General features: G+C 36.1%; 82 protein-coding genes, 2 pseudogenes and 1 other annotated feature. Of the genes and pseudogenes, 48 read left to right on the top strand and 36 right to left on the bottom strand.

Going from position 1 to position 91,738, the window contains the following annotated elements; all coding sequences use genetic code 11:
- The 8 genes and pseudogenes from ORL93_RS24020 to ORL93_RS23990 all read left to right on the top strand — a co-directional run.
- On the top strand, positions 1-1,521 hold a 1,521-nt coding region (locus ORL93_RS24020), incomplete at its 5' end, for a Cna B-type domain-containing protein (protein ID WP_265959620.1).
- 257 nt (positions 1,522-1,778) lie between these two features.
- Positions 1,779-2,044, top strand: a pseudogene (locus ORL93_RS31595) (DDE-type integrase/transposase/recombinase); the annotation flags it as partial.
- A gap of 71 nt (positions 2,045-2,115) precedes the next feature.
- Positions 2,116-3,903 (top strand): PAS domain-containing sensor histidine kinase, encoded by a 1,788-nt coding sequence (locus ORL93_RS24015; RefSeq protein ID WP_097794837.1) that lies wholly within the window; start codon positions 2,116-2,118, stop codon positions 3,901-3,903.
- A gap of 399 nt (positions 3,904-4,302) precedes the next feature.
- Positions 4,303-4,896 carry a TVP38/TMEM64 family protein gene (locus ORL93_RS24010; RefSeq protein WP_006093908.1) on the top strand — a complete coding sequence of 198 codons (594 nt, stop codon included), beginning with the start codon at positions 4,303-4,305 and terminating at the stop codon, positions 4,894-4,896.
- Between the two features lie 58 nt (positions 4,897-4,954).
- A complete protein-coding gene (gene lepB / locus ORL93_RS24005; RefSeq protein WP_003206131.1) occupies positions 4,955-5,518 on the top strand; it encodes a signal peptidase I in 564 nt (187 codons plus the stop codon).
- Between the two features lie 125 nt (positions 5,519-5,643).
- Entirely contained in the window at positions 5,644-9,159 is a 3,516-nt protein-coding gene (gene addB, locus ORL93_RS24000) for a helicase-exonuclease AddAB subunit AddB (RefSeq protein ID WP_097794836.1), read from the top strand.
- Complete coding sequence (gene addA / locus ORL93_RS23995; protein ID WP_098160974.1) at positions 9,156-12,881, top strand: helicase-exonuclease AddAB subunit AddA; 3,726 nt, start codon at positions 9,156-9,158, stop codon at positions 12,879-12,881. Before addB ends, addA begins: the two co-directional genes overlap by 4 nt.
- A gap of 77 nt (positions 12,882-12,958) precedes the next feature.
- Entirely contained in the window at positions 12,959-13,252 is a 294-nt protein-coding gene (locus ORL93_RS23990) for an RNA polymerase alpha subunit C-terminal domain-containing protein (protein WP_097794834.1), read from the top strand.
- Between the two features lie 85 nt (positions 13,253-13,337).
- On the opposite strand, the gene gerPF is transcribed toward ORL93_RS23990, so the two are convergent.
- From gerPF to ORL93_RS23955, 7 genes are all read right to left on the bottom strand, one after another.
- Complete coding sequence (gene gerPF, locus ORL93_RS23985) at positions 13,338-13,553, bottom strand: spore germination protein GerPF (protein WP_017152885.1); 216 nt, start codon at positions 13,551-13,553, stop codon at positions 13,338-13,340.
- Between the two features lie 45 nt (positions 13,554-13,598).
- Positions 13,599-13,985 carry a spore germination protein GerPE gene (locus tag ORL93_RS23980; protein WP_006093913.1) on the bottom strand — a complete coding sequence of 129 codons (387 nt, stop codon included), beginning with the start codon at positions 13,983-13,985 and terminating at the stop codon, positions 13,599-13,601.
- 12 nt (positions 13,986-13,997) lie between these two features.
- Positions 13,998-14,192 (bottom strand): hypothetical protein, encoded by a 195-nt coding sequence (locus ORL93_RS23975; protein ID WP_018766557.1) that lies wholly within the window; start codon positions 14,190-14,192, stop codon positions 13,998-14,000.
- A gap of 6 nt (positions 14,193-14,198) precedes the next feature.
- On the bottom strand, positions 14,199-14,813 hold the full coding sequence (gene gerPC / locus ORL93_RS23970; RefSeq protein WP_097794833.1) for a spore germination protein GerPC: 615 nt from the start codon (positions 14,811-14,813) through the stop codon (positions 14,199-14,201).
- A gap of 264 nt (positions 14,814-15,077) precedes the next feature.
- Positions 15,078-15,284, bottom strand: a complete 207-nt coding sequence (locus ORL93_RS23965; RefSeq protein ID WP_097794832.1) for a spore germination protein GerPB — start codon at positions 15,282-15,284, stop codon at positions 15,078-15,080.
- A 16-nt stretch (positions 15,285-15,300) separates the two neighbouring features.
- Positions 15,301-15,522, bottom strand: a complete 222-nt coding sequence (locus tag ORL93_RS23960) for a spore germination protein (RefSeq protein WP_006093916.1) — start codon at positions 15,520-15,522, stop codon at positions 15,301-15,303.
- 135 nt (positions 15,523-15,657) lie between these two features.
- The gene (locus ORL93_RS23955) at positions 15,658-15,837 is read right to left on the bottom strand and encodes an aspartyl-phosphate phosphatase Spo0E family protein (protein WP_003206142.1); all 180 of its coding nucleotides are present in this window, start codon (positions 15,835-15,837) and stop codon (positions 15,658-15,660) included.
- A gap of 241 nt (positions 15,838-16,078) precedes the next feature.
- On the opposite strand from ORL93_RS23955, the gene ORL93_RS23950 reads away from it, so the two are divergent.
- Both ORL93_RS23950 and ORL93_RS23945 read left to right on the top strand, forming a co-directional pair.
- A complete protein-coding gene (locus tag ORL93_RS23950; protein ID WP_141556396.1) occupies positions 16,079-16,978 on the top strand; it encodes a fumarylacetoacetate hydrolase family protein in 900 nt (299 codons plus the stop codon).
- A complete protein-coding gene (locus ORL93_RS23945) occupies positions 16,947-17,453 on the top strand; it encodes an HXXEE domain-containing protein (RefSeq protein WP_097794830.1) in 507 nt (168 codons plus the stop codon). The genes ORL93_RS23950 and ORL93_RS23945 overlap by 32 nt, the downstream gene beginning before the upstream one ends.
- 34 nt (positions 17,454-17,487) lie before the next feature.
- On the opposite strand, the gene rocD is transcribed toward ORL93_RS23945, so the two are convergent.
- On the bottom strand, positions 17,488-18,678 hold the full coding sequence (gene rocD / locus ORL93_RS23940) for an ornithine aminotransferase (RefSeq protein WP_265959619.1): 1,191 nt from the start codon (positions 18,676-18,678) through the stop codon (positions 17,488-17,490).
- A 161-nt stretch (positions 18,679-18,839) separates the two neighbouring features.
- On the opposite strand from rocD, the gene ORL93_RS23935 reads away from it, so the two are divergent.
- A complete protein-coding gene (locus tag ORL93_RS23935) occupies positions 18,840-19,199 on the top strand; it encodes a YisL family protein (protein ID WP_033794635.1) in 360 nt (119 codons plus the stop codon).
- Positions 19,200-19,399: 200 nt separating this feature from the next.
- Here the strand turns inward: ORL93_RS23935 and ORL93_RS23930 are convergent, their stop codons facing one another.
- On the bottom strand, positions 19,400-19,954 hold the full coding sequence (locus ORL93_RS23930) for a DUF2777 domain-containing protein (RefSeq protein WP_003195877.1): 555 nt from the start codon (positions 19,952-19,954) through the stop codon (positions 19,400-19,402).
- Between the two features lie 272 nt (positions 19,955-20,226).
- Here ORL93_RS23930 and asnB point away from each other — a divergent pair, with 272 nt between their 5' ends.
- The gene (gene asnB / locus ORL93_RS23925; protein WP_265959618.1) at positions 20,227-22,080 is read left to right on the top strand and encodes an asparagine synthase (glutamine-hydrolyzing); all 1,854 of its coding nucleotides are present in this window, start codon (positions 20,227-20,229) and stop codon (positions 22,078-22,080) included.
- Between the two features lie 304 nt (positions 22,081-22,384).
- Positions 22,385-23,572, top strand: coding sequence for a glucan-binding protein (locus tag ORL93_RS23920; protein ID WP_265959617.1), 1,188 nt, complete (start codon positions 22,385-22,387; stop codon positions 23,570-23,572).
- A 245-nt stretch (positions 23,573-23,817) separates the two neighbouring features.
- Here the strand turns inward: ORL93_RS23920 and ORL93_RS23915 are convergent, their stop codons facing one another.
- On the bottom strand, positions 23,818-24,615 hold the full coding sequence (locus tag ORL93_RS23915; RefSeq protein ID WP_097794826.1) for a LysM peptidoglycan-binding domain-containing protein: 798 nt from the start codon (positions 24,613-24,615) through the stop codon (positions 23,818-23,820).
- 479 nt (positions 24,616-25,094) lie between these two features.
- Here ORL93_RS23915 and hemH point away from each other — a divergent pair, with 479 nt between their 5' ends.
- Positions 25,095-26,054: a ferrochelatase gene (hemH, locus tag ORL93_RS23910; protein ID WP_097794825.1), complete on the top strand. Its 960-nt coding sequence runs from the start codon at positions 25,095-25,097 to the stop codon at positions 26,052-26,054.
- 57 nt (positions 26,055-26,111) lie between these two features.
- Positions 26,112-27,578 (top strand): catalase, encoded by a 1,467-nt coding sequence (locus tag ORL93_RS23905; RefSeq protein WP_097794824.1) that lies wholly within the window; start codon positions 26,112-26,114, stop codon positions 27,576-27,578.
- A gap of 212 nt (positions 27,579-27,790) precedes the next feature.
- On the opposite strand, the gene ORL93_RS23900 is transcribed toward ORL93_RS23905, so the two are convergent.
- Positions 27,791-29,053 carry an ammonium transporter gene (locus ORL93_RS23900; RefSeq protein WP_265959616.1) on the bottom strand — a complete coding sequence of 421 codons (1,263 nt, stop codon included), beginning with the start codon at positions 29,051-29,053 and terminating at the stop codon, positions 27,791-27,793.
- Positions 29,054-29,300: 247 nt separating this feature from the next.
- Here ORL93_RS23900 and ORL93_RS23895 point away from each other — a divergent pair, with 247 nt between their 5' ends.
- Complete coding sequence (locus ORL93_RS23895) at positions 29,301-30,572, top strand: alpha-amylase family glycosyl hydrolase (RefSeq protein ID WP_097794822.1); 1,272 nt, start codon at positions 29,301-29,303, stop codon at positions 30,570-30,572.
- Positions 30,573-31,224: 652 nt separating this feature from the next.
- On the opposite strand, the gene ORL93_RS23890 is transcribed toward ORL93_RS23895, so the two are convergent.
- Together ORL93_RS23890 and ORL93_RS23885 are read right to left on the bottom strand one after the other, a co-directional pair.
- Positions 31,225-32,565: a SpaA isopeptide-forming pilin-related protein gene (locus tag ORL93_RS23890; RefSeq protein WP_097794821.1), complete on the bottom strand. Its 1,341-nt coding sequence runs from the start codon at positions 32,563-32,565 to the stop codon at positions 31,225-31,227.
- Positions 32,566-33,354: 789 nt separating this feature from the next.
- Positions 33,355-33,846, bottom strand: a complete 492-nt coding sequence (locus tag ORL93_RS23885) for a YajQ family cyclic di-GMP-binding protein (RefSeq protein WP_003195889.1) — start codon at positions 33,844-33,846, stop codon at positions 33,355-33,357.
- A gap of 142 nt (positions 33,847-33,988) precedes the next feature.
- On the opposite strand from ORL93_RS23885, the gene ORL93_RS23880 reads away from it, so the two are divergent.
- A complete protein-coding gene (locus ORL93_RS23880) occupies positions 33,989-34,855 on the top strand; it encodes a CvfB family protein (RefSeq protein ID WP_006093927.1) in 867 nt (288 codons plus the stop codon).
- Between the two features lie 322 nt (positions 34,856-35,177).
- Here ORL93_RS23880 and prsA read toward each other — a convergent pair whose 3' ends face one another.
- Positions 35,178-36,032, bottom strand: coding sequence for a peptidylprolyl isomerase PrsA (prsA, locus tag ORL93_RS23875; RefSeq protein WP_003195894.1), 855 nt, complete (start codon positions 36,030-36,032; stop codon positions 35,178-35,180).
- 123 nt (positions 36,033-36,155) lie between these two features.
- Positions 36,156-36,287: a DUF3941 domain-containing protein gene (locus tag ORL93_RS23870; protein WP_001120851.1), complete on the bottom strand. Its 132-nt coding sequence runs from the start codon at positions 36,285-36,287 to the stop codon at positions 36,156-36,158.
- 107 nt (positions 36,288-36,394) lie between these two features.
- Between ORL93_RS23870 and ORL93_RS23865 the strand changes: the two genes are divergently transcribed.
- Positions 36,395-37,252, top strand: a complete 858-nt coding sequence (locus tag ORL93_RS23865) for a YitT family protein (protein WP_033798724.1) — start codon at positions 36,395-36,397, stop codon at positions 37,250-37,252.
- Between the two features lie 27 nt (positions 37,253-37,279).
- Here ORL93_RS23865 and ORL93_RS23860 read toward each other — a convergent pair whose 3' ends face one another.
- From ORL93_RS23860 to ORL93_RS23850, 3 genes are all read right to left on the bottom strand, one after another.
- A complete protein-coding gene (locus tag ORL93_RS23860; RefSeq protein WP_003195898.1) occupies positions 37,280-37,477 on the bottom strand; it encodes a DUF3813 domain-containing protein in 198 nt (65 codons plus the stop codon).
- Complete coding sequence (locus ORL93_RS23855) at positions 37,478-37,618, bottom strand: hypothetical protein (protein ID WP_003195901.1); 141 nt, start codon at positions 37,616-37,618, stop codon at positions 37,478-37,480.
- A gap of 100 nt (positions 37,619-37,718) precedes the next feature.
- Positions 37,719-38,528, bottom strand: coding sequence for a Cof-type HAD-IIB family hydrolase (locus ORL93_RS23850; protein WP_265959615.1), 810 nt, complete (start codon positions 38,526-38,528; stop codon positions 37,719-37,721).
- 543 nt (positions 38,529-39,071) lie between these two features.
- On the opposite strand from ORL93_RS23850, the gene ORL93_RS23845 reads away from it, so the two are divergent.
- Together ORL93_RS23845 and clpB are read left to right on the top strand one after the other, a co-directional pair.
- Positions 39,072-39,251 (top strand): YjzC family protein, encoded by a 180-nt coding sequence (locus tag ORL93_RS23845; protein WP_018763997.1) that lies wholly within the window; start codon positions 39,072-39,074, stop codon positions 39,249-39,251.
- Positions 39,252-39,458: 207 nt separating this feature from the next.
- Positions 39,459-42,059 carry an ATP-dependent chaperone ClpB gene (clpB, locus tag ORL93_RS23840; RefSeq protein WP_006093925.1) on the top strand — a complete coding sequence of 867 codons (2,601 nt, stop codon included), beginning with the start codon at positions 39,459-39,461 and terminating at the stop codon, positions 42,057-42,059.
- A gap of 38 nt (positions 42,060-42,097) precedes the next feature.
- Here the strand turns inward: clpB and ORL93_RS23835 are convergent, their stop codons facing one another.
- A complete protein-coding gene (locus ORL93_RS23835) occupies positions 42,098-42,280 on the bottom strand; it encodes a YjzD family protein (protein ID WP_016113766.1) in 183 nt (60 codons plus the stop codon).
- Positions 42,281-42,437: 157 nt separating this feature from the next.
- Between ORL93_RS23835 and ORL93_RS23830 the strand changes: the two genes are divergently transcribed.
- From ORL93_RS23830 to ORL93_RS23800, 7 genes are all read left to right on the top strand, one after another.
- Positions 42,438-43,172: an alpha/beta fold hydrolase gene (locus ORL93_RS23830; RefSeq protein WP_098160802.1), complete on the top strand. Its 735-nt coding sequence runs from the start codon at positions 42,438-42,440 to the stop codon at positions 43,170-43,172.
- A 57-nt stretch (positions 43,173-43,229) separates the two neighbouring features.
- Complete coding sequence (locus ORL93_RS23825) at positions 43,230-44,090, top strand: NAD-dependent epimerase/dehydratase family protein (protein WP_018763999.1); 861 nt, start codon at positions 43,230-43,232, stop codon at positions 44,088-44,090.
- 415 nt (positions 44,091-44,505) lie between these two features.
- Complete coding sequence (locus ORL93_RS23820; RefSeq protein WP_003195910.1) at positions 44,506-44,679, top strand: ComZ family protein; 174 nt, start codon at positions 44,506-44,508, stop codon at positions 44,677-44,679.
- Positions 44,680-45,025: 346 nt separating this feature from the next.
- Positions 45,026-45,958 carry a beta-ketoacyl-ACP synthase III gene (gene fabH / locus ORL93_RS23815; RefSeq protein WP_018764000.1) on the top strand — a complete coding sequence of 311 codons (933 nt, stop codon included), beginning with the start codon at positions 45,026-45,028 and terminating at the stop codon, positions 45,956-45,958.
- A gap of 31 nt (positions 45,959-45,989) precedes the next feature.
- A complete protein-coding gene (fabF, locus tag ORL93_RS23810) occupies positions 45,990-47,228 on the top strand; it encodes a beta-ketoacyl-ACP synthase II (protein ID WP_003195912.1) in 1,239 nt (412 codons plus the stop codon).
- Between the two features lie 415 nt (positions 47,229-47,643).
- Complete coding sequence (locus tag ORL93_RS23805) at positions 47,644-48,432, top strand: DUF2268 domain-containing putative Zn-dependent protease (RefSeq protein WP_018764001.1); 789 nt, start codon at positions 47,644-47,646, stop codon at positions 48,430-48,432.
- Between the two features lie 171 nt (positions 48,433-48,603).
- Positions 48,604-49,350: a YjbA family protein gene (locus ORL93_RS23800; RefSeq protein ID WP_003206164.1), complete on the top strand. Its 747-nt coding sequence runs from the start codon at positions 48,604-48,606 to the stop codon at positions 49,348-49,350.
- Positions 49,351-49,626: 276 nt separating this feature from the next.
- Here ORL93_RS23800 and trpS read toward each other — a convergent pair whose 3' ends face one another.
- Together trpS and ORL93_RS23790 are read right to left on the bottom strand one after the other, a co-directional pair.
- Entirely contained in the window at positions 49,627-50,616 is a 990-nt protein-coding gene (gene trpS, locus ORL93_RS23795; RefSeq protein WP_018764002.1) for a tryptophan--tRNA ligase, read from the bottom strand.
- Between the two features lie 229 nt (positions 50,617-50,845).
- Positions 50,846-51,065: a binding site (T-box leader), on the bottom strand.
- Between the two features lie 232 nt (positions 51,066-51,297).
- A complete protein-coding gene (locus ORL93_RS23790) occupies positions 51,298-51,633 on the bottom strand; it encodes a DUF3899 domain-containing protein (RefSeq protein ID WP_371388987.1) in 336 nt (111 codons plus the stop codon).
- Between the two features lie 155 nt (positions 51,634-51,788).
- Here ORL93_RS23790 and ORL93_RS31590 point away from each other — a divergent pair, with 155 nt between their 5' ends.
- From ORL93_RS31590 to ORL93_RS23765, 6 genes are all read left to right on the top strand, one after another.
- Entirely contained in the window at positions 51,789-52,001 is a 213-nt protein-coding gene (locus ORL93_RS31590) for a hypothetical protein (protein ID WP_026008405.1), read from the top strand.
- Positions 51,998-53,632 carry a peptide ABC transporter substrate-binding protein gene (locus ORL93_RS23785; RefSeq protein WP_265959614.1) on the top strand — a complete coding sequence of 545 codons (1,635 nt, stop codon included), beginning with the start codon at positions 51,998-52,000 and terminating at the stop codon, positions 53,630-53,632. Before ORL93_RS31590 ends, ORL93_RS23785 begins: the two co-directional genes overlap by 4 nt.
- 126 nt (positions 53,633-53,758) lie before the next feature.
- Positions 53,759-54,688, top strand: a complete 930-nt coding sequence (opp3b, locus tag ORL93_RS23780) for an oligopeptide ABC transporter permease (RefSeq protein WP_003195920.1) — start codon at positions 53,759-53,761, stop codon at positions 54,686-54,688.
- Positions 54,685-55,701, top strand: a complete 1,017-nt coding sequence (opp3C, locus tag ORL93_RS23775) for an oligopeptide ABC transporter permease (RefSeq protein ID WP_018764006.1) — start codon at positions 54,685-54,687, stop codon at positions 55,699-55,701. The genes opp3b and opp3C overlap by 4 nt, the downstream gene beginning before the upstream one ends.
- Positions 55,702-55,721: 20 nt before the next feature.
- Positions 55,722-56,765, top strand: coding sequence for an ABC transporter ATP-binding protein (locus tag ORL93_RS23770; protein ID WP_018764007.1), 1,044 nt, complete (start codon positions 55,722-55,724; stop codon positions 56,763-56,765).
- Positions 56,758-57,693: an ABC transporter ATP-binding protein gene (locus tag ORL93_RS23765; RefSeq protein WP_017152841.1), complete on the top strand. Its 936-nt coding sequence runs from the start codon at positions 56,758-56,760 to the stop codon at positions 57,691-57,693. Before ORL93_RS23770 ends, ORL93_RS23765 begins: the two co-directional genes overlap by 8 nt.
- Before the next feature lie 351 nt (positions 57,694-58,044).
- On the opposite strand, the gene ORL93_RS23760 is transcribed toward ORL93_RS23765, so the two are convergent.
- A complete protein-coding gene (locus ORL93_RS23760; protein WP_265959612.1) occupies positions 58,045-59,436 on the bottom strand; it encodes an MATE family efflux transporter in 1,392 nt (463 codons plus the stop codon).
- 649 nt (positions 59,437-60,085) lie between these two features.
- On the opposite strand from ORL93_RS23760, the gene ORL93_RS23755 reads away from it, so the two are divergent.
- Positions 60,086-61,732, top strand: a complete 1,647-nt coding sequence (locus ORL93_RS23755; RefSeq protein WP_006093963.1) for a peptide ABC transporter substrate-binding protein — start codon at positions 60,086-60,088, stop codon at positions 61,730-61,732.
- Between the two features lie 33 nt (positions 61,733-61,765).
- On the opposite strand, the gene ORL93_RS23750 is transcribed toward ORL93_RS23755, so the two are convergent.
- Positions 61,766-61,969, bottom strand: coding sequence for a hypothetical protein (locus tag ORL93_RS23750; protein WP_018781155.1), 204 nt, complete (start codon positions 61,967-61,969; stop codon positions 61,766-61,768).
- A 620-nt stretch (positions 61,970-62,589) separates the two neighbouring features.
- Here ORL93_RS23750 and spx point away from each other — a divergent pair.
- Positions 62,590-62,985, top strand: a complete 396-nt coding sequence (gene spx, locus ORL93_RS23745; protein ID WP_000258267.1) for a transcriptional regulator Spx — start codon at positions 62,590-62,592, stop codon at positions 62,983-62,985.
- Between the two features lie 311 nt (positions 62,986-63,296).
- Here the strand turns inward: spx and ORL93_RS23740 are convergent, their stop codons facing one another.
- Entirely contained in the window at positions 63,297-63,968 is a 672-nt protein-coding gene (locus tag ORL93_RS23740; RefSeq protein ID WP_018764011.1) for a TerC family protein, read from the bottom strand.
- A gap of 366 nt (positions 63,969-64,334) precedes the next feature.
- Here ORL93_RS23740 and mecA point away from each other — a divergent pair, with 366 nt between their 5' ends.
- The 4 genes from mecA (at position 64,335) to pepF (ending at position 69,849) form a co-directional block, all read left to right on the top strand.
- Positions 64,335-65,012, top strand: a complete 678-nt coding sequence (mecA, locus tag ORL93_RS23735) for an adaptor protein MecA (RefSeq protein ID WP_003195931.1) — start codon at positions 64,335-64,337, stop codon at positions 65,010-65,012.
- An 83-nt stretch (positions 65,013-65,095) separates the two neighbouring features.
- Positions 65,096-66,640, top strand: coding sequence for a cardiolipin synthase (gene cls / locus ORL93_RS23730; RefSeq protein WP_003195932.1), 1,545 nt, complete (start codon positions 65,096-65,098; stop codon positions 66,638-66,640).
- A gap of 94 nt (positions 66,641-66,734) precedes the next feature.
- The gene (locus tag ORL93_RS23725; RefSeq protein WP_265959611.1) at positions 66,735-67,976 is read left to right on the top strand and encodes a competence protein CoiA; all 1,242 of its coding nucleotides are present in this window, start codon (positions 66,735-66,737) and stop codon (positions 67,974-67,976) included.
- Positions 67,977-68,022: 46 nt separating this feature from the next.
- A complete protein-coding gene (gene pepF, locus ORL93_RS23720) occupies positions 68,023-69,849 on the top strand; it encodes an oligoendopeptidase F (protein WP_265959610.1) in 1,827 nt (608 codons plus the stop codon).
- A gap of 69 nt (positions 69,850-69,918) precedes the next feature.
- On the opposite strand, the gene ORL93_RS23715 is transcribed toward pepF, so the two are convergent.
- From ORL93_RS23715 to ORL93_RS23700, 4 genes are all read right to left on the bottom strand, one after another.
- The gene (locus ORL93_RS23715; RefSeq protein ID WP_157837860.1) at positions 69,919-70,032 is read right to left on the bottom strand and encodes a hypothetical protein; all 114 of its coding nucleotides are present in this window, start codon (positions 70,030-70,032) and stop codon (positions 69,919-69,921) included.
- A gap of 267 nt (positions 70,033-70,299) precedes the next feature.
- The gene (locus ORL93_RS23710) at positions 70,300-71,193 is read right to left on the bottom strand and encodes a ClpXP adapter SpxH family protein (RefSeq protein ID WP_097794819.1); all 894 of its coding nucleotides are present in this window, start codon (positions 71,191-71,193) and stop codon (positions 70,300-70,302) included.
- Positions 71,193-71,591 (bottom strand): globin domain-containing protein, encoded by a 399-nt coding sequence (locus ORL93_RS23705; protein ID WP_003195936.1) that lies wholly within the window; start codon positions 71,589-71,591, stop codon positions 71,193-71,195. The genes ORL93_RS23710 and ORL93_RS23705 overlap by 1 nt, the downstream gene beginning before the upstream one ends.
- A 321-nt stretch (positions 71,592-71,912) precedes the next feature.
- The gene (locus ORL93_RS23700) at positions 71,913-72,491 is read right to left on the bottom strand and encodes a CYTH domain-containing protein (RefSeq protein WP_006093952.1); all 579 of its coding nucleotides are present in this window, start codon (positions 72,489-72,491) and stop codon (positions 71,913-71,915) included.
- A 144-nt stretch (positions 72,492-72,635) separates the two neighbouring features.
- On the opposite strand from ORL93_RS23700, the gene ORL93_RS23695 reads away from it, so the two are divergent.
- From ORL93_RS23695 to ORL93_RS23680, 4 genes are read left to right on the top strand one after another with little or no spacing between them, the layout of a single operon-like run.
- Positions 72,636-73,007 (top strand): UPF0738 family protein, encoded by a 372-nt coding sequence (locus ORL93_RS23695; protein WP_265959609.1) that lies wholly within the window; start codon positions 72,636-72,638, stop codon positions 73,005-73,007.
- Positions 73,008-73,037: 30 nt separating this feature from the next.
- On the top strand, positions 73,038-73,676 hold the full coding sequence (gene yjbM, locus ORL93_RS23690) for a GTP diphosphokinase (protein WP_016113795.1): 639 nt from the start codon (positions 73,038-73,040) through the stop codon (positions 73,674-73,676).
- Positions 73,677-73,694: 18 nt separating this feature from the next.
- The gene (locus ORL93_RS23685) at positions 73,695-74,492 is read left to right on the top strand and encodes an NAD kinase (RefSeq protein ID WP_003195940.1); all 798 of its coding nucleotides are present in this window, start codon (positions 73,695-73,697) and stop codon (positions 74,490-74,492) included.
- Between the two features lie 15 nt (positions 74,493-74,507).
- The gene (locus ORL93_RS23680; RefSeq protein ID WP_026008407.1) at positions 74,508-75,395 is read left to right on the top strand and encodes an RluA family pseudouridine synthase; all 888 of its coding nucleotides are present in this window, start codon (positions 74,508-74,510) and stop codon (positions 75,393-75,395) included.
- A gap of 34 nt (positions 75,396-75,429) precedes the next feature.
- Here the strand turns inward: ORL93_RS23680 and prpE are convergent, their stop codons facing one another.
- Positions 75,430-76,170, bottom strand: a complete 741-nt coding sequence (gene prpE, locus ORL93_RS23675; protein ID WP_265959608.1) for a bis(5'-nucleosyl)-tetraphosphatase PrpE — start codon at positions 76,168-76,170, stop codon at positions 75,430-75,432.
- 75 nt (positions 76,171-76,245) lie between these two features.
- A complete protein-coding gene (locus ORL93_RS23670) occupies positions 76,246-77,406 on the bottom strand; it encodes an FtsW/RodA/SpoVE family cell cycle protein (protein ID WP_018764018.1) in 1,161 nt (386 codons plus the stop codon).
- Positions 77,407-77,890: 484 nt separating this feature from the next.
- On the opposite strand from ORL93_RS23670, the gene fabI reads away from it, so the two are divergent.
- Together fabI and ORL93_RS23660 are read left to right on the top strand one after the other, a co-directional pair.
- Complete coding sequence (fabI, locus tag ORL93_RS23665) at positions 77,891-78,667, top strand: enoyl-ACP reductase FabI (RefSeq protein ID WP_018781149.1); 777 nt, start codon at positions 77,891-77,893, stop codon at positions 78,665-78,667.
- Between the two features lie 478 nt (positions 78,668-79,145).
- Entirely contained in the window at positions 79,146-80,285 is a 1,140-nt protein-coding gene (locus tag ORL93_RS23660; RefSeq protein WP_018764020.1) for a glycosyltransferase, read from the top strand.
- Between the two features lie 279 nt (positions 80,286-80,564).
- Here ORL93_RS23660 and pseI read toward each other — a convergent pair whose 3' ends face one another.
- From pseI to pseB, 6 genes are read right to left on the bottom strand one after another with little or no spacing between them, the layout of a single operon-like run.
- Positions 80,565-81,614 carry a pseudaminic acid synthase gene (gene pseI, locus ORL93_RS23655; protein ID WP_018764021.1) on the bottom strand — a complete coding sequence of 350 codons (1,050 nt, stop codon included), beginning with the start codon at positions 81,612-81,614 and terminating at the stop codon, positions 80,565-80,567.
- A gap of 15 nt (positions 81,615-81,629) precedes the next feature.
- Positions 81,630-82,208, bottom strand: a complete 579-nt coding sequence (locus ORL93_RS23650; RefSeq protein ID WP_003195948.1) for a formyl transferase — start codon at positions 82,206-82,208, stop codon at positions 81,630-81,632.
- Positions 82,209-82,225: 17 nt separating this feature from the next.
- Positions 82,226-83,311, bottom strand: coding sequence for a UDP-2,4-diacetamido-2,4,6-trideoxy-beta-L-altropyranose hydrolase (gene pseG, locus ORL93_RS23645; RefSeq protein ID WP_018764022.1), 1,086 nt, complete (start codon positions 83,309-83,311; stop codon positions 82,226-82,228).
- Positions 83,312-83,316: 5 nt separating this feature from the next.
- Entirely contained in the window at positions 83,317-84,054 is a 738-nt protein-coding gene (locus tag ORL93_RS23640; RefSeq protein WP_265959606.1) for a glycosyltransferase family protein, read from the bottom strand.
- A gap of 20 nt (positions 84,055-84,074) precedes the next feature.
- Positions 84,075-85,268, bottom strand: coding sequence for a UDP-4-amino-4,6-dideoxy-N-acetyl-beta-L-altrosamine transaminase (gene pseC / locus ORL93_RS23635; RefSeq protein ID WP_018764024.1), 1,194 nt, complete (start codon positions 85,266-85,268; stop codon positions 84,075-84,077).
- A gap of 55 nt (positions 85,269-85,323) precedes the next feature.
- Positions 85,324-86,289 carry a UDP-N-acetylglucosamine 4,6-dehydratase (inverting) gene (pseB, locus tag ORL93_RS23630; RefSeq protein WP_098928002.1) on the bottom strand — a complete coding sequence of 322 codons (966 nt, stop codon included), beginning with the start codon at positions 86,287-86,289 and terminating at the stop codon, positions 85,324-85,326.
- Positions 86,290-86,957: 668 nt separating this feature from the next.
- Between pseB and ORL93_RS23625 the strand changes: the two genes are divergently transcribed.
- The 3 genes and pseudogenes from ORL93_RS23625 to ORL93_RS23615 all read left to right on the top strand — a co-directional run.
- Positions 86,958-89,657, top strand: coding sequence for a glycosyltransferase (locus ORL93_RS23625; RefSeq protein WP_265959605.1), 2,700 nt, complete (start codon positions 86,958-86,960; stop codon positions 89,655-89,657).
- 161 nt (positions 89,658-89,818) lie between these two features.
- Positions 89,819-91,054: a surface carbohydrate biosynthesis protein gene (locus ORL93_RS23620; protein WP_265959604.1), complete on the top strand. Its 1,236-nt coding sequence runs from the start codon at positions 89,819-89,821 to the stop codon at positions 91,052-91,054.
- Between the two features lie 359 nt (positions 91,055-91,413).
- Positions 91,414-91,548, top strand: a pseudogene (locus tag ORL93_RS23615) (sugar phosphate nucleotidyltransferase); the annotation flags it as partial.
- Between the last annotated feature and the right edge of the window lie 190 nt (positions 91,549-91,738).

The raw sequence follows: 91,738 nt of genomic DNA, 5'->3' as shown, positions 1-91,738 counted from the left end.
AAAACGTGGAAAGACGATAATGCGAAAGAACGTCCGAAAACAATCAAAGTAGACCTACTACAAAATGGTAAAGTGATCGCAACGGAAGAAGTAAGTGAAGCAAGCGGCTGGAAATACGAATTTAAAGATTTAGCGGCATACGATGCGAATGGCGCTGCCTACAAGTATGAAGTGAAAGAACAAGCGGTAGATGGTTACAAATCAGAAGTAACTGGTTACGACATCACAAATACAAAAGTAGGTCAAACAAAAGTAGAAGGAACAAAAACGTGGAAAGACGATAATGCGAAAGAACGTCCGAAAACAATCAAAGTAGACCTACTACAAAATGGTAAAGTGATCGCAACGGAAGAAGTAAGTGAAGCAAGCGGCTGGAAATACGAATTTAAAGATTTAGCGGCATACGATGCGAATGGCGCTGCCTACAAGTATGAAGTGAAAGAACAAGCGGTAGATGGTTACAAATCAGAAGTAACTGGTTACGACATCACAAATACAAAAGTAGGTCAAACAAAAGTAGAAGGAACAAAAACGTGGAAAGACGATAATGCGAAAGAACGTCCGAAAACGATTCAAGTAGACTTACTTCAAAACGGTCAAAAGATTGATACGAAAGAAGTAAGTGAAGCAACAGGTTGGAAATACGAATTTAAAGACTTAGCGGTATACGATGCGAATGGAGTAGCCTACAAATATGAAGTGAAAGAACAACCAGTAGACGGATATCAATCTGAAGTGAACGGTTACGACATCACAAATACAAAAGTAGGTCAAACAAAAGTAGAAGGAACAAAAACGTGGAAAGACGATAATGCGAAAGAACGTCCGAAAACAATCAAAGTAGACCTACTACAAAATGGTCAGGCCATCAGCACACAAGAAGTAACAGAAGCAAGCGGCTGGAAGTATGAATTCAAAGACTTAGCGGCATACGATGCAGACGGAAAAGCCTACAAGTATGAAGTGAAAGAACAACCAGTAGACGGATATCAATCTGAAGTGAACGGTTACGACATCACAAATACAAAAACTGGTCAAACAAAAGTAGAAGGAAAGAAAACGTGGAAAGACGATAATGCGAAAGAACGTCCGAAAACAATCAAGGTAGACCTACTCCAAAATGGCAAATTGATTGATACGAAAGAAGTAAGTGAAGCAACAGGTTGGAAATACGAATTTAAAGACTTAGCGGCATACGATGCAGACGGCAAAGCCTACAAGTATGAAGTGAAAGAACAAGCGGTAGATGGGTACAAATCGGAAGTAAACGGTTATGACATTACGAATACAAAAATCAAGGACGAAACAGGTGTAGATCCAAACAAAGATCCAGACAAAGATCCAAATACAAACACAAACATAAATAGCGATTCAAAAGTTCCACCTACTAAAGAAAATGATAAGACGACAGCATTACTTCCTAAAACAGGTGGAACACCAACGGAAATGATTTCAATTATTGGAGGTATGGTATTGTTCGTTTTAGGTGGATTCCTATTCGCTCGTCAACGAATGAGATAATAAACAACTGGTTCTGGTGCAAGAAATCTATCAAACTTGGACATGCTGATCCTAGTAACTTAGAAAGACTGGAGATTATGTATATCAAAGTCAAATAATTTCAAATAGAAACTATCAAGGTATTATCTTGTTAATAGTAAGTGACTTAGTGAAGATAATAGGAGAACATAGATTATCTAATGCGTATACCTGATTGGTGAGGGCTTTCCATCAGTGGGAGATGAAGACCCCTCACCGGTGGAAGTTTCACTTTATAGCGTGCCGTTGATTCAGAAGGAAATACAACTGATTTTTATTTAGGAAAAACAAGAGATCATAAGGCCGCAAAGCGCTTTTTCAAGAAAGCTTTGCGGCCTTTTCATATTTCAAATCCGTGTGCTATCACTCTAGACAAGTATCTGGCGTAGAGTCGAAGGAAGAGAAAAAGATGCCAGCAAGCATTACGAAAAGACAGGTGAAATATCTAAATCACAATGTAGAACAAAATTATCGTTGTATTAGGAAACTGTTTAAAGTACTCGTGTTATTTTCTGAATAATTAGTTTTCCTAAGAGTTATAATGATATATTAAATAAAAAGGAGATGGGTTAAATAATGAGATATACACTTAAAGACCTTATAAATATAAACGAGTTCAAGAACATAACAGAACAATTTTATAATTTAACTAAAGTTCCATACTGTCTCCTCGATAATAATCAAAATGTTATATTTTTCAAAGGCGAACCTTTTTTTTATAATCAAAAAAGCAAATTGTTCAAAGAAACTTATATTCCCATCGTTATTGAACAGGAGCATATAGGGACCTTTGTTATTGGGACAAGTATTAATAAAGAGGTTATTGTAGATTCTCAGATAACACCTTTTAAATGTATTGTAAATCTCATTGAAGAGATGGCAACTCAACAATTATATTTAAAAAATTTTCATGAAAAAAATTCACAAATAAAAACCGTAACACAACATGATGAAAATCATTTATATAGCATATTACAAAATATGCCGATTATGATTAATGCTCTTGATGAAAAAGGAAGTATTATTATGTGGAATCGGGAATGTGAATTAGTAACTGGATATAGTGCAGATGAAATTATTAACAATCCTACAGCAATAGAATTGCTACACCCTGATAAAGCTTATAGAGATCAGTTATGTAACGATTTATTAAAAAATGGAAATGATTTTAGGGATTGGGAAGTGAACATAACTTGTAAAAATGGTGAGATAAAAACTATCATGTGGTCAAATATATTACAGAGTATTCCTATTTTAGGATGGAATATTGGAGCAATTGGGATTGATATAACCAACCGTAAGAGAATGGAAGAAAATCTTAAACAAACATCGGCTGAACTGGAATTAATTTTTAAAGCAATTCCTGATTTATACTTTTTGTCAGACCTTGATGGGACCATTAGGAAGTGTAAAACTAATTCTATATCTAAATTTTATGTTCAAATCGAAGAATTTATAGGGAAAAAAATTCAAGAGGTATTACCTGTTTCTATAACAAAGCAATTTGAGAAAGCTATTAATCAAATACAAATTTCAGCTGTTCCGGTTTTAATAGATTACCCTCTACAACTAGATGATGAAATTTATTATTTTGAAGCGAGACTTTTACCGCTTTTTAAGGATAAAATTATGATTATTGTACGTGATATTACAGAACGTAAAAAAACAACGGAATTATTAAAAAAATCAGACACCCTTAAAGCAGTAGGACAATTGGCAGCTGGAATTGCTCATGAAGTTCGTAACCCTTTAACAGTAATTAAAGGGTTCATGCAATTATTACAACAAGAAGTAGGAGAAGACAAGGAATATTTTAGGCTAATATTTTCTGAAATCAGAGGTATTGAAACAATTCTTCAAGAATTTTTATCTATTGCAAAACCGAACGTTGTAGTATTTGAACCTAAAAATCTTTGTACTATATTAGATAACGTGGTTGCTTTAATAAGTACGCAAGCAATTATGAAGAATATTCGTATTACATTAAACATGGATTTTGAAAATTTATTGGTTGAATGCTGCGAAATTCAATTAAAACAAGTTTTTTTTAATATTTTACAAAATTCTATTGAAGCTATACAGAATGGTCAAGAAATCACCATTAACGTGAAAACACATAATAGTACCGAGGTTATGATTTGTATTTCAGATAAAGGAGTAGGTATTCCACCAGAAAGAATTAAAAGGCTAGGGGAACCTTTCTATAGTACAAAAGAGAAGGGAACGGGTGTTGGGCTTATGATTAGTTATCAAATTATTGAAAGTCATGGTGGAAAAATAAACATAAGAAGCCAAGTAGGGAAAGGAACCACTGTTATAGTATTTTTGCCCATTTATAATAATGCGGTTGTTGATTTTAGTTGAAAACTGGATTGATAATTTACAATATGAAGGAAGATAAAGGACGTTTTTTGGGATATAAATTTATCCCGCTATTTGCGAGCATTAAGACTCCCACCTCAAGATTCCGAGAGAAGCGAAGAAGATAGGTGGGAGATAACTGCCCGTAAATACCCGATTGGTGAGGGCTAATAATCAGTGGAGGATGAAGAAAACTCCACTGATTAAAGTTGTACTTTATTTCTCAATATGTAACATCCTGTCAAATAATGATAGATTATCATACAATAATAATGAAGGATTTTTACATAAAATTATGGAACTTTAATAAATACATCTCCATATGTCGTATCTACCATTTCCTCTTTACAATAAGCGATGATAAAGTAGAGATAGGAATATAGCAAAGGGGTAAATTGTAGAATGGATTTTCAAACAATCAAAGAGTATTTTTCAGCAGAAAATATGGATCAGCTTGTAGCTAGTTATCGGGCACTTGGACCGCTCCTTGGTATTAGCTTGCCGATGGTAGAGGCACTTATCCCGGCACTGCCACTTATTTTGTTTGTGATGGCAAATGCAGTTGCCTTCGGGTTTTGGCTTGGTTTTTTGTATTCATGGCTTGGATCGGTTCTTGGTGCATTAATTGTATTTTCAGTTATTCGTCGTTTTGGAAGAAGTCGATTCTTCTCGTTTGTGAATAAACATCCGAAAGTGCGCAAAGCGATGGGATGGATTGAGCGAAAAGGATTCGCACCTATTTTTATATTATTTTGTTTTCCTTTTACGCCGTCTGCACTTATTAATGTTGTGGCTGGTTTATCACGTATTAGTAGACGACAATTTGTGTTAGCGTTAGCGCTTGGAAAGTTAGTCATGATTCTTATTTTAAGTTATATTGGGCATGATTTAACTTCTTTTATCCATAAGCCTGTGAAAACTATTATTGTCATAGGTGTCATTTTTATTTTATGGTATGTCGGTAAGAAGATTGAGGTAAAGCTAGAACTACATTAAGACTAGTCTTCGCTGTAATTACAACTTCATTATAGGAAAAGGGTGAGGGGAGAGGCGGATGAAGCGAGCTTTGAAAAAAGAAGGCCTAGAGTGGATGAGAACAATCTTTATAGGTGTGCTATTAGCTGTTTTTTTTCGAACGTTTTTCTTCTCAACGTATGTTGTAGAGGGAAAGTCAATGATGCCGACACTTCAAGATGGAAATATGCTTGTTGTGAATAAGGTTAGCTATCAAGTTGGGGAGTTGAACCGATTTGATGTTGTCGTGTTTCATGCGAATAAAAAGGAAGACTATGTAAAGCGAATTATCGGTTTACCAGGCGATCGGATTGAATATAAGCATGACAAATTGTATATAAACGGTCAATTTATTGATGAGCCTTATTTGGAAACATATAAGAGGCAAGCGGAAGGCCGGCAGTTGACAGGTGATTTTACGTTAGAAGAATTAACGAGAGAAAAGGCTGTTCCGAAGGGGTATATTTTTGTGATTGGTGATAATCGTCTCGGCAGTTGGGATAGCAGGCATTTTGGATTTGTAAAAGCAGATACTGTTGTCGGGAAAGTGGATTTACGCTATTGGCCGATTAATGAAGTGCAAACGAATTTTTCAAAAGGATAATGAAAGAGTTTACAGCTTATAGGGAAGGAAAAGACAAGCAGCCTCTGTTTGTCTTTTTTCCTGTCCTATAATACAATGATGACAGCAAACTAACGTTCGTTATGTAAGTGAAAGGTGGGGATTACATGTCGCTTCGATTTGTGATTGGACGAGCTGGAAGTGGAAAAAGTACATTTTGTTTACATGAAGTGCAAGAAGAATTAGGGCAGCGTCCAAGAGGCGAAACAATTTTATATCTTGTACCGGAACAAATGACGTTCCAAACGCAGCAAGCTTTAATAGGTAATGAAGGAGTTAGCGCCTCCATCAGGGCGCAAGTTTTTAGTTTTTCAAGGTTAGCGTGGAAGGTCTTGCAAGAAGTTGGTGGTGCAAGCCGCCTTCATATTGATGAGGCTGGCGTGCATATGTTACTACGTAAAATTGTAGAAGCGCGTAAAGAAGGATTGTATGTGTTTCAAAAAGCAGCAGAACAAAATGGCTTTTTTGAACATTTAGGCAGCATGATTGCCGAGTTTAAACGTTATAATGTAACGCCATCGAATGTATATGAGATGTGGCAACAGTTAGATGCTCACAGTAGCGGTGATGAACAAAAATTATTAGCAAATAAAATGTACGACCTTCAGCTTTTATATGATGATTTTGAACGGGCTTTAATTGGTAAATATTTAGATTCAGAAGATTATTTACAGTTGCTTGTAGAAAAGCTTCCGGATTCTGATTATGTAAAAGGCGCAGAAATTTATATAGACGGATTTCATTCATTTTCACCTGGGGAATTAGAGATTATTAGACAGCTCATGATTTGCGGAGCAAGAATAACAATTACGTTAACAGTAGATGAAAAAACATTATCGCAGCCAACAAGTGAACTAGATTTGTTTTATCAAACAGTACTTACGTATGAAAAGGTAAAACAACTGGCACGTGAGGAGAAAATCGCAGTTGAAAGTACAATTTCAATGAGCGAACAGCCACGTTTTCTTTCGCCAGCATTGGCACATCTAGAAGCTGAGTTTGAATCTCGTCCGTCTAAGAAGTTCCAAAGTGAACCAGACATTACATTATATACAGCGGCAAACTTGCGAGCGGAAGTTGAAGGTGTAGCTAGGGAAATTCGCAGACTTGTTGCGGAAGAGGAGTATCGCTACAGAGATATTACGGTTCTTCTTCGTAATGGAGAAAGCTATTATGATGTAATGAAAACATTGTTTACTGATTACGATATTCCGCACTTTATCGATGAAAAGCATCCAATGTCACATCATCCATTGATTGAATGCATTCGTTCTGCACTAGAAGTGATTAGCGGGAATTGGCGTTATGATGCTATTTTTCGCTGTATAAAAACGGAATTATTATATCCGTTGGATGTGAGAAAAGAATCAATGCGCGAAGAAATGGATGAGTTTGAAAATTACTGTTTAGCATATGGCGTACAAGGAAAGAGATGGACAGCAGATGAGCCTTGGACGTATCGTCGTTATCGTTCGCTAGATGGAGTAAACGGAATGCAAACAGATAGCGAACGTGAAATGGAAGAGAAAATAAACCGCCTTCGTGATGTGGTAAGGACACCAATTATTCGTTTGCAGAAGCGTTTAAAACGTGCAAGTTCAGTTGTACAAATGTGTGAAGCGGTTTATTTGTTTTTAGAAGAATTAGATGTTCCTAAAAAACTGGAAGATTTGCGTATGCGTGCTGAGGCAGAAGGGAATTTTCTATTTGCAAGTGACCATGATCAAGTTTGGGAAGAAGTAATGAATCTTCTTGATACATTTGTAGAAATGCTTGGTGAGGAAAAGATGTCTCGTTCAATGTTTATCGATGTAATGACAACGGGACTTGAGGCACTTCAATTTGCAAATATCCCGCCTTCTTTAGATCAAGTGCTCATTGCGAACATTGATCGTTCAAGGTTATCGGATATTCGCGCGGCTTTTGTGATTGGTGCGAATGAAGGAATCATTCCAGCAGCCCCTTCAGATGAAGGGATGTTATCGGATGAAGAAAGGGAATTTCTCGTTACGGCTGGTGTAGAATTAGCACCAACAACAAGGCAGACGTTATTAGAAGAGCAATTTGTTATTTATCAAACAGTAACTCGTGCATCTGAGAAGTTATATATTTCTTGCCCCCTTGCGGATGAAGAAGGAAAGACGCTACTTTCATCTAGCTTTATTAAGAAAGTGAAAAGAATGTTTCCTTCTGTTAAAGAAGTATTTGTAACGAATGATGTGAATGATTTATCTCGTCAGGTACAAATTTCGTATGTAGCAACGCCAGAGGTTACCTTGTCATATGTAACGCAGCAATTACAAAATTGGAAACGATATGGTTTTGAAGGGAACCTTGATTTTTGGTGGGATGTTTACAACTTCTATGTTACATCGCCCGAGTGGAAGCAAAAAAGTAGTCGTGTACTATCTAGTTTATTTTATCGAAACCGTGCGCAGAAGCTTAGCTCAGTTGTAAGTAGAGATCTATACGGAGATAAAATTAAAGGAAGCGTCTCTCGCATGGAATTATTTAATCGATGCGCATATGCTCATTTTGCGCAGCATGGATTATCGCTGAGAGAGCGTGATATTTTCAAGTTAGATGCACCGGATATCGGCGAATTATTCCATGCAGCATTAAAGAAAATTGCAGACAAGTTACTTAGGGAAAATCGTACTTGGGCTGATTTATCGATAAAAGAGTGTGAGCATCTTTCTGCCGTAGTAATTGAAGAAATCGCACCGTTATTACAAAGACAAATTTTATTAAGTTCTAATCGGAATTATTATTTGAAACAAAAGTTACAGCAAATCATTTTCCGTACGTCACTTATCCTTCGTGAACATGCGAAGTCCAGTGGATTTGTGCCAGTTGATTTAGAGGTTCCATTTGGTATGGGCGGGACAGGCTCACTTCCGCCGATGGAGTTTTCGTTGCCAAACGGTGTGAAAATGGAAGTTGTTGGTCGGATTGACCGTGTAGATAAAGCGGAAGACGAAAATGGTACCTTCCTTCGCATTATTGATTATAAATCGAGCACAAAAGCTTTAGATTTAACAGAAGTATATTATGGGTTAGCACTTCAAATGTTAACGTATTTAGACGTTGTTATTTCAAATGCGAATACGTGGATGAAAAAAGATGGAACGGCATCACCTGCTGGCGTTTTATATTTCCATATTCATAACCCGATTGTGGAGATGAAGGGCGACGCTTCAGAAGAAGAGATTGAAAAGGAAATTTTAAAGAAATTTAAAATGAAAGGTCTCGTACTAGGAGATGCGGATGTTGTTCGATTGATGGATAACAAGCTTTCAACGGGAAGTTCAGACATTATTTCTGCAGGTCTGAAAAAAGATGGTAGCTTTAGTGCGCGTTCTAGTATTGCAAGTGAGCAAGAATTTACAACCTTACAGCAATATGTACATCATACATTTGAAAACATCGGGAAAGACATTACAGAAGGTGTCATTGATATCGCACCGTATAAAATGGGGAACAAAGCAGCGTGTACATTCTGTAATTTCCGCTCAGTTTGTCAATTTGATGAATCACTTGAAGACAATCAGTTCCGTACATTAAAAGATATGAAAGATAGTGAAGCGATGGAGAAAATGAGAGAGGAGGTTGGCGGAGAATGATAGAGAATTGGCCAAAGAAACCTGAAGGTAGTCAATGGACAGATGATCAATGGAAGGCAGTCGTCAGAGATGGCCGTGATATTTTAGTAGCGGCGGCAGCGGGATCGGGAAAGACAGCTGTACTTGTAGAAAGAATTATTCGTAAAATTATTAATGCCGAGAATCCAGTAGATGTGGATCGCTTGCTTGTCGTAACATTTACAAATGCAGCGGCACAAGAGATGAAAAACAGAATAGGTGAAGCGTTAGAAAAAGTATTAATTGATGAGCCAGGATCAGGGCATGTTCGGAAACAGCTCAGCTTATTAAATAAAGCATCCATTTCAACCATTCACTCGTTCTGTTTACAAGTGATTCGAACGTACTATTATATGCTCGACGTTGATCCACGTTTTCGCATTGCTAATCAGACGGAAAATGAATTGTTAAAAGAAGAAGTATTAGATGACATATTAGAAGAGGAATATGGAATCGAAGGAAATGACATTTTCTTTGAACTAGTTGATCGATATACGAGCGATCGTAGTGATGATGACCTGCAGCGTATGATTTTAGCGCTTCATACGGAATCGAGGGCACATCCAGATCCAGAGAAGTGGCTGGATAAGCTTGTCGAAGCATATGATGTGGAAGGGAAAGCAATTGAAGACTTAACGTATGCAACTTATTTATTAGAAGATGTGAAGTTTCAGCTGGAAACTGCTGAAAAGCATATTCGGAAAGCAATTGAGTTAGCTATGCTTCCGGATGGGCCAGCGCCTCGCATTGAGACATTACAAGCGGACCTTGTGTTACTCGGGACGTTATCTAGTGCAGCACATCAGTCTTGGACAAGTGTATATGAAGCGATGCAAAATGTTTCGTGGCAAACGTTAAAGCGTATTAAAAAGAGTGATTACAATGAAGAGATTGTCAAACAAGTAGATTCACTTAGAAATAAAGCGAAAGATGAAGTGAAGAAGCTACAAGAAGAGTTGTTTAGCCGGAAACCAGAAAGCTTTTTACGTGATTTCAAGGATATGCACCCTGTACTAGAAAAGGTTGTTCAGATTGTAAAAGTATTTACTGAGCGTTTTCAAACGATAAAGCGTGATAAAGGAATGGTTGATTTCACAGATTTAGAGCATTTTTGCTTACAAATTTTAAGTGAACGTACGAACGATGGCGAGCTTCGTCCATCACCAGTTGCGCTTCAATATCGGAATAAATTTGCCGAAGTACTTGTCGATGAATATCAAGATACGAACTTTGTGCAGGAGTCAATTATTAAGTTTGTAACGAAAGACTTTGAACAAGAAGGTAATCTGTTTATGGTCGGCGACGTAAAACAGTCGATATACCGATTCCGATTAGCAGAGCCTGGCTTATTTCTAGGAAAGTATAAACGTTTTACACCTGAAGGAATAGACGGCGGGATGAAGATTGATTTAGCCAAAAACTTCCGCAGTCGTCATGAAGTACTAGCAGGTACGAACTTTATTTTTAAACAAATTATGGGTGAAACTGTCGGGGAAATCGATTACGATGCTGATGCTGAACTAAAGTTAGGTGCGAGCTACCCAGAAGGAGAAGATGTAGCAGCCGAACTGTTATGTATTCATCAATCTGAGGGAGAAGAATCGGTAGAGGGAGAAGACGGTGTAGAAGTAGAAAAAGCACAGCTTGAAGCACGTTTAATGGCGCAGCGAATTAAAGCGATGGTTGATTCAGGTTATGAAGTATATGATCGTAAAACAGATAGCATGCGCCCTGTGAAATACCGTGACTTTGTCATTTTACTTCGCTCGATGCCGTGGGCTCCGCAAATTATGGAAGAGTTAAAATTACAAGGCATTCCTGTTTATGCTGAGCTCGCGACAGGTTATTTTGAAGCGACAGAAGTGACCGTTATGATGAATGTGTTTCGGGTAATTGATAATCCGATGCAAGATATTCCGCTTGCTGCTGTGCTTCGTTCCCCGATTGTTGGGTTAAATGATGAAGAGCTTGCGATGTTACGTGCTCATGAGAAAAAAGGTTCGTTTTATGAAGTGATGTGTTCCTTCTTACAAGGCGCGCCGCTTGAAGAAGAGGCAGAATTACATGGGAAATTACAATGGTTCTATAATCTCTTGCAAGGGTGGCGTGAATTTGCGCGCCAGCAGTCTCTTTCTGATTTAATTTGGAAAGTATATCGTGAGACGGGTTATTACGATTTCGTTGGTGGTCTTCCAGCGGGAAAACAGCGTCAAGCTAACTTACGCGTACTATATGATCGCGCAAGGCAGTACGAAGCAACATCTTTCCGCGGGTTATTCCGTTTCCTTCGCTTTATTGAACGTATTTTAGAGCGCGGGGACGACATGGGAACAGCGAGAGCGCTTAGTGAACAAGAAGATGTAGTTCGAATTATGACGATTCATAAAAGTAAAGGGTTAGAGTTCCCAGTTGTATTTGTAGCGGGGCTTGGGCGCCGTTTTAATACACAAGATTTAATGAAACGATTCTTATTACACAAAGATTTCGGTTTTGGATCACAGTTTATTGATCCTCGTAAACGAATTAAATATACAACGTTATCACAACTAGCCATTAAACGTAAAATGAAGATGGAACTAATTGCGGAAGAGATGCGCGTATTATATGTTGCTCTAACGCGTGCAAAAGAAAAACTGATTTTAATTGGTACGGTGAAAGATAAAGAAAAAGAAATTGAAAAGTGGCTTGACTCGCGTGAACATACAGATTGGTTGTTACCGGATTACGTTCGTGCAGGAGCATCTTGTTACTTAGATTGGATTGCACCGTCACTATATAGACATCGTGATAGCGAAATGCTTCTTGAGCTTGGACAAGGAAATATACCAAATGAAATTTATGAATACGATGCGAGCTGGAAAGTGGAAGTGGTTGATGGTAGCACTTTACTTGCACCGGAACCAGTACAAGAAGAAAAGCAAGAATTGTTAGAAGCGCTTCGTGAGAAAAAACCTGTTCCTCTAGAAAGTGAACGAAAAGAAGAGGTGTATGCTCGTTTAACTTGGGAATATGCGTATGAAGGTGCAACAGCGCATCGGGCGAAGCAGTCTGTTACTGAGATAAAGCGGAATTATCAATCGGAAGATGGAAGTGATAATGCCTTTATTAAAAAACTTCGTACTCCTATAAAAACGCGTCCTCGTTTTATGGAGAAAAAGGGGTTAACTTATGCTGAACGGGGGACAGCTGTTCACGCCGTAATGCAACATGTTAATTTACAAAAACCGATCACGCTTGAAACCGTTGAAGAGCAAATTGCGGAAATGGTAAATAAAGAATTACTAACATTTGAGCAAGCAGAAGAAATTACGATTGATCGAATTGTAGCATTTTTTGATACAGATCTTGGTAAGCGTGTTTTAGCTGCGAAAAGTGTAGAACGTGAAGTGCCGTTTACGATGATGCTTTCAGCGGAAGAAGCGTATCAAGATTGGCAAAATCAGAGCAGAGAATCTGTACTTGTCCAAGGGGTTATCGATTGTATGATAGAAGAGGAAGACGGAGTTGTATTAATCGATTTTAAAACAGATACAATTGAAGGGAAGTTCTCAGGTGGATTCGATCAAGCAAAGCCGATTTTAGAAGAACGTTATAAAGTACAGCTTTCATTATATGCGAAAGCGTTAGAGAAAAGTTTACATCATCCAGTGAAAGAAAAGTGTTTATATTTCTTTGATGGAAATCACATAGTACATGTTGATTAACAAAGTAAGTGAAACATACATCAAAGTATAAATGTGAAAAAGGGGAAAGATGTAACTCTAGGAAGGGAGTATGTAAAATGGTAACTTCCAAAAAAAGTTTAAGAATTTGTGATAATGGACACCAATACTATAAAAGTAGCGATTGTCCTTCTTGCCCGATCTGTGAGAAAGAACGAAAACCGGAAAGTGGATTTCTTTCACTTCTCTCGGCACCAGCAAGAAGAGCATTGGAACACAATGAAATAACTTCTTTGCAGCAGCTCTCAAAATGTAGTGAGAAAGAGATTTTACAACTGCACGGTATGGGGTCAGCATCTTTACCTAAACTTAGAACTGCTTTGAAGGAAAGTGGGTTATCATTCAAAGGCTAAACAATAAGAATGATTACACTTATTGAAGCGCGAACAACAAAATCAAAAGAACGAAAAAAGTAGGAGAATAATTCTCCTACTTTTTTTAAGCCGTTCCAATTTGATCTTGATCTGCAACATCTGAATCGAATGTATTTGTTGCGCTGACACCGTTAAATGTATTAACAACAAAAGCAACATTTGATGCTCCTGAACCGTTATATGCCTTTGTATTTTCCTTAGGAGAGACATTATAGAAGTCACCTAAGTTAAAAGAGCCATTACTATTTTGAACAATGAGGTTTCCAACGACAGAGGGCATGTTATTCACCTACTTTATCAGTCTTCTTTAACATCACTATATGATTTATTTGTTGAAAGGTTCATCTGTAATATATTGACGGAGTTGGTGAATGCGTGAATTATTAAATGCATAGTCAACGGAGCCGATTTGAAAGCAGGCAGAATTTAATAAAGTACGAATCGTAACATCATTTACTTCAATGAAGGGACATTCATTTATAATATTCACTTTGACATCTGTCGATCTTTTGGGAATTGTAATATACTCATCTGTAAAGATTTTAAAAGCCTCGAAACTTCCTTCATCTTTTAAATAAAAAGGGATTTCTCGATGAACAATAAGTGCACGACTTTTTAATTCCATCTGTTTCGCATCGCCAACTTGAAAAACACTAGCAATCCCCATAGAAATAACTTTGGATTGATGAACAACTGAAATGTGCTGAAGCATAAAGCTCCCTCCTTAACCTGGAGTAGTAGGCGCGGCAGTTACGAGAGGTACAAATGGACCCTCGGTAACTGATTCGAAAGGTGTATCGAGAATAGAAGAGAGAATGAGAAGGTTCGCATCACCGATTAGAAAAAGTGCAGATGAAGATACCCCGTTCATTTTAATCTGACCAACTTTCATTTCACGATTTATCACGTTAAAATTCATATAAACTTACTCCTTTCGAAAATTGTTCGGTATGTGCTGAATAAAGGAAAGGAATGCTTTATCAATATCTTGTTTCATAGCTTGAATAATTGTATCTTTCATATACTGAGGATCTGATGTAATCTCTTCATACGGTTGTACTTGTGATAAATAGTAAGGAAGGCGATGTTCCATTTGTTTTTTTATATCATCGATCATCATTTGTCGATACATATCATCGAGTGGTGTCCGCTGTTCTTGTTCAAAATGAAGAATTCTATTATATGCTTCTTCATCTAAATAGCGATGCATTTCTTGAATAATGCCTTGATAAAAATCAGGAGTTGTTTGTGTTTCTGGATTTACTTTTAATGTTTCTGTATCCACCTCAAAATCTTCAATTTGTTGTCCTTTCGTTGCGAATGGATTTAAGCCGATATTTAACGTACCATTTAAGTTTTCTACTTTTAATTGATCGAATTTATATTCTACTTTTCCTATAGAAGAGGAGGGCCGGCCTTTTAGTTCATCAAGTTCTTCCCTTAATGTCTGTACTTGCTCTTCTAATGCATGAATTGCTTCTTGTTGTTTTTGAAGAACTTGTTGAAATTGTTGTAGGTAAATATATACATCTTGATTCACTGTGTGAAGCCTCCTTTTTTGAACAGGGAGGTGTGTTTCTGGGTGTTCTACATATAACTATTTTGATTTTCCAACATATAAGTTGTTGCTATGAAGAACAAAAGATGACATGGATGCATTTTTTCTCTTTGTTTTCACTTGGAATGGGACAGGAAAAGGATTTGACCGCTTCTATGCATGGCCGGATGCTCTCTCCCACCTAAAAAGAATGGCTTTATGTCGGTTTTTCAATTTGTATTTATATATGTTTATGACATAAAGAGCTTAAGAAGAACCCATCATCGGTTTAATAGAAATAATTTGTCCTTTTGATTTTAAGGGGCGAAGTGGCGCTGTAAATCCACCTGTATTGGAAAATTTAGATAATGCTTTAATGCTGCCGGCACTTCCAATTTGAAAAACGGAGGATGTTGTAATGCTCTCAATTCTTATCTTATTAATGATAATACTTTGCTGTACATAAAAGTTCACTTACGAATCGCCTCCTTTAGTTGGATCCAATTATAGCTTGATCGATTATGTCTGTATCATTGACTGTTGTCGCATTTTGATAATTGTATACTGAAATATTTTCACCCACATTAAAAGAACCAGCTCCTGCAAAAGCACGTGAGTAACTAATCGGTCTAATTGCAAATACATCTCCAACATGAAAAATACCACTTGATCCAATGTTAACGATATGAATATGTCCAACCATCGCTGGCATAGCAAACACCTTTCATAAATAAAATTTTTCTTGCTGTTATTATGCGTGTTCTATATGAAAAATCAAGATCCTTTTCTATTATTGTATGGGCGTTTTCATTAAAATGTGTCTTTTTTCAAATAAAAGACACACACTTCATTGTGTGTGTTCGTCTATAGTATAAGTTGAGGTAAAATCCGCTTTCAAAAGCCAAACCACATTTAAGAGCCTGTCCAGTTCTTGGCTACAATCCACTGTTTTTTGAGAAGTTATTCCGTAACGTTCAGCAAAATACATCATTTTCTCACGTTTTTTTTCAATCGCTTGCTCAAACATAGAATCGGCTCCATCTCTTTATAAATTTTAAGTATATATGTAGTACATATTATACAAAAGTTCCATAAAAAAGAAATAGCTTCGATAAAAAAAGTAAAAATTCTACATTTTATTCCAAAATAACATCGGACAGTGTGAAAAATGAAGAATCTTGTAAAAATTAAAATGTATTGGCAGGTTTTTTTTAAAGGAATGCGAATACAATTACATTGTATGAGTTTTAGGATGGAGAGTGGAAATCATGCGGTTTGTTACAGTGAAGAAGGAAGAGAAAGTATTTGTTGGCATTGTGGATGAGTATGAAGAAAAAGTGCTGCATATTAGAGAAGCACAGCGGCAAAAAGGCGAAAAGATTACAGTTCCTATTACAATGCTAGAGTGTATCGAAAAAGGAAATGCTTTTATTGAAAAGGTGGTAGAAATTATAAATTGGGCAAAGGAAAATGAAACGACGGCGTATTATCCATTGCAAGACGTTAAAACATTAGCACCTATTCCAAGACCAAGAAAGAATATTCTTTGCGTCGGAAAAAACTATCGTGATCATGCGATAGAGATGGGTGGAGAAGAGTCTATTCCGAAAGATATCATGATTTTCACAAAGGCGCCGACGACGGTTATCGGGAATGGAGAGAAAATTCACAGTCATCCGCATGCAACGAGTGAACTAGATTATGAAGGAGAACTCGCAATTGTGATTGGGAAACGCGGAAAACAAATTGCAAAAGATAAGGCGCTTGAATATGTTTTCGGTTATACGATTGTAAATGACATAACTGCTCGAGATATTCAAAGAAAACATAAACAATTTTTCTTAGGAAAAAGTTTTGATACATTTTGCCCAATGGGGCCGTATTTAGTTCATAAGACGGCTATTGAAACCCCGAATCAATTAGATATTGAAACAAGAGTGAACGGAGAGGTTCGGCAAACTTCAAATACTGCAAATATGATATTTTCAATAGAAGATATTATTTCTATCGTAAGTAAAGGGATGACGTTAGAGCCTGGGGATATTATTGCGACTGGAACACCAGCGGGAGTTGGGAAAGGGTTTATACCACCTAAATTTCTAAGCGCTGGTGATGAAGTGACAATAACGGTGCAGCATGTTGGAACGCTTCAAAACCTGGTCAAATAGTACGTTATATATTTGGCTCATCCCTATTTTATTTGCATTTCATAATGCTGAGGAATATTATTTTTTCCCTGAAATGAAATATTTCCAACCGATTCGTATGGAAGAAAACGCGGGGCAAAAACAATATTTCTTCATTGCATTATGTTTGTTAACAAGCATTGTCTTTCTGTTTGTGTGTATTCATTCTATATTTAAAAAGAAAGTCACGCTTTATATATTGCTCGTTATACAAGCGATGATTTTGATGAATGGGTTGTTTCATATCACTGGGGCAATTTTGACAGAAAGATATGTTCCAGGATTGGTAACGGCAGTGATATTCATTATACCTTTTTCATTGTTTTGGTTTCGGAGAGGGATAAGAAATGATCGGTGGGAATTGAAACATGTGATTGTCTCCTGTATAGCAGGTGTGTTGCTTCTATTTCCGGTTATCGTTGGGATATTGCTTTTCTCAAAAATGATTGTTTCATGAAACAAGCTGCCTCGTAAGAGACAGCTTGTTTTGATTAAGATAATACCGCTTTAATTTTTTGGAATGCCCACTCTAGGTCTTCCTCAGAAATAACAAGAGGTGGTGCGATACGAATTACATTTTCATGTGTTTCTTTACATAATAAACCCGCTTCTTTTAATTTTTCGCAATATGGACGAGCAGGCTCGTTCAATTCGATTCCGATAAATAATCCTTTACCACGGATTTCTGTGATCATAGGATTATCAATTTCTTTTAATTGTCCTACTAATTTTTCACCTAATTGAAGAGAACGCTCTGTTAATTTCTCATCTAATAATATGTCAAGAGCTGCAATAGAAACAGCACATGCAAGTGGATTACCACCGAATGTAGAGCCGTGAGAACCTGGTTCGAATACGCCTAAAATATCGCGATTTGCTGCAACGCAAGAAATTGGGAATACGCCGCCGCCAAGTGCTTTACCAAGTATGTACATGTCAGGAATTACGTTGTCCCAATCACATGCAAATAGTTTACCAGTACGACCTAAACCAGTTTGAATTTCGTCAGCTACAAATAAAACGTTTTCTTTTTTACATACATCGTATGCTTCTTTTAGGAATCCAGCTGGTGGAATGTTAATTCCTGCTTCTCCTTGAATTGGTTCTAAAATAAATGCAGCTGTATTTGGTGTAATTGCAGCTTTTAATGCTTCTAAATCACCGTAAGGAATCACAATAATGCCAGGAAGCATTGGTCCGAAGCCACGTTTGTATTCTTCATTGGATGACATGGAAACTGCTCCCATTGTACGACCATGGAAGTTATCTTCACAAACGATAATTTCAGCTCTATTTTCTTCAACCTTTTTCACATCATATGCCCAGCGACGTGCTGTTTTGATTGCGGTTTCAACAGCTTCCGCACCTGTATTCATTGGAAGTACCATATTTTTATTTGTTAATTCCGCTACTTTTTCGTACCAAGGACCTAATTGATCACTATGGAAGGCACGTGAAGTTAACGTAACACGGTTTGCTTGTTCAATTAAAGCGTCAATAATTTTCGGATGACGGTGTCCTTGGTTTACCGCAGAATATGCACTAAGTAAGTCCATGTAGCGGTTTCCTTCAGGATCTTCTACCCAAACTCCGTCTGCTTTCGAAATTACGATTGGTAGCGGATGATAGTTGTGAGCTCCATATGTGTCTGTTAGTTCGATAATATCTTTTGTTTGAATCATGATTGTTCCCCCTTTTGTTATTACAAGAAGTTTATAAATACTCTAAATATTATATCATTTAAATGTAAAAAAGCGAAATATTTCCTGAAAAGAAGTGGACATGGTATCATATAAAGTGAAAAAGTGTGAAAAGAGGAGGTTGGGATATCGTGACAACACACATGCATATTACAGCGTGGGCATTAGGGCTTATTTTATTCTTTGTGGCGTATTCTATGTATACGGCAGGAAGAAAAGGTAAAGGCGTACATATGGGGCTTCGTCTTGTGTATATCATCATCATTGTAACGGGTTTCTTACTGTATCAAAGCATTATGAAAACAGCAACAGGGAACATGCATATGTGGTATGGCCTAAAAATGTTAGTTGGTGTTTGGGTTATTGCTGCAATGGAAATGATTCTTGTGAAAACAAGTAAGAAGAAACCAGCAGGGGCGTTTTGGGTTCAATTTATTATTGCGCTTGTTATTGTACTATATCTTGGATTACGATTACCGATGGGATTTTCACCATTTGCGTAAAATAGAACCATCTTATTTTTCTGTAAAGGAGAATAAGATGGTTTTTGTTTAATGGTTTGTCAAATTTGAACTTATATGAAATGAAATGCATTTATGAGGTTTGATTACGGAAAAGATAGAGACGAGGTATAGCTATTGTAATAAAAATAAGAAGAATCGCTCGTTCTATAGAGAATGAGTGATTCTTCTTATTTTTGTATTCACGTAGATTCTATATGTAGTTGTTCCCCGTTTGTTTTTGTAAATTGAAATATATTCTTATTACAAGTGGAATACCGAACGTAATGATGGTGCAACGAGCAAATCATTTCTTCGTTATCAAATAATAGAAGGTTTACACCTTCACAAGGCCCTTCTTTCGGCTGAAACGATAAGAAATTATGACAATATATACAGTCATATAAAGAATAATTGAAGGACTGCAATGTTTCTGCAAATAACGCAAAAGCGGAATCGGATAGTTCTTCTAACCATTCATGATAACTGAGTAGTAATTTTTTACGAATTCGTATCATTTCACCATTTTGCAATGGATGATGTTCATTTGCAATTTGTAATATGTTTTGTTCGTAGAATCTTGCCGGTAGCCAATTGTTGTTATATAAAACTTCAAATCCATCCTCAATAATATCCTCAAGCAAAAATGCTTCATCATTTTCATCATCAAAGAATATCCATTCATTGTTTATATATTCCACATTCCCAATTGTATGAGCACGCGGTTGATTATACAAAATATGTTTGCGTTGTTTCATTCGTGATTTCTCCTTTTATAGAAGTAGTTATTCCTGTTATGGACAGTTCAGGCATTCTTTATAACTATGGAACACCTAAAGAAAGGTGGGCATAGAATAAAAACATGCTTCATACAGTGAATTTTTTATCCGGACGGCGAAATTCCGTCTGGATCATTAGCCCTCATCAATTAGGCTTTTACGTGCAGTTGTTTCAGTTCAGCCTTTTTGGTTCTATTTGGGTTTTGAACGGAGTAAAGTTATACGGATATAGGATAGGAAGGATGATTTATATGTGCGGGATTACAGGATGGATTGATTATAAGCGGTCGTTAGAAGGTGAAAGAGAAACGGTTACGAAGATGGCAGAAACACTTGCAAAGCGCGGTCCAGATGATACGAATGTCTGGATCAAAAGGCATGTTGCTTTTGGGCATAAACGTTTAATTGTGGTTGATCCTGAAGGCGGGAAACAGCCGATGACATGTACATGTATGAAAGAAGAAGAGTATTACACAATTTGTTATAATGGGGAACTTTATAATACAGAAGATATTCGTAAAGAATTAATGCAAAGAGGTTATAGATTTAAAGGGCATTCTGATACGGAAGTATTATTAGCGTCTTATATCGAATGGAAAGAAGAATGTGTGAATCATTTAAATGGAATATATGCTTTTGCAGTTTGGGATGAGAAAAAAGAACAAGTGTTTATTGCACGGGATCGATTAGGTGTGAAACCATTATTTTATAAATATGGAAACGGAAGATTATTGTTTGCTTCAGAATTAAAAGCTATTTTAGCTCATCCAGATGTAAAGACAGAAGTTACGACAGAGGGACTATCAGAAATATTTGGATTAGGACCGTCTCGAACACCTGGACATGGTATTTATGCAGGAATTCAAGAGCTACGTCCAGGTCATGTTCTTACTTTTTCAAAAGATGGTTTATGTATATGGCGCTATTGGAATGTTGAGAGTAAAAAACATGAACATTCATTTGAAGAAACAGTAGAACAAGTACGGTTCCTGCTTAAGGATGCAATTACAAGACAATTGGTTTCAGATGTACCGTTATGTACATTTTTGTCGGGTGGGGTAGATTCAAGTGCCATTACAGCGTTTACGGCAATGGCATATGAAAGAGAAGGAAAAGGGAAGTTGCATACGTATTCGATTGATTATGAAGATAATGAAAAATATTTTAAAGCAAATGCTTTTCAACCAAATTCGGATGCACCATTTATTGATTTGATGACAGAAACATTTGGTACAATTCATCACCGCTGTGTGATTTCCAATGAACAGTTAGCGGAGTATTTAACAGAAGCAGTACTCGTTCGCGATTTACCTGGTATGGCAGATATCGATTCTTCATTATTATGGTTTTGCCGAGAAATTAAACAAGATTTTGTCGTCGGTTTGTCGGGCGAATGTGCCGATGAAATCTTTGGAGGTTATCCATGGTTTTACCGGGAAGATGATTTGCAATCAAGTGCATTCCCTTGGATGCGTTCTACAGAGGCACGCGAACAACTTCTGAAAAAAGAATGGCGTGATAAATTAAAACTGCAAGAATATGTACAACGACGCTACGAAGAATCTATACAGGAAGTGCCGGTTTTAGAAGGAGAAAGTACAATTGAAGCAAAAAGACGACAATTATTTTATTTGAATATGGTTTGGTTTATGACGACATTATTAGACAGAAAGGATCGTATGAGTATGGGAGCGAGCCTAGAAGTACGTGTTCCATTTGCGGATCATCGTCTTGTCGAATATGCGTGGAATATTCCTTGGGAAATGAAAATGTATAAAAATCGCGAAAAAGGTCTATTACGTAAAGCATTAGAAGGTGCATTACCAAATGATATATTGTACAGAAAGAAAAGTCCGTATCCAAAAACGCACAATCCGCACTACACAGAAGCAGTAACAGTGTGGTTACAGAATCTGTTAACAGATAAAAACTCAATTTTGCATGAGTTGTTTGATAAAGAACAATTACAAGGGTTGATTCAATCAGGTGGTAGTGCGTTTCAAACGCCATGGTTTGGTCAGTTGATGACCGGGCCACAACTATTGGCACATTTGGCACAAATTCATGTGTGGTTTAAGGAGTATGGGGTAAATATTAAAGAATAGTGAAAAGTGGCTCACAATCATTGTGAGCCGCTTTTTTTCGCTATTTAACTTGAATATACATTTCCAGAATATGGGCCATTTATCTATTCTTAATGTCTCAAAGGAATAACTAATTTGAAAATTTATTAAAATAAAAATATAACAAAAATGTAACAAAAATTAATTTTAATTCATTTTTGTTTCGGGTAAATGAAAAATATTACAAATATATTACAAAAAATGTTGATTATATTGAAACGTCGTAATATAATTCTCCTTGTGGAAATAAAAACACAAATTATTCATTATTTGGGGGATATGGAAAATGAAGAAAACTATTTTACCAGTTTTAATGTCTGCAATGTTTGTAGTTCCTGCAGTATCTCATGCTGAAAACCAAGAAGCTGTAAAACAACTTGCTCCAAAAACAGAACAGGCAATGCAGAAAACAGGTTGGGTAAAAGAGGGGAATACATGGTATTTCTATGATCAAAATGGTGTGAAGAAAACAGGGTGGTTAAAAGATAATGGTGCATGGTATTACTTGAATGCGGATGGGGCAATGAAAAGTAATAGCTGGTTAAGTGATGGAGGAAAGTGGTACTACTTTGCTGAAAGTGGAGCAATGAAAACGGGTAATATTTTTAATCAAGGTTCATGTTATTTATTAGGAGCAGACGGTGCGTTATATACGAACGAAGGCTGGGTTCAGTACGAAGGAGAATGGTATTACGTTCACCAAGGAGGAAACTTACACGAGGGCTATCTTGAATATAATGGTAAGATATACTACATGAATCCAGGCTCTGGAGATATGAAAGTAAACAATTGGATAGGTTCACATCCTGATGGTAATTATTTCTTATCTGATGGAGCAATGGCAACTGGTTGGAATTTGATTAATAATGAATGGTACTACTTCGAAGAAAGCCGGACGCATTTTAATACTCATAATGGTTGGCTAAGTTATAAAGGAAGCTGGTATTACTTTGTGGCTTCTAAGATGCAAACAGGTTGGATTGAAGATAATGGGAATTGGTACTACCTGAATGCAGATGGAACGATGAAAAGCACAGCTAATGGGTGGAACGAAGGTTGGTTAGATGAGGGAGGAAAGCGTTACGTTTTCGCTGACAGTGGTGCCATGTGGACAGGGAAAATGTGTGAAGGAGGTACTTGTTGGTACTTCAATCCAGATGGATCAATGTTTACAGGCTGGAAATTAATTGATGGTGAATGGTATTACTTTGATGATAAAACTGGAGCAAGCCACGCAGGTTGGCTAAGTTATAACGGGAAATGGTATTACTTTTATGATGGCCCGATGACAACAGGCTGGGTGCAAGAAAATGGCACATGGTATTACATGAATACAGATGGAACGATGAAAACAGGATGGCTACAAGAAAATGGCACATGGTATTATTTACAGTCTAGCGGTGCGATGGCAACAGGTAAACATTTCATTGATGGGAAATGGTATTCATTCAAAGATAACGGCGCTATGATGTAACGAAAGTTTTTTTATGAGTATGTAGGATACTAGATACATATTTTAAGAGATTTTTACAATGAAAGAAGACACTTGTTAGAGTGTCTTCTTTATCATTTTAACCGAGAAGACTCACTCCTCTAAACGAAGTGAAGGTAGGGGTAGTTGAATATTCTCTATGAATCTATAGAAGAGAAATAAAAAGGGACAGACCTTCCAAGGGAAGAGATCTGTCCGAGAGTAAATATAGTTAATGAATCAATTCCTCATTTAGCAAACACATGATTCCCAATTACTGCAACAGTTTGGCGTGTCGTAATCCATTTGTCGGTAGAGGTTTTTGGATTATAAAAATAAAGCCAATCAGAATTAATTCCTTTAGTAGAAATTGCTTCTTCTACCGCCATTCTCGCTTCGGGGGTTGCTGGTTGATCAATTCTTCCATCTGTAACTGGTGTAAAGGCATAGCCGTATTTAATAGGTTCATAAATAACATCGGTAATTGTATTTGGAAATCCTACTGCATCAACGCGATTTAATATAACTTTGGCCACTGCGACTTTCCCAGCGTAAGGCTCTCCTCCGGCTTCGGCAGTGACCAAACGAGCCATTAAGTCCAGTTCTTGTTCTGAAATACCTGTCGTAATAATTAAGTGTTGACCTGCATAAATCCGATCGCCGTTTGTATTGTTAGCTTGTCTAATTGATTGTATGGATACATTGTATCGTTTTGCGATAGCTTCTAATGTATCTCCTCGTTGAACTTGATAAACAATTTGAGCTGAATGATTTGAAGCTGCCACATCTTTTTGTTGTGTAGATTCGCTTGATGAAGGCGAGACAGGAATGGTTAATTGTTCTCCAATATAAATTCGATCATTCGTCTTATGATTCGCTTGTTTAATGGCTTGAAGTGAAACTCCATAGTGGGTGCTGAGATCCCAGAGAGTGTCATTCTTTTTAACAGTATAAACCGTTGCGGCATTAGCTGTTCCTTGATTAGATACGAGTGTAATTGTTGCAGCAGATATAGGTAGCAAATGTTTCACCTTATGTAACTTCATTCGAAAAAACCCTCCTGAAAATAGTTGAGATATACTTAGTTACGAATAAAAATTCATAAACTAGAATGTTTATTGATTATTCGTGGTTAAGTCATTTATGTACTAACAAATTGAATGAGTATCGTCATTAATTGTGTATCAACATATTAATGATCTTTATGTAACTGAATATCTTAATGATCTTATATCTTGCGTATAATTTTTATTCATTTGTTATTCATTTTATTTTGATTTTAGAATGTTAACTGTTACATTTTTATCTCGCTATTTGCGGACAGTAAGACCCTATCTCAAAATTCAGTGGAAGCAAACTAGAATATGACAAATGATATTAAATAAATTGTCAAATAAAATTAAAAATCATATTATAAATAATACTTATTTATAATTATTATTTTGACGTACTCATTATCGATTGGTATACTGGAAACGAATGTTCTTGAAAAAGATTCTCATTTCTGATATTGAGGTGAATATAGATGAATAAGAAGAAAATAGGTTTACTTGTGATGGCGTACGGAACACCAGAATCACTTGAGGATGTAGAGGCGTATTATACGCATATTCGTCATGGACGTAAACCATCTCAAGAAGCGCTTGATGATTTAGTGGGGCGTTATAAAGCGATTGGTGGTATTTCACCACTTGCGAAAATTACAAAGGAACAAGCTAGAAAATTAACAAATGAGTTAAATAAGAGTTTTTCAGAATTTGAATTTGTATGTTATTTGGGACTAAAACATATCGCTCCATTTATTGAAGATGCGGTGGAAGAGATGAAGCGGGATGGTATTGAGGAAGCAATTAGTATTGTGTTAGCACCTCATTATTCAACTTTTAGTATTAAAGCGTACAACGAGCGTGCCCAAAAGATTTCTGAGAACATAAATGGTCCTGTTATAGAGCCGATTGAGCAATGGTACGATGAACCGAAATTTATTGTGTATTGGGCAAACCGAATAAAAGAAACATTTACTAGAATTACAGACGGGGAGAAAGCTGTTGTAATTTTTTCAGCGCATAGTTTACCGGAGAAGATTATTGCAGCAGGAGACCCGTATGTGAAGCAACTACAGCATACGGCAGATTTAATTGCTGAAGCAGCAGGTATTCAAAATTATACAATTGGCTGGCAAAGTGCAGGAAATACACCAGATCCATGGATTGGACCAGATGTACAAGATGTAACGAAAGATTTATACGAAAAGCATGGTTATGAATCTTTTGTATACTGTCCTGTCGGGTTTGTGGCAGAACATTTAGAAGTGCTGTATGACAACGATTATGAATGTAAAGTTGTAACGGATGAACTAGGTGCATCCTATTTCAGACCAGCTATGCCGAATGCTCAAGACTTATTTATTGATTGTTTAGTAGAAATTGTTTCCAAAAAAGTGAATAAAATAATTGACAAAAAAATAATTTTAAATAATAATTAAATTATAATGATTTTAAATAAGTAATCATTATTATGAAATAATAGGAGGTTCCTCTTGATGAATCCAAATAATCGCTTAACAACAAACCAAGGTGCTCCGGTAGGGGATAACCAAAATTCTCGTACAGCTGGTCGCCGTGGACCGGTATTATTAGAAGATTATCATTTAGTAGAAAAACTTGCTCATTTTGATCGTGAACGTATTCCAGAACGTGTTGTTCATGCGCGTGGCGCAGGTGCTCATGGTGTTTTCGTAACGAAAAATAGCATGAAAGCATATACGAAAGCAGCGTTTTTACAAAACGAGGGAACAGAAACACCTGTATTCGTTCGTTTCTCAACGGTTATTCATGGGCAAGGTTCTCCGGAAACAGCTCGCGACCCACGTGGTTTCGCTGTAAAGTTTTATACAGAGGAAGGAAACTATGATATCGTTGGTAACCATTTACCAGTTTTCTTCATTCGTGATGCAATTAAATTCCCTGACATGGTGCACTCTTTAAAACCAGCACCAGATACAAATATTCAAACTCCAGATCGTTACTGGGACTTCATGACTTTGTCTCCAGAGTCTACACACATGATGACATGGGTATTCTCTGATTACGGTACTCCTGCAAACTATCGTCAAATGGAAGGTTTCGGTGTACATTCATTTAAATGGATTAGTGCAGAAGGTAAAATTGTTTATATTAAATATCATTGGAAACCACAGCAAGGTGTTCGTAACTTGAGTGCAAAAGAAGTAGAACAAGTACAAGGAAAAGACTTCAACCATGCAACTCGTGATTTGTTTGATGCAATCGAGCGCGGAGATTATCCAAAATGGGATCTTCACGTACAGGTAATGCAACTTGATGAAATGGATTCTTTAGACTTTGATCCATTAGATCCAACAAAAGTATGGCCAGAAGATCGCTTTCCATTAATAGAAGTCGGAACAATGACGTTAAATCGCAACCCACAAAACTTCTTTGCAGAAGTAGAGCAAGCTGCGTTTACTCCAAGTGCGACTGTACCTGGTATTGAACCGTCTGAAGATAAATTATTACAAGGACGTTTATTCTCTTATCCAGATACACAGCGATACCGTCTTGGTGCGAACTACTTACAAATCCCTGTAAACTGCCCATATGCAGCTGTTCGTAATCAACAACGTGATGGTGCAATGCAAATGAATCAACAACCATCAACAATTAACTACGAGCCAAGTCGTCATGCTGAAAATCCAGTTGAGGATCCAGCATACCGTGATTCAACTATGAAGCTTGAAGGTTATGTATCTCGTGAAAAAATCGATAAATCAAACGACTTCCAGCAAGCGGGTGAGCGTTACCGTTCATTCTCTAAAAAGGAACAAGATAACTTAATTGCCAACTTAACAAACGATTTAAAAGATGTGCATGAGCAAACGAAATTACTTGCAATCTGTAACTTCTTCCGTGCAGATCGTGATTACGGTATGCGCTTAGCAAAAGCATTAAACGTTGATATTTCAGCGTATGTAGGAAATCCTAAGAAATAATAATATTCCTGGTTCTATTTTATTCTCAAATTTTAATTGCTATATGTGTCTACTAATATAATGAATAAAAAGACGGCTGAATTTTCAGTCGTCTTTTCTTTTAAAATACTTATAAGAACTTTATTTTTTATTAGATTTTTTACTTTCTAAATTTGAATTTAAAAAGAGATAAACCTTTTTCTATTATAAAAGTTATATACTTATAAAATGCATTACTTAGCCTCTTTTTGTATTGCCACCTCGCCTAGTGATTTCTCACTATATTCATAAGCCTTCTCCCCATGCATCGAAATATCGAGCCCCATTTGCTCTTCATGCTCATGCGCGCGAACGGGAAGGAAGAAACTAATTCCTTTAATAATGGCGTACGTCATCACGATTGTAAATGCATAAGTCGCTCCAATTGCAGCTAGCTGTTTCCAAAGGAGTACGGCATTTCCATAAAATAATCCATCAGCGCCGCCGCTATTTACAGAAGTGGTTGCAAATAGTCCTGTTGCAATGCCGCCCCATGTTCCGCCGATACCGTGACATCCAAATGCATCAAGTGCATCATCATAGCCAAGTTTATGTTTTAAAAAGAAGACAGCTCCGAAGCAAAGAACGCCTCCGATCGCTCCGATTAAAAGAGCGGAGAAAGGAGTGACGAATCCGCAAGCTGGTGTAATAGCAACGAGGCCTGATACAGCGCCGCAAGCCGCTCCCATTACAGTCGGTTTTGATTGGAAGAACCACTCTGCTAAGATCCATGTTAAGGCGGAAGCTGCGGCTGCGGTATTTGTATTAATGAATGCGGTCAGTGCTACATCGTTCAGTGTAAGGGCGCTACCGACGTTAAACCCGAACCATCCAAACCATAATAAGCCTGCGCCTAAAAGTGTAAAGGGGAGATGGTGAGGAGAAGATCCGTTTACGTCTTTTCGCTTACCGAGGAAAATCGCTAATACAAGCCCAGCGACACCGGATGTGATATGGACAACGTTACCGCCAGCGAAATCTAATGCTCCGAGTTCGCGAAGCCATCCGCCAACGCCCCATACCCAATGGGCAACGGGATTATAAACGATTGTCGTCCAAATAAGGATGAAAATGAGAAAAGCAGAAAATCGCATTCTTTCAGCGAATGCTCCTGAAATGAGCGCTGGTGTTAAGATTGCAAACATAAGTTGAAACATCATAAATAAATTGTGAGGAATAGTAGCGGAGTAGTCTGCGTTTGGCGCGTAAGTTACGTTTTGTAAGCCGAACCAATCTAATGTACCAATGACGCCATTCCAATCTGGCCCGAATGATAAAGAATAACCGATAAAAATCCATTGAATGGAAACAATCGCCATCGCGCTATAGCTATGCATTGTAGTACTCAGTACATTTTTGCTACGAACCATCCCGCCGTAAAACAGTGCCAAACCTGGCGTCATAATCATAACTATTACCGTCGCTAAAAATAAAAACACAGTATCTCCCATGTTCATTCTTTTCCCCTCCTATAATGTTATAAAATATTACATTCAATGTTATGTTTCATATCATATTCAATAATAAATAAAAAATCAACATATTTTTCAGAAAATTTAAAATGTTACGTGAGAAAACCTAACATGTCGTTTGTGTAAGTGCGGTTTGTTCGGAAAATTGATATACTATTCTTACAATTAAAAAGAAGTTGGGGGATATTATGTGAAGAAGATATGGAGAAGAGGAGTGTTGATTTGTTTTTGTATGGTATTTGCTTTCTTAGCGCCTATACATACATTAGCGGAAGAAAAAAGAGAGTGGCAAGATGAAGTAGTATATTCTATTATGGTTGACCGTTTTAATAATGGAGATGCAAAAAACGATAAACAGCTTGATGTAGGGAATTTAGAAAGATACCAAGGGGGAGATATACAAGGGATTGTAAAGCGAATAGATTACATAAAAGAGATGGGATTCACTACTATTATGCTTTCGCCAATTTTTAAAGGTGAAACGTATGATGGGTATGGTATGGTTGATTTGCAAAAAGTGAATGAACATTTTGGGTCAATGCAAGATGTGAAACAACTTGTACAAGAAGCACATAAACGAGATATGAAAGTGGTGTTTCAGTTTGTTGTAGAAAAAGAGCAAGAAACGCTTATTGATTCGATAAAATGGTGGATGAAAGAAGCAAACATAGATGGAAGTTATCTTATGCATAGTAAAGAAATATCTCGTGCCTTTTTAAATACAGTAAAACAAAGTGTTCAAGGAATAAAAAAAGATTTCCTCGTTATGACTGATGAGGGAGAGGGTATACATAATGAGTACTATAAGCACATAACAGATGTCTTTACGAAAACGGATACACCTATTAAACCACTTTATGACGTTAGTTTAATCGAAAATGGTAAAGTAACAAGTAATTTTTTAGATAATCAAGACACAAAGCGGTTTGTCAGAATCGCGAAAGAGAAAGCATATTATCCGCCGGCTCGTTTAAAACTTGCGCTTACTTATTTATATACAACACCAGGGATGCCGATTGTTTACTACGGAACGGAAATTGCGCTTGATGGCGGGGGAGTGCCAGATAATCGCCGCTTAATGGATTTTAAAACAGATGAAAAGTTTTTACAGTATGTAACGAGATTGGGAGAGATTCGTCAAAAATTCCCCTCTCTTCGCCGTGGGACATTTGAGTTGTTATATGATAAGACTGGAATGAGTGTGCTAAAAAGGACGTATAAAGATGAAGTGACACTTGTTGCAATTAACAACACGAAAGAGACGCAAAAAGTTTCACTTTCGGCAAATGAGATAGGAGAAAATCGAGAATTAAAGGGATTATTGGAAGATGAAATCATTAGAGAAGAAGATGGGAATTATTATCTCGTATTGAAGCGAGAAGAAGCAAATGTATATCAAGTTAGAGAAAAAACAGGGGTTAATTGGCTTTTTATCTCTTTACTAATTGGGGTAAATGTTTTGTTTATTGCTTTTTTAATCGCGGTAAAGAAAAAGAAGAAATAATAGGAGAGGGTAGGTTTTAGACTATATACAAGCCGTAGTTATGAAAATAAAAGGAGATTATGAAGAACACCTCCAATTGTTAGACACAGTTTAACAATTGGAGGTGCTTTTTAATTTACAATCGAAGAGAAGTTAAAGGCTGTAAAACGTTATTTAAACCGTTCGGAGATCCGAAAAGACATCGCAGATTCTATTTAAGTAGCTCCTCCTGTTCTGCGGGCATGGGTTCAACAGTATCAATTTCATGGTGAAAAAGCTTTTTATGCTTTAGTATGTAAATGTAATTGCCGCCAATGAGTACCCTTTTTGTGCATTATACGGTTCTATTTGATAAATTTGTTTTTTGGCTTATTCTTTATCTCGCCTATTTACTAAACTACTACCACTTGCAAAATTGGATGGATTCTCCTGAATACAAAACTAATGTTTATTTATTTTAGTAGGTGTCTCTCATAGTTCCTAGGATAAAAAGACATACCTATAGTTTAATAACCTTTAATTTTGCAAGCGTTTTCATTTTTAAGAATCATTATAAGCTACATTTTCACGAAACATCTGTTAACATTATATAGGGCTATTAAGGTATCTTGAATATTAAGTATTAGCTACTACCTTCTATAAATTTTAATAATAAGCCTCTACTATTTGTAACTTATTTGTGTTTTACTTTCAATATGTAGAGTCCTAAAACAACAAATGATATTCCTATATATGATGTAATTGGAAATTTTCCTCCTGTTGATGGTAAGTAATATTGTTCTTGACTTACATGCTCTTTTTCTTCTGTGTACTCTTTATTTTGTATATCATCAGATTGTTTAGTGTTTTTATATGTATCATGTATTTTTGTAACTTGCAGCTCGTTTTTTATTTTTTTATTCTTTATTTCTATTTTTGCTATTTCGCCGTTCTTTACTTCCATTCTCTGTATTGTAGGGTCCAGTACATAACCCTCTGGTGCCTGAATTTCCTTTATAATATATGTACCAATAGGAAGCTGATTTAATAGTGCAACTCCATCTTTAGTTGTAGTGATTTCTTTCCTGAAATCGCCATTTTCACTTGCAACCTCAAATACCGCTCCTTTTAAAGTTTCTCTATTCTCTCCTACCTTCGTAATTTTTAGAGATCCTAATGATTCCCATTGTACTGCTATATCAGTACTACTTTTTTCACTCATTCTTGGCAATAAAGCTGTGGTATTTTGAACCTTTTGTTTGCCATCAAAAATAACTGCTTGTAAACTTTGCAATTTTGTATGTACTCTTAGTTTGAAAGTTCCATTTGTCGATTTTTTTGGAATTAAAATTTTAAATTTTTCCTTTATAGAGAATTCATTCTTTTCTTCACCTTGTTCATTTGAAATTTTCACTCCTTCTGGTGCCCCCTCCAATTGAACGGAATATACTCCAGATAAGGCATTTGATTGAACCGTATATAATTTGGTTTCAAGATAGTCCCCATTTTGCTCTACTGTCTGTTTTTCATTAGGTATTATGTTTAAGTATGTTTCCTGTACTTCAGTACCTTTAGAAGCTTTGTCTATCAGCTGTTTTACAAGATTATATACCGGTTGGTTCTCTGGTTTTGAATCAGCAATTTCGATTTTTTTAGATGCAACCCAGATAGCTAATTGAGTTGCATAGTATGCTTCCTCTTTTGTAGAAACTCCCAGTTCAGCTGGTGTTTTTTGAGGATAGCCATAAAGTAAAACACGATATACAAAATCATTTTCTTTCCCGATTTCAGGAAGTTCCTCTCCGTTTGGTGAATTCAAATCAGGTGATAAACAATATGCAACATCTTTTGATGAAGTTTTTAAGAGATCTGCCTTTATTTTTACTTCAGCACCTTTGAATTTAATGTGATTCCAGTTAATTTGAAACTTTTCTTGATGTATTATCTCAGCTGCTGCTTGTGGAATAGAAACTCCTAGCAACATAATGATTAAACTTATAATTCCAAACCATTTTGTTAATACTTTGCGTTTCATTTCATTCCCACCATTCATTAAAGTTTTAGTAATAAATATGTACATGTTAATTTTTCTTACTTCGGATATTTCGGTTTGATTATTCTGAAAATTTAAATTAAAATAATGATTATTTTAGAATCTTATAATGTCTGACAATATTTGTTGACTTATCTGAGCTATAACCTTTATTAAGATTACTATGTATTGGACTAACTTTCTTGATATAAATATTATTCTATACTATTAAAAATCTTTTCAAAAAAATGAGTTTTGAAAGGTGAAATCTAGCTGTTTGAAAATAAACACAATTAATAATTCGTTTATTAGATAAACGTTTTTGGTATTCAATCCGCTCTTTAAAATTACCTTTATTTATTTTCTGAAAATTTAGCCATATTTTATGTTTATTATATTCAGAAAATAGATGGTTTGCAATCTGTTTTCGTATGCAATATTGCATACGAAGTTATTGTATTTTTATGTTATAATTTATAATTTTATATATAAGGAATATCATGGGTAGAATAATGGATTTTATTTAGTTAGAAGGTGAAACAATTTTTTCCTGTAAAAATAGAAGTGATTAATGAGAATATTTGAAAAATAGGTATAATCCGGATAAATTTCAATTATAGACAAAAGTAGATGGTTATCGATACGTTCGGTTCTGGGGGCTGAAGTCTGTCCAAATGCAGGTCTATCTCATTGTAGCGTGCCAAAATATGAAAAAATAGCGCTTCATCTGACCAAAAAGGGTTAGGTAAAGCGCTATTTTACATATGTTTATCATTTTTTATTGTTTTTCTATTAACGATAGTTAATGAATTGTACGTCGATTGGTAAATCAGCGCTACGAACCGCTGCGATTACTGCTTGTAAGTCATCGCGGCTTTTTGCTGTTACGCGTACTTGATCATCTTGTACTTGTGTTTTCACTTTTAATTTTAACTCTTTAATAATGTTATTAATTTTCTTCGCGTTATCTTTATCGATACCTTGTTGCAGTGTTGCACGTTGACGTACTGTGTTACCAGTAGCGCTTTCTACTTTTCCGTAGTCTAAGTTTTTAATTGGTACTTCGCGTTTAACTAGTTTTGAAATAAGAACATCTTTTACTTGATCTAATTTAAATTCATCATCAGAAGTTAAAACGATTACTTCTTTTTCCAATTTAATATCACTTTTGCTTCCTTTAAAGTCATATCGATTTTGAATTTCTTTTAATGCGATGTTAATAGCATTTGTTACTTCTGGTAATTCTACTTTTGAAACGATGTCAAAAGAACTATCTTTTGCCATAGTAAGCACCTCCAAATTAAATTCCATCTCTTATTATAGTGAATTTTTGCGAGTTGGACAAATAAAGGAAAATTCGTGTTATAATGAAGCTTTCTTTGGAATGATAAAAATATACTTTATATATAGAAGGGAATTAAAATATATGTATTTGCAGCCAGGATCGATTGAACAGGTAACTGTTTTACGAGAAACGGAAATTGGATATATGGTTGGATTTGACGATGAGGATGGTTATGAAGAAGTATTTTTACATAAAAATGAAGTAGCGGGAGAAATTGAGGAAGGCGATACGATTGATGTATTTCTATATCTTGATCATCAAGAGCGAATTTCTGCGACAATGAAGACGCCGCTTATTACGATAAGTGATTGGAATTGGGTAAAAGTTGTAGAAGTAAAACCTGATTTAGGTGTGTTCGTTGATATCGGTGTTTCTAAGGATATCTTAATCCCAGCTGATGAGTTTCCAATTTATACACCAGTTTGGCCAGAAGAAGGCGATGAGTTATATTGTACATTAAAATTAACAAATCGCGGCCGTCTTATTGCTCTTCCGGCAAGAGATTCAGATATGCAGGAAATTATTGTAGAGGCAACGCCATCTATGCGTAATAAAAATGTGAACGGACGTGTATATCGCTCACTTCAAGTTGGTTCGTTTGTATTAACGGATGAACATTTCCGTGCCTTTTTACACCACACAGAAAGAAAAGAACAAGTTCGTATTGGTGAGCGTGTAACGGGCCGTATTATTGATGTGAAAGATGATGGTACGATTAATATTTCACTTCTTCCGCGTAAAGAAGAGGGAATGGAAGATGATGCTGCGGTGGTTTATGAGTACATGGAGAGCCGCGGAGGAGCAATGCCGTTTTGGGATAAAAGCCATCCAGAAGACATTAAAGAACGTTTTAATATGAGTAAAGCAGCGTTTAAACGTGCGCTTGGTAAGTTGATGAAAGAAGAAAAGGTTTATCAAGAAGAAGGTTGGACGTACTTCAAGAAATAAAAAAATCCGAACAGGCTCATGCCTGTTCGGATTTTCAGAGTGTTGGGAAACAGGAGTCAGCAGGCTCCTATTTTTTGTCGTTATGTGTCGGAACGTCGATATATTCGAATTTGCTCCGGTAAAGTGAAACTTTAATCAGTGGGGTTTTCTTCATCTCCCACTGATTATTAGCTCTCGCCAATCGGGCTTTTACGAGCAGTTGATTCCTCACTTATCTTTCTCGTTTTTCTCTGAATCTTGAGGTGGGAGTCTTACTGCCCGTTAATGCGGGGTGAAATTTCATTTACTATTTTTCTACTAGCCCACTCTGTTGCTAGATTTTTTATTGTTGTCCGGAAAGACGAGAGAATGTATCTTTCAAATCACTATCTTTTACTTTAATATCAGCTTTCTTGAATTCGTCTAACAATATTTTTTGACCGGTAGTTTGATCTGCTAACAACTTTTCTTCCAGATTTTTACGAATGGAATCTTTTACTTCATCATATGGTTTTAATTCTTTTTTATCGGTAAGTTTAATAATGTGATAGCCTTGTGATGACTTGATAGGTTTGCTAATTTCACCGACATTTAATTTGTAAGCCGCTTCTTCAAATTCAGGTACCATTTTACCTGGACCGAAGTATCCAAGGTCTCCGCCATTTTCCTTTGAACCTGGGTCCTGTGACTGTTGTTTTGCTAACTCTTCGAATGAAGCACCTTCATCCAGTTGTTTCTTAATATCATTTGCCGTTTTTTCATCGTTTACTAAAATGTGGCTGGCTTTAATTTCAGGTTTATAGTTTGCTTTTACATCTTTATCTGTAATGCTTTTCTTAATGGCTTCGTTCATTGCTAATTTGAACCTAATTTGATTTTTAAAGTCATCTTCATCTTTTAGGCGGTTACTTTCTAATACCGTTTTGAATTGATCACCAAATTGATCTTTTGCTTTTTTGAATTCTTTATCGACTTCATCATCAGATACTTTATATTTTTTTGTCATGATATCTTGTGCCATCATTTCATATAGCATATCTTTTCCGTACCGTTCTTTTAACTGCTTGTCAAAATCACCTTTTGTAATGGTTGAAACTTTTGATGTTGCAATCGCCTCTGAGTTATCTTTTGGACCACAAGCAGACAGCATTAACGTTCCGAGCGCAGCTGTTGCTATCCATAATTGTTTTCTTTTCATCCTAACACCTCATCTAATTATGCTGTTATTATTGTAAAATAGAGAAGTGAACAAGAAGTGAATTTGAGATGTTTTTTGTGAAATAAAAAAGTACATCAACAATTATGTTGATGTACGAAATAATTAAAGATGATCTGTTTTTTTAGAGTATGCACGTTTTCCTTGCTGAATATTTTTTTGTTCTTGTTCATTTTTTTGTGTGCGCTTTGCATTATTATCGCGTGCTTTTTTGTCATTATCGCTTGTATGCGGCATACATATCAACTCCATTTCTAAACAGTTGTACGTTTATCATTTCCGTTTTCGTAAAGACTATGTATACGAGTAGTGGTGAACCTATTATGTATAAAGGTGGATGGGGTATGGACTTAAAATTAAATTATGCCGAATTAACGAAAAAACTAATTGTTGTTATCATCGCAGGTTTATTAAATGCAATTGGAATGAACTTGTTCTTAACGCCAGCAAAAGTATATGCGAGCGGTTTCGCGGGATTATCTCAATTGCTTTCGCAAGTGTTAGGTGATTTTGCATCGATTCACATATCGACGGGAGTACTTTTTGCTTTATTTAATATTCCGGTTGTTATTTTAGCATGGAAAAAGGTCGGAAAAGCGTTTACGTTATTTAGTTTTTTATGTGTTGTATTTATGACACTGTTTTTAGAAATTATACCAGTGAAGGCTGTTTCAAATGATATTATATTGAATGCTATTTTTGGTGGTCTCATTTCAGCGATAGGGGTAGGAATTGCCTTAAAATGGGGAGCTTCCACAGGTGGTTTAGATATCATTGCAATGATTTTGTCAAAAATAAAAGATAAGCCTGTCGGAACATATTTCTTTTTCTTTAATGCAATCATTATTATTGCAGCTGGCTATTTGTACGGATGGGAAAAAGCGTTATACACGTTAGTGACACTATATGTATCATCGAGGATTATTGATGCAATTCATACTCGTCATGTGAAAATTACAGCATTTATCGTTACGAAAAATGGTAAAGATGTACGAAAAGCGATTCAAGCACGTTTAGTACGCGGTATTACAACTATACCAGCGACAGGGGCATATACAAATGAAAATAAAGAAATGCTAATGATTGTGATTACCCGTTACGAGCTATATGAACTAGAGAGAATTATTAGACAGGTAGATCCTGGCGCATTTACAAATGTTATTCAAACAGTCGGTATATTTGGGTTGTTTCGGAAAGATTAAAGAGGACCGGGAATCGGTCCTCTTGTTTTAATGTGTGTTAGTAATGTTTTGCAGTTGCTGTTGCATCTCGCGCAGTTGTACCTTTTCAGCAGTTGAAGAATTAGCATAAGCGGATTGCAAAGCATTTTTGGCTCTATAAACGAGTTCCCGCTGTTCTGTGCCGCTTGAACAAGAAACGGCGCCTGCAACAGCATCTCGTGCTTGCTGAAATAATAAGTTACCCATTTAAACCCCTCCGAGAGAAGAGTTGTTTCGTTCTTTTTCTGCATCAGCTAATGTACCGCGGTACGGGAATCTTTCAGCATGCTTCATAACAGCATCGGCCCCTTGTTGGGTGAAACGTTTTGATTTGTTCTTTTTACCCATTCGTAATTCCCCCTTTTTTAGCAGAAAACAACTGACACATCGCTGTGTCTAGTTATAGTATGAGCGTTTTGAGCCAAACTATAAGTAGGGAATTTTTAGATTACAATCCAAGAACCTCTTCTAAATAAAGAGCAATTCCATCTTCTTCGTTTGTTAATGTCGTATGATTCGCTAATGTTTTTAATTCAGGAATGGCATTACCCATGGCGATGCCGTGACCTGCAAACTCAATCATCTCAAAATCATTGTCTTCGTCACCGAACGCAATAATTCGTTCTTGTGGAATGTTATAATAGCTAGAAACTTTTTGAAGTCCAATCGCTTTATTGAGGCCGCTTTTCACAATTTCAATAATCGGCCAAGGAGCACCCCATTTTCGATGATCAATCACTTCTGCATGCATATCTGTTAAATGCTTACGAATAGCTATTGATTGCTCATCCAGTGCATCGATTAATAAGCATGTTGGATGATCTTGCAAAATGTTTAGTAAGTCTCCTGTAAAAATATTTGGAGAGCCAAATTCAAAGATATGCTTTTTATCCTCATCAATTTCGCGAACATATACATCGTCAATTACTTCGGCATAAATGTTTTTAACGCCAAAATCAAAGCAAGCGCGAACGATTTCTTGTGCAGTAGAAAGCTCAAGGGGGGAATGGTGCGTTCCCCAATTTGTATCAAGTGGGTGATGAACATAAGCGCCGTTAAAGTTAACGATAGGTGTATTCAAACCAAGTTCTTTATAATAAGCGTGACTAGCGCGAAATGGACGTCCTGTTGAAATGACAACAACATGTCCTTGTTCTTTTGCTTTTTCAATTGTTTGCTTTGTTCGTGCGGAAATAATTTTATTGTCTGTAAGTAAAGTGCCATCTAAATCTAATGCGATTAAATGTTGTTTTTTCATGTTTTCACCTCTTATGAAAAATTTTTTGTTTCTATCTGTATTTCCGTTTTAAGATGCAGAAATAAGAGGTTGGAAAGTGTATAGATAAAGTGGAACTTCCATCAGCGGGGGGGCTCCATCCCCGTTAATGCGGGAGAAACAACCATGAATGGAAGTTTCATTATATATTCATCTTACGTCGCGAAACATGTTAGTGTCCACTATTTCCTACCCAAAATCAGAAAAGTCAATGATTTTTTTGAAAGTTCAAATAATGTTTCTTTCATTTTGTACAATTTGTGAAAAGGGTTACATTACGGGCGCAGCAAGACATATAATGAACATGTAATCTTCTCGTATATGTTTGACTCTCCTTTGGAACTGGCCTAGAATAGGTCGGTTTCTTTTTTTTCAACAAGTGATGCTTTTTCTCCTGCTTTATCATGTAAAGTCATACATATGAACAGTAATAAAAAATATGACTCGTTTCCTAAACATAACAGAAAGGCTTTTTCAAAAATGGATATACTAACGGTGTAAAGATGTCATGGAAGGAGAATGAAAATGGGACAAAATCATAGGTTTCGTTCTGGACAGAAAGCACCAAATGATGGGATTTATGTAGAAATTGGTGAAACAGGAAGTATGGTTAAAGATCCACAACTGGTAAAATTAACTGCTGGTCAAAGGTTTCCTGAGAATTCGAATCAGAACCGCCAGTGGACATATAAAAGAAAGCCGTAAGAGAAGCCGCAATTTATATTGCGGCTTTTGTGATTGAAGAGCAGAGGTATACATACTTTTTTGGGGGAAACAAAGTTCAAATTTCATAATCAAATTCATTGTATAAAAAAGACAATTGGCGTATAATTAAATTAAAGGTCAAATAAAGTCAAAAAATCAAAAAAGGTCAAACATCAAGAGGATTCCAATGTTTGGAGGTTTGTGAAGATGGACTTAAATCAAATGACGACGAAAACACAAGAAGCAATTATGAGTGCTCAATCTTTAGCGGTATCTCATCATCATCAAGAAGTTGATACTGTTCATCTATTACTTGCATTATTACAGCAGCAAGATGGATTAGCAGTGCGTATTTTTCAAAAAATGAATGTCAATATAGAACAATTAACGAAAGAAGTAGAAAGATTGCTTCAAAAGAAACCATCTGTTACAGGAAGTGGTGTAGAAGCTGGCAAAGTGTATGTGACAAATGCTTTAGGGCAATTACTCGTTAAAGCAGAGGCAGAGGCAAAAAAACTGCAAGATGAATATATTTCAGTGGAACATGTATTGCTCGCATTTTGTGAGGAAAAAGGTGATATGAATCACTTGTTCACAGCATTTCACATTACGAAGGATACATTATTACAGTCTTTAATGGAAGTTCGGGGGAATCAGAGAGTGACTAGTCAAAATCCAGAAGTAACATATGAAGCGTTAGAAAAGTATGGCCGTGATTTAGTGGCAGAAGTAAGACAAGGGAAAATTGATCCTGTCATTGGTCGTGATAGCGAAATTCGCCGGGTTATCCGCATTCTTTCTCGTAAAACAAAAAACAACCCTGTTTTAATTGGTGAACCAGGCGTTGGGAAAACAGCAATTGTTGAAGGATTGGCACAACGAATTGTACGAAAAGATGTACCAGAAGGATTAAAAGATAGAACAATCTTTGCATTAGATATGAGCGCGCTTGTTGCGGGTGCAAAGTTCCGTGGTGAGTTTGAAGAACGTTTGCAAGCTGTGTTAAATGAAATCAAAAAAAGTGAAGGGCGTATTCTTTTATTCATTGATGAGCTCCATACAATTGTTGGTGCTGGTAAAACAGAAGGGGCGATGGATGCAGGGAATATGTTAAAACCAATGCTTGCGCGCGGTGAACTTCATTGTATTGGAGCGACTACTTTAGATGAGTATCGAAAATATATTGAGAAAGATCCAGCGCTAGAACGTCGTTTTCAACAAGTGTTAGCAGAAGAGCCAACGGTAGAAGATACAATTTCTATTTTACGTGGTTTAAAAGAGCGCTTTGAAATTTATCATGGTGTAAATATTCATGACCGTGCGATTGTAGCGGCATCTGTATTGTCTGATCGATATATATCTGATCGCTTTTTACCAGATAAAGCGATTGACCTTGTTGATGAAGCGTGCGCAACAATTCGAACAGAAATTGATTCTATGCCAACAGAATTGGATGAAGTAACGCGCCGCATTATGCAGCTGGAAATTGAAGAAGCTGCTTTAGGAAAAGAAACGGATCGTGGTAGTCAAGAGCGACTAAAAACATTGCAACGTGAACTATCTGATTTAAAAGAAGTTGCAAATGGAATGCGAGCGCAATGGCAAAAAGAAAAAGAAGAAATCCATAAAGTTCGTGACTTAAGGGAACACCTTGAACGTTTACGTCGTGAATTAGAAGAAGCAGAAGGGAATTACGACTTAAATAAAGCAGCAGAGCTTCGTCATGGTAAAATTCCAGCAGTGGAAAAAGAATTAAGAGAAGCGGAAGAAACGGGAGCGCATAACGAACAAGAGAACCGTTTGCTTCGTGAAGAAGTAAGTGAAGAAGAAATTGCAAATATCGTTTCACGTTGGACTGGCATACCAGTTGCAAAACTTGTAGAAGGTGAACGTGAAAAACTGCTACGTTTAGAGCAAATTTTATCAGAACGTGTTATTGGACAAGAGGAAGCAGTTAGTCTTGTGGCGGATGCAGTTCTTCGTGCTCGCGCTGGTATTAAAGATCCAAATCGTCCAATCGGTTCATTCATTTTCTTAGGACCAACAGGCGTTGGGAAAACAGAACTTGCGAAAACATTAGCACAATCTTTATTTGATAGTGAAGAGCAAATCATTCGCATTGATATGTCCGAGTATATGGAGAAACATGCTGTGTCTCGCTTGATTGGAGCTCCTCCTGGATATGTAGGATATGAGGAAGGTGGACAATTAACAGAAGCCGTACGCCGTAAACCATATTCCGTTATTTTATTAGATGAAATTGAAAAAGCACATCCAGAAGTATTCAACATTTTATTACAAATGTTAGATGATGGGCGTATTACGGATTCACAAGGACGAACAGTGGATTTCAAAAATACAGTGATTATTATGACATCAAATATTGGTTCAGGGCATTTATTAGAAGGGTTACAAGAAGATGGTACAATTAAAGAGGAAGCAAGAGATCTTGTTATGGGGCAGCTTAGAGGACATTTTCGCCCAGAGTTTTTAAATCGTGTGGATGAAATTATTTTATTTAAACCACTTACAACAAATGAGATCAAAGGAATCGTTGATAAAATTGTAAAAGAGTTACAAGGGCGTTTAATAGATCGTCATATTACAGTGGAATTAACAGAAGTAGCAAAAGAGTTTGTTGTGGAATCTGGGTTCGATCCGATGTATGGAGCGCGTCCATTAAAACGATATGTACAGCGTCAAGTTGAAACAAAGTTAGCACGTGAATTGATTGCGGGAACAATTACTGATAATAGTCATGTAGTTGTTGATGTGGAAAATAACGAACTAGTTGTTCATGTCCAATAAAAAAAGAGTCCGGAGGTTGAATCCGGGCTCTTTCTTTATTAGTGTTGTTCTACTGGTTCGTTTGGAATTGCTGCTGCAATTGCCATTACAAGCACAGCAAGAACAATTGAGAATTTAGACGCTAGCGCGAAATCGTATACACCGCCAGTCATAGAGCTAATTACGTAGCTCATCATATGTACAAGCATAAACGACCAAATAAAGGCCCAAATTACACGCATCTTTTCACACCCCTATTCGTTCAATCTGTCCTTATTGTAACACAATTGAAAAAAGAATATAGAAAAAATATTTGTAGATTTTTCAAAGCAAAATTGTATTCCTTTCATACATTATAAAGGAGTAGTTTTTATGTTTAGAAAATAAGGCGGGAGAATGATGAGTGTTACGGAACGTTTTTTTTACTTAGAACAAGAACCATGTGTGATTTATTTGCCAGAGAAGCCCAATGGATTTGGTGTCATGCTTCTTGGTGATTACAATTATTTTATTGAGAATGGTACAAGTTTATGGACGCAGCATGCGGGGCGCGCTCATTTTTTAAATGGGTTGATAGAAAATGGATATACCGTTTTTTCATCTAATTTATACGGGAGACATTGGGGGAATGATCAATCGGTTCGTTTAGCGAAGCGTTTGTATCATGTTGTTATGAAAAAAGAAACACTAAACGAACAAATTCATATCATTGCAGATGGAATGGGGGCTCTTGTGGCTCTTGAAATGATGAATCGATACCCAGAATGTATTCGATCTGCAGTGATGCTTACTCCATGCCTAGATTTGCCTGCACATGTGGAATTTGAAAAAGAGCATAAATTTTTCTATAAAAGGTTAGTGAGAGAGTTATTGCTTGCGTATGATGTGAAGGAAGCTCAGTTAGAAGCGGAAATTGCTAAGAAGTCTTTTTCTTATTTACCTTCTTGTGTGCCTGTAAAAATATTTGTATCCACACAAGAACAAAAAGCGCGCAAGCAATTGTTACGTGAATATGAAAAAAAGCGGATAAATAAAAATTGTGAGACCTCACTATCGTTTCATTTGCAACATGTAAAATATAAGATGGTTCAACATACATGTCATTTCTTTAAAAAATATGAAGAAGATTTATGAAGCTCCAATATACATAAATGAGGAGCTATTTGTTTAGAGGGAGAAAGGGTTGGTGACATGAAGCGCGTACTAATTATAGGAGCACTTTCGTTTGTAGGCTATCATCTTGTAAATAAAATGCTTGCGGAAGAAGTAGAAGTATATGGCCTTGATTTTGCTGATCTGGAAAGTATGTCAAAAGTAAGTGAAGAAAAGTTATTTTTAATTGGGCGGAATGATTTGTTTATGTATTCGTCTATAAGAGATGAGAGCGGATGGAAGACAGTAGAAACCGATCAATTTGATGCGGCTTACTTTTGTTTATGTGAACCGAACAGGCAAAGCGGATTTCGAAATGAACGAATCATTTTACAATATTTAAAGCGTGTCATTCATATGTGCGAAAGAAAACAAGTGAAGCTAAATGTACTTTCTTCTATTGAAATAGCAAATGTGCAAGATCAATCTGAAAATAAACGATTATTTATGAAAGTAGAAGAAGAAGTGGAGAAGGGGAATATTCGTTATAGTATACTTCGTGTTCCAACTTTATATGGCCCATGGCAGCCTTCCTTTATGACGTACCACAGGCTTATTCTTTCTGAACTTATGGAAAAGGAATATGAGCTTCTTCAAAATGAAAATGGAGCGGATCTTCTTTATGTAGAAGATGTGTGTGAATATTTATGGGAAAAAGGCAAAAACATAGAAAATTTAGGTGTATATAATATGATCAGTGGTAAAGAAAATCTATGGGAAAAAGGAATTATCCTTTTAAATGCCGAGCATAAAGTAAAAAAAACTGTTAAAGAAGTAAAAGGAGAAGAGATAAAGAGTGTTTGTATTGTGAAAAACACGCCGTTAGAATTCGGTTTAAATAAGCAATTGACACATTTAAAACGATATAAAGAGTTATACGAAGAACACAACATATGTTAAACTATACAAATATAAATTGAAAAACCAATATAAAACCTTTTTTTTAGGTGGGAGAGAGTATCCGCCCATGCATAGAAGCGGTCAGGTCCTTTTTTGGCCCCATGCCAAGTGAAAACAAAAGGAGAAAACGAGTGAAAATCTCCGTTTATTTTCATAGCCGTGGTTTGTATGTTGGAAAATCAATATAAATACAAATTGAAAAACCGATATAAAACCTTTCTTTTTTAGGTGGGAGAGAGCATCCGCCCATGCATAGAAGCCATACCCCATACCAAGTTAAAAACAAAGAGAGAACACGAGTGCAAGTCACCTTTTGTTTTTGTAGCACCGACTTATATGTTGAAAAATCAAAAGGAATTTATATAGTGTAGAAGTAAGGAGATTAGTGCTCCTTTTATGGAAAGGATGAAGAAATATGAATGAAAAAAATATGCAGTTTTTACAAATCGCTATGAAACATCTGCCGGAAGCAAAGGCCATTTTGGATGATAATGGGATTGCACTTGATATGGAAAAAGCGCAGCCAGTACTAGAGTTGTTAATGAAAGTAATGAACGAAGCATATGAGCTTGGAAAAGCGGGAAAATAAGGTGAACTAGACATAAAACCCTTTTTTTGGAGGAAGAGAGCATCTAGCCATGCATAGAAACGGTCAGAGCCTTTTTCTGCCCCACGCCAAGTAAAAGCAGATACGGAAGTATTTTTGTCATTTTAACCGAGAAGACTCCCTCTTCTAAGCAAAGTGAAGGAGGGGGGAGTTCAATTGGAAAAGAGCGGGATATATAGGTAGTTTGCTTTTGGTTCTACTATGAGATAAGGTCGACAATATGTCGGCTTTATTTTTTTACTTAGAAATATATTCTAGACAAATAAACATTTATGTTTTAGAATTAGTACCAAGTCATAATAATTGATATAAAACGGAGGGCTGCGATGTGAACGTAGGCATTTTAGGGATCGGAAGATATGTGCCAGAAAAAGTAGTCACAAATCACGACTTAGAGAAAATCATGGATACATCTGATGAGTGGATTCGTACGAGAACGGGAATTGCAGAGAGACGCATTGCCGATGATACAATAGATACTTCATATATGGCGGTAGAAGCTGCCAAGAAAGCTATTGAAAATGCAGGGATTAGTGGAGAAGAAATTGACCTTATTTTAGTTGCAACAGTAACGCCAGATCGCTCTTTTCCAGCCGTTGCTTGTGTAATTCAAGAACAAATTGGTGCGAAACATGCAGCAGCAATGGATTTAGGTGCAGCATGTGCGGGCTTTATGTACGGAATGATTACAGCGCAGCAATTTATTCAAACTGGAACTTATAAAAACGTATTAGTAGTTGGTAGTGATAAATTATCTAAAATTGTAGATTGGAACGACCGCAATACGGCAGTGTTATTTGGAGACGGAGCAGGTGCTGTTGTAATGGGAGCTGTTTCAGAAGGAAAGGGTATCCTTTCATTTGAATTAGGCGCAGATGGAAGTGGTGGCAAGCACCTTTATCAAGATGAATATGTTATGATGAATGGCAGAGAAGTCTTTAAATTCGCTGTTCGTCAACTTGGTGATTCTTGTCTTCGTGTTGTAGAAAAAGCAGGTCTTACGAAAGAAGATGTGGACTTTTTAGTTCCGCATCAAGCAAATATTCGTATTATGGAATCGGCAAGGGAACGATTAGGTTTGCCACAAGAAAAAATGAGTACAACAATTGAAAAGTTTGGGAATACGTCAGCTTCTTCAATTCCAATTGCGATGGTAGAGGAATTGCAAAATGGACGTATTCAAGACGGTGATTTAATTATATTAGTCGGCTTTGGTGGCGGATTAACATGGGGAGCAGTCGCTCTTCGTTGGGGCAAATAAGGACTGAGAGAAAAAAAGGAGTGTATTTTGTATGGAAAAGAAGCGTGTCGTAATTACAGGACTAGGAGCTGTTACGCCGATCGGAACAGATGTAGAAACAGCTTGGGAAAACATTAAAAATGGTGTATCTGGAATCGGACGGCTTACACGCTTAGATCCGGAACAATTTCCAGCAAAAGTAGCAGCGGAAATTAACGACTTTGAAGCTGAAAAATATATTGAGAAAAAAGAAGCGCGCCGTATGGATCGCTTCACACAATATGCGGTAGCAGCAGCGAAAATGGCAGTTGAAGATGCAAAGTTGGACATTACAGAAGAAAATGCACCGCGTATTGGTGTATGGATAGGTTCTGGTATTGGTGGCATGGAAACGTATGAAGAGCAATTTAAAATCTTTACGGAAAAAGGCCCGCGCCGTGTAAGTCCATTTTTGATACCAATGATGATTCCTGATATGGCTGCGGGTCAAGTCTCAATTGCTACAGGTGCAAAAGGAATTAATACTTGTTCTGTGACAGCTTGTGCATCTGGGGCAAACTCAATTGGTGACGCATTTAAAGTCATTCAGCGCGGTGATGCAGATGCAATGATTACAGGCGGTGCAGAGGCGCCGTTAACAAGTATGGCATTTGCAGGATTTAGTTCAGCGAAAGCATTAACATTTAATGAGGATCCAGCAACTGCTTGTCGTCCATTTGATAAAAATCGTAGTGGATTTGTAATGGGAGAAGGAGCTGGTATTCTTATACTAGAAGAGTTGGAGCATGCGTTAGCACGAGGTGCACGTATTTATGCTGAACTTGTCGGATATGGTGCAACAGGTGATGCGTTCCATATTACAATGCCTGCTCCTGGCGGTGAGGGCGGTGTTCGTGCGATACGTCAAGCATTAGCAGATGCGGGTCTTCAGCCTGAGGATATCGATTATATTAATGCGCATGGTACAAGTACAGATGCGAATGAGAAATACGAAACGATGGCAATTAAAGAAGCATTTGGTGAACATGCATATAAAGTAGCGATTAGCTCTACAAAATCAATGACTGGTCATTTATTAGGAGCAGCAGGCGCTGTTGAGGCGATTTTCTCTGTTAAATCTATTACAGATGGCGTGATTCCGCCAACAATTAACTATGAAACACCAGATCCAGAATGTGATTTAGATTACGTACCAAACAAAGCGAGACATCAAGAAGTACGCACTGTTTTAAGTAACTCATTAGGGTTCGGCGGTCATAACGCAGTGTTAGTATTTAAAGCTTATAAATAATGTAGTAAAAGGGTGTTTTGGGAAGTAGCAAAGGAGAGCTACTTCTTAAAACACCCTTTTTTGGATGGAAGAGAGCGTCCGATCATGTGTAGAAGCGGTCAGTGCCTGTTTTCGCCCCATGCCATGTAAAAACAAAAGTAGAAAGTGAGAGCGGGTCAGCTTTTGATTTCATAGCCATAACTAGGGTTCGGTGGTCATAACGTAGTGTTGGTATTTAAAGCTTATAAATAATTGTAGTAAAAATGAAGGGGATTTGTTTCGGCATCATGACTTTACTACTAATCTTTTTGGGCGCATGCGGGAAAGATGAAGTAACGCAATCAGAAACAAAGTAAAGCCAATCAAAAGTTTCATTTTATCACTTCGCGTTCGCTCCTTTTCTTGCATATATATAGAAGAAAAGGGAGGAGTGAAGATGGGGGTTATTCAAACGGCAGATTGGCTGCACCTTTATTATGGGCGTCCAGAAAAGCTTTGTGAGAAGTTTACAAAATACATTCCATTACCAAAGGAGAGGTTGTACCGTTTTTTAATTTCTAAAGGTATGTATCGTCCAGTGATGGAAGGACAAAAAGAAATTGAGCGACTAGAGGAAAAGCAGATTTGGAAAGAGCTTTCTGAGGAGTATGAGGAACTAAAGCACTGGTTACAAGGGCCAGATGTCCCTATCTTTATTTTGTTATCAGATTCATATAATCGCACGGTACAAGCGGAATATAACGGAAAAGCTGGCTTAACAATGCGTCATGTGATTTTCCTATTTGTCTGTGGACGGAATACAGTGAAGGAATTAAAAGCATTGCTTACCCATGAATATCATCACATATGTCGGTTACATCAAATTGAAAAGAAAGAAAAGGATTATACATTACTTGATACAATGATAATGGAGGGGCTTGCAGAGCAAGCGGTGTATGAAAGGCACTCAGAAAAAAGTTATGCACCGTGGACATCGTACTATACAAAAGAGGAAGCGGTTCATTATTGGGAGAAGGTTGTAAAAAAGAAACAGGATATGAAGAGAGGAACAAGGGAGCATGACTGCGTACTAAATGGAATGCAAATGTACCCGAAGATGCTTGGATATGGCGTTGGATTTCATATTGTAAAAGATTGTGTGGAATTTGAGAAAGATAACACGCTTTCTTTATTGTCCATGGATGCCATATGTATATTAAATAAAGCAAATACTTTTACCTCTTAATAGGTGATAAATATAAAAAACTTGGCGCTGCCAAGTTTTTTTGCATGATGAAAATGGAAGTGAGAAGTAGTGAAGAAATAATAAGTAGAATATATTCCCTTGGATGGAATAAATTTCACAAAAAATGAACATAATGAGATGTACAAACAGTAGTGAAGTGAGGGGTAGAAAATGTTATATCTACATGATGTGTGGGTAAATTGGTTTGAAGGTGAAGAAAATGGGTATAACGTTTGTCATTTTTACGAATGGCGGAAGGATGATACGATCGAATTATTAGATCAAGTGCCATTATTAAAAGTAGATTCTACATTATATCATTACATCGAGAACGAATTATTGGAACTTCCGCAAAAACTATTGGAAGACGTACATCATAAGGCGTATATTCGTAAAAATCATGAGCGTTTGCAACAAGAGTATTGTTTTGTTGTTACAGATGGAAAAGGAATTATTGCAGTGGATTCAATTGGGTACAATGTACCGATTCGAAAAAGTAGGCTTATTCCTCGTCAAGAGCAGATGGTATATGAGATGGTGGAAAATGTCCAAGCAGAAAAGTATGAGTTTCAAGTGGAAGAATCACAAAAAGAGCATCATATTTTATCACCATCGCCATATATTATGAATGGCTTAACTCGTAAAGAACGACAATTAAAACAATTGCTTTTTATGGCGCTAGATCAACTACATACAACGAAAAATCCAGCTGAAATTCGCTATTGGTATACAGAATGGGATCCATCTGCATATGGGACTGTTCAACATATGAAATTTGAAGACGTCTGGGAGCGCCTTTATGAGGAAGCGAAATATGGTTGGTCAAAAAAGCATGAACAGCTATGTGAACGCCTTGTAAAAGGGCAACCATTCTTTGAAAAGTTATGGGAAATGGAAAATGAACAAAAGGTAAATTAAAAAACCGCCAAATTGGCGGTTTTTTAATTTTATCCAGCTCCGGTGGCAAGCTCTTCGTGTCTAAGAACCTTCCGCATAAGAAGGAAAAGAACGCCTTCTATGCGAAAAAACCTTAGCCCGTCAGAGCTGAATGATCCACCTCCGCTTTTTGTATAATCCAGCTCCGGCTCCTAGCCCTTTGCGTCTAAGAACCTTCCCCACGAGAAGGTAAAAAGCACCTTCTGTGGGAAAGAACCTTAGCCACCCAGGGCTAAGCAGTCGCCTCCGCTTTTTTAGTTACCTACGTTTTCTGCTTAATCCCATTGCATTTTCAACTTTACGTAGTTGTTTCATTGCAACGCGGTTTGCTTTTTCAGCACCTTTGTCAAGAATTTCATCTAATTCAGGGGAGTTAATTAGTTCGTTATATTTTTCTTGAATTGGACGAATTGCTTCTACGACTACTTGTGCTAAATCACCTTTAAAGTCGCCGTATCCTTTTCCTTCATAGTAAGCTTCTAGTTCTTCAATTGTTTTACCTGAGAATGAAGAGTAGATTGTTAATAAGTTGGAAATACCAGGTTTGTTTTCTTTGTCGTATTTTACGATACCGTCAGAATCAGTTACTGCACTTTTAATTTTCTTTTCGATTGTTTTTGGCTCATCAAGCATACTAATCATTGATTTTGGATTTGGATCAGATTTGCTCATTTTTTTCGTAGGTTCTGTTAATGACATAACACGAGCTCCTACTTTTGGAATGCGAATCTCTGGAATTGTGAAAATTTCACGGAAGCGTTTATTGAAACGCTCTGCTAAATCGCGAGTTAATTCCATATGTTGTTTTTGGTCGTCGCCAACTGGCACAATCTCAGTGTTGTAAAGTAAGATGTCAGCTGCCATTAATGGTGGATACGTAAGTAATCCAGCTGGAACAGATTCTCTACCAGATGATTTATCTTTATATTGCGTCATACGTTCTAATTCTCCAACATATGCGATAGATTGCATAATCCATCCGAGTTGAGCGTGCGCAGATACCTCTGATTGTACAAATAAAGTAGATTTTTCAGGATCAATACCACAAGCTACATATAGCGCAGCAAGGCTGCGGATGTTTTTACGAAGTTGTACAGAATCTTGAGGAACTGTAATCGCATGCTGGTTTACAATGCAGAAATAACAATCATGTTCGTTTTGTAATTCTGTAAATTGTTTCATTGCTCCTAAATAGTTTCCAAGCGTAATTGTTCCGCTTGGCTGAATACCAGAAAAAATAACTGACATAATAATGCCTCCTTGAAATTTGTATGTATTGTTGAAGAGTGGGGGAAGTAGGTCAATGCGAGCCGCTTACGCTTTTTATATAATCCAGCTCCAGCGGCAAGAATGATCGGTGGCTTCGCGCCTTCCTGCGAGGCAAAAAACGCCTCTACATCAGGAGCTCCATCCCCCTCACATTCTAAGCAAGACGCTTCCGCTTTTAAATACAAAAAAGCCCATTCATCCCAAATGATCTAGGGACGAATGGACCGCGGTACCACCCTAATTATTTCACAAATAGTGAAATCTCTTTTATCCATTATAACGCCTGGATATAACGCCAAAGCCTACTCCTAAGTTGTTTCGGTTTGGTGCTCAAAAGCCCATTCCATACTGTACAATTACTTGTTCTCACCAACCACAAGCTCTCTGAAATTGCTGCAATATGTACTCTTCTTTCTCATCGCATGCATATGAATTTATTATAATATAGCTCTGTTTTTAACAGCTGAGCGAGCCACTTGCGCTTTTTGAGTAATCCAGCTCCAGTGGCAAGAATACTCGGTGGCTTCGCGCCTTCCAGCGAGGCAAAAAGCGCCTCTACGTCAGGAGCTCCATCCCCCTCGCATTCTGAGCGAGCCACTTGCGCTTTTTATAACAAAATGTTTTGCAAGTAATTATATCATATGGAAAAACGTTTGCAAACTACATCAAAATAGTAAAGCTAATGATCGTAGAGATGAGGCCTAAAAGAACACCTGTAATGCAGATGGGGTATGTCCATGTGAAAGAATACGTTTTATATATTCTTTCTTTTTTATCTATTGCTGATTCTTCTTCTTCAATTAAAGATTCTACCTTTTTATTTGTTCCAAATACTTTTTGGAAAGCGTACATTGTTATGTTGAAAAATCCACTTTGAAATAGAAATAAAAAACCTCCTAAAATAACAAAAAATAATGCAATGTAAAACATGATATTGACAAAATTCAACAAAAATTGAGCTGAAAATAGGAATGCACCAATGCTAGAAACGATTATTGCTAACAATATTAATATACAAGTGTGAGAATAAAGTCTATTCAAAATGTTCCCCTCCGTCAAAATATTACTAGAATTATTATACTATAAAAGTTATAATGAGTACTAGGGATAATTATTTGAAAATTATACGCAATTTTGTATTTTCTTTCAATATGATGGGAGCAATGTTAAGTGCCTCATTTACAAAAAATAAAAAAAATAAACATTTTATTAAAAATTTTAACAAAAAAACAAAAAACTATATTCACAATCGTCACATTATATGTATAATGAAAATTGTAGAAACTTGGAGATTATTCTTTCAATTCTGCTTTTTAGTAAGTGGGGGTACAGGAGGTGCAATTAGGGGAGGTAGTACAATATGAAGAAAAAGATACCACTAATACTTGCATCGACATTGACGGTCAGTATGCTTGGTGCTTGTAGTTATCAGCAAGAAGATACGAAAGCGAGTACGAAAGAAGGCAGTGCTTCAGGCAAACAAGTACTAAATTTACCTGAAGCTGCTGAAATTCCGACAATGGATACAACATTATCAACAGATGCGGCATCTTCTAACATAATGAATAACACAATGGAAGGATTATATCGCCTTGGAAAAGACGATAAACTCGTTCCAGGTGTGGCAAAGTCTTATGAGAAAACGGAAGATGGTAAGAAGTACGTATTTAAATTACGTGATGATGCGAAGTGGTCTAATGGGGAACCTGTAACAGCTAAAGACTTTGTATATTCTTGGAGACGAGCTGTCGATTCAAATACAGGTGCAAAATTTGCTTACATATTATTCGATGTAAAGAATGCAGAAAAAATTAATAAAAAAGAGTTGCCAGTTGAAGAACTTGGCGTAAAAGCAATTGATGATCACACACTAGAAGTGGAATTAGACAACCCTGTTCCTTACTTTGTTAGCTTAACGGTATATCCAACATTCTATCCATTAAATGAAAAGTTCGTAAAAGAACAAGGGGATAAATTTGGATTAGAATCTAATACGAGGCTCTATAACGGTCCGTTCGTCTTAAATGAGTGGAAACATGAACAAAGTTTCCAGCTTAAGAAAAATGAGACGTACTGGGACAATAAAGTAGTGAAGCTGGAAGAAGTAAACTTCAATATTCTAAAGGATCGTTCAACTGCAATAAATTTATATGAAACAAATGCAATTGATCGTGTCGTATTGACATCAGAATTTGTAGATAAATACAAAAAAGATTCTGATTTCAAGACAATTAAGAAACCTTCTACACAGTTTATTCGTTTAAACGAAAAGAACAAGTTCTTAGCGAATAAGAACATCCGTAAAGCAATATCAATGGCCTTTGAACGTGAAAATATCGGGAAAGTTATTTTAAACGATGGTTCACAGGGGATGTACGGTTTTGTTCCGAAAGGTTTAGCGAAAGGACCAAATGGAAAAGACTTCCGTGAAGAAAATGGAAATCTGATCAAAGAAGATATAAAAGAGGCTCAAAAATATTGGGAAGCAGGTAAAAAAGAACTTGGTGTTGATAAAGTAGATTTAGAGTTGCTGAACTTTGATACAGATGATGCTAAGAAAATCGGTGAGTATTTAAAAGGGCAATTTGAAAAGAATTTACCAGGCTTAACAATTTCAATGAAAATGCAGCCATTTGCACAAAAATTAAAACTTGAAGCAAGTGGAGAATATGCAATGTCGTATGCAGGATGGGCCCCAGATTATATGGATCCGATGGCATTCCTAGATATGTATACAACAGGAAATCCGCAAAACAAAGTCAACTATGCAAATCCAGCATATGACGAATTAATTAAGAAGGCAAAAGTAGAGACAGATGTACAATCTCGTTGGGATGCACTGTTGAAAGCTGAAAAACAATTGTTGGATGATGCAGCAATTGCTCCAGTATATCAACCAGGAAAAGCATATTTACAACGCAGCTCTATTACAGGGTTGCTAGAACATAAATATGGTGGCGAATTTAGCTACAAATGGGTTGAAGTCAAAAAATAAAAATGGTTTCCATCATGAATAAGGGTATATGCCTATGATGGGCATATACTCTTATTTAAAAAAATAAAAGTAAGAATATTTCAAACTATCTTATTGCTTTTGAGAAAAATGGGGAGGTGCTTGATTATGGGACGTTATGCATTAAAACGTTTCGTGTACATGGCTTTGACGTTATTTTTAATCACTACGCTGACATTCTTTTTAATGAAATTACTGCCGGGTTCTCCGCTTAAAAACCAAGAGAAATTATCTCCGGCGCAGAAAGAAATCATTTTAGAAAAATATGGTTTGAATGATCCGGTGCCAGTGCAATATGCGCGCTACTTAGGGAACTTAGTAAAAGGTGATTTAGGAGTGTCATTCCAGTACGATAACCGTCCTGTAACGGATATGATTGTTGATCGTATTGGACCATCAGCACAGCTTGGTTTCCAGGCGATCGTATTAGGAACATTTATAGGTCTAATTTTAGGGATTATCGCAGCACTTCGTAATAATACATGGGTGGATTACGGGGCAACCATTATTTCTGTACTCGGAATGTCGGTACCATCCTTCGTATTCGCAGCGTTACTACAATATTTTGTAGGGGTAAAACTTGGTTGGTTCCCAGTTGCATTCTGGAAAGGTCCTGAATTTACAGTCATGCCAACGGTTGCTTTATCGATGGCAGTTACTGCGACAATTGCACGTTTCGCTCGTGCGGAGTTAATCGAAGTAATGCAAGCAGATTATATTTTAACAGCAAAAGCAAAAGGAATTAGTCAAGGTGTCATTATTATAAAACATGCACTTCGTAATGCATTGATTCCGGTTGTTACAATTTTAGGACCAATGGTTGCGGGATTAATTACAGGGACGCTTGTTATTGAGCAAATCTATGCTGTACCTGGACTTGGGGAGCAATTCGTTAAATCGATTCAATTGAATGATTATACGGTTATTATGGGAACGACAATTTTCTATAGTGCAATCTTTATTTTAGTAATTTTCATTGTTGATATTTTATACGGAATAATTGATCCTCGTATTCGTTTAGCGGGAGGGAAAAAATGATGAAAGACGTACAAAAATTATCTCCAGATTTATTTCAACCAGCCAATCAAAGCAATGTTGATAATGAAGTCATTGCCCGACCAAGCTTAACGTTTTGGCAAGATGTAAGAAGACGTTTGTTTAAACATAAAGGAGCAATGTTTGGTTTTGTATTGCTTGTCATCATTGCGCTTTTAGCAATTTTTGGACCGATGGTAAGTAAACATTCCTATAAAGACCAAGATTTAGGACGTGCAAAAATGCCGCCGAAAATTCCAGTGATAGAAAATATTCATTGGTTACCATTTGATGGTACAGATCAATATGGTGTTGATCAATATGAGAAACGTGATATTAAAGAGTATTTCTGGTTCGGTACAGATGATCTTGGACGTGACCTTTGGACAAGAACATGGGAAGGAACACGCGTATCATTATATATCGCTCTTTTAGCAGCGGCAATTGACCTAGTAATTGGGGTTGCATACGGAGGTATTTCAGCGTTCTATGGTGGACGAGTGGATAACATTATGCAACGTGTTATGGAAATTATTAACGGTATTCCATATTTAATCATTGTAATCTTAATGGTAATTATTATGGATCCAGGTATTTTATCAATTACATTCGCGATGGCAATTACAGGTTGGATTGGAATGTCGCGGATTGTACGTGGACAAGTATTAAAATTAAAAAACCAAGAGTATGTATTAGCATCTCGTACATTAGGTGCAACAAACACACAATTAATTGTGAAGCACTTAATTCCGAACGTAATGGGACCAATTATCGTTATGACAATGTTTACAATTCCTACAGCGGTGTTTGGTGAAGCATTCTTAAGCTTCATTGGTCTTGGTATTCAGCCGCCAACTGCATCACTTGGTTCTCTTGTAAATGATGGATATAAGTCAATTCAAACATATCCACATATGATGTTCATCCCTGCGGTTGTCATCAGTATGTTAATTTTAGCATTTAACTTAATGGCAGATGGATTACGCGATGCGTTAGATCCAAAAATGCGTAAGTAAACGAGGGAGGAGAAGTGAAAATGAAAACATTGTTAGAGGTAAAAGATTTACAAGTCTCCTTTGATACACATGCTGGTGAAGTACAAGCTGTTCGCGGAGTTACATTTGATTTGAAAAAGGGAGAAACATTAGCGATTGTAGGAGAATCTGGTTCTGGGAAATCAGTTACTTCGAAAGCGCTAATGGGACTCATCCCAAATCCTCCAGGACGTATTAAAAATGGAGAAATTGTCTTTGATGGTCGTGACTTAACAAAATTAACGGAAAAAGAAATGCAGCAAGTACGCGGGAAAGAGATTGCAATGATTTTCCAAGATCCGATGACATCACTAAATCCAACGATGACAATCGGTAATCAAATTATGGAAGGTCTTATTAAACACCAAGGGATGAGCAAAGCGGATGCGCGTAAAGTTGCGTTAGAACTGCTTGATCTTGTTGGAATTCCAAATCCAGAAGCGCGTTTAAAACAATACCCACACCAATTCTCTGGTGGTATGAGACAGCGTGTTGTTATTGCGATGGCATTAGCTTGTAATCCGAAACTATTGATTGCGGATGAGCCGACAACAGCACTTGACGTTACAATTCAAGCACAAATTTTAGAGCTTATGAAGGACATTCAACAGAAAACAGAAGCGGCGATTATTTTCATTACGCATGATTTAGGTGTAGTAGCAAACGTTGCGGACAGAGTTGCTGTTATGTATGCAGGTAAAGTCGTTGAAATTGGTACGGTTGATGAAATTTTCTACAACCCAAAACACCCGTATACATGGGGATTAATCGCATCTATGCCAAGTTTAGATGGCTCAGAAGCGGAGTTATATGCAATTCCTGGAACACCTCCAGATTTATTAAAACCGCCAAAAGGGGATGCGTTTGCACCACGTAACCCACAGGCACTAAAAATTGACTTTGAAATGGAACCACCATTCTTTAAAGTTAGTGATACACATTATGCGGCAACATGGTTACTTCATGAGCAAGCACCAGAAGTACAACCGCCAGAAGTCGTTCAAAAACGAATTCTTCAAATGAAAGCAGGTGAACAACATGACTAATCAACGTGAAAAATTAATTGAAGTAAAAAATGTAAAGCAGCACTTCAACGTTAGTGGTGGTGTTGTAAAAGCGGTCAACGACATTTCATTTGATATTTACCGCGGTGAAACATTTGGACTTGTAGGGGAATCTGGTTGCGGAAAATCAACAACTGGAAGAACGATTATCAGGTTATATGATGCAACTGCTGGAGAAGTGCTGTTCGACGGTGAAAATGTACATGGTAAGAAATCACGAGCAGAATTAAAGAAATTTAATCGTAAAATGCAAATGATTTTCCAAGATCCATACGCATCATTAAATCCTCGTATGACAGTTGGGGATATTATTGCAGAAGGCATTGATATTCACGGTTTAGCAAAAAGCAAAAAAGAACGTATGGATCGTGTGCATGAATTATTGAACACAGTTGGGTTAAATAAAGAGCATGCCAATCGTTTCCCGCATGAGTTCTCTGGTGGACAACGTCAACGTATCGGAATTGCTCGTGCACTTGCGGTAGAACCGGAATTTATTATTGCGGATGAACCAATTTCAGCACTTGACGTATCCATTCAGGCGCAAGTTGTAAACTTACTGAAACAACTGCAAAGAGAAAAAGGCTTAACATATTTATTCATTGCCCATGATTTATCGATGGTAAAATACATCAGTGATCGCATTGGTGTTATGTACCGTGGACAAATTGTTGAATTAACAAGCAGTGATGAGCTATACGAGAATCCAATTCATCCGTATACCAAATCACTATTATCAGCAATTCCGCTTCCAGATCCGGATTATGAACGCAATCGTAAGCGTATCGTATATGATCCATCTCAGCATCAATATGGTAATGAAACGCCTACTATGCGAGAAATTCGCCCTGGACATTTTGTTCTTTGTTCAGAAGCAGAATACAAGAAATATAAAGAAATCTATCAATAATAGAAAAGAAGCGGCTGGAGAGGTCGCTTCTTTTTTATATACATACAAATAAGAAAACTGATATAAACCTTTTCTTATTGGATGGGAGAGAGGATTCGCCCAAGCATAGAAGCGGTCAGGTCCTTTTTTCGCCCCATGCCGAGTGAAAACAAAAGGAGAGAAGGAAAAGCTGGAGTAGAGATTTCAGCAATAGAGTGGGGGATGGAAAAATAGTAAATGAAATTTTATCGGCGCAAGTCCAAATATATCGACCGTTCCTCAAAATATATTGGCGTTCCGATAAAGAACAGCACAAAAACAGGTTGGAGAAGGCTTTCTCCAACCTGTTTTTTCTGAATATTAACATTAATATTAAGCTTGAACAGGAGCTGATTCTTCAGAAGTCTCCGGTTTAACAAGGGCATAATTTTCCCATGCTCTGCTTTTCCAGCGGAAGAACATAATGATGGCACGTGTCCATTCATCAATCGCAATGGCTAACCAAATGCCGGGCAGTCCCATGTGCAAATAAAATACAAAAAAGTAGCCAAGTGGTAAACTCATTAATACCATTGAGAATGCGCCAATTAAAACTGGATATTTTGCATCACCAGCAGCCCGCAAGGAATTAATGATGACAATATTCATCGTTCGGCCTGTTTCTAGTAGAATGCTTAATAAAAGAACGGTTGCGCCTAAAGCGATGACATGAGGATTATCTGTAAATAACGCCATTAACTGCGTGCGAAATGTTATGACGAGAATGACCATACATAACGTAACACCAATGGCCCACTTTACACTTTTCCATACACGTACATATGCTTCATCTTTCTCATTTCCACCGACTAAACGCCCAACAATGATCGCTGTTCCCATTCCGATGGCGATAGCGAATAAGTAAGTAAACATTGAAATATTTGTTGCATACTGTCTTGCAGCTAATGATTCTGCTCCTAAGTATGTCGCATAATATAAAAAGACAATTTGACATGCTTGGTACATAACTTGTTCAAAAGCCGATGGAATACCAATCTTTAAAATCTTGCTGATATATTCTTTTGATAAGGTAATGTAGTAGTTCAACTTCACGCGATATTCCATGACGCGGTATAGTAACCAGAAGAAGACAATGAGTGCGATTAAACGGCTGAAAGATGATGATATAGCAGCACCTTGAACGCCCATTTCTGGAAAACCGAATTTCCCGAAAATAAGTACATAGTTTCCAGCAATATGAAAAATGTTCATTCCTAATGAAATCAACATTGCTTGTTTTGTAAATCCATGAACACGAATAATGGCAGCCAGTGAATTGATAATGGCTTGAAGAAAGATTGCTCCTCCAACAATTGATAAATAATTTTGTGCGTAAGTTAATACGTCACCTTGTAAATTCATCGCCATCATCATATTTTTCGAAAATAAAAGAAAACCGGCGCTTATGATGAGCCCGACTCCTAAGTTTAATGTTACCGCTAAAGCTGATATTTTGGATGCTTCCATATATCGTTTAGAACCAAGGTATTGAGAAACAACAATTGCGGCCCCGTTTCCGATTACTTCTAGTACTAATATTGCGATATGAAGGTATTGATTCGCTGCCCCAACACCTGATACCGCGTCATCTGATAGTGCACTTAGCATAAAAGTATCAGCAATCCCCATTAACATAAAAAGAAAAACCTCTAAAAAAATGGGCCATGTTAAGAAAAATAAATTTAATTTTTCTCCCTGCCCTTTTTTGGACGTAGTCACTGTCATATCATCCCCCACTTTACCGATATCCTTTTTGCAGCAAAATGTATCTTAACACACTTCAGCAACACTTGCATTCATTTTGCAGCTTGGTTATTGAACTACCCCCACCTTCACTTCATTTAGAGGAGGGGGTCTTCTCGGTTGAAATGATAAATATATATTTCGAAAAAATAGGACATATATAAGTACAAATTGAAAAATCAATAAAAATCCTTTTTTTGGTTGGGAGAGAGCGTCCGCTCATGCGTAGAAGCGATCATCCCCTTTTTTCGCCCCATGCCGCGTGAAAACAAAAGGAGAAAAGGAGTGGAGATCTTCTTTTATTTTCAAAGCTGTGACTTATATGTTGAAAGATCAAAATGGTGCATATTAGAAGGGAATAATTATACAAAAGATATTATGTGATATAAAATTAATTATACTCTAATAATTTAGATAATTATTAAAACAGGTATATTTAGTATTTCAGGCAGGAAAATAAGTAATATAAAACGTTTACAGAAAATGCTATGGTAACAGAAAATTTTAATAAGATAGAAAAACAAATATACAAATAATATATTTATATGTATAATATGAATTATTAGAACATATAAATATTTCTTTCTGTTTGAAAATGAAAGGGCTAACATTTTTTTAGGGGGATGGAAGGATGAAGAAAAAAGTACCAGTTTTAGTAGCGTCGACATTAGCGATGAGCATGGTTTTAGGAGCATGTAGTTATCAAAAAGATGAGTCGCAAGCGAAAGCAAAAGGGGAAAGCGGCAATAATAATGCGAAACAAGTTATAAATTTAACTGAAACACAAGAAATTCCAACGATGGACACAGCATTATCAGCTGATGCAGTATCATCGCGAGTGATGAATAATACGATGGAAGGGCTATACCGCCTTGATAAAGGGGATAAACTCGTTCCAGGTGTAGCGAAATCAAGTGAAAAATCAGCAGACGGGAAAAAGTATACTTTTAAATTACGCGAAGATGCGAAGTGGTCAAATGGAGATCCTGTAACAGCGAAAGACTTTGTATATGCTTGGCAACGAGCAATTAATCCAGATAAAGCAGCAGTATCAGCATATATTATGTTTGATGTTAAAAACGCACAGAAAATTAATAAAAAAGAAATGACACCAGATCAATTAGGTGTAAAGGCCATTGATGATTATACATTAGAAGTAGAATTAGAGCATCCAGTTCCTTACTTTGAAAACTTAATGATTTATCCACTGTTTTATCCTGTAAATGAAAAGTATGCGAAAGAGCAAGGGGACAAGTTTGGTCTAGAGGCAAATACAACACTATATAATGGACCATTTGTATTAAGTGACTGGAAGCATGAAAGAAGTTTCCAAATAAAGAAAAATCCATCATACTGGGACAATAAAGAAGTGAAGCTAGAAGAAGTGAATTTTAATATTGTAAAAGACATGGCAACATCGATTAACTTATATGATACAAAAGCGATAGACCGTGCTAACTTAAGATCTGAGTTTGTTGATAAATATAAAGGGGATAAAGATTTTAAAACGGCAAATGAAGCTACTGTATCCTATCTTCGTTTCAATCAGAAAAATGAAGCTTTAGCAAATAAAAACATACGTAAAGCAATTTCTCTCGCCTTTGAACGTAAACCACTTGTTGAGACGATTTTAAACAATGGCTCTACTGAAGCAACAGGATTAATTCCAAGCAAATTTATTACAGGGCCAAATAAAAAAGACTTCCGAGCTGAAAATGGGGAGTTAGTAAAAGCAAACGCGAAAGAAGCGAAGAAATATTGGGAAGCTGGTAAAAAAGAATTAGGAAAAGATAAGATTGAGATTGAGCTATTAAATGAAGATGTAGATTTATCTAAGAGAACAGGGGAGTACTTAAAAGGAGAGTTAGAAAAGAACTTACCTGGTTTTACATTGAAAATTAAGCAGCAGCCATTTGCGCAAAAGCTTAAACTTGAAGAAAGTGGAGATTATGAAATGACATTTGCTTTATGGAGTCCAGACTTCCCAGATCCAGTAACTTACCTTGATATGTTTATAACAGATGGCACGCAAAATAAAATGAAATACTCTAATCCGAAATACGATGAAATTATTATGAAAGCGAAGACTGACGGTAGCGATGTACAAGCGCGCTGGAATAGTTTACTTGAAGCAGAAAAAATCCTTATGGATGATGCAGCAATTGCTCCTGTATATCAACGTAGCACGGCTTATTTACAAAAAGGAACAGTTAAAGATATTTATAAGCATAATTATGGCGGAGATTTAAGCTTCAAGTGGGCATCTGTCGGAAAATAATTTAAAAAGAAGCAGGGAATTTCCTGCTTCTTTTTAGTATGTTCGTTTTTTATAAATCCCTTTGCCGCCAACTTGCTTCCATCCAGATTGTACTTCCGCACTTTTATTAACAAATTTCATTTTCTCTTTCCCACCAAATAGCTTTTCACCGATGCTATTCGTAATGACACCAATCAATGCTGTAATTCCGATGACGAGGGCAGCGACAATTGCAAAATCAATAAAAAAAGCAACCATATGAAAATTCCCCCTTTGCCTGTCTGTATCATTATTGTATGAGAAAAAAAGTTAAAAAGAAAGAAAAGTTAGAAAATAATTATTTTACTTAAAAATAGTCTAGACAATAATAATGAGGTTTGATAAAATCAACAAGAACAAACGTTCCTTTTCCGTGGCTGTTTTACATAGCGGTAAGTCTTACATTTCACCATTGTTTTATCAGAAAAAGGTAATAAAGCGCTATCGGAAACATGTGGTGAAGTACATTATATGAAAGAGAGTCTATCAAAAAAATAGTTCTAAAGGCGTATACGAATGGGATATAGGGCTTATGTCTTCAAGTATTTATGCCAGCTTTACTGGTCCTAAGCAACAGTTAAAGACATATGGTGTTTTCCCTATTAATAAGGAAATTTACTGTGTATTTCTTTCTGAATCTATTGTATAATGATTATAGAAGTTACTTATTTAAAGTAATTGTTGTTTATTAAAAGTTGCTTGCTCATAAGTTGTTGTTTACATCGAAAGCAATTTTTCATTTTGTTGTAAGACAAGTCATAGTGAAGAATTGCTGGGAAATAGAAATTCAAACTGTAATTAGTACAGAATCTGTACTCTTTAAGGAGAGTGAGTCTTGTATGGTAACACTATATAGTTCTCCAAGTTGTACGTCTTGTAGAAAGGCGAAATTATGGCTAGAGGAAAATCATATTCCCTATACAGAACGTAATATTTTCTCAGATCCATTAACGATTGAGGAAATTAAAGAAATTTTACGCATGACAGAAAGCGGAACGGATGAGATTATTTCAACTCGTTCGAAAGTTTTCCAAGAGTTAAACGTTAACTTAGAATCTTTACCACTTCAAGATTTATATAAGATGATTCGTGACTACCCAGGCATTTTACGTCGTCCTATTATGATTGATGAAAAACGTCTTCAAGTAGGTTATAACGAAGATGAAATTCGTCGTTTCTTACCACGTACAGTAAGAACATTTCAGTTACGTGAGGCACAGCGTCTTGTAAATTAACAATAAAAGTTTTGTATATGAAAACCTTCTACTTTACAGTAGAAGGTTTTTGCATACATATATTCATTATTTGTCTCAGTATTTGTAGATAACTCCATTTTGATTTTTCGACATATTAGCTGCGGCTATGAAAACAAAAACAGTTCTCCACTTATTTCCTCTTTTTGTTTTTTACATGGCATGGGGCGAAAAAAGGAACTGACCGCTTCTATGCATGGCCGGATGCTCTCTTCCACCCAAAAAGAATGGTTTAATTTTGGTTTTTTAATTTGGATTTATATAAATCTATATCAAATCAAGAAATACAAGTTTTACTTTACATTCCCTAATTTGATATGCTGAACAATAAACCCGATTGTTAATACTGTGAAAATAAAGAGGAAGGGTATACTTGTTGCAAAGGCCGGGTTATGCTGGAAAAAGTTCGCAAGTCTCGCTTCATGGGTGATCATTCTGCCAGCCGTGTAAGCAAGAACTGCTCCTCCGCAATAAATGAGAAAAGGAAACCGCTCCATAAATAGTAAGATGAGTTTGCTTCCCCAAATAATAATAGGGATAGAAATTAATAATCCGATAATTACGAGTGTAAAATTCCCATGAGCCGCTCCAGCAATCGCAAGGACATTATCAAAACCCATAACGAGATCGGCAAATACAATTGTACGGATTGCTTGAAATAATGTCGTTTTTCCTTGTATAGAAGAAAGATCATTATTATTGTCGGTTAGTAAATTTACGGCAATCAGTGTAAGTAGGATGCCGCCAATAAGTTGTAAGAAGGGAATATCGAGTAAGTATACAGCAAGTATTGTAAGGAGAATTCGCAGCACGATTGCTAGGACCGTACCAATAAAAATAGCTTTATTCCGTTTAGATTCAGGTAAGTTTCGGCTTGCAAGCGCAATTACAATTGCGTTATCACCGCCTAGTACAACATCGATACCGACAATCATTAGTATAGATGTCAAAAAATCTAACTCCATCATTTTGCCTCCATTTATTCTGTTTTAATCAGTAATATAGGTGCAGTTGTATGTATGAAACGAAAAAGCTTGACCAGCTCTATTACAATTGTACGGCGCTAGGTGGAATTGTATGTCCGATTTTTTATTAAGAAGGAACGAGGGAATTTATATCGCAAGTGTATATAATGGAATATATAGGAGGAAGGAAGTATGATGTATTAGCATAGAATAATCTAGGCGAATGACTGTTTTTCTAAAATGAAACGATTTTATTTCCATTCTGGAGAATCTTATCATAAAATGAAAGTACAAGAATCTATTGATTTGTCATATGAGTGGGGAATCCCTTCATAACAATTCCGAATAGGAAGGGAGAGTTGGATTTTGGACATTGAAAGAATTAACGATCATACGATGAAGTTTTTTATTACGTACGTTGATATAGAAGATAGAGGGTTTAATCGAGAAGAGATTTGGTCCAGTCGTGAACGAAGCGAACAATTGTTTTGGGAAATGATGGATGAAGCTCGCGATCATGATGATTTCTTTATTGATGGGCCACTATGGATCCAAGTACAGGCGATGGATAAAGGCATTGAAGTACTTGTAACGAAAGCACAGCTTTCAAAAGATGGACAAAAATTAGAATTACCAATAGGTCTAGATAAAATCATTGATATTCCTCTAGATGAGCGGATTGAATCACTATTTCAACAAGAGTTAGAGGAAGAGATGGAAGCGGGAACAAACTTTAACGAAGATGGAACATTTGGTTTTTTAATTAAATTTGATGATTTTGAAGACGTTATTTCGTTAAGTCATCGTCTTATATTTGAAGATATAAAAGATGAATTGTATTCGTTTGAAGACCGCTATTATGTATATGTTGAATTTGATGAAGTGCTACACGATGAAGAAGAAATTGACCGTATTTTAAGTATTATTTTAGAATATGGGGAAGAGTCTACTTTAACGGTTCACCGTGTAAGTGAGTACGGTAAACAGGTTGTTAAAGAACGCGCACTTGAGACGATTCGCAGTCATTTTTCTCCTAAAACGTAGGCCGATTTCAATATTATGAAATCGGCTTTTTATATGATGGGTATGATAAGAGTAGAAAAGCTATGTAAGTAAGGGGGGTAGGAATGAAAAATACATTAAAGTTACTTTTCTTTTTTCTAGGTTTATTCGCAGTGTTTGTTTCGTTACGAATGTTTATTGATGTAGCATTTTATTCGGATGTTATAGGCATAAAAGATATTTCGTTTTTAGGAATTATAAGTATTGTATTTACTATTTCTGCATTTTTAATTGGCTGTGTTATTTTCTTGGAAAATCGGCATCCATCTAAAACATTGACATGGTTAATTGTACTCGGTATTTTTCCTGTATTTGGTTTCTTTGCGTATTTATTGTTTGGACAAAACTTCCGCAGAAAACGAATGTTTCAAAAGAAGGCTCTTTTGGATGAACAAGCTTTCTTACAGTACAAAGGACATGAAGATTATCAAGAACGCATTTTACAGAATCATAAACATCAAGAACTGCTATTTCATTTAGCGGATCGGCTTGGTGCGTTAAATATTTCATTTCAGACAGAAACAAAAGTGTTAACGAATGGGGATGAAACGTTTCAAGCGATTTTAGCAGGATTGCAAAAAGCGAAGCATCATATCCATATGGAATATTATATTGTACGTGATGACAAGCTTGGTACACAAATTAAAGACATTTTAATTCAGAAGGCGCAGGAAGGTGTTACCGTCCGTTTTTTATATGATGCGGTTGGAAGTTTTAAGCTGTCAAATGCTTATATTGATGAATTAAACGATGCAGGTGTCGAGATGATTCCTTTCTTTCCAGTGCGTTTTCCGATTTTGAACGATAAAATTAATTATCGAAATCATCGAAAAATCGTTGTCATTGATGGAAATGAAGGTTTTGTGGGCGGACTGAATATTGGTGATGAGTATTTAGGGAAAAATAAATATTTTGGATTTTGGCGAGATACGCATTTGTATTTACGAGGTGAGGCCGTTCAAAGCCTGCAGCTCATATTCGTACAAGACTGGTTTTATATGACAGGGGAAGCAGTATTAGCACCTGAATATTTACAGGCGGAAGCAGTGGATGGAGATCATTGGGGCGGTGTCCAACTTGTCGCAGGTGGGCCAGATAATAAATGGGAGACAATTAAGCATCTTTATTTTGCAATGATCGCTTCGGCAAGGAAGTCTATATGGATTGCTACACCTTATTTTATTCCAGATGATGATATTTTATCTGCATTAAAAGTAGCAGCTCTTGCGGGCATTGATGTCCGTTTATTAATGCCGAGTAAACCGGATAAACGAACGGTGTTTTATGCATCAAGGTCTTATTTTCCAGAGTTATTAGATGCAGGGGTAAAGGTATACGAATATGAAAAAGGTTTCCTTCACAGTAAAATTGTCATTGTCGATTCTGATTTAGCATCAATTGGGACAGCGAATATGGATATGAGAAGCTTTCATTTAAACTTTGAGGTGAATGCCTTTTTATATGATACGGATAGTATTCGAAAGCTTGTTAAGGATTTTGAGGAGGATTTACAAGAATCCAGTGAAATTCATGTGGATCATTTTCATAAACGCCGCCTTCATAGGCGAATTGTAGAATCGGCATATCGTTTATTATCACCTTTATTATGAGGAGGATGTTCTTACAAGGACGTCCTCTTTTTGTCTAAAAAGGAATTTGTAATAAATTGTAGAATACAAAGCGGTATAGAAAGGATGTGGTATTATGTTTGTTGCAAGGAGAGAAAATGGAGGGAAAGTTCACCTTCTTGAAAGCTGCAATGAAAAGGAGCTACTTGCAATGCGAAAGAAGGAACGCTTTTTTTGCCCGATTTGCAGGCGAGAGGTGCAGCTCAAGTTAGGGAAGCAAAAGAGATGGCATTTTGCTCATAAAAAATTAAATCAGTGCCTCGTTTCATTTGAGCCTGAATCCGCTTATCATATGCGCGGGAAGGACCAGTTATATAGATGGCTCAAGTCGCAAGGATTTCATGTAAAAATCGAACATTACCTCCCAGAGATTCGCCAAAGACCCGATCTGTTTATTGAAATGAAAGGAAGACGGATTGCAATTGAATATCAATGCGCCTCTTTATCCACTGAGCAGTTATTAAAACGAACGCGTTCCTATTGGGAAATAGGGATACAAATCATTTGGATATTAGGTGGAAATCAACTGAAAAGGCACTCTGCTTATTGGATCTCATTATCCTCGTTTCATTTTCTCTGCATACAATCTTATCCTCAGCCTTCACTTCTCTTTTTTTGTCCAAATAAAAAATCATTTCTGAAATGCGAACTTCTTACCCCGTTTTCTGCAAAGGTTTATTTTTCACAGATCATGTATTTCCCGGTACGTACCGTTACTTTTGAGAAACTCTTTTGCCAAGCACCAATTACGAAAGAACGATTGGAGCGGGAATGGCAGAATAAAAAGACCTACTTTCGAACGAATGTCCTTCCAATATGGAATTATAGTCATAAATTACTTTTACATCTTCTATATCAATATCACCTTTCTCCCTCTTGTTTTCCATCTGAAATTGGTGTTCCTCTTCCATCTGCATTTGCATTTCAAACACATCCTTTTGTATGGCAGGCTCTTCTTTGTATAGACTTTATTGGCAAATTTAAAATTGGAGAATATTTTTCATTACATGCTGTTTTTTACTATGTAAATAAAAAGCGTAGTATTCAAAGGCGCGCGTTACCGTATTTTTCGCAACATGTATGGCAATTGGCAATCATAGAGTATGTAACATTTTTATGTAAAGTAGGAATGATTGAAAAAGTGGATGTGCATAAGTACCGAAAAATAAGGCGATTTATGATGCCGAAAACAGAAGGGGAAATCAAAGAATACGATGCGATTTGTTTGTCACATGCACTATCTTTGTTTGAAACAAAGTACAACATGGGAAAAGGAAAAGCGGATATAATAAAGGAGTATCCTGAAGGAATTACATAAGCAGAATCGAATTGTACTAGTAGAGATTAAAAGGGGGTTTTTATTGATGTCTAATCAAAAAACAGCAAAAACATTGCCAGACCGCAGTGAGATTGAAGAAATGAACACATGGCGTTTGGAAGATGTTTTCCAAACTGATGAAGAATGGGAAAAAGAATTTCAAGCAATAAAAGAATTACTACCAAAGTTAACTGAATTTAAGGGGAAACTTGGTGATTCTGCTGATTCATTATTAGCGGCTTTACAATATGAAGATGAAGTCTCAATGAGATTAGGAAAATTATATACATATGCTCATATGCGTTACGATCAAGATACAACAAATTCTGCTTATCAAGCGCTAAATGATCGAGCAACAAACTTATATTCTCAAGCGTCCAGCAGCATGGCGTATATCGTTCCTGAAATTTTAACAATTTCAGAAGAACAATTACAGTCGTTCTTACAAGAAAATAAAGAATTAAGTGTGTATGAACATGCGTTAGAAGAAATTACACGTCAGCGTCCGCATGTACTGTCAGAGGCGGAAGAAGCATTGTTAGCAGAAGCATCTGAGGTTATGAGTGCATCAAGTAATACATTTGGTATGCTTAATAATGCGGACTTAAAATTCCCATCTATTAAAGATGAAAATGGTGAAGAAGTAGAAGTAACACATGGCCGTTATATTCAATTTTTAGAAAGCGATGATCGTCGTGTTCGTCATGATGCATTCCATGCTGTTTTTGAAACGTATGGGAAATATAAAAATACATTTGCAAGCACACTTAGTGGTGCAGTGAAACGTAATAATTTCAACGCGCGCGTTCGTAAATACGATTCTGCACGCCAAGCTGCGTTAAGCAATAATAACATACCTGAAACAGTATATGACCAACTTGTCGAGACAGTAAATGATAACTTACATTTATTGCACCGTTATATTGATATTCGTAAACGTGCACTAGGTCTTGATGAACTGCATATGTACGATTTATATACACCACTTGTACCAGAAGTGAAAATGAATGTGAAATATGAAGAGGCACAAGAGATTCTGTTGAAATCTTTAAACGTCCTTGGTGATGAGTATGTTGAGATTTTGAAAGAAGCATATGAAAATCGCTGGGTAGATGTATATGAAAACAAAGGAAAACGAAGCGGTGCGTATTCATCTGGTGCATATGGAACAAATCCGTATATTTTAATGAACTGGCATGATAATGTAAATAATTTATTTACACTTGCACATGAGTTTGGTCATTCTGTGCATAGCTACTATACAAGAAAAACACAGCCACATGTATATGGTGACTATTCCATATTCGTTGCGGAAGTTGCATCAACTTGTAACGAAGCAATTTTAAATGATTACTTATTAAAAACGACAGAAGATAAGAAAGAACGTTTATATTTATTAAATCATTATTTAGAAGGATTCCGTGGAACTGTATTCCGTCAAACGATGTTTGCTGAATTTGAACATATCATTCATAAAAAGGTACAAGAAGGCCATGCAGTAACGCCAGATATGTTAACAGAGATTTACTATGATTTAAATAAAAGATACTTTGGCGATGCTTTAGTCATCGATAAAGAAATTGGCTTAGAGTGGTCTCGTATTCCGCACTTCTATTACAACTATTATGTTTATCAATATGCAACAGGATTTAGTGCGGCAACAGCTTTATCAAAGCAAATTTTAGAAGAAGGACAACCAGCAGTAGAACGTTATATTAACGAATTCTTAAAAGCTGGAAGCTCCGACTATCCAATTGAAGTATTGAAAAAATCAGGAGTAGATATGGCATCACCAGAGCCTGTTAAAGAGGCATTACAAGTATTTGAAGAGAAGTTAAATGAATTAGAAGCGCTATTATTTGAAGGTAAATAATAGCGAAAGAAGGAGGGCGAGAGTGGAATTTCTCGCCTTCTTTCTTTTTAAAAACCTTTGAACCGCTTTCTATGATTGAAATAAGAGAGGCCAATAACAATGACTGCAAACAAAAGAGGCAAGGCAATCATCTTTGGAAATGCTTGTAATAGTGAAAGGATGTACAGAAAAAAAGAAATACAAATGCCAAATAGTAGAAAGAAGATATGTGTTTTTTTCATAAAATCCCTCCTAAAAAGCTTCTTTTCATAGCTTATTCAGTAATGAAAACGTTTAGAATGTGACAAAAGTGTGAAATTCGACAAAAAGGCTTGTCATCTGACGTCGAATCTTGTAATATAATAAGCGTGAACGAATTCACATACAAACATATACCCCTTTGTTTGAACGTGAAAATTTCTCCCATCCCCTTTAATATTTTTATAAGCCGTAAAGAAAAAGACCTGGTGTTTACACCAGGTCTTTTTCTTTTGCAATCCATTTCCAATAACGTTCGCATTTCACTTCAATCATTCGTACTTTTCTTTTCAATGACAATTTTTTTAGTTCTCGTTCTATTTCTTGCTCTGAGCAGTTATAAATAAATGCAATTTCTTTTGATGACATAAATTGGACCATTTCTAATAAGAATTCCAGTGGTGGTAAAGGTGCTGGCTCAATGTCACATTTTACAATTTCTTTTAAGAGTTGTACGTACACATCATACGAATAAATTCCTGCAATTTTAATGCCCTCTTCATCTGAATTTGCATGAAAGAATACGAGAGAAGGGATTTCGGTAATGTGCATTTCGTTTGTGAACTTTAAATCGCACTGAAATGCTTTTTTTGCACTAATCGAATGTAAATCTTTTTTAAATTCTTCTACATCAATGCCGCTTTGTTCTGCACATGCAAGTAGTGATTCCAAATCTGGTTTTGATACATTTTCAAGAAAAATGTATTCTTGAAGTTTCCGTAAAAATTTCGAACCTGCTTTTCGACCTTGCAACTCAGCTGCTTTAATTGCCATAGAAACTAAATACGGTGTAGATGAGGCGTCCTGCATATGTACTTTTCCATCGCATGAAAAGCCGTGCAAACTTGTTGTCTTTTCCCACACAAATCGAATATTAGCAGGTTTATTCCATTTGTGTGGGGAGGCGATTGCCCCTTCCACTTTGCCGGTTAATATGTGCCGAATCGAAAAATATTTTCCGTATTCGAGCCATAATTTAATGATGACTGGTTCGATTTCCCAGCAATCTTTGCAAAGTGGATCAATAAACAAATAGGCTTCCACAGATTTATGTTCGCATTTGGAAAGAGAAGGAATGCGCATATGCTTTGCTTCCTGTTTATCCATTACGCTTCACCTGTTTCGTTTGGAGTGTTGACCATATGCTGCGCAGTTAATGCTAAACGTTCAAAAACAAATTCTCGAATCTGCCCTTGTACTCCTGTATCTTCCATTGCTTGCTCCATACATGCTAACCAGGCTTTCGCGCGCTTTGGTGTAATCTCAAAAGGGAGATGGCGTGCTCTTAGCATAGGGTGACCATGTTCCTCTGTATACAAATTCGGCCCACCTAAATACTGCGTTAGAAATTGCTTCTGCTTCCTGGCTGTTTCTGTCAAATCGTCTGGGAAGATGGGAGATAAGTCAGGGTGTTTACTGACATAGGAATAAAACGTATCGACTAATGCTGCAATGCCTTGTTCACCGCCAATTGCTTCAAATGGTGTCATCGGTTGCTTGTTCATCCTGTATAAACTCCTTTTTCCATCAAATGTATATCTATTGTAGCAATGGATTGTCACGAAGAGCAACTAAACAGCTCTTGTGTAATCCTTTGCCCATTTTTTCCTTAAGATAAAGCTAAATATAAGTGCAACATTGGTAAAGGTGAACCATTAGTAGGAAAAGCACCTACTGATGGAAGTTCCATTTTACCCAGCTACTCACAATCAGTAACCTTCCTTTTCAAAGAAGAAAAAACAAAGAGGGAAGGACTGACCGTAAGAGCCCGATTGGTGAGGGCTTTCCATCAGTGAGAAAAAACTTCTACTAATGGAAGTTTCACTTTAGCGTGCTTTGTTTTGTTTGGCAAGAAAAAAGCGTTGCACTTTATTTTTTGTATGGCGAACAGGTATATGGTATTTGTTCAATAAATTGAGGAAATCAGCTTTGCCCGCTGCTTCATCTTGTACTTCATATTCAAGTTCATAATCATCGTGATTGTAATAGAAACTATGATCAAATACAAGTGTGCCGCCCTTAAATGTAGTTTCTGCTCGTTCTGTTGTTAAGCTTCCCATATAAGCTAAAGTAGAAACAGGGATTTGCAGGGCATGTAGTTGATCTGCTACAGGGCCTGGAATGAGCCCGTTTGTTTCCATCATTAGTTGTGCTTCTCGTGCTGTTAAAGGTTGATGAGTTTCCAGTAACCCAATTTCAGCTGGTTGTTTTAAAGTTAATGTATAAGCTCCGTCTTTATGACGAATACGAAGAGCAGAGCCTGCTGCTTTTAAAGAAAAATGAGGTGTTTCAAAGTAATGATTCACTTGTTTTGTAAATGATTCGATAGAAAACACATCGCATAATGCTTGAAATTCTTCTTCTGTGACCATATTTTTAAATTCAATTTCAATTTCTTGTGTCATTGTATAAGCTCCTTCTTAAGAGTAATTCTTTAGACATTATCGCTTTTTCGCAAATTTGGTTCAATGTTTTATTTGTTTGCGTCTATGTTATGATACAATAATAGTGTGAAGTAAGACAGGAAGTTGATATGGAGGAGTTAGAGCATGCAAAATAAAATCCAAGTTAAGAGCGTAGAAGAAAGAGAGAATGCTCTTATTTTTTGTGCGGAAAATATTGAAATACAAGTGGAGGAGTTAAAGGCGCGTAATCACGTACTTGTAGACTCAGATCATTTATCATTTTTATATATTTTAGAAAACGAATCAGCATTCATTTATGTAAGTATTCCGCATACATGTTGGGAAGCAATGCACAGTGCAATGAAGAATGATAAAGCAATGTTTGTTTGTGTAAATAATACTGAAATTGAATTAGCACAATTGAAAGAAGAAGTGGAATATTTAATTGAAAATATTGAAGGTAATGCAAATTACGGAGAAGAACTTGTAACGACTGTAGAAAAGGTATTTCTATAAGCAAATGGATTGACTTTGGTGGTGGTTGAAATGAATCGTAATTGGGAAGAATTTTTAGCGCCGTACCACCAAGCGGTGGCAGAGCTAAAAGTGAAATTAAAAGGAATGCGTTCTCAGTTTACAATGTTAACAGAACACTCTCCGATCGAGTTTGTAACAGGTCGGGTAAAGTCGGTTGCAAGTATTATTGATAAGGCGGAAAAGAGAAATGTACCGCTTGACCGACTCGGAGAAGAAATGCAGGACATCGCTGGTCTTCGGATGATGTGTCAATTTGTTGATGAGATTAAGCCTGTTGTCGAATATCTTCGAAAACGAAATGACTTTGAAATTGTGGAAGAACGAGATTATGTGACGCAAAAGAAAGAAAGTGGTTATCGTTCATATCACGTTGTAATTAGTTATCCTGTTCAAACGATTTGTGGAGAGAAAAAAGTATTAGTTGAAATTCAAATTCGAACATTAGCAATGAATTTTTGGGCAACAATTGAGCATTCTTTAAATTACAAATATAGTGGGCGTTTTCCAGAAGATATTAAAGTGCGCCTTCAGCGTGCGGCAGAAGCAGCATTTTTATTAGATGAAGAAATGTCTTCGATTCGTCTTGAAATTCAAGAAGCACAAAAGGTTTTTTCGCGCAAACAAGAAGCGAAAGAATCCGAATCATAAACTAAAGGGTGTTGGGCGATGAAATTTGCAATTATGTCAAAGGGAGATCAATCATCAAACGCACTTGCAAGTACAATGACAGGTTACTTGCAAGATTTTGGGTTTACAATGGATGAGGCGGAACCCGATATTGTAATTTCTGTTGGGGGGGATGGGACGCTCTTATACGCGTTTCATCGTTACTATAATCGATTAGATGAGACAGCTTTTGTTGGTGTACATACAGGACATTTAGGGTTCTATGCAGATTGGTTGCCAACAGAAGTAGAAAAACTTGTGATTGCAATTGCGAAAACACCGTTTCAAGTGGTGGAATATCCGCTTTTAGAAGTCATTATTCGCTATGTGAATGGAAGTAAGGAATCACAGTATTTAGCAATGAATGAAGCGACAGTAAAAAGCGCAGAAGGAACATTAGTAACAGAGGTGGAAATTCGCGGAGAATATTTTGAAACGTTCCGCGGGGACGGTCTTTGTATTTCTACTCCTTCTGGAAGTACAGCCTATAATAAAGCGCTAGGCGGAGCAATCATTCATCCTTCGATTGAAGCGATACAAATTGCGGAAATGGCTTCGATTAATAACCGTGTGTTCCGTACAGTTGGTTCACCGCTTGTTTTACCGAAGCACCATACATGTGTTTTAAAGCCATCGGCAGGAATGAATTTACAAATTACGGTCGATCATTTAACGATGGTTCATCAAGACGTAAAGTCAATTCAATACCGCGTTGCAAACGAGAAGGTGAGATTCGTTCGTTTTCGCCCATTCCCATTTTGGAAACGTGTTCGCGATTCGTTCGTTGCGGGTGAATAGAGAGGATTTATGTATTTGAGAAGATTTACATTAAAATGGTGTATGACAGAAGCAGAGAAGGGAATGCTCATTCGGGAATTTCTAAAAACGAAAGGGATTTCTAAAGCTGCTTTGACAGATATAAAGTTTCAAGGTGGGGCAATTGAAGTTGACGGTAAGCATGCGACGGTTCGGCACGTATTACAGGCCGAGGAAGTATTGCAAGTGTTTTTTCCGGTTGAGGAGAGAAGTGAAGGAATGCTGGCTGAAAATATTCCACTGACTGTCCTGTATGAGGATGAATCCGTAATGGTAATCAATAAAGAACCATACATGTCAACCATTCCGTCAAGGGAACATCCGGCAGGAAGTGTTGCGAATGCGCTTCTTTATCATTATGACAGGCAGAATCTTGCAAGTACGGTGCATATTGTAACGAGACTGGACCGTGATACGTCAGGACTTATGCTTATTGCGAAAAACCGTTTCATTCACCATCTTTTATCAAAACAGCATCAGCAAAAGCAAGTGAAGCGAACATATGAAGCAATCGTTCATGGAGAATTGCTAGAAGAGTCGGGAACGATTGATGCGCCAATTGGAAGAAAAGGCGATAGCATTATTGAACGAATGGTATGTGAAGACGGTCAAAAAGCAGTTACGCATTTTCAGGTGATGGAGAGATTTCCTGATAAAACAAGAGTCTCACTGCAGTTAGAAACAGGAAGAACACATCAAATTCGTGTACATATGGCATATTTAGGCCATCCGCTATTAGGGGATGACTTGTATGGGGGAAGTAAGTCGCAGATGAAACGACAAGCGCTCCATAGTACGAGTTTAACCTTCTATCATCCTATTTTAGAAAAACAGATAAAATTTCATGCGGATGTGCCAGAAGATATGAAAGAATTATTAAAATAAGCTGCCTTCACATGAGGGCAGCTTTATTTTTTAGTTATGTAATTGGACGGAATTTCTCAGGCACAAACGGCATCGAAGAAGGAACTGAAATCGTCTCCATCTCTGGATAGCGCAGCCCTGTTAGTTTCCCGCCAAAAACAGCTCCTGTATCAATATTTACCGTATGATTGACAAAACGAGGTTCTGCCACAGGAGTGTGACCATACACAATCCAAGCTTCTCCTTCATAATGCTTCGCCCAATCACGGCGGACAGGTGAACCATCAGGATGTTTTTCTCCAGTAATGTCCCCATATAATACGAAAGTTTGGACTTTCTTATCACTTCTTCCGATATAATCTTGGCGAATACCAGCGTGACAGACGATGAGTTTTTTGTTATCAAGCACATGATAGAGAGGTGACTGTTCGTAAAGATCGATAAATTTTTTCTGTACTATTTTTTGTTCGCGAGTTTGAAGGGCTTCATATTCAGCGACAGTTGTTTCTAATCCGTGTGCGATTGTTACGTTACGTCCGATGAAAAATCGGTACAACTTATTACAATGATTTCCCGGAGCGTAATAAGCTTCTTTTTTATTTATTACAAGCTCCCATACAATTTTAATCATTTTTAGGGATGCCGGGCCACGGTCAGTAATATCTCCGACAAAAGCAAGTTGTCTCTTCTCTGGATGGACAGGAAGACCGCTATCCCAGTTATAACCGAGCTGCGCTGTTAATGTTTGAAACTCTTCTAAACAGCCATGGATATCTCCGATAATATCGTACTTCATTTCACAACCTCCATCTTATTTTTACTTAGTATACCTAAATTGGATATAGAAAAAACCATACCCGCTGGATATGGTCTAATCAAACATAAACGTTTTTGTTCGCGATCGTACGTTCAGTACAAAGCCAATCGCAATCATATATGTCAGTAAGGAACTACCGCCATAACTCATAAGAGGAAGGGTAATCCCTGTAATCGGAAGTAATCCAATTGTCATCCCAATATTTTGGAATACTTGGAATGTAAACATTCCAATCGTTCCTGCACATAAATAGCTACCGAATGGATCATTACTTTCTAAAGCGATATGAATCATACGATAAATTAATAGGAAGAACAGTGAAATAACAACGCTTGCTCCTAAAAATCCAAATTGCTCAGCAATGTTTGTGAAAATAAAATCGGTATGCGGTTCTGGGAAGTATACTTGACCATTCTCCCAGCCTTTACCGTGTAATTCACCTGATCCGGTTGCTAAAACAGCTTGCCTTAACTGATATCCTTGTGTTTCATATTCATAAGGTGCTAACCAGCCGTAGAAACGATCTAATTGATATTCTTTTAAAATATGTTCTTTAAAGAATGCTGTATGCGCAAAGTAAGTGTACGTTAACGCAGAACCAGCTGCTATAACAAGTGTAGCTAAACCGAAAATAAAGCGCCAGCGTATACCTGAAACTAAAATCATCGCGGCGAGCATCGCTGAAATAACCATTGTATTTCCTAAGTCTGGTTCTTTCGCAATTAAAAGTAGTGGTGGTAAACTTGCGCCAAATATTTTGCCGAGTAAAATGAGATCCTCACGCGGCGTCCGAAACGGATACTTTTCATTATGATTGACGATAATGCGGCCAACGACAATGATTAAAAATAACTTCATAATCTCGGAAGGCTGGAAGTTACCAAGGCCTGGAACACTGTACCAAGCAGTAGCCCCTTTAATTGTTACAGCTCCAGGAACTTTTAATTCAAGTCCAATAAGTAAAATCATCGCAAATCCATACAAGTACCAAGCGATTTGTTTATATCGGTCAAAATCAATAACCATAATCGCAAAAATTGCGATGGCCCCAATGAAATACCATTGAATTTGTTTCGCAACAAAGTTTACCTGTTGTAAAGCCGGTGGTAAAGATGGTTGTGCACTTGCGATAGCAAAACAACTCACAGCCCCGATTACGAGTACAATCAGGATTAATATGTAATCTATTCGATATTGAGAATTCTTATCTTTCAACGTACGTAGTCCTTTCTATTGCTCTTTGCGTAATACAAAAAAAGACGCTATTACCATATTAGCGGATTTTGGATGGTTTGCAAATATGTTGTTTGGATTTTGAGTGTGAGATGTTAGATTATATAGATATAAATTGAGAAACTGAGATAAAACCTTTCTTTTTTAGATGGGAGAGAGCGTCCGACCATGCATAGAAGCGGTTAGGGCTTATTTTCGCCCCATGCCAAGTTTAAAACAAAGGGAGGAAGTGAGAGCGGTTCCTTTTTATTCTTCATAGCCGTGATTTATCCAGCAAGTACTTTTAAATAGAGGAAATAAAGATTGAGCTTTCGTAGTAGCAGGAAAGTGAAAGAGCAAAAGAGAAGTAAAGAACCAGTTATACTAATAATTTTGTTTTGCCTTATTTTAAATTTGTGATATGATATAAATATATTACCAGGTACTAATAACTGATATTATTTAATAAATTTAGGGGGATAAATAAATGAATCTTCTCAACTTAAAAGGAAAAAACATTATCGTAATGGGAGTTGCGAACCAACGAAGCATCGCTTGGGGTATCGCTCGTTCACTACACGAGGCAGGAGCAAACTTAATTTTCACATATGCAGGTGAGCGTCTAGAAAAAAACGTACGTGATCTAGCAGAATCATTAGAAGGACAAAAATCACTTGTGTTACCATGTGATGTAACAAACGATGAAGATATCGCGCGTTGCTTCCAGTCTATTAAAGAAGAAGTTGGAGTTGTTCACGGATTAGCACACTGCATCGCATTCGCAAACCGTGATGACTTAAAAGGTGAATTTGTTGATACATCTCGTGATGGATTCTTACTTGCACAAAACATTAGCTCATTCTCATTAACAGCTGTAGCAAGAGCTGCGAAGCCATTAATGACAGAAGGCGGCAGCATCGTTACATTAACATACCTTGGTGGAGAGCGCGTTGTAGCAAACTACAATGTAATGGGCGTTGCAAAAGCATCACTAGACGCAAGCGTAAGATACTTAGCAAACGACTTAGGGCAGCACAACATTCGCGTAAACTCTGTATCAGCAGGACCAATCCGTACGCTATCAGCAAAAGGTGTTGGCGACTTCAACAGCATCTTAAAACAAATCGAAGAACGCGCACCACTTCGTCGTAACGTAACACAAGAGGAAGTTGGTAACACAGCACTATTCTTATTCAGTGATCTAGCGAGCGGAGTTACTGGTGAGAACATTCATGTGGATTCTGGGTATCATATTTTAGGTTAATGAAGAATCAGAGTTGAAATTAGATGTAATATTTTAGGTGGAAAAGCACCACACATGTTCATCAAACTAAGATAAGCTTATATTCATATAACATAAAGAAAAAACGCTATCCTTTTTGCAAAAATATGCAGAAAGGATAGCGTTTTTCTATTATGCTTCAGATGGGAGAGCAAGTGTTGAGGAAGTAATAAAAAGGATTACTTAAATTTGATAATTGTATATACGTATGAAAAGTATAAAATGTCTAAGTAAACCGAACCGGATGTAGGTGATTTTCTCAAGATGACGGAAATAAACTTTAATAATCATTCATCTTATTGTAGCGGTTACTTGAAGCGAAAGGCATAATCTCGTCTTATTATTTTATGTGAAAATAAATGGTGAAATATTTTTGTTTGCGAAAATATATATTTATAAATTATTGAAGAAAACGAGTTGAAATGATAAGATGAAAAATTTAAATCAAGGAGGGAGAGCGGTGTCGAAGAGTGCTGGTGCTCCAAAAAAGAAAGGCGTTTTATTTGTGATGAATCCTATAGGTGGAGGAGTAGAACATTATCAAAATATGTATATTGAACAGAATCGGCATAAGTATAGAATTTATAAGATGACGTTTAGAGCTGGAATGTTTTGTATAGAAGATATGAATCAGGAACACCCCTTGTACTATGATTTAGAGTTTCATAATTATGATGAAACGAGTTTTCGATCGCTACTCAAGTCAATGGATATTGAACTAATTTATATCAATCATCTCATTAAATTCCCTATATTTAAGTTTATAAACCTTATTCAATATTGTGGGATTGAGTATATTTATTTTATACACGATTTTTTTTGTGTATGTCCTCTAGTTAACTTGATTAAAAGAAATGGCCCTTACTGCAATAATGAAACAGATGTGAATATATGTAAGGCATGTTTGGATGGAGGGAGAGAAACAGATATTCAAACTTGGAGAAAAAATTTCGAGTTTTTTTTATCAAATGCCCAGAAGGTAATCGCTCCAAGCAACAGTGCAAAAGAAATTATAAAAAAACATTTTCCTGACATTATTATAGATGTACAGGAACATCCTTTATCTCCTAATATCTACTATACATATACCTCTGAATTTGCAAATGAAAAACAGCTTAATGTTGCCTTCGTAGGAAATATATACAAAAATAAAGGATCACACATTTTATATAAACTTAAAATGGAAATTGAAAGGAGGAAGCTACCTTTTTGTATAAAAGTAATTGGGTTAACAGATAGGCACAAAAGAAGATTTGTCAGTCCAAGCGGACATTTTGTTGTAACAGGACCATATGATAATAGGGAATTTTCTAATCTTTTGGCAACACATAAAATAGCTATCGTTATAACTTCTTCGATATGTCCAGAGACATTTTCTTATACAACTAATGAGGCTATGTTTTCAGGGTATCCTGTCATTGCATTTGATATGGGAGCGCCAGCGGAGCTAATCAAAAAATATAACGGGGGATGGATTTTGAAAGAAGTGAGTGGTAGGAGTGTCTTACAATTGTTACAAAAGCTCTTAGTAAATCGCAGTGAGATTTTAGAAAAAGCGGGTAATCTATCAGTAGTCTGTCAAAATAAAGGGATTTTCTAATCTTTTCAAAAGATGCATTAAGATATTATCGTGTTTTGTAACTCGAATTCAAAAATGATAATTGTGTATGTAGAAGAGTCGCATTAAATCGTTCTATTGTTGATAAAGATGTTTTTAGATGCTTTTTTTAATCATATTAAGTGAAGGGGGCTGTTTTACAGGAAATAACAATAGCCCCCGTAGGAAATATTTCATAGGTAAAAAAGAACGATGAAATTTATGCGAGAATTTGATTTACAGAGATAGGAAGTTTACTTTATGTTTTTAAGAGGCTTTTCGTTAAATCAAATCCCAACTTACAGGTGTCCCCTTAGCAACATCTTTTTTCACTTTTTTTCCTAGTAAAATAGGGAGGTATTTTGGTGCTAAACCATAACCAGGTCGAATAGCTTTTATATTTTCTGTTGTTAAAAGATCCCCAGCTTTCATATCTTGTGCCACATATAGAGAACGTCGAAACTTTAATGAGCTTTTTTCCATATCAGTCGGTCCGTAATAAATCTTTCCTAGTGACTTCCATGCCCTTTCTGTTTCAACAACAAGAGAATTTAGTTCATCTGCTTCCATTGAAAACGCGGAGTCTACTCCTCCATCAGCTCTAGATAAAGTGAAATGCTTTTCGATTACAGTTGCACCCATTGCAACACTCGCGATTGCAGCTCCCACTCCTAATGTGTGATCTGATAAACCTACTTCACATTGAAATAATTCTCTCATGTGGGGGATTGTATGAATATTAGTGTTTTCTGGAGAAGCAGGATAAGTACTTGTACATTTCAATAAAATAAGATCTTTACACCCTGCTAATCTAGCAGCCGTGACAGTCTCATCTAATTCTGAAATTGTAGCCATACCTGTTGAGATAATAAGAGGTTTTCCGGTAGAGGCAGCTTTGCGGATTAAAGGAATATCAGTATTTTCAAAAGAAGCAATTTTATAACAAGGGACATTGAGAGATTCTAGAAAATCAACTGCTGTTTCATCGAATGGGGTGCTGAATGGGATGATACCTAATTCTGTACATTTATCAAAGAGTGGTTTGTGCCATTCCCATGGTGTGTAAGCTTGTTGGTATAGTTTATAAAGTGTGTTTCCTTTCCATAAGCTGTTTGTATCTTCTATTTTAAAATCTTTGTTATCGATATCAAGTGTCATAGTATCGGCTGTGTAAGTTTGAATTTTTAGAGCATGTGCGCCAGCTCTTGCTGCAGCTTCAACTATTTGCAATGCACGTTCTAATGACTGGTTATGGTTTCCAGACATTTCAGCAATGATAAATGGTTGGTGGTTGCGACTGATTTTCCTTCCATTAATTTCAATTTCATTCATTTTATCTTCTCCTTTTTAACCATTCATTTTTGCTTTACCGATTATATCTTTTACTGACGTATTCCATCCATTAGTAAGTAAATGCAAATATATTTTTTTATCTTTTAATCTATGATAACTACCGCCAGAAGGTTGCGGTTTCCTCATAACTTTTCCAGAATAAATGAATTTCCAATTTTCAATGAAAAGTCGTTCTATTTCTTGGCATAGTCTATCGTAGGAGGTTTTTAATGTATCATTTTCTTTGTAGGGAACTTCCGATTGAGTGATAATATCTCCCGTATCTAACCCGTTATTCACATAATGAATTGTAACCCCTTTAGGTGTATCTTCAAGGAAACTCCATAAATTTGGATCAGCACCCTTATTCCAAGGAAGATAAGAGATATGCAAATTAATAATTTTGTTATTAAATTTCTCAATAATAGAAGGAGGAATCATATATCTGTATCCATAGCTGACGATAAAGTCAATGTTAATAAGAATAGGTGAGTGAATGTCTATTCTATTTTCATAGAAAACAACACTATTTCCAGATGATTTAAGAAAACTGTACAAATTATTACATTTAGATCCTAATAATAGAATGTTCATAATATCTTCCTTAACATTTAATATTGTAAAATTTTTGATACTACACGTGTTTTTCCAAAAGCGTCTACAATCTCCAATGCTTTTCTAGAAGATCCCTCTAAATCAAAGTTTCCGCTCCTAACAATCTCAAGGGCATTACAAATATCCTTCTCGTAAATTTCTTCTGATTTTCCAATGTAAAAATCAATCCCTAAATCTCCTACTGTTTTACATATTTCAACTTGATTATGTGCTACTGAGATTAATAGTGCGGGTAATCCTAAACAATATCTTTCCCAAGTGGTTGAACCTCCAGCACATATGGCTAAATCCGCTTCATTCATTAATCTAGACATATAATCAATATTATGATGAAAGACCATATTTGGATGCTTTTTGCATAAATTTTGGATGAAATCTTTTTGAGGATTTGATCGACCGATAACTACATGAATAAGAAGCTGCGTATATTCTATTGCTTCTAGAGCTTTGATTACTTTGGAAGTTTCATTAGTGGGATCACTTCCACCAAAAAATATGAGTATTGTTTTAAGGGGATTTGTTCTTTTTCTTACATTTTTTCGTTCTTTTAAAAATTCGGATCTTAGCAATGCATATTTGGGGCCTAATAATTTTATACAATTTATAGGGATTAATTCTTCGTATCTTTGATCTATGTTTGCATAATAATTTTGATCTAGCAGTAGATCACATATATGTAACCTATCTGCTAAATCATCTATAACCATTATATAGTGGGCGAACTCCTTTAACTTTTCTTCCCACTTTTTATCTAAAGCATAATGATCTACAATGAGCCAATCAGCAAAGCGAATGCTTTTACGTATCATTTCTATTGTTTGTTGAGCATCAACTTCCCAGCTCGTTTGAAGCCATTGAGCATGTTTAGTATTACAATTATTTCTTACTAACTTCATTTTGGGTAACATATATACTGTGTGTCCCTGAGATTTTATAAAGTTACACATATGACCGTCCAATTCCCTAGATATAAAGGAGATCTGATGTCCTTGATTTTTTAACTCTTTTGCTAAGGTTAAACATCGCATAACATGCCCTGTTCCAATCTCTATAGAAGCGTCAACACGAATGAGTATGTTCATATAAACTATATCCCTAATTTTTTTTGTTCTATATGGCTATTAATATAAAACAGGTCTGGTTCTTTTTTTAATAAATTTAAAATATCAATGAAAGAAAATTGGGAATTAACTGGATATAGTTTTGTGATAATTTTTTTTATAAAGATAAAGTCTTCTTTCGTATCTACAGTCCAGCGATGTTTACTTTCATCTAAGTGATTCTGGACATTGAACAGTTTAAACGTTTTAGGGGTGTTATATATATATGCAGTCACATGCTCGCGATAGGATGGCTGATTTGCTTCTTCATATGTTTGTTTTAAAATTCGGTAGGGCATAACTTCTGTATCTAAACCTCTTGGATAAGTACGGATTAATGTGTTAGATACATAATCATATTTATTTTGATGTTCTAAATAGCAATTAACTATCTTATCAATAATATCAGGATCAATAACGGGACAATCTGAAGTTAATCGAACTACAACATCTACAGAAAATTGTGTTGCAGCTTCATAATAACGTGATAATACATCATCTGCTGATCCACGATAATAAGGAACAGAAAGTTGTTCGCAAAGCTCAATGATTGGATTATCATTTTGATTTGTAGTAGTCGCTACAATAATTTGGTTAATTGTTTTTGCTCTTTTTACTCGTTCAATTTGATATTCTAATAGTGTTTTATCAAGAACTTTCTTCATTATCTTCCCCGGAAGTCTAGTTGAGCCCATTCGAGCTTGAATAATAGCGGCAACTTTCATTTCATCACCTTTTTATTCACTTATTTTTTATAGAAATTGATTACCTTTTTAACTGCTTGAATGACATCATTAGCGTCTTGTTCACTCATTTCTGAAAATAATGGTAGAGTAATGATACTTTCATATAATTTTTCAGCATTAGGGCAAATACCTTTTTGATAACCTAATTTTTGATAGTAGGGTTGTAAATGAATTGGAATGTAGTGAACATTGACACCAATATTTTCTTGCTGTAACGCTTGAAAGATTTCTTTTCGATCAACTTTTAGCATTGGTAAATTTAACTGAATGATATACAAATGCCAACTTGAATCAACATGATCTAATTGTTTTGGAAGAATAACTTCAGGTAAATCTTTTAGTGCCATATTATACATTGATACATATTGTTTTCTTTTAGCAATAAAAGAATCTAATTTTTGCAGTTGTGATAATCCAAGAGCAGCTTGAATATCTGTCATCCGATAATTATAGCCAAGAAATTGCATTTCATAGTACCAAGGTCCATGATTTTCAGTTAGGTTATTAGGGTTACGGGTGATTCCATGGGTTCTAAACTGAAGAAGTTTTTGATAGTAGTCTTCATTATTTGTTGTAATGATTCCGCCCTCGCCTGTTGTAATATGTTTGACAGGGTGAAAACTGAACATGGTCATATCACTAATTGAACCAATTTTTTTCTTTTTGTAAGTAGAGCCTAATGCATGAGCTGCATCTTCGATTACTGTTAGGTTATATTCTTGGGCAATTTTTGAAATTTTTTCAAGTTCACCTGGCTGTCCAGTAAAATGTACAGGTATAATTGCTTTTGTTTTATTTGTAATCTTATCTTTTATTAAATTAGGATCAATATTGTAAGTGTCGGATTTTATATCCGTAAATACCGGAACTCCACCTTGATAAAGGACACAGTTAGAACTGGCAGCGAACGTCATTGATGTCGTGATGACTTCATCATCATTGGATATCCCCGCTGCAAAACAGGCGCCATGTAGGGCGGCTGTTCCACTTGAAAATGCTACGGCGTATTTCGCACCTACATATGCTGCCACTTGATTTTCAAATTGTTTTATTGTTGGACCGGTTGTAATAAAATCACTTTTTAAAACGTTGATTACGGCTTGAATATCATCTTCATCAATGGATTGCTTGCCGTATGGCAAATAATGATTCCGTACGGGTTTTCCTCCATGAATTGCTAAACAATACTTCATGATCCTTAATACTCCCTTATATGTTGTTTTGACTTATTTAGACTGTTTTTTTATCTTATTCACTAATTAACCGTTTTAACTCTTCTTTTGTTAACCAATGTTCATTTTTGTCGCTTGTATAACTAAAACCTTCTGGAAGCGGTTTGCCTTCACTTATATACGCTTTATCCCACCAATTAAATTCTGGTTGAATGATATAATAATCTTCAAATTCTAAAGTATGACGGGCATCATCTTCAGTTATCATAGCCTCATGAAGCTTCTCTCCTGGACGGATGCCTATAAACTCAATTTTACATTTAGGTGCAATTACTTTTGCCAAGTCTGTTACTTTCATGCTGGGGATTTTAGGGACAAAAATTTCCCCGCCCTTCATTCGCTGAAGGTTATCAAGAACAAATTGTACTCCCTGATCAAGTGTTATCCAAAATCGTGTCATACGTTCATCCGTTATAGGGATTTTCCCGGTTTTTTTTATGCTTTTAAAAAATGGTACTACACTACCTCTGCTACCTACTACATTTCCGTATCGTACCACTGCAAATCTGGTGTCCTTTTTCCCTGTATAAGCATTTGCTGCAACAAAAAGTTTATCTGATGCTAATTTCGTTGCACCGTATAAGTTAATTGGAGAGGCAGCTTTATCTGTGCTCAAAGCAATGACACGTTTCACACCACAATCCATAGCAGCTTCAATTACATTCTGAGCGCCATAGATATTTGTTTTAATTGCTTCAAACGGATTGTACTCACATGCACCGACATGCTTCAAAGCAGCTGCATGAACTACAATATCCACCCCAGCAAAAGCACGGTATAAACGAGCTTTATCACGTACATCCCCAATAAAAAAACGAATACGCGAATCTGTATACTCTTGAGCCATTTCGTATTGTTTCAATTCATCACGACTAAAAACAATAATCTTGTTTACACCAAGTTCTAGGGCTTTTTTTATAAATCTCTTTCCGAAAGAGCCTGTTCCACCTGTAACTAAAATTGTTTTTCCTGTTAAATCCATTTTTTTCACAGCCTTTTTTTATTGAATCCATTTTCACTATCTATTACTATGAATGTTTCGGGAAAACGTTTGGGTATCATCTCTACATTTCCTTATAATTTTCCCGAAATGGTGAATAAGCCTAGATTGAAGTCTACTTTTAACTGTTTTGTGATTTATTTCTTGGTTCAGGAAATGATAAATATGTTAAATAGTTTTTTATATTATTGAGAGGCTAGAAATCAAAATCTTCGTTTTTAGATATAAGAGGTATCTTCAGGTTTTCTAATCAAAAAGTGTTACATGTTCATAAGCTGTTCAAGTTCAGAGAGGGATTATGTATTTAATATAGAGATAATGCACCATCTTTTTTCAAGCTAGACTATGTAACTATACAAAAAGACAAACAAAACATAGCATAGTAAAAGTAAAAGCCTAAATCTGCTTTCTATTGTTCGATCGCATAGTTTATACCACTAATTAGTAATTAATAAAAACATCGATCGTGTACAACTAGTTGATTAAAAAACTTAAATAATAGAAATGTATCTTCAGTAATAAAAACACGTAATTCAAAGAACTTTGAAATAGATGTTGAATGGCGCAATTAATTAATAAAAAAATATATATCTTTTAATTTTAATAGTTATTTTTTGGTTTTTTGAATTATATAAGCGAGGGTGAACAATGTGTTTCAAGGGTTTTTAAATTTTAAAGGGCAAGAAATAATAATGACCAAGGACTTGTTTAGAAATATTAAAAATGATTTCACCTATGAATTTTGGATAAAGCCTCAAAAGGAAATTCAATTAAATGAGGAATCGGATCAAGGAAAACATGGAATTTTTGGTCAAAGATATATTATTGGTCCAGGGCATCCTGTAATTGAACGAAAAGATGAATCGGGTGCCGGAGTATCGGTTGGAACGAATGGTATAACGGTATATGAACACAGTCACAATTATTTACCTCCTCTACTCACATATGAAATAAAAATAGACGATTGGACTCATATAGCTATTGTTTATGAAAATAAAACTCCAAATTTATATGTGAATGGAAGTTTTGTAAAAAGAGGATTAAAAAGTACTAAGACTAATGTCTTTGCCTCAGGAAGTATTGGAGGATGTGGAGCATACGGATATTTTGAAGGAAAAATGAATAGTTTGAGGATTTGGGGTTATTCAAAAAACGAAAAAGAGATTAAGCTCCATATGGATAAATGTTTAAATGGTGACGAACAAGGATTGATTTTAAATTGGAACTACGAAAAGCCAACATATATCCAATCTATTTCGAATACAAACGAGGAAGCTGATAAACCATCTTTTTTAAATGATTCTATTCGTAATCAATTTAGTTTAGAAACATTAAATGAATCAAATTATATTGAATATAATAATGAATTACTTGAAGATACTGAAGTGGATGTGATTATACCAATATATAATGGCTACGAATTTACAAAGAGATGTATAGAAAGTATATACAATAATATAGACATTCGTTGTAATTTATTTTTGATTAATGATGCTAGTACAGATCAACAGATATATCGTTTTTTGGAAAGCTTGAAATCTAACAAATTACCTCAAAGCTTAAAAAAATTAGTGGTTATACACAATGATAAAAACTTAGGATATGTACAAAGTATTAATAAAGGCTTACTTTTAACAACGAATCACCCCATCTTATTAAATAGCGATACAGAAATTCCACCTCATTGTTTTCGGCGCTTAATCAACCCTATTTTAGTAAATGATAAAATCTCATCCGTTACTCCTTTCTCAAATAGTGCTACGATTTGTTCCTATCCTAATTTTGTTCAAGATAATGAATTGCCATACAATATGACTGCAAATGAAGTCGATGCTTATTTTTCAAAATATGTCATTAACAAAGGGATAGTAATCCCAACAGGTGTAGGCTTCTGTATGGCATTAAATAGAAATGTTATTCATGATATCGGAATCTTTGATGATGAGGTTTTTGGCAAGGGGTATGGCGAGGAAAATGATTGGTGTATGGGAGCACGTCATAAAGGATATCAAAATATATTGATTCCAAATGTGTTTGTTTATCATAAACATGGTGTAAGTTTTAATCAAATAGATGGAAGTAAACAAGAGCTAATGTCAAGTAATTTAAAAAAACTACTTAACCGATACCCAGATTATAATAAAATCATACAAGACTTTATAAGGCTGGATCCAATAAAAAATATAAGAGAATTCATGAAAAGTATAATGGTTGCCGATAAATATTCTTATAGAAAGGGCAGATTATTTATCGATCATGGCTTAGGTGGCGGTGCCTCAATCTATCAAACTAACTATATAAAAACATTAGAAGATGATGAGAGAATATACACGTTAACACCTGGGACAGATTATGTGATTTTAACTGATCATAATCATTCCGAACCAATAAATTATAATCTTAAAATAAGTAAACTAACTGAAATAAACTTTAAAAAATTATTAAGTGCTCTAAACATTGATTTGATTTTTATTAATCATTTATTTAAGTATCCCATTGAAAAAATGTTTCGTTTAATAAAACACTCACTTGTGGATTATTATTTTTACATTCATGATTTTTATTGTGTTTGCCCAAGCTATAATTTAATAAATCATCAAAAGAAGTATTGTAATGCTGAAACAAATGTAGATATCTGTCAGGGATGTATTGCGAAAATATTACCGAAAGAAGCTATTCATATTGAAGGTTGGAGAGAAGCGTTTCATTCTTTTTTAATGGGTGCGAAAAAGGTAATTACCCCTAGTCATAACACGAAAGATATTATTCTAAAGTACTATAAAGATATTGAGATAGAAGTAAGAGAGCATGTTATTAATCCAAAAATATCATACTCCTTTAAGGAGGAGTTTTTAAATAAAAAAGTTTTAAATATTGCTTTTATGGGAGCCATTGATTATCCGAAAGGATCAAGTATTATATATGAGCTAAAGGATTTAATTGTTAAAGAAAATTTACCAATAAATATAAAGGTGATTGGTATAACAAATATTCATTTTAATCCACACAAAAGTGCTGAAGGAAAGTTTGAAGTCACAGGAAGATATCAGGTGGATAATTTATCTGATATATTAGCTCAAAATGAAATAGCATTGGTTATTAATCCGTCCATTTGCCCTGAAACATATTCCTATACAACAAGTGAAGCAATGTTATCGGGATACCCCATTATTACATTTGACCTAGGCGCCCCTGCTGAACGAGTAGAAAAATATCAGTGTGGATGGATTCTTGACAACATGAATAGTAATGAAATATTAAATTTATTAAAAAACTTATTAAAAAATAGAGAACAAATCCACGAAAAAGCAAAGAAATTAAGAGATTTGCGGGAAGGAAATGAATTTTAGGATAAGGTCCACATATCTAATAGATTTGTAGTGAAAATAGGGATCTTTTATGTAATAAATGCCATTATTGTCTTTGTGCTATCTTTTATAAGAAAGAATATAATAAATGATACTGAAGACAAGGTTATTTTCGATTGAAAAAATAAGAAGGGGTGATGGTTATGTCACAAAAGTTTCTCTACTTACCAATCGAATCAAAAATAAGGGAATTAGACGCAAAATTACTCTTAACCTATTATGCAATTAAAAGAAATTATCGAATTATTCTGGGAACGCACACGCCTATTCTCTCTCACTTGGAGTTATTACCTAAGGGCATCATTTGTTCAAAGGGAACTCCTTATGGTGATGCAAGGAAAGAATATATGACTCGTGCATACAAACTAGGCTATTCTATTGTTGAATTGGATGAAGAAGAAGGATTATTCCTTAATAGTAATAATTATAGTCGTCTTGGAAAAGATGATACGTATGTTAAAATACTTGAGCATGTATATTGCTGGGGAGATGCTCATAAAGAAATAGTTACAAATACTTTTCCTAAATTTAAGGAAAAATTTCATTTAACTGGTCATCCACGGTTCGATTTACTCAAGAAAAAGTTCCGGGGGTTATATAATGATGAAGTGAAAATGATTGAACAGCGGTTTGGAGACTTTATTTTAGTAAATACAAGATTTACGCAATATAATCACTTTATAAGAGGGTTCAATCCTAACGAACATTATATAAAGAAAGTATACGAACATTTTATCCAATTAATTAAAGAATTAAGTGAGAAATATCCGAATCTCAATATTGTTGTTCGTCCTCATATTCATGAAAATGTAGATAGTTATCGAAAAGAATTGTCGGATTATAAAAATGTGTTTGTTGCCCATGATGGTAATGTGGTTATGTGGATTTTGGCCTCAAAAGTCGTGATACACAATCGTTGTACGACAGGCATTGAAGCTTTGTTACTTGATAAACCAGTCATTGCTTATATGCCAATTAATTATGAGAAAGAGAAGAAATATTTACCTAATGCAGTTACCTATAAATCAGTGAATAGTAGTGAAGTATTCAACTTAGTCGACTTCTGTTTATCTAAAGGAGAAATAGGTGAAGAAAAAAAGAGTCTATCAAAAAATTATTATGGGTCCATGGATGTAGAAAATTATGCTTATCAAAATATTATCCGTTTATTAGATACAATCAGTTTCACGGGTGAAAGTTCCATTGAGGAATCTTCAGTAAGAGCGCTCTCTACAATAAAAGGGGATCATACGTTGACTTCAGAGGAAGAAATAAAAAGTTTCTTTGAAAAATTGGATTTAATAGAAATGAATAAAAATGAAGTGAGTGTTCGAACATTAGCTCCTGATTTATTTGAAATAATATCTAATAACAGTTGAGTCCTTTTTTCTATGAGGCTTAACGTAACTTCCTTAGTTAGATAAAAACCCTTGGTAACAAGGGTTTTTATTATTTCATAGAATGAAGAATCAAAGTTTCTAAAGCGTGTTTTTTTATAATAAATCAATCATAGCATTTAGTTTTGAAACCGTTGTTAGAAAGAAATTTACGATTGTTAATTCAATGAGCCCTAAAGAATTGTATTAATACTGCAAAGGAATTTTATTAGTACAATGGGGGTTTTGATGAGGGATACGGGAGATGACCTTTAGATACTTTGGAAATATGAATATTACTCTATTTTTACTTAAAACATCGGGGTACGTTTTAGATTGTTTGAGAAGAAGGGAGCAATTTTATGAAAGGGATTATTTTAGCTGGAGGTACAGGATCGAGATTATATCCTATCACTAGAGTGACCAATAAACATTTGCTACCTGTTGGACGTTATCCAATGATTTATCATTCAGTTTGTAAGCTAAAAGAATGTGAAGGTTGTATCTAAGTTTTTTGGTACATTTTTTATATGTTTGAAATCTTTTCGTTTATATATCCCGAGAAAGATAGGTTAATGAAATGCTTTATAAAAAGAAAAATCATCGATAATATAACCGATGATTTTTCTTTTTGATAATGTGGAAAGTAAGAATTGTCCCCAATAAATTTTGGTTTAAACACAGATT

It is taken from the genome of Bacillus sp. DHT2 (assembly GCF_026241455.1).
Classification (GTDB): Bacteria; Bacillota; Bacilli; order Bacillales; family Bacillaceae_G; genus Bacillus_A; species Bacillus_A pseudomycoides.
The sequence above is the reverse complement of the archived record's forward strand: the minus strand, read 5'-3'. Positions and strand labels throughout refer to the sequence as shown.

Bases quoted from the DNA above. Each gene is read 5' to 3' on its own strand.
- ORL93_RS23915 (WP_097794826.1), bottom strand. From the start codon at position 24,615: ATGAAGTTACATAAGGTGAAACATTTGCTACCTATATCTGCTGCAACA.
- prpE (WP_265959608.1), bottom strand. From the start codon at position 76,170: ATGAAGTACGATATTATCGGAGATATCCATGGCTGTTTAGAAGAGTTT.
- ORL93_RS23830 (WP_098160802.1), top strand. From the start codon at position 42,438: ATGAGTGTTACGGAACGTTTTTTTTACTTAGAACAAGAACCATGTGTG.
- addB (WP_097794836.1), top strand. From the start codon at position 5,644: ATGTCGCTTCGATTTGTGATTGGACGAGCTGGAAGTGGAAAAAGTACA.
- ORL93_RS23890 (WP_097794821.1), bottom strand. From the start codon at position 32,565: ATGAAACGCAAAGTATTAACAAAATGGTTTGGAATTATAAGTTTAATC.
- ORL93_RS23750 (WP_018781155.1), bottom strand. From the start codon at position 61,969: ATGGTTGCTTTTTTTATTGATTTTGCAATTGTCGCTGCCCTCGTCATC.
- ORL93_RS23920 (WP_265959617.1), top strand. From the start codon at position 22,385: ATGAAGAAAACTATTTTACCAGTTTTAATGTCTGCAATGTTTGTAGTT.
- ORL93_RS23695 (WP_265959609.1), top strand. From the start codon at position 72,636: ATGCAAAATAAAATCCAAGTTAAGAGCGTAGAAGAAAGAGAGAATGCT.
- ORL93_RS23760 (WP_265959612.1), bottom strand. From the start codon at position 59,436: ATGACAGTGACTACGTCCAAAAAAGGGCAGGGAGAAAAATTAAATTTA.
- ORL93_RS23885 (WP_003195889.1), bottom strand. From the start codon at position 33,846: ATGGCAAAAGATAGTTCTTTTGACATCGTTTCAAAAGTAGAATTACCA.
- pseG (WP_018764022.1), bottom strand. From the start codon at position 83,311: ATGAACATACTCATTCGTGTTGACGCTTCTATAGAGATTGGAACAGGG.
- ORL93_RS23770 (WP_018764007.1), top strand. From the start codon at position 55,722: ATGAAAACATTGTTAGAGGTAAAAGATTTACAAGTCTCCTTTGATACA.
- ORL93_RS23945 (WP_097794830.1), top strand. From the start codon at position 16,947: ATGTTGGAACGCTTCAAAACCTGGTCAAATAGTACGTTATATATTTGG.
- ORL93_RS23785 (WP_265959614.1), top strand. From the start codon at position 51,998: ATGAAGAAAAAGATACCACTAATACTTGCATCGACATTGACGGTCAGT.
- clpB (WP_006093925.1), top strand. From the start codon at position 39,459: ATGGACTTAAATCAAATGACGACGAAAACACAAGAAGCAATTATGAGT.
- ORL93_RS23725 (WP_265959611.1), top strand. From the start codon at position 66,735: ATGTTTGTTGCAAGGAGAGAAAATGGAGGGAAAGTTCACCTTCTTGAA.
- pseI (WP_018764021.1), bottom strand. From the start codon at position 81,614: ATGAATGAAATTGAAATTAATGGAAGGAAAATCAGTCGCAACCACCAA.
- trpS (WP_018764002.1), bottom strand. From the start codon at position 50,616: ATGTCAGTTATTTTTTCTGGTATTCAGCCAAGCGGAACAATTACGCTT.
- ORL93_RS23935 (WP_033794635.1), top strand. From the start codon at position 18,840: ATGCATATTACAGCGTGGGCATTAGGGCTTATTTTATTCTTTGTGGCG.
- ORL93_RS23835 (WP_016113766.1), bottom strand. From the start codon at position 42,280: ATGCGTGTAATTTGGGCCTTTATTTGGTCGTTTATGCTTGTACATATG.
- ORL93_RS23860 (WP_003195898.1), bottom strand. From the start codon at position 37,477: ATGGGTAACTTATTATTTCAGCAAGCACGAGATGCTGTTGCAGGCGCC.
- pepF (WP_265959610.1), top strand. From the start codon at position 68,023: ATGTCTAATCAAAAAACAGCAAAAACATTGCCAGACCGCAGTGAGATT.
- ORL93_RS23950 (WP_141556396.1), top strand. From the start codon at position 16,079: ATGCGGTTTGTTACAGTGAAGAAGGAAGAGAAAGTATTTGTTGGCATT.
- ORL93_RS23800 (WP_003206164.1), top strand. From the start codon at position 48,604: ATGTTATATCTACATGATGTGTGGGTAAATTGGTTTGAAGGTGAAGAA.
- ORL93_RS23955 (WP_003206142.1), bottom strand. From the start codon at position 15,837: ATGTTTGAGCAAGCGATTGAAAAAAAACGTGAGAAAATGATGTATTTT.
- ORL93_RS23855 (WP_003195901.1), bottom strand. From the start codon at position 37,618: ATGGGTAAAAAGAACAAATCAAAACGTTTCACCCAACAAGGGGCCGAT.
- ORL93_RS23905 (WP_097794824.1), top strand. From the start codon at position 26,112: ATGAATCCAAATAATCGCTTAACAACAAACCAAGGTGCTCCGGTAGGG.
- ORL93_RS23820 (WP_003195910.1), top strand. From the start codon at position 44,506: ATGAATGAAAAAAATATGCAGTTTTTACAAATCGCTATGAAACATCTG.
- pseC (WP_018764024.1), bottom strand. From the start codon at position 85,268: ATGAAGTATTGTTTAGCAATTCATGGAGGAAAACCCGTACGGAATCAT.
- lepB (WP_003206131.1), top strand. From the start codon at position 4,955: ATGAAGCGAGCTTTGAAAAAAGAAGGCCTAGAGTGGATGAGAACAATC.
- ORL93_RS24015 (WP_097794837.1), top strand. From the start codon at position 2,116: ATGAGATATACACTTAAAGACCTTATAAATATAAACGAGTTCAAGAAC.
- ORL93_RS23705 (WP_003195936.1), bottom strand. From the start codon at position 71,591: ATGAACAAGCAACCGATGACACCATTTGAAGCAATTGGCGGTGAACAA.
- ORL93_RS23880 (WP_006093927.1), top strand. From the start codon at position 33,989: ATGTATTTGCAGCCAGGATCGATTGAACAGGTAACTGTTTTACGAGAA.
- ORL93_RS23650 (WP_003195948.1), bottom strand. From the start codon at position 82,208: ATGAACATTCTATTATTAGGATCTAAATGTAATAATTTGTACAGTTTT.
- ORL93_RS23990 (WP_097794834.1), top strand. From the start codon at position 12,959: ATGGTAACTTCCAAAAAAAGTTTAAGAATTTGTGATAATGGACACCAA.
- opp3C (WP_018764006.1), top strand. From the start codon at position 54,685: ATGATGAAAGACGTACAAAAATTATCTCCAGATTTATTTCAACCAGCC.
- ORL93_RS23850 (WP_265959615.1), bottom strand. From the start codon at position 38,528: ATGAAAAAACAACATTTAATCGCATTAGATTTAGATGGCACTTTACTT.
- ORL93_RS23895 (WP_097794822.1), top strand. From the start codon at position 29,301: ATGGTATTTGCTTTCTTAGCGCCTATACATACATTAGCGGAAGAAAAA.
- ORL93_RS23900 (WP_265959616.1), bottom strand. From the start codon at position 29,053: ATGAACATGGGAGATACTGTGTTTTTATTTTTAGCGACGGTAATAGTT.
- ORL93_RS23845 (WP_018763997.1), top strand. From the start codon at position 39,072: ATGGGACAAAATCATAGGTTTCGTTCTGGACAGAAAGCACCAAATGAT.
- ORL93_RS23825 (WP_018763999.1), top strand. From the start codon at position 43,230: ATGAAGCGCGTACTAATTATAGGAGCACTTTCGTTTGTAGGCTATCAT.
- ORL93_RS23740 (WP_018764011.1), bottom strand. From the start codon at position 63,968: ATGGAGTTAGATTTTTTGACATCTATACTAATGATTGTCGGTATCGAT.
- ORL93_RS23870 (WP_001120851.1), bottom strand. From the start codon at position 36,287: ATGCCGCATACAAGCGATAATGACAAAAAAGCACGCGATAATAATGCA.
- ORL93_RS23710 (WP_097794819.1), bottom strand. From the start codon at position 71,193: ATGGATAAACAGGAAGCAAAGCATATGCGCATTCCTTCTCTTTCCAAA.
- ORL93_RS23865 (WP_033798724.1), top strand. From the start codon at position 36,395: ATGGACTTAAAATTAAATTATGCCGAATTAACGAAAAAACTAATTGTT.
- ORL93_RS31590 (WP_026008405.1), top strand. From the start codon at position 51,789: ATGATGGGAGCAATGTTAAGTGCCTCATTTACAAAAAATAAAAAAAAT.
- yjbM (WP_016113795.1), top strand. From the start codon at position 73,038: ATGAATCGTAATTGGGAAGAATTTTTAGCGCCGTACCACCAAGCGGTG.
- opp3b (WP_003195920.1), top strand. From the start codon at position 53,759: ATGGGACGTTATGCATTAAAACGTTTCGTGTACATGGCTTTGACGTTA.
- spx (WP_000258267.1), top strand. From the start codon at position 62,590: ATGGTAACACTATATAGTTCTCCAAGTTGTACGTCTTGTAGAAAGGCG.
- ORL93_RS23980 (WP_006093913.1), bottom strand. From the start codon at position 13,985: ATGCTTCAGCACATTTCAGTTGTTCATCAATCCAAAGTTATTTCTATG.
- rocD (WP_265959619.1), bottom strand. From the start codon at position 18,678: ATGATTCAAACAAAAGATATTATCGAACTAACAGACACATATGGAGCT.
- ORL93_RS23700 (WP_006093952.1), bottom strand. From the start codon at position 72,491: ATGACACAAGAAATTGAAATTGAATTTAAAAATATGGTCACAGAAGAA.
- ORL93_RS23685 (WP_003195940.1), top strand. From the start codon at position 73,695: ATGAAATTTGCAATTATGTCAAAGGGAGATCAATCATCAAACGCACTT.
- ORL93_RS23640 (WP_265959606.1), bottom strand. From the start codon at position 84,054: ATGAAAGTTGCCGCTATTATTCAAGCTCGAATGGGCTCAACTAGACTT.
- ORL93_RS23620 (WP_265959604.1), top strand. From the start codon at position 89,819: ATGTCACAAAAGTTTCTCTACTTACCAATCGAATCAAAAATAAGGGAA.
- ORL93_RS24010 (WP_006093908.1), top strand. From the start codon at position 4,303: ATGGATTTTCAAACAATCAAAGAGTATTTTTCAGCAGAAAATATGGAT.
- gerPF (WP_017152885.1), bottom strand. From the start codon at position 13,553: ATGCCCTCTGTCGTTGGAAACCTCATTGTTCAAAATAGTAATGGCTCT.
- ORL93_RS23805 (WP_018764001.1), top strand. From the start codon at position 47,644: ATGGGGGTTATTCAAACGGCAGATTGGCTGCACCTTTATTATGGGCGT.
- fabF (WP_003195912.1), top strand. From the start codon at position 45,990: ATGGAAAAGAAGCGTGTCGTAATTACAGGACTAGGAGCTGTTACGCCG.
- pseB (WP_098928002.1), bottom strand. From the start codon at position 86,289: ATGGATTTAACAGGAAAAACAATTTTAGTTACAGGTGGAACAGGCTCT.
- fabI (WP_018781149.1), top strand. From the start codon at position 77,891: ATGAATCTTCTCAACTTAAAAGGAAAAAACATTATCGTAATGGGAGTT.
- ORL93_RS23975 (WP_018766557.1), bottom strand. From the start codon at position 14,192: ATGAATTTTAACGTGATAAATCGTGAAATGAAAGTTGGTCAGATTAAA.
- ORL93_RS23960 (WP_006093916.1), bottom strand. From the start codon at position 15,522: ATGCCAGCGATGGTTGGACATATTCATATCGTTAACATTGGATCAAGT.
- ORL93_RS23755 (WP_006093963.1), top strand. From the start codon at position 60,086: ATGAAGAAAAAAGTACCAGTTTTAGTAGCGTCGACATTAGCGATGAGC.
- asnB (WP_265959618.1), top strand. From the start codon at position 20,227: ATGTGCGGGATTACAGGATGGATTGATTATAAGCGGTCGTTAGAAGGT.
- cls (WP_003195932.1), top strand. From the start codon at position 65,096: ATGAAAAATACATTAAAGTTACTTTTCTTTTTTCTAGGTTTATTCGCA.
- ORL93_RS23765 (WP_017152841.1), top strand. From the start codon at position 56,758: ATGACTAATCAACGTGAAAAATTAATTGAAGTAAAAAATGTAAAGCAG.
- prsA (WP_003195894.1), bottom strand. From the start codon at position 36,032: ATGAAAAGAAAACAATTATGGATAGCAACAGCTGCGCTCGGAACGTTA.
- addA (WP_098160974.1), top strand. From the start codon at position 9,156: ATGATAGAGAATTGGCCAAAGAAACCTGAAGGTAGTCAATGGACAGAT.
- ORL93_RS23930 (WP_003195877.1), bottom strand. From the start codon at position 19,954: ATGAAACAACGCAAACATATTTTGTATAATCAACCGCGTGCTCATACA.
- hemH (WP_097794825.1), top strand. From the start codon at position 25,095: ATGAATAAGAAGAAAATAGGTTTACTTGTGATGGCGTACGGAACACCA.